The following is a 115,343-nucleotide window of genomic DNA, read 5'->3' as shown; positions in this document are numbered from 1 at the left end:
CGTACGACCTGTGCGCCGATCATGCCGAGCGCCTCACCGCCCCGCGGGGGTGGGAGGTCGTGCGACTGACGCCCGACTTCGTCCAGTCCGGTCCCAGCCAGGACGACCTGCTCGCGCTCGCCGACGCCGTGCGCGAGGCCGGGCGTCCCCGGCACCGGGCCCCCGAGCCCGTGCAGGCCACCGAGGTCGGCCGTCGCGGGCACCTGCGGGTGCTGCGCGGGGACGGGGCCTGAGGTGAGGGTGCCGGAGACGAAGCACGACGACGCCCCGGCGCTGCCGACCACGTTCCCGACCCCGGTCGGCGCCGTGACGGCGGCCCGCACGAGCACCCGGGCGACGTCGTCGGTCCCCAGCCAGCGGGGCCGCAGTCGTCGGACCGAGGCGGCCCCCGTCCGGCTCGGGTCGATCGTGACGGCCACGGCACCGGCCCAGGCCCACCTCGCACGCTGCTCGGGGTGCGCCGGCACGTCGCTCACCCGGCTCGCCATGACCCTGACCGACGGGACCGCGGTCACGTTCGTCTCGTGCCACCACTGCGAGGTCCGGGCGTGGTTCGCCGCCGACGGCGCCGCCGTGGGGCTGGACGCGGTGCTCGGCAGCGCCGCCAAGGCCTGACCGCACCGGCGACCGGCGAGCGGCTCACCTGCGACGGCGTCCCGGGCCGTCACCCGGGCGCCGGGCCGCGCCGCGGGCACTGGCTAGGGTGGTCCCCGTGCCTGAGAACCCCCTGGATGCCTGCGTCGACCTGTCCGCGCTGATCAAGGCCTACGACGTGCGCGGTGTGGTGCCGGACCAGCTCGACGCCCGCATCGCGCGGGCCATCGGCGCCGCGTTCGCCGACGTGGTGGTCCTGCCGGACGCCACCCGTGCCACCGGGGCCGCCACCGGCCGGCCGGCCGTGGTCATCGGCAACGACATGCGCCCGTCGGGGCCCGAGCTCGTCGGGGCCTTCGCGGACGGGCTGGCCGCGCGCGGCGTCGACGTCGTGCGGATCGGGCTGTGCTCCACGGACGGGCTGTACTACGCGTCCGGCGCGCTCGGCATGCCCGGCGCCATGTTCACCGCCAGCCACAACCCGGCCGAGTACAACGGCATCAAGCTCTGCCGCTCGGGCGCGCGCCCGGTCGGCCAGGACACCGGGCTCGCGCAGGTCCGTGACCTCGCCGGCCGGTACCTCGCCGACGCCGTCCCGGAGGTCGCCGCCGCCGATCGCGGGCAGGTCACCGACCGCGACCTGCTCGCCGACTACGCCGGCTTCCTGCGGTCGCTGGTCGACCTGTCCGGGATCCGCCCCCTGACGGTGGTGGTCGACGCCGGCAACGGCATGGGCGGCCACACGGCACCGGCCGTGCTCGGCTCCGCCGCCGGCCTGCCCGGGCTCCCGCTGGACGTCGTGCCGCTGTACTTCGAGCTCGACGGGACGTTCCCCAACCACGAGGCCAACCCGCTCGAGCCGGAGAACCTGCGGGACCTGCAGGCGGCCGTCGTCGAGCACGGCGCCGACCTCGGGCTCGCCTTCGACGGCGATGCCGACCGGTGCTTCGTCATCGACGAGAACGGCGACCCGGTCAGCCCGTCGGCGATCACGGCGCTGGTGGGCCTGCGCGAGATCGAGCGCGAGCGCGCCGCCGGTCGCCAGTCCGTCGTCATCCACAACCTCATCACCTCCCAGGTCGTCCCGGACCTGGTCACCGCGGCCGGGGCGACCGCCGTGCGGACCCGGGTGGGCCACTCGTTCATCAAGGCGCAGATGGCCGAGCACGACGCCGTCTTCGGCGGCGAGCACAGCGCGCACTACTACTTCCGGGACTTCTTCTTCGCCGACACCGGCATGCTCGCGGCCATGCACGTGCTGGCCGCCCTGGGCGAGCAGGGCGCCCCGCTGTCGGCGCTCGCCGAGGCCTACCAGCCGTACGCCGCCTCGGGTGAGATCAACTCGCGGGTCGACGACGTCGCGTCGGCCCGGGAGCGTGTCGTGCACGCGTACGTGACCCATCAGGGCGCGGGCCCGGTCGAGGTGGACGAGCTCGACGGGCTGACCGTGAGCCACTGGGACAGCCACCCGCGGTGGTGGTTCAACCTGCGTGCGTCCAACACCGAGCCGCTGCTGCGGCTCAACGTCGAGGCGGCCGACGAGGACGTCATGGAGAAGGTCCGGGACGACGTCCTGGCCCTGGTCCGCGAGACCACACCGCCCGCCGCGGCCGCGGGCGTGACCGGGGCGACCGGGGTGTCGGGCGCCGACACCGCCGCCAAGACCGCCGCCGAGGGGGAGCTGTGAGCGAGCACGAGGCGGCGGCCGGGGCCCTGGAGCCCTGGCTGCGTGACATCCTGCGGTGCCCGGTGACCGGTGCGACGCTCGTGGACGGGGTGGGCCCGGACGGCTCGCCCGAGCTGGTGTCCACCGACCCCGACAACCCGCTGGCCTACCCCGTGCGGGACGGCATCCCGGTGCTGCTGGCCGACGACGCGCGGCCCGTCTCCGCGCCCGGCGCGGGCCGCTAGTGGCGCACGACGGTGGCTCCAAGGCCATCCTGGCCGCGCTGGCGGCCAACCTCGGCATCGCGCTGACCAAGTTCGTCGCGTTCCTGCTGACCTCCTCCAGCTCGATGCTCGCCGAGTCCGTGCACTCCCTGGCCGACTCCGGCAACCAGCTGCTGCTGCTGGTCGGCGGCCGCAAGGCGCGCAAGGAGGCCGACGCCCGGCACCCGTTCGGCTACGGCCGGGAGCGGTACCTGTACGCGTTCATCGTCGCGATCGTGCTGTTCAGCCTCGGCGGGCTGTTCGCGCTGTACGAGGCGTGGCACAAGTGGCAGGACCCGCACCCGATCACGCAGTGGCAGTGGGTGCCGGTCGCCGTCCTCGTGGCCGCGATGGTCATGGAGGGGCTGTCGTTCCGGACCGCGGTGCACGAGGCGAACCAGGTGCGCGGCACGCAGAGCCTGCCGTCGTTCATCCGGACCGCGAAGGCGCCCGAGATCCCCGTCGTGCTGCTCGAGGACTTCGGCGCGCTGGTGGGGCTCTCCTTCGCGCTGGCCGGCGTCGGACTGACGCTCATCACGGGGGACGGCCGCTACGACGCCGCCGGCACCGCCTCGATCGGCATCCTGCTCGTCCTCATCGCGATCGTCCTGGCGATCGAGACCCGGTCCCTGCTCCTGGGGGAGTCGGCGAACGCCTCGGCGGTGCGCGCGATCGAGAGCGCCGTCGTCGGCCCCGGTGTCCGCTCCCTCATCCACCTCAGGACGATGCACCTGGGACCGGAGGAGCTGCTGGTGGCCGCGAAGTTCGAGCCGGACGAGTCGGTCGACGCGGCCGGGGTGGCCCGGGCGATCGACGCGGCGGAGCGCCGGATCCGGGCGGCCGTACCGCAGCTCACAGCCGTCATCTACCTCGAGCCGGACCTGCGCCGGGCGGCCGCGTCCCGCGCGGTCACCGGCGACGGGGCCTGAGGGCCGCCGCTCACTCCTCGCGGACGGTCCCGTCCTCGACCACCCACCGGCGGGTCACCCGCACGGCGTCGAGCATGCGACGGTCGTGGGTGACCAGCAGCAGCGTCCCGGTGTAGGACTCCAGGGCGGCCTCGAGCTGCTCGATCGCGGGCAGGTCGAGGTGGTTGCTCGGCTCGTCGAGCACGAGCAGGTTCACCCCGCGCGCCTGCAGCAGCGCGAGCGAGGCCCGCGTCCGCTCACCCGGGGACAGGGATGCCGTCGGGCGCAGCACGTGCCCGGCGCGCAGGCCGAACTTGGCGAGCAGGGTGCGGACCTGAGCGTCCGGCCAGTCGGGCACCTGGGCGGCGAACGCCTCGCGCAGCGGCACGGGGGAGTCGAGCACCGCGCGTGCCTGGTCGACCTCCCCGACGGCGACGCTCGCGCCCAGGGACGCGGCTCCCTCGTCGAGCGGGACGCGGCCCAGCAGCGCCCCCAGCAGCGTCGTCTTGCCCGCACCGTTGGGCCCGGTGACGGCCACGCGGTCCCCGGCGTCGAGCTGCAGGTCCACCGGGCCGAGCGTGAAGGCGCCGAGCCGCACGACGGCGCCGCGCAGCGTCGCGGCGACGGAGCTGCCCCGGGGTGCCGCGGCGATGTCGTACCGCAGCTCCCACTCCTTGCGCGGCTCGGCGACCTCCTCGAGGCGCTCGATCATGCGGTCGGTCTGCCGCGCCTTGGCGGCCTGCTTCTCCGAGCCCTCGCGACGGTGGTGCTTGAGGATCTTGTCCGGGTCGGTCGCCTTGCGGACGGCGTTGCGCACGCCCTTCTCCATCCAGGCCCGCTGGGTGCGCCCGCGCTCCTCCAGCCCCGCGCGCCGGTCGGCGTACTCCTCGTAGGCCTCCCGCGCATGGCGGCGGGCGGTCTCACGCTCCTCCAGGTAGGCGTCGTACCCGCCGCCGTAGACCGAGACCTGCTGCTGGGCCAGGTCCAGCTCGACGACGCTGGTCACGCACCGGGCCAGGAACTCCCGGTCGTGGGAGACCACGACGACGCCCGCGCGCTGGCCCTGCACGAAGGCCTCCAGGCGCGCGAGCCCGTCCAGGTCCAGGTCGTTGGTCGGCTCGTCGAGCAGCAGCACGTCGAACCTCGACAGCAGCAGCGCGGCCAGGCCGACCCGGGCTGCCTGCCCACCCGACAGGCCGGTCATGGCGTGGCCGGGCCCCACGCGCAGGCCCAGGTCGGCCAGCACCTGGCCGGTGCGCTCCTCGAGGTCCGCCGCGCCGAGCGCCATCCACCGGTCGAAAGCCTGCGCGTAGGCGTCGTCGGACCCCGGCACGCCGTCCGCGAGGCCCTGCGCCGCGTCGTCGAGCGCCGTCTGGGCGGCCGCGACGCCGGTCCGCCGCGCGAGGTGCTGCCCGACGCTCTCGCCCGCACGGCGCTCGACCTCCTGCGGGAGCCAGCCCACCAGGGCGTCGGGCGGCGAGGTGGTCACCGTGCCGGCGGCGGGTGCGTCCACGCCGGCGAGGATCCGCAGCAGCGTGGACTTGCCGGCCCCGTTGGCGCCGACCAGCCCGACGACGTCGCCGGGGGCGACGGTCAGGGACAGGTCGCTGAACAGGGTGCGGTCGGCGAACGCGGCGCCGACGCCACGAGCCAGGAGGTGCGCGGTCACGGGAACAGTCTCCCAGTGCCCCGCCGTTACGATCGGTACGCACGGCGTCGGTGATGCCCACGGCCCAGAGGGGCTGCGCCGGGCGAGCTGGCGGGACGCCCGGCCTCGGTCGTGTCCTGCCGTGCCCAGGCGGGCGTCGGTGGGTACCCACCGGTCGGCGCGCGCCGACCCCTGCCGACCCGTGCCCCATCCGTTCAGCACTGGAGTGACATGACCACGACGTTCCACGAGGTCCCCGGCCGCTACAAGGTCCGCGACCTGTCCCTGGCCGCCGCCGGCCGCCACCAGATCCGGCTCGCCGAGCACGAGATGCCGGGCCTGATGGCGCTGCGCGAGGAGTACGCCGCGTCGCAGCCGCTCGCCGGCGCCCGGATCGCCGGGTCCATCCACATGACGGTCCAGACGGCCGTGCTGATCGAGACGCTGACCGCGCTCGGCGCCGAGGTGCGCTGGGCGTCGTGCAACATCTTCTCCACCCAGGACGAGGCCGCGGCCGCCGTCGTCGTGGGCGCCGGCACGCCGCAGGCGCCGTCGGGCGTGCCGGTGTTCGCCTGGAAGGGCGAGTCCCTCGAGGAGTACTGGGAGTGCACCGAGCAGATCCTGGTGTGGCCCGGTGACCAGCGGCCCAACATGATCCTGGACGACGGCGGCGACGCCACGCTGCTGGTGCACAAGGGCGCGGAGTTCGAGCGGCTGGGCGCCGTGCCGTCCGACGGCCGGCCCGGTGACCCGGGGTACTCCGAGGAGTACAACCTCATCCTGGGCGTCCTGCGCCGGTCCCTCGCGGCCGACCCGCAGCGCTGGACCCGGATCGCCGCCGAGATCCAGGGCGTCACCGAGGAGACCACCACCGGGGTGCACCGGCTGTACCAGCTCTTCGAGGCCGGCGAGCTGCTGTTCCCGGCGATCAACGTCAACGACTCGGTCACCAAGTCCAAGTTCGACAACAAGTACGGCATCCGCCACTCCCTGCCGGACGGCATCAACCGCGCCACCGACGTCCTGATGGGCGGCAAGGTCGCGTTCGTCGCCGGCTACGGGGACGTCGGCAAGGGCGCGGCCGAGGCGCTGCGCGGCCAGGGCGCGCGGGTCGTGGTGTCCGAGGTCGACCCGATCTGCGCGCTGCAGGCCGCGATGGACGGCTACCAGGTCGCGCGGATCGAGGACGTCCTGGACCAGGCCGACTTCTTCATCACCACCACCGGCAACCGCGACGTCATCACCGCCGAGCACATGCAGGGGATGAAGAACAAGGCGATCGTCGGCAACATCGGCCACTTCGACAACGAGATCGAGATGGCCGGCCTCGCCGCGCTGCCCGGCGTCGAGCGGGTCGAGATCAAGCCGCAGGTGCACGAGTGGACGTTCCCCGACGGGCACTCGATCATCGTGCTGTCCGAGGGCCGGCTGCTGAACCTCGGCAACGCGACGGGCCACCCGTCGTTCGTCATGAGCAGCTCGTTCACCAACCAGGTCATCGCGCAGATCGAGCTGTACACCAAGCGCGACCAGTACCCGCTCGGGGTCTACCGCCTGCCCAAGGTGCTCGACGAGAAGGTCGCCCGTCTGCACCTGGACGCGCTCGGGGCCCGGCTCACCGAGCTGTCCAAGACGCAGGCCGAGTACCTCGGCGTCGACGCCGCCGGACCGTTCAAGCCCGAGCACTACCGGTACTGACGGCACCCGGCCCGCACGGGCCGGGTGCTGCGCCCCGACCCGGTCGGCTCAGTCGACCGGGTCGGGCACCGCGTGCGGCAGGCGCTGCAGCACGTGCGCCTCCGCGCGGGCCACCTCCGCCGCGCGGCTGCCGGCGGCGAACTCCCGGTCCCGGCGCTCGACCAGCACCGCGGCGAGGAACGCCTCCGGCGGCGTCCCGGGCGGCGGCCCGGGGGCCACGTACCGCCCGATCTCGGCGGTGAGCGCGGCGCACATCGCCGCGCGCGACGCCGGGTGCAGCGTGGCGGCGCGGCCCAGGAACTGCCGTGCGGACAGGGCCAGACCGTCCGGCAGACGGCCGATGTCGGCCGTGCGTGCCCACCCGGCCAGGGCCGGCGGCATCGTCAGCGGTGCCAGGGCGCGGACCGCACCGCGGACCCGCACGGCGTAGGTGCCGGCGAGGATGTCGCCCACCCGCTTGCCCTGGTTGTTGACCATCGACGTGATCAGCGCGACCGACCCGACCGTGAGCCACAGCTCGCCCACGCCGGTCAGCGCCCGCACGAAGGCCTGCCGGAAGCGGACCGGCCCGCCGTCGTCCCGCACGATGCGGATGCCGGCCGCGAGCTTGCCCAGCGACCGGCCCCGGGTCAGCGTCTCGACGGTGGTGGGCACGACCACCATGACGAGCACCAGCGCGACCACGAGCATCGCCTGGCCCGCCTGCGGGCCGACCTCAGCGCCGAGCACGCCCACCACGACGACGATCGCGAAGATCAGCGCCCCGAGCACGACGATGTCGAGCAGCCCGGCGAGCATGCGCGTGGCGAACGACGCCGGCCGCGAGTCCAGCAGCACGCCCTCACCGGTCAGGATCCCGTCGGTCATCGCGCGCTGCGTCCCCTCGTCGTCCCGCCCGCCGACCACCCCGGTCCGAACCCGGCCCGTGCCGGGCGGTGGGGTGACGGGCGACCCGGCACGGCCGGGCGCTGTGGCAGGGTATCGGGCGTGGACCTCGATGCCTTCACCGCGGTGCGCGGACCGCAGTGGACCCGGCTGGACGAGCTCGCCCGCCGGCGCCGGCTGAACGGGGCGGAGGCCGACGAGCTGGTCCGGCTCTACCAGGCGGTCGCGACCGACCTGTCGACGGTCCGGTCCGCAGCCCCCGACGCCGTGACGGTGGCGCGCCTGTCGGACGTGCTGGGCCGCGCCCGCAGCACCATCGCCGGCGCGCACGAGCCCGCATGGGGCGACGTCGCCCGGTTCGTCGTCCTGACGGTCCCGGCCGCGCTGTACCGGATCCGCTGGTGGACCGTCGCCGTCACCGTCGCGTGCCTGCTGGTGGCGGTGGCCGCCGGCACGTGGGTGGCCACGGACCCCGCCGCGCTGGCCGCGATGGGCACGCCGTCCGAGCGGCGGTCCTACGCCGAGGACGCGTTCGCCCAGTACTACGACCCGTCGGCAGGGTTCGCGGCCATGGTCTGGACGAACAACGCCTGGATCGCCGCCCAGTGCGTGGGACTGGGGATCAGCGGCGTGTGGCCGCTGTTCGTGCTGGTGAACAACGCCGTCATGGTCGGCGCGACCGGCGGGATGATGGCCGACGAGGGACGCCTGGACATCTTCCTGTCCCTCATCGCCCCCCACGGCCTGCTCGAGCTGACCGCCGTCTTCGTCGCGGGTGCCGCGGGGCTGCGGCTGTTCTGGACCTGGGTGGACCCCGGGCGCCGTCCGCGGTCCCGGGCGCTCGCGGAGGAGGCGCGCGCGCTGTTCACGGTCGCGATCGGCCTCGTCGGTGTGCTGGGCGTGTCCGGGCTCGTCGAGGGCTTCGTGACCGGCTCGGCGCTGCCCTGGGGGGTGAAGATCACCGTCGGCGTGCTCGTCCTGGCGGCGTTCTGGGTCTACACGATCGTGCTGGGGCGCCGGGCGGTCGCGGCGGGCCACACCGGTGACCTGGACGCCGACCGTGCCGGCCACGTGCTGCCGGTCGCCGGGTAGGCGCACGGCGGCAGCCCGTCCCGGTCGACCGGTCAGGCCGGCTGCTCCGGTCGCTCCCCGGGCAGCGTGGCGACCCGGGCGCGCAGGTGCGACAGCAGCGCCGCCCGTGACTCCAGCCCGAGCCGCTGCCGCATGCGGGCCATGTGGTGCTCCACCGTCTTGGCGGAGATGTACAGCCGCTCGGAGATCTCGCGGTAGGTGTGCCCGGCCACCACCAGGCGCGCGACCTCCAGCTCGCGCACGGACAGGTGGACGGCCATCTCGGGTGCCGCGTCCCCGAGGCCGGAGGGGTCCGGCCGTCCCGGCGCGGTCCGCGTCCCGGCCGCCTCCCGCGCTGACGACGGCGGCCCGCCGGCCGCCCGCACCGGTGCCGCCGGGGGCGTCGCGGCACCCGTCCAGCCGCGAGCGGTCCCCGCAGCCGGGCCGGCGGACGACGACGCCGGCACGGCGGCCGCCCGCGTCGGCGCCGTGCTCGCCGGCGTCGGGGACGGCCGCGGTGACGCCACCGGGGCCGCCGCGTCCGACGGCACCCGCCGGTGTCCCACCGCCGGGAGGACGGGCGCCGGTGTCACGGCCCGGTCCGTGCCCGCGCGCAGGTCGCGTGCGACGTGCAGCAGGCGGCCCCCGCTGCGCGGGTCCTCGGTGTGCGCCGCGGCGTGCGCGGCGAGCCGCGCGCCGTCCCAGCCGAGCCCGGCCGCGTGCAGCCGGCGCGCCACCCGCTCGACGGCTGCCGGCTCCACGCGCCCGGCGAGCACCTGCACCCAGACCCGGCCCGCCTCGGCGAGCATCGCGGCGTGGCGGCTGGTCGCCGCGCCGCGGACCAGTGCGGTGGCGTGCGGGGCGACCGACTCGGGCCGCTCCGCGACGATCGCCGCCCGCACCCCGTACCAGTGCAGGGGCGTGGCCCACAGCACCGGCTCCCCGGCGCGGGCCAGCAGCCCGCCCGCCTCCTCCAGGTGGGCCGCCACCTGGTGGGAGCGGTCCAGGCGCGCCGCCGCGACCGCGAGCTCGCCGAGGGGCAGCAGCATGAACAGGTCCAGCCCGTGGCCGAGCAGCGCCTGCCAGGCGCCGGGCCACGCGCGGGTGAGCGCGCCCAGGTCGTGCGACCGGCGCGCCACCCCGACCTCCAGCGCCCGCAGGACGAGCTCGTCGCGCTCGCCCCAGCGGTCCCCGGCGGCCGTCCGGGCCACGGCCACCCGCGCGCGCGCCTCCTCGCACCGTCCGCCGACCATCGCGACCCACGCGAGCAGCAGGTGGTGGCGGGGCTGTGCGACCGGGCCGCCCTCGCCGTTGCCGATCGCCCGGTGCAGCAGCCGCTCGGCGTGCCCCGGCTCGCCGGCGCTGAGCGCGGCGAGTGCGCCGAGCGCGGCCGGGGTGTCCGCCATGAGGGTGTCGCGGCCGTCGCCGCCCACCAGGGCCGACGCCCGGGACAGCGTGGCCAGGCAGCGCCGGCCGTCCCCGAGCACCGACTCACGCAGGCCCTGGGCCAGCAGCGCCTGCGCGCACGACCGCGTGGTCGCGCCCGGCGCCGGCCCGGACCGGACCTCGACGGTACCGGTGGCCCCGTCCGTGCCGGTGCGGGTGCCGGCACCGGGAGCGGTGGCCGTGGCGCCGGGTCCGGGCAGGCACGACGTGACGGCACCCGAGCCCAGCAGCACGACGGTGGCGGCGGCCTCGCCCGCCGGGTCGTCCGGACAGGTCACCCGCGGCTGCCACGTGCCCGGGGTCGGCTGCGACCCGGTGCCGGCGTTGATTCGGTGCGGTGCGGCCGCGGTGGCGAGCTGGCCGCGGTGCGCGAGGACCGCGGTCGCCACCGACGCGGCCGCCGCGGCGACCGGTCCGCTCGCCGCCGCCAGCACGTCGTCGACCAGGGCGGTGGCGCGGTGCAGGTCACCGGCCAGTGCCGCGTACCGTGCCTGCTCCACGACCGCCGCGGGATCCGACGCACCGGTCGGCAGGCCCGCGCGCAGCAGGTCGGCCGCGCGCGCCGGGTCCGTCGCGCCGACCGCGGCCGCCGCGTCCCGCAGCGCCACGACCAGCTCCGGGCCGCCGCCGTGGCCGTCGAAGCGGGCCGCCACCGCCGCGGCGTCGTCGCCGTGGTCCAGGCCGGCCCGGATCAGGGCGCGGACGACGGCGCGGGCCTCCCGGGGCGGGCACGCCGCCAGCAGCGCCTGCGCCACCACCGGCACGACCGACCCGTCGGCGAGCAGCAGTCCCGCTGCGCCGACCGTCTGCAGCGAGCGCGCGACGACATCCGGAGCCAGTCCCAGCGCGGGGGACAGCACCGCGGGCTCCGGTGTGCCGCCGAGCGCGAGGGCGAGCACGACCGCGCGTGCCCCGCTCCCGGCGGCGTCGAGGTCCGTGTCGACCTGGGCGAGCACCGCGGATCCCGGCCACGCCCGTGGCCAGGGTGCGGGCCGCGTCGGCCCGGCCGTGGGCGGCGACGCCGCGCCGCTCAGCGCCGCGTCGGTCAGCAGCAGGTCGGCGAGCCGCGGCACCCCCGCGGACAGGTGGACCACGGCGTCCACGACCGAGGCGGGTGCCGGCCGGCCCAGGCGGTGGTGCGCGAGCGCCGCGACCCCGGACCGGTCCAGGGCGCCCAGCCCGACCACGGCCGCGCGCGCGTCCAGCTCGCGCACGAGGTCGGCCAGCGGAGCCGGCCGGGGCCACGGCCGGTGTGCGAGGACGAGCCGGGTCGCGTCGTCGTCGGCGCGCTCGAGCAGCCACTCCAGGGCGTCCACCGGCAGCAGGTGGGCGTCGTCGACCAGGACGGGACGGCTGCCGGCGGCGGCGAGGTCGTCCGGCCGGACGCCGGCCCGTCCACGCACGCTCACCACCGGGTCGCCCGCCGCGCGGTACGCGGCTCGCAGCGCGGCCAGTGCCGTCGACTTGCCGGTGCCGCCGGTGCCGCAGATCGCCAGCACCAGCGGCGCCTGTGGGGTCCGGTCGACCCACGACAGCGCACGGCCGAGCACGGGGTGGGCGGTGAGCGCGGCCGCCGGTCCTCCTCCGGCGGCGGTGCCACCGGTCGCCGGGTCGGCGACCGGGACGTCGGGGGCGGGGGGCGGCAGCGTCGCGGTCATCCGCGCGACGTCCCGGGCGGCGGCGGATCCGTGACCACGACGCCGGCCGGCGCGTCGTGCCCGTGGTCGCTGCGCGCGACGGCGTCGTCGGCGACCGCCGCGGCGAGCACCCCGAGGACCAGCGTCCCGATCCACGCCGCGGCGGTCGCCCGCAGCGGGCGGGAGCTGGGCCGGGACCGCACCGGGGCGCGGCGGCGACCGTGACGGTGAGCCGCATCCCCCTCGGCGGCGGCTGCGTCCGTGTCGCGGGGACGGGGGACGGCGGTGCGGTCGGCGGCGGGCTCGGGGCGCAGCAGCGCCGCCGCGGTCGCCGCTCCGCGGGCCGCGACGGTGTCGCCGCCGGGCACCACGGTGACGGGGGCGTCGAACCGCTCGGCGACGAGCTCGGTCAGCAGCGGCATCGCGGCGAGCCGGCCGCACAGCACGACCGCGTCGACGCCGGCGGGTGCGAGCCTGCCCACCGCCGCGGCGACCTGCGCGACGGCGTGGCGGCTGCGGTCGTGCAGCCGGGGCTCCACGTCGGCGAGCACCGACCGGATCGGCCGGGCGCCGTCCGGGGCCGGGTAGCCCACGACCGCCGAACCGGCGGTCAGCACCTCGTCCGCCGCGGATCGGCAGGCGGCGCGCAGCCGCTCGGCCGCATCCGGCGTCAGCCCGGACGCGTCGAGGAGCCCGAGGTCCGCGGCGACCGCGACGGTGTGTGCCAGGACGGCGTCGTCCAGGTCGGCGGAGGCGAGCTCCGCGACCACCCGGACCGGGCCGACGAGGCGGGGCGGCGGGGCCGGCTGCGCGTCCCCGGCGACCGCCACCACGCCCACGCTCGTCTGCTCGTCGCGGATGTCGACGACGGCCAGCCGGCACGGCCCGAGTGCGAGGCGGGGATCCGTCGCAGCGGCCTGACGGGCGATCGCGACGGTGTCCGGGAGCAGGCGCCACGGTGGCAGGTCGTGGCCGCGCAGCGCATCGGCGAGCAGGCCCACGCGGTACGGGCCCCACGCCGCCGGGTGGCTGACCACCAGGTCGGACGGCCGGTCACGCCGGGTCGCCGCGGCGTGCCCCACGCAGCGCGCGACGGCGTCCGCCAGCACGAGGGGAGCGGTGCCGACGCCGTCCCAGCCGTCCTGGGGGGTCCCCAGCCGATCCACCGCGTCGGTCAGCGTGGCGGCGGGCAGGCCGACCACGACCGACGAGCTGCCGTCCGGGTGGCCGACGGCGGCGACCGGTTCCGGGCCGCCGAGATCGACCCCCAGGGTGTACCCCATGCCCGGCCCTCTCCCCACGCAGACGCCGCGAGTCCTTCGTCGGCGCCCGCGGGGCCCATGATGCCCCCGTCCGCACCGAGCGGACCAGCCGTTTCGTCCCTTTCACCCCAGATTCACCTGACGGTCGACCCCGGGATCCCGCTCCGTCGCCGCCGACGAGGTGTCACCGACCCGCGCGTCGCCCTCGACCGCCGGAATGCGCAGGATCCCCCAACGGCGACGGCCAAGTAGGGGGCAAGTCCCCGATACCTGCACCCGCCGGCCCTCCCTAGCGTCCACCTGGGCAGCACGCCCGCACCCAGCACGAGAGGGATCGACATGCCGCACGTAGCCAGCACGCTCCTGGACTTCATCCTCAACCTGCTCCGTGACCCCGAGGCCGCGCAGGCCTTCGTCGAGGACCCGCAGGGCGCCCTCGAGGACGCGGGTCTGGGCGACATCACCTCGGCCGACCTCGACGACGTCATCCCGGTGGTGCTCGACCAGTCCCCGGTCAGCATGGACCGGGACTACGACTTCGGCGGCGGCAACTCCGCGCCGGCGACCCTCAGCGGCTCCGGCGGGAGCTCGGGCGGCGGCGGTGCCGTCAGCGCCGTCCCGGCCGCCTCCGCTGCCGCGGCGCCGGCTGCGGTCCCGGCCGCCGTCGGTGCCGGGAGCGCGGCGGGCAGCGGCGACGACGTCGTCCCCCAGCTGCAGAACCTCATCGCCACCTACACGTACAACTCGACGATCATCGACGACCGCGACACCGTGGTGGACAGCTCGGTCAACCAGAACATCTGGGCCGACGGCGACGTGGAGCAGATGTTCGACATCCACCCCGTGGTCGCCAACGGCGGCGTCGCGGCGGGCGAGGACATCAGCGGGCCGGCCGTGGTCGGGGCGGGCAACGTGCTCGGCGACGGCAACGTCGTGGGCAACTCGGACAGCTCGGACCACTCCGACAACTCGGACAACTCCGACAACTCCGACAACTCGGTGACGGACAACTCGGTCGTCGACAGCTCCGACAACTCGGACAACAGCGACAACAGCGACAACTCGGTGGTCGACAGCTCGGACAACTCCGACAACAGCGACAACTCGGTGGTCGACAACTCGATCGTCGACAGCAGCGACAACTCCGACAACTCGGACAACTCCGACAACTCGGTGGTCGACAGCAGCGACAACTCCGACAACTCGGACAACAGCGACAACTCGGTGGTCGACAACTCGGTCGTCGACAACAGCGACAACTCGGACAACAGCGACAACTCCGACAACTCCGACAACTCGGTGGTCGACAACTCGGTCGTCGACAGCTCGGACAACTCCGACAACTCCGACAACTCCGACAACTCGGTGGTCGACAACTCGGTCGTCGACAGCTCCGACAACTCGGACAACAGCGACAACTCCGACAACTCGGTGGTCGACAACTCCGACCACTCCGACAACTCGGTGGTCGACAACTCCGTCGTCGACAACAGCGACAACTCGGACAACAGCGACAACTCCGACAACTCCGACGACGACGGCTACGACGACATCGTGCTCAGCGACAACTCCGACAACTCCGACAACAGCGACAACTCCGACAACTCCACCGACGTCGACGGGCTGCCGCCGGTGGAGGAGGAGGACCCGATCGCCTGACCGACCCAGGCGGGCCGCGTCGCGCCACGAGCGCGACGCGGCCCGCCGTGCGCCGGTCCGCGGCCCACGTCCGCGGGACAGGTCCCGCACCACCTGGCGCGCCGGTGTTGCGGGACCTGCCCACGCGATGGGTTACTCGGTGCGACCCCTGGAGCTGCCGCGTGGAACCACTTGCCGACCTGCTCGACCGTGCCGTCGAGGTGACGGCCGACTCGGGACGCCCCGACCTCATGGCTCGCCTGGAGGCGGCCCGACGCCGCCTGCGGGACCCGCACGTCCGGGTGCTCGTGGTGGGGGAGTTCAAGCAGGGCAAGAGCCAGCTCGTGAACGCCTTGGTCAACGCGCCGGTGTGCCCGGTCGACGACGACGTCGCGACCTCGGTGCCGACCGTGGTCGCGCACGGTGACGTGCCGTCCGCCACACTCGTCCTGGCGCCCCCCGACCTGCCGGACGACGGCTCCGGTGCCGCCGCGACGGCGTCGGCCACCCGGGTGCCGGTCCCGCTGGAGTCGTTGGCCGAGCACGTGTCCGAGCTCGGCAACCCCGGCAACGCCCGCCGGCTCTCGCACGCCGAGGTGACCCTGCCGCGCAGCCTGCTCGCCGACGGGCTGGTGCTCGTCGACACCCCGGGCGTGGGCGGCCTCGGGTCGACCCATGCCGCGAACACGATGGCGGCCCTGCCGACCGCCGACGCGGTGCTGCTGGTGTCGGACGCCGCCCAGGAGTACTCCGAGCCCGAGCTGGAGTTCCTCGACCACGCCATGCGGTTGTGCCCCACCGTCGCCTGCGTGCTGACCAAGACGGACCTGTACCCGCAGTGGCGGCAGGTCGCCGACCTCGACCGCGGGCACCTGGAGGCGGCGGGGGCGCGGGTGCGGCTCATGCCGGTGTCGTCCGCGCTGCGGCTGCACGCCGCGCGCACCCGCGACGCCGACCTGCACGGGGAGTCCGGCTTCCCCGAGCTCGTGTCGTACCTGCGTGAGGACGTCGTCGGCCGGGCCGGCACGCTGGCGCGCCGGTCGACCACGCACGACGTCCTGGCGGTCACCGACCACCTGGCCATGTCCGCCCGGGCCGAGCTCAGCGCCCTGGAGGACCCCGCCGGCAGCGCCGCGATGATCGAGGAGCTGGTGGCCGCGCGCGAGACCACGGGAGAGCTGCGGCGCCGCTCCGCGCGATGGCAGCAGACGCTGGGCGACGGGGTGACCGATCTGGCCGCGGACGTCGAGTACGACCTGCGCGACCGGCTGCGCAAGATCACCCGGGAGGCCGAGGAGGCGGTCGACACCGCTGACCCCGGGGTCGTGTGGGACGAGTTCGACGGCTGGCTGGTCCAGCGGATCGCCTCCGCGGTGGCCGCCAACTTCGTGTGGGCGCACGAGCGGGCCCAGTGGCTCGCGGGGCAGGTCGCCCAGCACTTCGACCGGGACGGCACCGTGGCCCTGCCCGAGCTGCTCCGCGGCGACAGCGACGAGGTGCTCGAGCTGGTCGCGCGCCTGGAGCGGGTCGAGGTCGAGCGCGTCGGGCCGACGCAGAAGACGCTGATCGCCCTGCGCGGGTCCTACGGCGGGATCCTGATGTTCGGGATGGTCACGGCGGTCACCCTCGGGATGTCGATCATCAACCCGTTCTCCGTCGGCATCGGCGTCATCATGGGCGGCAAGGCGTACCGGGACGACCACCGGGCCCGGGTCAAGCGCCGCCAGGCCGAGGCCAAGGCGGCCGTGCGCCGGCACGTCGACGAGGTGATCTTCCAGGTGAGCAAGGACTCCAAGGACCGCCTGCGCACGATGCAGCGGGTCCTGCGGGACCACTTCACGACGACGGCGGACGAGCTGTACCGGTCGCTGGACGACTCGGTGCGCACCGCGCGCGAGGCCGCCAAGGCGGGCGAGGCGGACCGCGCCGAGCGTGCCGCGCACGTCCGCGCGACGGTGGCCCGCATCGAGGGCGTCCGGGCCGCCGCGGCGCGGCTGGTCGACGCCCCGGCCACCCGCGTGGGGGTGCCGGCGTGAGCGGAGCGGACGAGCCCGCGCAGCAGAGCCCCGGCCCCCGCGCCGTCGTGGAGGTCCGCCACCTGCTGGACCGGGCGGTGGCGGCCTACGCCGCCGCACCCGGCGCCGGTGCCGCCGAGGCGGTCGGCACGCTCGAGCGTCGGCTCGCCGGCCTCGACGCACCGCTGCGGGTCGCGCTGGCCGGCAAGCTCAAGGCCGGCAAGTCGACCCTGCTCAACGCGCTGCTCGGCGTGGAGCTCGCCGCCAGCGACCACGCCGAGTGCACCCGGGTGCTGACCTGGTACCGGTGGACCCGGACGCCGTCGGTCACCGTGCACCCGGTCGACGGCGCCCCCTGGTCCAGCCCGCCGCGGCGCGGACCCGGCGGGCTGGAGATCGACCTGCGCGGGCGACCGGCGCCGCAGATCGACCGGATCGAGGTGGGGTGGCCGGCACCGGGCCTGCGGCGCACGACGCTGGTGGACACCCCCGGGCTGGACTCGCTCTCCCGTGACGTCTCCGAGCGGACCCGGGCGTTCCTCACCGGCGACGACGGCGAGCCGGCCGACGGCGAGCCCGTGGTCGACGCGGTGGTCTACCTGCTCAGACACCTGCACGCGACCGACGTCCGGTTCCTGGAGTCGTTCGGCGCCGGCCGCGGGGCACGCGGGGCGGCGCCGGGGACCGTCGCCGTGCTGTCCCGCGCGGACGAGGTCGGGGTGGGCCGGATCGACGCGATGATCGCCTCCGGGCGTGTGGCCGAGCGGTACCGCGGGGAGGCGTCGTTGCGACCGCTGGTGCAGACCGTGGTACCGGTCGCCGGGCTGCTCGCCGTGACCGGGCAGACGCTGCGCGAGGACGAGGTCGCCGACCTGCGCGCGCTGGCCCGGCTGGACCGGACGGTGACCGACGGGCTGCTGCTGTCGGTCGACCGGTTCCGGCGGCCGTCCCTCGACCTGCCCGTGCCGGCCGCGGCGCGGGCCGCGCTGCTGTCCCGGTTCGGGCTGTTCGGCGTCCGGCTCGCGCTCACCCTGCTGCGCACCCAGGACCTGCCCGCGCCGGTGCTGGCGGGCGAGCTCGAGCGCCGCAGCGGGCTGACCGAGCTGCGCCGGGTGCTCGACGCCCAGCTGACCGCGCGGCGGGACGTCCTGCGGGCCCAGGGCGCGGTGCTGGCCCTGACCCGGCTGCTGGACGAGCACCCCGTCCCGGGGGGACGCGAGCTGGCGGCCGAGTGCGAGCGGCTGACGCTGGCCGGGCACGGTGTGCGCGAGCTCGAGCTGCTGAGGGCGCTGCGGACCCCGGGCCTCGCGCTGCCCGCCGACGCCCTGGCCGCGGCGGAGCGGTTGCTCGGGGCCCAGGGCGACCGGCCGACCGACCGGCTGGCGCTGCCCCCCGACGCCGAACCCGACCGCGTGGCCGAGGCCGCCCGACGGGCGCGCGAGGAGTGGCTGGAGCGGGGCCGGCACCCGCTGGCCGACCGCGAGACGCGTCGGGCCTGCCGGCTGGTGGTGCGCACGTGCGAGGCGCTGCTCGAGCCCGTCAGCGTCGCAGCGCCCGGGCGCGCCTGAGCCACCGTCCCGCGCTCGGGGTGAGCATCGCGCCGAGCGCCGCCACGACGAGCCCGGCGTGGACCAGCAGCGCGACCCGCACGGGGTCGGCGAGCAGGGCACGGTCCGGGGCCGCGGCGAGTTCCTGCACCGCGACGGCCACCGCGACGCCCAGTGCACCGGCGACCACCAGAGCCGGTCGCGCCCAGGACCGTCCCCGGCGCAGCAGCAGCGCGAGGGCCGCATGGACGACGGCGACCAGCGCGACCCCGCCGGCAGCGGCGGCGAACGCGTACCGGACGCTCTCGGCGACGACGTCGGCGGCGACCGACGGGTCCTGCTCGACGGCGACCGCGGCCAGCCGCCCCTGGACCGCCGCCCGCTGCATCCACAGCGCTGCGACGGCGACGAGCGCGGCGGCGCTGCCGGCGAGCCAGAGCAGGACCGCCGTGACCAGGGCGGGCGGCGGCCCGCCGAGCTCCATCGCGGCGGCGAAGCCCTCGCCGTCCAGTGCGGGGCGCGGGGGCGCGGCCGGTGGCCGGTCCGCCCGCGGCACCCGCGGTCCGCCGGGCGGGCGCGCGGCTGCGTCGGGGCCCTGGGTCATGCCGTGACCGTACCGGCTGCCCCCGTGGTCAGCTGCCGACCGGCTCGCCGCCCGGGGCGCGGGCGGCGAGCCGGTCGCGCAGCTGCGCGACGGTGAACGTGCCGGGCAGGCCGGCCCGGTCCCCGGCGAGCAGGGGGCGGACGCTGCTGCCGGTGACGACGAGCCAGCCGGCACGGTCGCGGACGAGCGTGTCGGCGTCCGCCAGGGTGGCCAGCGCCGCGGCCAGCTCCGCGTCGTCGTCGGTCACCACCACGCGCACCGCCCCGTCGCCGGCCGCGTCCTGGCGCACGGTCACGGTGCCCGACGGCGCGGCCGACGGTCCGGTGGTCGCGACCCACTCCAGGGCTCGGACGAACGGCTCCGCGCCCGGGTCACCGTCCAGCCACAGCCCGTTCGGCACCCACACGGCGACGCCGAGGCCGCTCGCACCGGCCTCGCGCAGGGCGGCGTCGACCCGTGCCCGGGGTGCGGGCGTGCGGTGCGCACCGGCCCCGCGGCGGCCCGTGGTCGACGGTGCGCACGCGGCGACCAGCGCCCCGGCCGCGACCGCGACGGCGGTCACCGTGAGCAGGGCGCGGCTGGCGGCGAGGGCCGCCACCCGGGCGTCGTCGGCCGCTGCGCGTCGGGGCATGGGTCGATGGTCGCGCGCCCGGGACCCCGCCACAAGGAGGGCGTCCACGCGTGCGCGGGCCGTCGCCCGGTCAGAGCCGGCCGGCCGCCTTGAGCGCGAGGTAGGTGTCGGCCAGCAAGGGAGCGAGGTCGTCCGGCAGGGCGTCGACCACCTCGGCGCCGCGCTGGCGCAGCCGCCCACCCGCCGCGGACCGCTCGAGCTGGGCCCGCTCGGCCGCGGCGGCGTCGAAGACCTCCGCCGCGCTGGTGCGGCCCGACCGCAGGCCGTCCGACTCCGGGTCACGCACGGACGCGAGCACCACGGTGTGGTCGCGGGTCAGCCCGCCGATCACGCCGAGCAGCCCGGACTCCACGGTCGCCGGCTCGAGCGCCGACAGCAGCACGACCAGGGACCGCTGCGACAGCCGCGCCCGGACCTCGCGGACCACACCCGGCCAGTCCGTCTCGACCAGAGCCGGCTCGAGCGGGGCGAGGGCGTCGGCCAGCGCCGGCATCAGCCGGCTGCCGTGCGCCCCGGCGACCCGCGCGCGCACGCGGCGGTCGAACGCCACCAGCTCGACGCGGTCCCCGGCCCGTCCGGCCAGCGCCGCCAGCAGCAGCGCCGCCTCGATGGACGCGTCCAGCCGCGGTGCCTCGCCGATGCGGGCGGCGGAGGTGCGGGATGTGTCCACCACGAGCAGCACCCGCCGGTCCCGCTCCGGTCGCCAGGTGCGGACCACCACCTCGGAGCGCCGGGCGGTGGCGCGCCAGTCGATGGACCGGACGTCGTCGCCGACGACGTACTCGCGCAGGGAGTCGAACTCCGTGCCCTGCCCCCGCACCTGCACGGCGGCGCGCCCGTCCAGCTCGCGCAACCGGGCCAGCCGGCTGGGCAGGTGACGGCGGGAGGCGAACTCGGGCAGCACGCGCAGCACGGCCGGGACCGCGACGGACGCCTGCCGGGCGGCGAGCCCGAGCGGGCCGAACGAGCGGATCGTCACCAGGTCGGCGAGCCGGTCACCGCGCCGGGTGGGCACCAGCACGGTGACCAGGCGCCGGGACTCGGCCGGCGGCAGGTCGACCGCGTGCCGGTTCCCCTGCGCGCCCGCGGACGGCTGCCACGCGTCGCGGACCAGTGCGCGCAGCCGCCGCGAGCTGGTGTTGGTCACGGTGAGCACCGAGCGGGTCTGCTCGGTGAGCCGGACCGAGGCCGGCAACGCACGGGAGACGGCGACGAGCCGCGGGGACGCCGCCAGGGCCACGTCCAGTGCGCACAGGGCGACCACGAGCAGCGCCCAGAGCAGCACGGTCCCGGGCACCGGCACCAGCAGCACCGGGACGGCACCGACCGCGGTCAGGGCCACCGCGCGCCAGGTCAGAGCCATGTCAGGGTCATCTCAGAGCGACCTCGCAGCCATCTCGGCGGCGCCGGGGCGTCAGCGGGGGACCGGCACGGCGGCGAGCACGGTGTCCAGCACGCTCTCCGTCGTGACGCCCTCGAGCTCGGCCTCGGCGCGCAGCTGCACCCGGTGCCGCAGCGTCGGGTGGGCGAGGGCCTTGACGTCGTCGGGCGTCACGTAGCCGCGCCCGCACAGCCAGGCCCACGCGCGGGCGGTGGCCAGCAGGGCGGTCGCGCCGCGGGGAGAGACGCCCAGGGACAGCGACGGCGACTGACGCGTCGCCCGGCACACGTCCACGGCGTAGCCGAGCACCTCCCGGGCGACCTGCACCCGGGCGACCTCCGCGCGGGCCCGGGACAGCACGTCCGCGCCGGCGACCGGACGCACCCCCGCGCCGTGCAGGTCGCGCGGGTCGAAGCCGGCCGCGTGCCGGGCCAGCACCTCCACCTCCTGCTCGCGCTCGGGCAACGGCAGCACGAGCTTGAGCAGGAAGCGGTCCAGCTGCGCCTCCGGCAGCGCGTAGGTGCCCTCGTACTCGACCGGGTTCTGCGTCGCGATGACCAGGAACGGGTCCGGCAGCGGCCGCGGGACGCCGTCGACGCTGACCTGCCGCTCCTCCATGGCCTCCAGCAGGGAGGCCTGCGTCTTGGGGGGCGTGCGGTTGATCTCGTCGGCGAGCAGCAGGTTCGTGAACACCGGGCCCTCGCGGAAGGAGAACTCCGCGGTCCGGGCGTCGTACACCAGCGAGCCGGTGACGTCGCCGGGCATGAGGTCCGGGGTGAACTGGACCCGCTTGGTGTCCAGGTCCAGCGCGGCGGACAGGGTGCGCACCAGGAGCGTCTTGGCCACCCCGGGCACGCCCTCGAGGAGCACGTGCCCGCGGCACAGCAGCGCGATGACCAGCCCGGTCACCGCGGCGTCCTGCCCGACGACGGCCTTGGCGACCTCCGCGCGCACGAGGCCCAGCCGGTCACGCAGGTCGGCCGACGGCGCCGGCGCGGAGGCGGCGTCCGCCGCGGACGGCACGGGTGTCGGCGCCGGCATCGGCGCGGGTGCCGGGGAGGGGGGCATCGGCGGCGGGAGCTGCTCCGACGGCTGCCCCGCCGGCTGCTCCGGCCGCTCGTGCGCCGGCTGCTCGAGCCCCTGCACCGGCGGCCGAGCCGGCGCCTCGCCGCGCTCCTCGTCGGGTCGCAGGACATGGGATCCGGTGGGGTGTGCCTCGGTCACGGTCGGTGAACCTCGCTCTCCAGGTCGTCGAGCCTGCGTGCCAGCCGGGTGAGGCCGGCGTCGTCGGTGGGGGGTGGGCCGTACAGCAGCCCGGCGATCTCGTCGGTGGGTCGGCCGGTCGCGCGCGCCAGCGCATCGATCACGGCCGGCGCACCGGCGGAGCGGGGGAGGCCCAGGCGGGTCGCCGCCCGGCTCGCGGTGCCGGCGCGCAGGGCGGCGGAGGCGTGGCCGTAGGCCCGCGCCCGACGGTACAGCCGGCCGCGGCCGCGGGTCGTCTCCGCCGCGCGCACCGTCACCGGCAGCGGCTCGGTCACCAGGCGGCCCAGGCGGCGTCCGCGCCACACGGCGGCGACCGCCGCCACGACCAGTGCCTGCAGCCCGAGCAGCGCCGCCCACGGCGGGACGAGGTCGCCGAGCGCGGGGCCGGTGGCCAGGGCATCGGTCCCGAAGTCGTCGATCGACGGCACGTACCAGACCAGCCGGTCCTGGCGGCCGAGCATCCGCACGGCGAGTGCGGCGTTGCCCATGTCGGCCAGCTCGGCGTTGGTCAGCAGCGAGGCGTCGGCGAGCGCGGTGATCCGGCGGTCACCGTCCACGACGAGGTACGCACCGACCCCCGGCGCGCCGCCGAGGAAGCACACGGTCGCGTCGTCGGTGAGGGCCAGGTAGCCGCCCCCGCCGACCCGCACCGCACCGGCGGCCAGGGCGTCGCGGTCGTCGCACTGCGCGGACCGCAGGCCGGGGGGGCCGGCGACCGCCGCCGTCTCTGCTGCGTCGGTGGCCGCGAACAGCATCGAGGGGTCCGGCTCGAGCAGGACGAGATCGTTCGGCAGGGCCGCCAACGCCTCGATCTGGTCGATCGTCAGCAGCGTCGAGCCGGTCACGAGCACCGTCCCGCCGCGCTCGGCCTCCGCGAGCGCCTCGGCGCTGCGGCGCACGTACTCGATCTCGACGCCCTGCCGCTCCAGGATCTGGGCGAGTGCCCGGGCGCCCAGGTCCTGGGGGTTGTCGGGGGCGAGCGGCACCGTCGAGCGGGCCGGCTCCGGCAGCGCCGCAGCGAGCCCGACCAGCACGACGAGCAGCGCGACCACCGCGGGCCAGCGCCACCGCTGCCAGCGGCGCCGCGTCCGGTCCCGGGTGGTGGTGCCGTCACCCACCACGGTGGCGCCCGGCACCGGACGGTGCTCCCCGCCGGCCCCGCCCTGCCCTCCCGGGGCCGCGGGCCCGACGTCGACCGGCGCCGTCACGGTGCACCACCGGCGGCCACCGGCCGGTCCGCCGTCGCCGGGCGGGTCTGCGCGAGGGCGTCGTCGAGCGACCGCAGCCAGGCGTCGGCGTCGGCACCGACCGTCACGTGGCCGTAGCAGACGTCGTCGAACACCCGCGCGGCCCGCCGCAGCTCGCCCGTGCGGGCAGGCAGCCGCGCACCGACCGCCTCGGCCGCCTCGTGCGCGGTGCGGCCGGGTCGCTCGTCGAGCAGGGCCCGCTCCTCGAGGGCGCGGACGATCGCCCGGAAGCGGTCGAGCACCGCGGCGGACCAGTCGCCCCGCGCCGCCGCGGCGTCGGCGGCGGCCCGCAGCTCCGCGGCCCGGCGGCTGTCGTCCCCCAGGACGACGACGGACTCGCGCGTGCGTCGGGCAGCGCGCACCGGCCCGGCGACCCACAGCGCCACCGCGACGACGAGCCCGAGGACGAGGACGACGACGGCGCCCACCACGGCCGGCGGCAGACCGAGCCCGGGCACGTCCCCCTCGAACAGCGACAGGAACCACTCGACGAGACGGGACAGCAGGCTCGGGCCGCCGTGGTAGACGGGGTCGGCGAGCTCCTCGGTCGCCCACCGCCGGGCGGTCTCGGCGTCCGGGACGACCGGGACGTCGGCGCGCACGGGCGGCGCCTACGCCGCGCTCGCGGCCCGCGCGAGCTCCACGTCCAGCGCCTCCCGGCGCATCCGCACGTCGACGTAGAGCAGCGCGAGCACCGCCGCCATGAAGGACGTGGTCAGCGTGTACGCCACGATGTTCACCACGGCCGCGACCACGATGCCGGCGAACGACGTCAGCAGCGGGTCCTGGAGCACGAAGCTGGCCACCATGCTGACGGGCGTGACGATGATGGACGCGACGATCGCCGTCATGACCGACGTCAGCAGGTAGATCCCGAGCAGCCGCCAGAAGCTCCCACGCGTCAGCTTCCACGCGCGGCGCACGGCGGTCGTCACGCCCGTGCCCTCGAGCACGAGGGCGGCGGGCACCAGCAGGATGCGGATCAGGAACCAGGCGGTCGCCGCCACCAGGCCCAGACCACCGAGGATCGCCAGCGTCGCCATGGCGGCCCACTGCTCGTTGACCCCGAGCACAGCGAGCAGCGCGACGAAGGCCGCCCAGACGGCCAGGACCAGCAGCGTGGTGGCGATCGAGAAGACCACCAGCACGGCGACCTTGCGCCACGACTGCGACCACACCTCGCCGACCGAGATCCGCTGGCCGATGACCGACCGGCTCACGGACACGATCAGCAGGCCGGTCAGCACGGTCGTCGCGATCGAGATCACCGGGGCGGTCAACCCGGCCGCGAGGCCCGGGGCCACCGTCTCGGCGAAGCCGAGGTCGCCGCCCGGGTCCAGCGTGGCGACGGCCTGCGAGAGCTCGCTCGCGAGCAGGCCGGTCACGTACCACTGGATGACCGACTGGATCGCAACCGCGATCGCCACGACCACGGCGCTCAGCCCGAACATGACCCGCGGGTTGGCCCGGATCGCCCGGAAGGCGCCGTCGAGGATCTCCCCCAGACCGAGGGGGCGCAGCGGGATGATCCCCGGGCGCGGTGCTGGTGGGGCGTAGCCGTACGGCCGGCCGCCGCCGTACCCCGCGGGCTGGGGACCGGTGAGCCCCGGCGGGGGCGGCATGGCGCCGGTGCCGTAGCCGGGCGGGCCCGCGGTCGGCGAGGTGTACCCGGGCCCCCACCCGCCCGGTGGGACGGGTGGCGCCGCGCTGCTGCCGGACGCCACCGGCGCGTCGGGCCGTGCCGGGTCGGTCCCGGACGGGCCCGGCTGCGCGGGGCCGGTGTCGTCGGGCCGGGAGCCGGCCGGGCGTGCGGGCGAGGCCCAGCCCGGGGGCGTCGGGTCGCTCGGCGTCGTCATGGGCGGTGAGCCTCTCGGTGGCGGCCACGGGTCGCGTGGTGGTGCTGGTGGGGCACGACGGACGCCGGGCACGTCGCCGCCCCCGGCCCCGTCATCCTTCCACGCCGGTCCCACACGCAGGTCCCCCACGCGCTCCGCACCCAGGCCCGCACGCAGGTCCGCACCCAGGCCCGCACGCAGGTCCGCACCCAGGCCCGCACGCAGGTCCGCACGCAGGTCCGCACGCAGGGCACGGGACGCGACCGGCTGCGCGGCGCCCGCCGACCGTCCCTCGTCCGTGCGGCCCCACCGTGCAGCGTGCCGGTGCGTCGGGGTGACACCATGGGGTCATGAAGGGTCGTGTGCTGGTGGTCGACGACGACGTCGCTCTCGCCGAGATGATCGGGATCGTGCTGCGCTCGGAGGGGTTCGAGCCGGTGATCTGCGCGCACGGGGACGAGGCGCTGGGCATGTTCCGCTCCGTCCAGCCGGACCTGGTCCTGCTGGACCTCATGCTGCCCGGCAAGGACGGGACCGAGGTGTGCCGGCTGATCCGGGCCGAGTCCGGCGTGCCGATCGTCATGCTCACCGCCAAGAGCGACACGGTCGACGTCGTCCTGGGCCTGGAGTCGGGCGCGGACGACTACATCTCCAAGCCGTTCAAGCCCAAGGAGCTGGTCGCCCGGGTGCGTGCCCGGCTGCGCCGCAGCGACGAGCCCACCCCCGAGCACCTGACCATCGGCGACCTGGAGATCGACGTCACCGGCCACCGGGTGACCCGCGACGGCGCCGCGATCTCGCTGACGCCGCTCGAGTTCGACCTCCTGGTCGCGCTCGCGCGCAAGCCCTGGCAGGTCTTCACCCGCGAGGTCCTCCTGGAGAAGGTCTGGGGGTACCGCCACGCGGCGGACACCCGGTTGGTCAACGTCCACGTGCAGCGCCTGCGCTCGAAGATCGAGGCCGACCCGGAGCGGCCCGAGATCGTGGTGACCGTCCGCGGCGTCGGGTACAGGGCGGGCGCGACGGCGCGGTGAGGCGGTTCCTGCGGCACACCCGCGTCCGGGTCCGGGTGCTCTCGCGCCGGGCGCTGCGCCGGTGGCGGTCGTCCCTGCAGGTGCGGGTCATCACCTCGACCCTCGTGATCGGGCTGGCGACCATGCTGCTGGTCGGCGGGGTGCTGTCGGACTCCATCCGGGACGGACTGTTCGAGCAGCGCCTGGAGGAGGTGCTCAACGAGAGCTCACGCTCGACCCGGCAGGCCCAGGACAACTTCGACGCCGCCCCGGCGAACACCCAGGTGCAGCTGCTGTTCATCGACCTCGTCCGGGCGCTGCAGGTCGGCGGCGCCGGGGACCGTGACGTGATCATCCAGCAGCCGATCGGGCAGGGGCCCGGGGTCGTCCAGCCGGTGGCCTCCGACGACCGGCGGGTGCCGCTGATCAGCACCGAGCTGCGCGAGGCGGTCGGCAACGGCGACGGGCAGCACTGGCAGTCGGTGGCGATCCCGGTGGGGGCGGGCGTCGAGCCGGGGGTGATGGTCGGGTCCCAGGTGGAGCTGCCGGGCAGCGGCCGGTTCGAGCTCTACTACCTGTACTCCTTCGCCTCCGAGCAGGAGACGCTGCGGCTCATCCAGGGTTCGCTCGCCGCCGGGGCCGTGGCCCTGGTCGCCCTGCTCGGAGCGATGACCTGGCTGGTGACCCGGCAGACGGTGAGCCCGGTCCGCAGCGCGGCCCAGGTGGCCGCGCGGCTCGCCGACGGTCACCTCACCGAGCGCATGACCGTGCACGGGCAGGACGAGATGGCCACGCTGGCCGGGTCGTTCAACGAGATGGCCGAGTCCCTGCAGGAGCAGATCCGTCGCATGGAGGAGCTGTCCACGCTCCAGCGCCGGTTCGTCTCCGACGTCTCGCACGAGCTGCGGACCCCGCTGACCACCATCCGGATGGCGGGCGAGGTGCTGCACGCGGTCCGCGACGAGTTCCCGCCCGCGGCCAAGCGCTCCGCCGAGCTGCTCACCCAGCAGCTCGACCGGTTCGAGGACCTGCTCGCGGACCTGCTGGAGATCAGCCGGTTCGATGCGGGCGCGGCGATGCTCGACGCCGAGGGCCGCGACGTGCGCGACGTCGTCTCGGCCGCCGTCGAGCACGCCCTGCCGTTGGCGGAGTCCAAGCACACGTGGCTGCGGGTGCACCTGCCGGACGCCGCCTGCACCGCGGACATCGACCCGCGCCGGGTCGAGCGGATCCTGCGCAACCTGCTGGTGAACGCGGTCGAGCACGCCGAGGGCAGCGCCGTCGAGGTCACCGTCGCGTACGACGCCCAGGCGGTCGCGGTCGTGGTGCGGGACCAGGGCGTGGGCATGACGCCGGAGGAGGCGGTCCACGTGTTCGACCGCTTCTGGCGGGCGGACCCGGCGCGCGCCCGGACGACCGGTGGAACCGGCTTGGGCCTGGCGATCTCGCTCGAGGACGCACATCTGCACGGCGGCTGGCTGCAGGCGTGGGGACGGCCCGGGCGGGGGGCGAGCTTCCGGCTGACGCTGCCGCGGCGGGCCGGGATCCTCCTCACCCACTCGCCGCTGCCGCTGGCCCCGCCGGACGACGAGCCGGAGACCGGGCCCGACATGCCGCAGCCCCGCTCGACCGCCGACCCCACCTGGGTGCCCGACCTCGACCACCTGGACGCCCGATGAGCCCCCGTGCCGCGTCGCGCGGCCCCCTGCTCGCGGCGCTGCTCGCGCTCGTGCTCTGCGGCTGCGTCTCGATCCCCACGAACGGTCCGGTGGCCGTCGGCGACGGCCGGGTGGACGAGCCCGGCACCGTCTTCCCGCTCGCCTACAGCCCGCCGGCCGACGCCGAGCCGGTCGCCCTCGTGCAGGGCTTCCTCGCGGCGGCCGCCGCCGGGCTGAGCGACAACTACGCGGTCGCCCGCCAGTACCTGACGGTCGGGGCCCGCACCGAGTGGGTCCCCGACGAGGGGGTCGTCGTCTACTCCACCGCCGAGCCGCTGGACCTGCGGCTGTCCGCGGACGGCTCGCAGGTGAGCGTCACGCTGCCGGTCGTGGCCACCGTCGACGCCGACGGCCGCTACTGGGAGAGCCCGCCCGGCGCCCGGCAGGAGGCCGTGTTCGACCTCGTGCAGGACGCCTCCGGGCAGTGGCGGATCACGGCGCTGGACGACGGCGTGCTCATGTCCGAGCCCATCTTCGAGTCCGTCTACCGGCCCGCACCGCTGTACTTCCTGACCCCCGAGAGGGACGAGCTGGTCCCCGAGATCCGCTGGTTCCCGCAGCGCAACACCGCCACCTACGCGGTCCGCGAGCTGCTCGAGGGGCCCTCGCCCTGGTTGCGCGACGCGGTCCGGACGGCGTTCCCCGAGGGGACGCAGCTGGCGGTCGAGTCCGTGCCCGTGGACGCGGACGGCACCGCGACCGTCGACCTGACCGCCGCCGTGGCCGCGGCGGACGAGCGTGACCGTGCGCTGCTCAAGGCCCAGCTCGAGGAGGTGCTCGAGCTGCCGCGGATCCGCGACGTCGAGATCACCATCGCCGGGGCGCCCATGGTCGACCCGCCGGCGGCCGACCTGACGGTGGACCCGTCGCCGGGGTCGGACCTGCGGGTCCTGGCCGACGACCGCGTGCACGTGCTGGACGGGTCCGAGCCGGTCCCCGTCCCCGAGCTCGGGGCCCTGGGCGCGGCGGACACGCGCGGCCTGGCGTGGTCGGCGGACGGCGACCCCACGGTCGTGCTGAGCGGTCCGGACACCCTGGTGGGTGTGCCGGAGCCGGGCGGGTCGCCGCGCGTGCTGCTGACCGGGCCGGCGCTCGTCGAGCCGTCCGTCGACCCGGCCGACTGGATCTGGTCGGGGCCGTCGGCGTCGGCGGGCCGGGTCACCGCGGTGCGCGGTGACGGGACGGCGGTCGACGTGGAGGCACCGTGGCTGGACGACCGGGTGGTCCGGTCGCTGCAGGTCGCGCGGGACGGCACCCGGATCGCCGTCGTCTCGGTCGGGGCGGACGGGGTGACGGTGGACGTGGCCGGTGTCGTGCGTGACGACTCCGGGACCCCGCAGCGGCTGGGGGAGCGGATGCGGGTCGGCGCCCCGCTGCTGGACGCCACCGACGTCGTCTGGGTCGACGAGTCGACCCTCGCCGTGCTGGGCACGAGCGGGACCATGACCGGTCCGACGGTGCACTTCGTGCCCGTCTCGGGCCAGACCCGGGCGGTGCCGGCGCTGCCGGTGGAGCCGGCGGTCGGGCTGGCCGCGGGACGTGGCGAGCGGGCCGTGTACGCCGTGACCGGCACGGGCTCGCTGTGGAGCCTGCGCGGCACCTCGTGGGTGGTCGCGGCCGAGGGGGTGCGCGCGCCCGCGTTCCCCGGGTGAGCCGGTCGGCCCCGGACCGGCCCTGACGGGGTCGACCTCGGGCGACCCCGGTCCGAGGCGTCCACAGGCGCCGGTTCCGGCGCGGGCACCGGTGCGGCGGTGGACGACCGTCAGCCGCGGTCGGTCGGAGCGGTACGCAGGCGGGATGACCGTGCCGCCGGCGCCGCCCCGCCCGCCGCCCGAGGGGCCGCTCGCCGGCCCGTCCCCGGCGCGCGCCGACGCAGCGGGCGGGCCCGCAGGCGCGCTGGCCCGGGCCGCCCGCGACCTCGCCCGCCTCGTCGTGCCGCTGGAGTGCGCCGGCTGCGGGCAGGTCGACGTCGCCCTGTGCACCCCGTGCCTGGCGCGCCTGACCGGACCGGTGTGGCGCTGCGAGGCCGCCGCCCCACGGCTGGACCGGGTCGGGCGGGCGCCGCTGCCGGTCTGGACGCTCGCGCCGTACACCGGGGAGGTCCGCGAGCTGGTGGTGGCGTGGAAGGACCGCGGTCGGGTGGACCTGACCCCGGTGCTCACCGCGGCGCTGGCCGGTGCGGGCGGCCAGGTCGCGGCCGTGCTGCGGGCCGCCGGCTTGCCGGGCGCCGCCGGGTCGCTGCAGGTGGTCCCGGCACCGTCCTCCGCCGTCGCGCGACGACGGCGCGGTGCCGACCTGGTCGGGGCGCTGGCCGTCGGCGTCGCCCGCGGATGCACCGAGGCGGGGCTGCCCGCCCGGGCGGCCGCCGTGCTCGTCCAGCGGCGCGGTGCGCACGACCAGGTGGGCCTGACCGCGCGGGCGCGGCGCACCAACCTGCGCGGCCGGGTCCGGTGGCGACGCGGCGTCCCGCTGCCGCCCCCCGGCCACCCCGTGCTGCTGGTCGACGACGTGCTCACCACCGGGGCGACCCTCGCGACCTGCGACGACGCCGTCCGGGCGGCCGGTGCGCGGGTCGTCGCGGCGATCACGCTCGCGGCCACACCGCCGCCCGGCCACGGTCGCGTGGAGGACGTCCGGCGCCAGGGTTACGGTGGGGCCAACGCCGGGTGACGGGCGTCGGTCGAGCCGTGCTCGGCACGGCCACGTCGGCCGTCCCGCACCCGCGGCAGGGGAGGAGGTGGTGCCGTCCGACCGCCCTACGGGGTGAGTCAGCGCACGTCCACCGGGCGGGTGAGGCCCGCCCTTCGAACGATCCCGGAGGTCCCCATGGACATTGTCGTCGTCGGTCGGCACGCCGAGCTGCCCGAGAAGTTCCGCCGTCACGTGGAGGAGAAGCTCGCCAAGGTCGAGCAGCTCGCGCCCCAGGCGCAGCGCATCGACGTCGAGGTGACCCACGAGAACAACCCGCGGCTGGCCGGAATCCGGGAGCGCGTGGAGCTGACGGTCGTGGACAGCGGGCCCGTGGTGCGGGCGGAGGCCATGGCCGACGACCGATACGCCGCCCTGGACGTCGCCACCGGCAGGCTGCTGGAGCGGCTGCGGCGCAACAGGGACCGGCGCAAGGACCACCGCAACCACACCCTGGTGCCTCCCGTCGACGTCCGGCCGCCGGCGCCCGCCGAGCCGGAGTCCCCGACGCCGGCACCAGCCCCCGGCGAGGCGGTCGAGCACGTGCTCGGCGACTCGCCCGTCGTCATCCGGGAGAAGACCCACGAGGCCCACCCGATGACCGTGGACGACGCCCTGTACGAGATGGAGCTCGTCGGCCACGACTTCTACCTGTTCATCGACGCGGAGACCGCCCAGCCGTCCGTCGCCTACCGGCGCCACGGCTGGTCGTACGGCGTGATCAAGCTCGACACGCCCGTCCTGCGCTCGACGCCCGCGGCGTCCGCCGACGGGGTGGCGCGAGCCGCGCGCTGACCGCGGACCGACCGCGCGCCGAGCGCCGCCGACCCGTGGGCTGACCGCAGCCCGGACGCGCCGGCGCCACCGTGGCGGGGCGGGGAGGGGCGGGGCGGGAGGATGGGCGCATGCCCGCCTCCCGCCCCGCCGACGTCCTGACCCTCGGCGCGGCGCGCCGGGTCGCCCTCGCGGCACAGGGCCTGGACCGGGTCCGGCCGGCCCCCGGCACCCGGATCACGATGCGCCACCTCGAGGCCGTGATCGGCCGGCTCGGCCTGCTGCAGATCGACTCGGTCAACGTGCTGGCCCGGGCGCACCTGGTGCCGTTGTACTCCCGGCTCGGTCCCTACGACGTCGGCCTGCTCGACCGGGCGGCCGGCAGCCCGCCGCGCCGGCTCGTGGAGTACTGGGCGCACGTCGCCTCCTACGTCCCGCCGACCACCTACCGGCTGCTCGAGTGGCGCCAGCAGCAGTACACGACCGAGGCGTGGGGGGCGATCAGCGGGGTCGCGCTGAGCCACTCCGACGTGGTCACCGAGGTCCGTGCGGTCATCCGGGACCGCGGGCCGATGACGGCCAGCGAGGTGCACGAGCTGTACGCCGTCGAGCACCCGCGCACCCGGACGCAGTGGGGCTGGAACTGGACGGTGGCCAAGCGGGCCCTGGAGTTCCTGTTCTTCACCGGCGAGGTCACCTCCGCCCGGCGCAACGCGGCCTTCGAGCGGCTGTACGACCTCACCGAGCGGGTCCTGCCGGCCGAGGTGCTCGCCGCGCCGCCGGTGGCGCAGGACGACGCGGTGCGGGCGCTGGTCGAGATCTCGGCGCGGGCGCACGGCGTCGCGACGCTGCGGTGCCTGGCCGACTACTTCCGGCTCCGCCAGGCGCCCACCCGGCAGGCCGTCGACGAGCTCGTGGAGGACGGCGTGCTGGTGCCGGTCACGGTGCGTGGCTGGGACCGCCCGGCGTACCTGCACGCGCAGGCGCGCCGGCCGCGCACGGCGACGGCGAGCGCACTGCTCAACCCGTTCGACCCGCTGGTGTTCGAACGGCGCCGCCTCGAGGAGCTGTTCGGCATGCGGTACCGCATCGAGATCTACGTCCCGGCCGCGCAGCGGCAGCACGGGTACTACGTGCTGCCGTTCCTGCTGGGCGAGCGGCTCGCGGCCCGGGTGGACCTCAAGGCCGACCGGTCCGCCCGCGTGCTGCGGGTGCTGGCCGCGTTCGCCGAGCCCGGCGCGCCGGCGGCGACCGCCGTGGCGCTCGCCGCCGAGCTGCGGGAGATGGCGCGCTGGCTGGCCCTGGACGACGTCGTCGTCGCCGGGCCGTGGCGCGGGGACCTCGCGCACGGCGTCGACCGCGCGCTGCGCGCGCCGTCGACCGGCGTGGCTTCGGTGGCCGGTGCAGCTGCGCCGGCCGGCGCGCACGCCGACCGGGGGACGGGGGCAGAGGGCGGGCGAGGGCTCGCCTAGACTGGACCGGTCTGTCGACGCGAGGTGGCACGAGCCGGTGCACCGCGCCTCGTGCCAGCACTGTTCGGGTCCGTCCGGCCGCCCGGTCGCGGACAGGAGAAGACCATGGGAGTCACGCGTGCCTGCGATCCTCGAGAAGGTCCTGCGCTTCGGTGAGGGGCGGATCGTCAAGAAGCTGTCCGGCCTGGCTGCGCAGGTCGGTGCCCTGGAGGACGACTTCACGGCGCTGTCGGACACCGAGCTCCGCGAGGAGACCGACCGCTTCAAGGCGCGCCTGGCCGACGGCGAGACGCTGGACGACCTGCTGCCCGAGGCCTTCGCCGCCGTGCGCGAGGCCGCCAGGCGGACCCTGGGGCAGCGCCACTTCGACGTCCAGCTCATGGGCGGCGCCGCGCTCCACCTGGGCAACATCGCCGAGATGAAGACCGGTGAGGGCAAGACGCTGGTCGCGACCGCGCCGGCCTACCTCAACGCGCTGACCGGCAAGGGCGTCCACGTCGTGACGGTCAACGACTACCTCGCCAGCTACCAGGCCGAGCTGATGGGGCGCGTCTACCGCTTCCTCGGCCTGACCAGCGGCGTCATCCTGTCGGGTCAGACCCCGGCGCAGCGGCGCGAGCAGTACGCGTGCGACATCACCTACGGCACGAACAACGAGTTCGGCTTCGACTACCTGCGCGACAACATGGCCTGGTCCACCGACGAGCTGGTCCAGCGCGGTCACCACTTCGCGATCGTCGACGAGGTCGACTCGATCCTCATCGACGAGGCGCGCACCCCGCTGATCATCTCCGGGCCCGCGTCCGGCGACGCGAACCGCTGGTACTCGGAGTTCGCCAAGGTGGCCCGGCGTCTGCAGGTCGACCGCGACTACGAGGTCGACGAGAAGAAGCGCACCGTCGGGGTGCTGGAGGCCGGCATCGAGCGGGTCGAGGACTACCTCGGCATCGACAACCTCTACGAGTCGCTCAACACCCCGCTCATCGGCTTCCTCAACAACGCCATCAAGGCCAAGGAGCTGTTCAAGCGCGACAAGGACTACGTCGTGATGAACGGCGAGGTGCTCATCGTCGATGAGCACACCGGCCGCATCCTGGCCGGCCGCCGCTACAACGAGGGCATGCACCAGGCCATCGAGGCCAAGGAGGGCGTGGCGATCAAGGCCGAGAACCAGACGCTCGCCACCATCACGCTGCAGAACTACTTCCGCCTGTACTCCAAGCTCTCCGGGATGACCGGGACGGCCGAGACCGAGGCCGCCGAGTTCAACGGCACCTACAAGCTCGGCGTGGTGCCGATCCCGACGAACCGCCCGATGCAGCGCATCGACCAGGGCGACCTGGTGTACAAGGCGGAGGACGGCAAGTTCGACGCCGTCGTCGCCGACATCGTCGAGCGTCACGCCGCCGGTCAGCCCGTGCTGGTCGGCACCACCAGCGTGGAGAAGAGCGAGCTGCTCTCCGCCAAGCTCAAGAAGCAGGGCGTGCCGCACGAGGTGCTCAACGCCAAGCAGCACGCGCGCGAGGCGTCGATCGTCGCCCAGGCCGGCCGCAAGGGCGCGGTCACCGTCGCGACCAACATGGCCGGCCGCGGGACCGACATCATGCTCGGCGGCAACGCGGAGTTCATGGCGATCGCCGACCTGGCCGCCCGGGGCCTCAACCCGGCCGAGACGCCGGAGGAGTACGAGGCGGCGTGGCCGTCGGCGCTGGAGAAGGCGCACGACGCCGTCAAGGCCGAGCACGAGGAGGTCGTCGAGCTCGGCGGGCTGTACGTGCTGGGCACCGAGCGGCACGAGTCCCGCCGCATCGACAACCAGCTGCGTGGACGGTCCGGCCGCCAGGGCGACCCGGGCGAGTCCCGCTTCTACCTGTCCCTGCAGGACGACCTGATGCGGCTGTTCAACTCCCAGATGGCCGAGTCCCTGATGACCCGCGCCGGGTTCCCCGACGACCTGCCGCTGGAGTCCAAGATCGTCACGCGGGGGATCGCCAGCGCGCAGTCGCAGGTGGAGTCGCGCAACTTCGAGATCCGCAAGAACGTCCTGAAGTACGACGACGTCCTGTCCCGGCAGCGGTCGGTCATCTACGCCGAGCGCCGTCGCGTGCTCGAGGGCGAGGACATGGCCGAGCAGGTCCAGCACTTCATGTCCGACGTCATCACGGCGTACGTCACCGCGGCCACCGCCGAGGGCTCGCCGGAGATGTGGGACCTCGAGGCGCTGTGGACCGCACTCCGCGCCGTCTACCCGGTCTCCATCACGGTGGAGGAGGTCGTCGAGGACGCCGGTGGCCCGACCCGCGTGACCAGCGACCGGCTGCTCGCCGAGCTGCTGAGCGACGCCCGGCACGCCTACGCCGACCGTGAGGAGCAGATCGGGTCGCCGAACATGCGCCAGCTCGAGCGTCGGGTCGTGCTCAGCGTGCTCGACCGCAAGTGGCGCGAGCACCTGTACGAGATGGACTACCTCAAGGAGGGCATCGGCCTGCGGGCGATGGCGCAGCGCGACCCGCTGGTGGAGTACCAGCGCGAGGGCTTCCAGCTGTTCGGCGCGATGACCGAGGCGATCAAGGAGGAGTCCATCGGGTTCCTGTTCAACCTCGAGGTCAAGGTCGCCGAGCCGACGACGGGTCCGACGGTCACCGCCGCCTCCGCGGCGCAGGCCGCCGCGGCCGCGGCCGGGCGTTTTCGCGCCGCGCCCGGTCCCGACGCCGACGCCGAGGCCGACGCGGAGGGCGACGGCGTCGAGCCCGAGGGTGACGCGGTCCCGGCTCCCACGGGCACCCTGATCGCCAAGGGGCTGGACGGCCCCGACCGGCGCACGCCGCTGCAGTACACGGCGCCCAGCGTGGACGGTGACGCCCAGGTGCGCACCGTGACGTCGCGCGACGGCTCCGCCGCGGCGTCCGACGGCGACGGCGCGGGCAACCGCGAGGACCGCCGCAAGGCGGAGCGTCAGGCGCGCAAGCGCGCCTGAGCGCACCACCCGCGCACGCACCGCAGGCCCGGCGAGCTCTCGCCGGGCCTGCGGTGCGTCCGGGGCATCCCCGGAGCGCGGGACATGTCGCTCCGCCGGTCCGCGGCGCCCCGGGTCCGGCCATTCACGCGCCGTTGACGGGCGCGCCGGATCGTCCGGTGATGAAGGGGACGCTCCGGCGTCCGTCCGCACCCGTGGCAAGGACGCCGGCACCGGGGCCGAGGACGCTCCGCTCCCTTCGGACCACGTCGGCACCATCAACGGGAGAGAGCCATGAGCTCGACGCACGTCAGCGGAGGCGAGTCACGTCCTGTGGCTCGTGGGTCCGCCACCGAGGGCCGGGCGACCGGTCCATCGCGCTCCAGGTCGCGCAGCACCCTCGTCGGCGGGCTGGTGCTCGGGCTCACCGGCGCAGCACTGGCCGGCCTGCCCGCCGCCGCGATCAACAGCACCCCGCCGTCCGGACCGGGCAACATCGAGGTGTTCCCGCAGCGCGACATGATCGCGGTGGAGGGGTACGCCGAGCAAGCGGGCAAGAAGGCCACCATCACGGTGCTGCGTGGCGGCCAGGCCGTCGGCAGCGCGGCCGGCACCCTCGACGCCTCGGGGTTCCTCGAGGTCAACCACCCCGGGGGCGTGTGCTGGGGTACCGGCACCACCCTCCAGGTCACCCCCGACCTACGGGCCGGGGACGAGATCCGGGTGGACTTCGCCGACGGCACGTGGGACGGATCGACGGTCGTCGACGTCGAGGCGACCGGCGTGGTCCTCGACGAGGTCAACCACACGCTGACCATCAACGGCCGTTACGGACCCGGGGTCGACATGCCCGGCGCCGACCTGGTCGCCGACCCGGGCAGGTTCGGCATCGAGATCGTCAACCCGGACATGCGCAACGGCAGCGCGATCGGGGAGCGAGCGATCGGCTGGCCGACCGACGCGGCCCCCACCGGGCACACCGTCGAGGGCACCGTCACGGGCAGCGACGAGGCCGGAGGCACGTTCTCGGTGCGGTACGGGTTCCAGAACGGCGATGACCTGGCGCTGGCGAACGCCGGCGCCGTCACCGCGCTCGGCTGGCTCGCCGAGCCGGACCCGGCGCTGGGTGTGGAGGCCCAGTTCGGCCTGACCCTCAACGAGTTCTACGAGCACGGCGGCCCGGGCATGGGGGGCTGCCCGGCCGGCCCGGAGCAGACCCGGACCAACGGACCCGCCACCTACAGCGCCCGGGGTGCCGGCGACGGCAGCATCCGCGCCGACTGGCAGGCTGCGGCGCCGATCCCGGGGGCACCGCCGGTGACCGGCTACACCGTCCGGGCCGTGACCCTCGACGGCGTCGACGAGGTCGGCAAGCGACTGCCCGCCGACGCGCGCTCGGCGACCATCTCCGGTCTCGCGGCCGGTGACGTCTACTCGGTGGAGATCACCGCGAGGAGCGACGCGGGCGAGGGTGCTCCGTCCGTCATCTCGCGCGTGCGGGCGCAGACGCATGTGGTCCCCACCGCGACGGCGACCACGCTGCGCCGACCCAACGCGGACGGCAAGTACGCGCCGCTCGTGACGAACGCCAACGGCGACTTCGGCGTGCACCTCGACCCGGCCCCCGGCGTCATGGGCGCGGAGATCCACTACACGACCGACGGTTCGGCGCCCAGCCTGACCAGCCGGACGTTCACCCCGGGTGACCCGTCCCTGCAGATCACCCAGGACACCACCCTGCGGTGGATCGTCGTCGACAGCGGCAAGGTCGTCGGCCCCCAGGGTTCCCAGTTCTTCGACATCGTCGAAGCCGCCCATGCGGCGCCGGAGATCACCTCGGTGGTGGTCCCGGACGTCAGCGGCGCGCTCGACGTGGTGATCGGGCGACTCGCGGACCCCAGCGTGGTCAGCTACCGCGTCCAGGCCTACACCGGCGACAGCGCCGACGTCGCCACGGGCGTGCGCGTCGGGACCCCGTACGTGGTGGCGCAGCCGACCGACGCGGCCGTCGCCGAGGTCGTCCGGCGGGTTCCCGGACTCACCAACGGCAGCGGCTACCGGTTCTCGGTGGCCGCCCGGTACGGGACCGCGTGGAGCGCCGAGTCGGCACTCAGCGGCGTCGCGACCCCCGCCCCGGCGTCGTCGGCGAACGCCGGTGCCGACCAGACCGTGCTGCGCGGCCGGACCGTCACGCTCGACGGCACCGCGTCGAGCAAGGCGATCTCCTACCAGTGGGTCCAGGTCCGGCCGGCTGCGGTCGCCCCGGCCACCTACCGCGACCCGGTCGTCACCATCACGGGCGCCGACACCGCCAAGCCGACCGTCCGGTTCCCGACCAAGACCTCGGCCGCCAGCGACGACGGCACCTACGAGTTCCGGGTGGTGACGACCCACCAGGCAGCCGACGGAAGCACCTTCACCCGCGGCGACAACGTCGTCATCAAGGAGCAGCGTGACGCGGTCGCGGCCACCCGGACCCGGTGGCGGGCCGGTGACACCCTGGTCGGCACCGGGACGCAGTCGGGGGCTCGGCTGAGCTTCCACAGCGGCTCGCACACCGGACCGGTCGTGGCGACCGCGACCGTGGCCAACGGCCAGTGGACCGTCCCGGGCACCAACGCCCAGCCCACCGGCGGCAAGTTCTACGTCTGGTCCGACTACGGCTACGTCGGGGAGATCACCGTGACCCCGTAGCGGGTGGATCGACGCCGAGCACCAGCACGGCGCGGAAGGGCCCGACGCGATCCTCGCGTCGGGCCCTTCCCGTCGCGTCGCCCGCGCGGTGGACGTCGGGGCACGGACCCGTGCGCACCGGCCGTCGGCGTGTTGACGGTGTGTTGACGCCCCCTGCGCACGCTCGTCCACATCACGGCGTGACCGGAGCGAGGAGGTCGGGCACGGCAGGCAACACGCTGCGGGCTCGACCCACGCCCGAGGGGCACACCGAGGCGCAGCAGGCACATCCGTCAGCGGCAGGTCGGCAAGGAGAACCATGAGCAGAGAGCAGCACCAGGACGGACGTCGCCGGCCCGGCTCGTCCACGACGGGCGGTCGGGTCGGGGACGGGCGCGACGCCCGACGGGGCCGGACCGTCGTGATCGGCGGCATCGCCCTCGGCATGAGCGCGGCCGGCCTGGCCGGGCTGCCGGCGCAGGCCATCAACAGCAACCCGCCGACCGGACCCGGCAACATCGAGGTCTTCCCCAAGCGAGACATGGTCGCGATCGAGGGGTACACGGAGTTCGCAGGCACGAAGGCCCAGATCCAGGTGCTGCGCAACGGCACCGTGGTGGGCAGCGCCGTGGGCACCGTCGACGGGACCGGGTTCCTCGAGGTCAACCACCCCGGCGGTGTCTGCTGGGGCGCCGGCACCGATCTCAAGGTCACGCCCGACATCGTCGGCGACGACGAGATCCGGGTCGACTTCCTCAGCAGCAGCGCGGGTGCGTGGGACGGCTTGATCGCCCAGGACGTCGAGATCACCGACGTCTCGCGGGTCGACGCCGCCAACGAGCTGATCATCACCGGGACCTTCGGCCCGGACGTCGACATGCCGACCGGCGACCTCGTCGCCGATCCCGGTCGGTTCGGGGTCGAGATCGTCAACCCGGACCTGCGGGGCGGCACCAGCGCCGTGGGCGAGCGCGCGATCGGCTGGCCGGGCGAGGCCGGCGAGGTCACCACCGGCTACACCGTCACCGGCGCCATCACCGCCGGCGCCGACGGCGTCGGTGGCGAGTTTCAGGTCCGCTTCACCTTCGACCAGGCCAGCGACCTCGACCTCGCCGAGGCCGGCGAGGTCGTCGGGCTGGCGTGGCAGGCCGACGCGCCCGTCGAGCTCGGCGTCGAGGCCCAGTACGGCATGACGCTGTACGAGTACCACGAGGCGTCCGGACCCGGCATGGGCGGCTGCCCGGCCGGCCCGCAGGAGCAGCGTCCGAACGCGCCGACCGTCTACACGGGCAAGGGTGCGGGCGACGGGCGGATCGAGGTGACGTGGGACGAGGGGACGACCCTGCCTGGCGCTCCGGCGATCACCGGCTACGAGGTGGTCGCCGTCCGCGCCGTCGGCTCGGGGATGGACGCCGGCGGGATCGTGCGGACCCACGCCGACGGCCGCGGCGCCACGGTCGAGGGCCTATCCGCAGGCAAGATCTACTCGGTCGAGATCGCGTCGCGCAGCGGATCCGGCGTAAGCGCGCCGTCGACGATGCGCATCCGCGCGGCGGATCACATCGCGCCGACCGCGAGCGCCACCACGGTGCGGGTCCCCAACGCCCAGGGCAAGTACCTGCCCCTGGTGACGAACATCAACGGCGACTTCGGCGTCCACCTCGACCCGGTGCCCGGACTGCTCGACGCCGAGGTCCACTACACGGTGAACGGGTCCGTGCCGACCCTGACCAGCCCCACGTTCGTCCCGGGGGAGTCCCCGTCCCTGCAGATCACGCAGGACACGACCGTCCGGTGGATCGTCGTCGACGGCGGGAACATCGTCAGCGAGCCGGAGTCGGCGTTCTTCGACATCGTCGAGGCCACGAACCCCGCGCCCGACGGCGTCACGGCCGCGCCCACCGCCGCGAGCGGGGTGATCGACGTCACCTTCAACCGGTTGGCCGACGCCACGGTCGCCGCCTACCGGGTCCAGACCTACGACGAGACGGGCACCGTCCGCGTCGGGACGCCGGTCAGCATCGCCCAGCCCGCCGACGGCGAGACCGTCACCCGGCGGGTGACCGGTCTGACCAACGGCCGGAACTACACGTTCACCGTGGCGGCGCGCTACGGGACGAGCTGGAGCGTGGAGTCGGCCCACAGCGCTCCGGTCGCTCCGCAGGCCGCTGCGAAGGCGGACGCCGGCCCGGACCAGACGATCCTGCGTGGGCGTCAGTTCGTGCTCGACGGCGGGATGTCACCCCGGGCGGTCACCTACCAGTGGACCCAGCTCCGCCCTGCCGCGACGGCCAACGGCGGGCTGCCGCAGGACCCGCAGCTCGACCTCAACCCCGACCTGCGGGGGACGCAGTCCACCACCGGCGCGAGCGAGAACTCGACGCTCACCCTGCGGGCGCCGCTGATGACCGGACCCGTCTCCGATCACAACCTGCAGTTCCGGCTCACGACGACCCACGAGGACGGCACGGTCAAGAACGACGTGGTCCAGATCGTGCTGCAGGCCGACACGGTCGTCGTGGAGGACAACCGGTGGCGGGTCGGTGACGAGATCGGTGGCACGGGCTCGCAGGAGAACGCGACGCTGACGATCCTCAACGGCTCGGCGACGGGCCCGCAGATCGGCCAGGCCATCGTCTCCTCCGCGCCTGGCGAGTGGCAGTACCCGGGCGGCACGCCGGCCGCGATCGGCGGCACGCTGTACATCTGGTCCGACTACGGGTTCTCAGCGCCGGTCACCGTCACCAACTGACCCGTGGCACCGTGGCGAGGGGGCCGGTCGCGACCAGCGGCCGGCCCCCTCGGCGCGCGTCCGCGGCGGCTACGGGGTGCGCACCGACTCGACCTGCAGGGGCGTGCCCTGCTGGCACGTGGTGGCCAGCCCGTCGGCGATCGTCCCCTCGACGGTGACCTGCGTCCCTGTCGGCAGGTCCTCGGGTGCGCCGAGCAGCAGGTACGGCGTGCGGTCCGAGATCAGGATCAGGCACCCGCTCTCCACGCCCTCGGTCACCGTGCCGGTGAGCGTGACAGTGTTCGAGGCGTCGGGTGTCACGGGCGCGGGGATGCCGGGCGATCGGGTCGGACCACGTGTGGGGGCGCCCTGGCCGGTCACCGTCGGCCCCGGGGAGGGCGAGGCGGACCCGCCCGGCGAGGCTGACGTCCCCGTGACGGGGACGCCGCGGTCGCCCCCGGGTCCGGCGCCGCAACCGGCGACGGCCGAGGCGGCCAGCAGCACGACCAGCACGGCGCGCGGGCCGCGTCGTCCGTCGACGGCTCCCATCGGTCCACGGTAGTCCGGCCCGACCGGGACCGGGCAGGCGTCCCGGGCGCCCCGGATGCGGGGTCATCCGATCTCCAGGGCGGTGGCGCGCCACCGGCCCCGGTGCGCCTCGAGCCGGACGGCGACCGCCCGCACCCGCGCGCCGTCGTCCACCACCACGGTCGCCTCGGCGGCGCGCGCCCCGATCCGGCAGACGCGGATGCGCCGGATCCCGGCTCGGCCCGTGGTGGTCGGTGCGCCCGCGTGCAGCACGAGCTCGGCACGCAGTGCCAGCTCCTCGTACACCTCCGGTGACACCCACCGCACGAGCTGCACCAGTGGCCGGGCGCCACGCAGGCCCTCGACCGCGGCCTGCACCATCGCGCAGCACAGCTGGGTCGGGTCGGGCAGGGGCGCGTCGGGCGACACACCGGGGCCCGTCGTCGGCGTGCCGTCCCGCGGCGTGTCGACCGGGAGGCGGTGACGTGCCCGGGCCTCGGGGGATCCCAGCACGGGTGGCGGTCCGGGCACCGGTGCTCGAGCGGGCAGTGGATCGGCGGGCGGCTCGGTGCGCGGAGCCAGCCGCGCCCGGGGCGTGGTCCCGCGCTCCGGCGTCTGCGGCGTCTGCGGCGTCTGCGGCGGCTCGGGGGGTCGGGCTGCGTCGGCGGCCGGCACCGGGGCGCCGTGCCCGGCGAGGTGCAGCGCCAGCCGGTGACCGACGGCGCCGCGGCGCCACGGAATCGAGGCGTCGTCACCGGGGGCCGGCATCGGCGCCGGGGCGGCCGCGCTCACGAGCGCGCTCCGGTGGTCGCGCTCGTGCCGGTCACGTCCGGGGGCGGCCTCAGCACCTGCCCGGGCACGATCAGCCCGGGGTCGGTGCCGATGGTGGCGGCGTTGGCGGCGTACCAGGCCGGCCACGCCGCGGCCACGTCGGCGACGGTCGCGCCGGCCGGCAGGTGCTCGGCCGCGATGCCCCACAGCGTGTCACCCGACAGGACCGTCACCGAGCCGGGTGGCGCCGGCGCCTCGGTGACGGGGTGCGGCGTCGGCGATCCGGGCGTGGTCACGGACGTGGGCGCGACGCCGGTGGACGGGCCGGGGGACGCCTGCGCGGCCGACGGCTGCTCGCCGGTCCGGAGCGCGGCGGGCGCTGCCGCGCGCTCGCCTGCCGGGGGAGGCGTCAGCAGCGGGGACGAGACCACTGCCGGAGGCGCGGCGGTGGGGGCGTCGGGTGCGCTCACCGGCGCCGCGACCGCTGCCGCGGGCGCGGCGGTGGGGATGTCCGGTGCGCTCACCGGTGGCGCCCCGGGGGCGGCGGGCTCGGTGCGGCCGCCGGGTCCGGCGGGCTCCCCGACGCCGGGTCCGGCGGTGCCCGGTCCGGCGGCGCCGTCCGTCCCGGCTGCCACCGCGGACGGCGCGGTGGCGGGTGCCGACGCGGCGGGGGTCGCCGACGGCTCGGCCCGCACCTCCGCCGTCACGGTCGGCGACCAGCCCAGGTCCGTCGGCGGCGCAGGCGTGCCGGCGACCGCGGGCAGGCCGGCCGTCGCCAGCGCCACCCCGGTGCCCGCGGTGAGCGCCAGGGCTCGACGCACGACGGCCGGTGCGGTCCGCGCCACGAACCGCTCACCGGCCGCCCACCGCCGCCCCGCCGAGCGCACGGCGGCGCAGGTGGCTGCCGCGGCGACGCTCACGACGACCCACAGCCCCACGACGACGCCGGTCGCCAGCGCAGCGACCTCCACGAGGTCCTCGACCCGGGCGGTGCGCAGCGCCGCCTCGGCTCGCGGTGCGGTCGGGCCGAGCCATGCCGGCAGCACCGCGGCCAGGCGTGCCACGAGCGCCGCGGTCACGGCGACCGACGCGGCGGCGGTGACGGTCAGCCGGGCCCAGCCGCCGCGGCCGACCGGGTCGCCCGGTCGGACGGAAGGCGTCGCCGGCAGCGGGGCTCTGACGTCGGTGTCCATGGCGCGCTCCGTATCGTTTGGTGCAATTTGATCGCGTTTGAGGTGCCAGGTGTACGCCTCGGGCGCCGGGGTGTCCAGAGGTGGGTGGAGCGCTGGGGATCAGCGGGCCGCGCGCCGGACCCCGCGCCCGGCCGGCCGCCGGCGCCCGTACGGTGGGGGGCATGCGGTGGGAAGCGCTGTTCGCCGATCTCGAGGCGCAGCTGGCCGCGGCGGAGGCCGCGGAGGTCACGGCGCAGGTCGCCGAGGTGACCCGCGCCGAGCGGGCGACCGTCACGCTGGGCGGGCGGCTCCGGGCGGCGCGCGGCGGTGCCGTCACGGTCCGCCTCCGAGGCGGTGAGCTCGTCACCGGCACGGTGCTGGACGTCGCCGGGCAGTGGGTGCTGACGGGGGACGGTCCACGACGCGCGCTCGTCCCGCTCGCGGCGGTCGACGCGGTCAGGGGGCTGGCGCCGGCCAGCCACCCCGACGAGGGCGTCGTCAGCCGGCGGCTGGGCCTGGGGCACGCGCTGCGGGCGCTCGCCCGGGACCGGGCCGCAGTACGGATCAGCACCGACGGCGGCCAGGTGACCGGCCGCATCGACGGCGTCGGGGCCGACCACCTCGACCTGACCGTCGCCGACGACCCGTCGCAGGCCAGGACCCGTGGCGCGGTGTGGTCGGTGCCGTTCGTGGCCGTGCGTGTGGTCCGCTCCGGCTGACGGGCGCCGCGGTCCGACTCCGACGGCCCGGCGCCCGACGTCCGCCGACGTGGCGGCCCGCCCGGCCCGCCCGGTCCGCGCCGCGCGCCGCTACGGAGCGGTGCCCTCCTGCACGGTGGACCCGGCTCCCCGGCCGGCATCCGGGCGCGCAGTCGCACCACCCGGGACGCCCTCGCCGCCGTCCGCCTCGAGCCGGGCGCGGGTCTGCTCGTACATCCGCGCGATGTACGACTCGAGCTCGGACGACTCGATCCGCCACTGCAACCGCCCACCGATCTGGATGGCCGGGAGATCGCCCGACCTCACCAGCGCATAGGCCTGCGCGGTGGAGATGTTGAGGATCTCCGTCACGTCGGCGAGCGTCAGGAACCGCGGTGGCATGCCGGGAGTCTCCCACCTCCGCCACGCCGCTCGCGCCGGCGTGCACAGGGGCCGGCAGGGTCGCCCGCGCGGGGGACCTGCGCGAGCCGGTCCACAGGTGCAGCCACGGATCTCCACGGCCCGGTGCATGATGAGCGCACCCGTACCCGGCGTCGAGGGGGACCGTCGCATGGACTCGTCGGAAGGCCCCGCGAGCCCGCTCGGCGCACGCCTGCGGCGGCCGGGCTGGCGGGATCCCAAGCTGCTCGTCGGGGTGCTGATGATCGCCGCCGCGGTCGTCCTCGGCGCCTGGGCGGTCTCCGCGGCCGAGGCCAGCACGCCGGTGTACGTCGCGAGCCAGGAGCTCACGCCGGGTGAGCAGCTCGACGACGACCACGTGGCCGTGGCGCGGGTCCGGCTGGGCGCCGCCGAGGCCGACCGCTACCTGCCCGCCACCGACCCGCTGCCCCCCGACGTCGTCGCGGTCCGCGCGGTGGGGGACGGCGAGCTGCTTCCACGGGCCGCGGTGGCAGCCACCACGGACCTGCACGTGCGGCCGGTCGCCGTGCCGGTCACCGAGGCGCCGTCCGCCGGCGTCGCCGAGGGCGCCCTGGTGGACGTGTGGGTGACACCCGAGGCGGACGACGGCGAGCCGTCGGCGCCGCGGCTGCTGGCCGAGCGGCTCACCGTGGCCGAGGTCGCCCGGCCGACCGGCAGCTTCGCGGTGGGGGCCGAGACGGTCGTCCACGTGCTCGTCCCCACCGACACGCTGCCCGACGTGCTCGGTGCGCTCGCCGACCGGCAGTCGGTCCAGGTGGTGCTCGTCCCGGGAACGGCCACGGCTCCGTGACGGTCCCCGTCCTGAGCGCCCTGCGCGGGGTGCGGGAGTCGTCCGTCGTCACCGCGCTGGAGGGGGCCGGCGGCCGCATCTCCGTGACGCGCCGGTGCGCCGACCTCGCCGAGCTGCTGGGTGCCGCCGCCGCGGGCCTGGGGCGGGTCGCGCTCGTCCCGGACGACCTGCCGCTCCTGGACCGCGAGGCGGTCGTCCTGCTGCGTGAGTCCGGGGTGCGCGTCGTGGCGCTCGTCGACGGCGGTCCGCGGGCGACCGAGCGCATGCTCGCCCTGGGCGCCGAGGTCGTGGTCGACGCCGGCGCCCCGGTCGCCGACGTCGTCGCCACCGTGCTGTCGCTCGCGGACCCCGGCCCCGGCCCCGGCACCGCCGGCGTCCGCGCCGTCGGCGTCGCCGGTGCCCTCCCGGACCCGGCCGGCGCGCCGGCGGCGTCCGACGCCGGCTCCGGCGACGTCCCCGTCGGGGACAGCACCGTCGGGGACGGCGCGGCTCCGGACGGCGGAGCCGAGGGGCCGCCGGTCCCGCCGGGGCGGACGGTCGCCGTCTGGGGGCCGACCGGCGCCCCGGGACGGACCACCGTGGCGGTGAACCTGGCCGCCGAGCTCGCGGCGCTGCCCGCGCCGGGCGTGGCCGGCGGCGCGCCGGGTGCGCTGCTGGTCGACGCGGACACCTACGGCGGAACGGTGGCGCAGGTGGTCGGGCTCCTCGATGAAGCGCCCGGCATCGCAGCGGCGGCGCGCGCCGCGGGGCAGGGCGTCCTGGACGTCACCGCGCTGGCGCGCCTGACCCCCGTCGTGGAACCGGGGCTGCGGGTGCTCACCGGCATCTCGCGTGCCGACCGGTGGCCCGAGCTGCCGGCGTCGTCGTTGGACCTGGTGTGGGAGACGGCCCGCGGCCTCGCCCAGTGGGTCGTGGTGGACTGCGGCTTCTGCCTGGAGCAGGACGAGGTGCTCAGCTACGACACCCACGCGCCGCGCCGCAACGCCGCGACCCTCTCAGCGCTCGCGGCCGCCGACGTCGTCGTGGTGGTGGGCGGCGGGGACGCGGTCGGCATGCAGCGTCTCGTGCGCGGTCTGAGCGAGCTGGCCGACTCGGGCGTCGCCGCCCTGGCCCGCCGTGTGGTGGTCGTCAACCGGGTGCGGGCGTCGGCCGCGGGCCGCCGTCCCGAGCACGCGGTGCGCGACGCGCTGGCCCGGTACGCGGGCGTGGACGACCCCCACCTGGTGCCCGACGACGGGCCGGCGGTCGACGCCGCACTGCTGCGGGGCGCGACGCTGCGCGAGGCGTCGCCCCGGTCGCCCGCCCAGGCGTCGATCGCCGCGCTCGCGGCGCGGGTGGCCGGCGTGCAGGCCCACCCACCCCGGGCCCGGCGCGCCCTCCGGTCGACGGTCCGCGGCTGAGGGGCACACTGGTCACGTGCGCCTCTACCTGCCGGTGACCCTGCTCGACGTCGACTCCGCACCGTCCGCCGGGTCGCTCCCGGCCGGCCGCGCCCACGCGGTCACCCCCGCGCTGCGCGCACTCTTCCCCGACGAGGACGACGAGGGCCTGGAGTACGCCGCCCAGCTGGCCGCGGCCGACGACTCCCTCGATCGCCTCGGTGCGGCTCCCGCTGCGCCCCGGCTGCGCGTGGTCCTGGCCGCCGACGTGGACGCCGGGGTGGTGGACGCCGCGCTGGACGACGAGGTGCCCAGCGCCGTCCACGTGCGCGAGCCCGTGCCGTGGTCCGCGGTCGTGTGCGCGCACGTCGACGAGCCGGCCGCCGCCGACGACGTCGCCGCGGCACTCACCGACGACGACGCGATGGAGCGCCTCGACGAGCGCGACCTGCTCTGGTACGACCGCACCGAGCTCGGCGCGATCCCGCGGTAGCGCCGTCCGTCGTCTGGCGATGTGACCGGGCCGCAGCGACTACTCCTCGTACAGCGGGTCCAGGATCTGCAGCGCCGCGTCGTGCAGCTTGCCGTTGCTCACCAGCGCCGACCCGCCGAAGGGGCCGTCCTGGCCGTGCACCGAGGTGAACCGCCCACCGGCCTCGGTGACGATCGGGACGAGCGCGGCCATGTCGTGCAGCGCGAGCTCGGGCTCGCAGGACAGGTCGACGGCGCCCTCCGCCACCATGACGTGGGACCAGAAGTCGCCGTAGGCGCGGGTGCGCCACACCGACCGGGTCAGCCGCAGGAAGTGCTCGAGCCGGCCACGCTCCTCCCAGCCGCTCAGGCTCGAGTAGGACAGCGACGCGTCGGACAGCCGCCCGACCTGCGACACGTGCAACCGGGTCGCCGCGGACAGCGAGCGCCCCGTCCACGCCCCGGAGCCCTGCGCGGCCCACCAGCGCCTGCCCAGGGCCGGCGCGCTCACCACTCCCAGGACGGGCTGGCCGCCGTCGAGCAGGGCGATGAGGGTCGCCCAGACCGGCACCCCGCGGACGAAGTTCTTCGTGCCGTCGATGGGGTCCACGACCCACTGGCGGGGTCCGTGCCCGGTGTCCGGCATCTCCTCGCCGTGCACCGCGTCGCGCGGCCGCGTCCGGGCGAGCTGGGAGCGGATCATCTCCTCGGCGCTGCGGTCGGCGTCGGTGACCGGGGTGGTGTCGGGCTTGGTCTCGACCCGCAGGTCCAGCGACCGGAACCGCGCCATGGTCAGCGAGTCGACCTGGTCCGCGATGACGTGGGCCAGGCGCAGGTCGTCGTCGTACCCGGACCGGATCATGGCCCCACCGTATCGGCGCGCGCGGGCGACCCCGCCGGTGCCTCGCCGGTGCGCCGGCCCGTACCGGTGCGGGCGCCGGTCGCGGTCAGCGGGTCTCGCGGTCGCCGGACCCGTCGGTCGAGCTCATCGAGCCGGTCCGGCTGGCCAGCAGCCGCCGGAACGACTCGACCCGCGCCGACCGGGCCGCCCGGGTGCCGTCGTCGGGCGCTGCGGCGACCCACTCGTCGAGCTCGCAGTCGGGGGCGTCGTCGGCGTGGCTGCAGCCGCGCGGGCACTCGTCCGCCACGCCGGCCAGGTCGGAGAACGGCGCGAGCAGGCCCTCCACCTGCACGTGCGCGAGCCCGAACGAGCGCACCCCGGGGGTGTCGATCACCCACCCGGCGGGCAGCCCCGCCGCCGGGGTCGCGGGCATCCGCAGCGCGACGGCCGACGTGGAGGTGTGGCGCCCGCGACCGGTGGTGTCGTTGACCACGCCCACCGACCGGCGCGCGTCCGGCACGAGGGCGTTGACCAGGGTCGACTTGCCCACCCCGGAGTGACCCACCAGCACCGACGTCCGGCCCGCGAGCGCGCCCCGCACGTCGTCCAGACCCAGCCACCGCCCGTCGGGGTCGCGGCGGGTCACCACGACGTCGACGTCGATCGGGGCGTACATCGCGACCAGCTCGTCCGGGTCGGCGAGGTCGGCCTTGGTCAGCGCCAGCAGCACGTCCATGCCGGCGTCGTAGCCCGCGACCACGCACCGGTCGATCATCCGGGTGCGCGGCTCGGGCTCGGCCAGGGCCGTGACGATCACGAGCTGGTCGGCGTTGGCCACGATGACCCGCTCGACCGGGTCGGTGTCGTCGGCTGTCCGGCGCAGCACCGTCGTGCGCTCGGTGATCCGCACGATCCGGCTCAGGCTGCCCGCGTCGCCGGACGTGTCCCCGACGACGTCGACGACGTCGCCCGGCACGACCCGCTCGCGTCCGAGCTCGCGCGCCTTCATCGCGATCGCGCGGCGCTCGCGGGGGCCGGCCGGGTCAACCAGCAGCGTGTACCGGCCGCGGTCCACGCCGGTGACCATGGCCCGCTCGGCGTCGGCGTGCTCGGGTCGCTGCTTGGTGCGTGGTCGGGAGCTGCGCTTGCCGGGGCGGATCCGGACGTCGGACTCGTCGGGCCGGCGCGGGGTCACCGGCCGCTCACCGTCGTCTCACGGCGTCGGACCCAGCATGCGCTGCCACATCCCGACGAAGTCGGGGAGCGTCTTGCTGGTGGTCGCGACGTCCTCCACGCGGATGCCGGGCACGCGCAGGCCGAGCAGCGCGCCCGCGGTCGCCATCCGGTGGTCGTGGTAGGTCCGCACGAGGCCACCGGTCAGCGGTCGGGGAGTGATGACGAGCCCGTCGGACGTCTGCTCGGCCTGCCCCCCGAGCCGGGTGATCTCGGTCGCGAGCGCGTGCAGCCGGTCGGTCTCGTGCCCGCGCAGGTGCGCGATGCCGCGCAGCCGGCTGGGGGAGTCCGCGAGCGCGGCCAGGGCGGCGATCGTCGGGGTGAGCTCGCCGGCGTCGTGCAGGTCGAGGTCGACACCGTGGATGGTCCCGGACCCGGTGACCGCCAGGGCGTCGCCGTCGAGCCGGGTGGTGGCGCCCAGCTGTTCCAGGATGCCCGGCAGCAGGGCGCCGGGCTGCGTGGTGCGGGTCGGCCAGCCGGGGACGCGCACGGTGCCGCCGGCCACCAAGGCCGCGGCGAGGAACGCCCCGGCGTTGGACAGGTCCGGCTCGACGCGCACGTCGCGGCCCGTGATCGGCCCGGGGCGGACCTCCCACAGCGCGGGGCGCGAGTCGTCGACCTCCACGCCGGCGCCGCGCAGCACCGCCACCGTCATCTCGATGTGCGGCAGGCTCGGCAGCGTCCGTCCGGTGTGGCGCAGCTGCAGGCCGCGGTCGAACCGGGCACCGGTGAGCAGCAGCCCCGACACGAACTGGCTCGACGCGCTGGCGTCGACGTCCACCGCGCCGCCGGCGACCGAGCCCCGGCCGGTGACGGTGACCGGCAGGTACCCCCGCTCCCCGTGGTGCTCGACGTCGACGTCGAGCGCGTGCAGGGCGGTGAGCACCGGTCCCATGGGGCGGGTCCGGGCGCCGGCGTCGCCGTCGAAGCGGACCGGACCGTCCGCCAGGGCCGCGACCGCCGGCAGGAACCGCATCACGGTTCCGGCCAGCCCGCAGTCGACCTGGGTCCCACCGCGCAGCGGGCCCGGCGTGACGACCCAGTCCGACCCGTCGTCGTCGATGTCGACGCCGAGAGCGCGCAGCGCGTCGGCCATCAGCAGCGTGTCCCGCGAGCGCAGGGCGCCGCGCAGACGCCCCGGGCCGTCGGCCAGCGCGGCGAGCACCAGGAACCGGTTGGTCAGCGACTTCGACCCCGGGACGTCGACCCGTGCGTCCAGCGGCCGATCGGCCGTGGGTGCGTGCCAGGCGTCGTCCGGACGGGGCGTGCGGGAGCCCGGTCCGGGCGACGTCGTCATGGCGCCAGGTTAGCCGGGGACGACGACGTCCTCGGTGCGGCGGCGCCGGGACCGCTTCGCGGCCTTGGCAGCCTGCGCCTCGGCGACCCGCGCGGCCTTCTCCGCCGATGCCGCCTGCGTCGCGGCCAACTTCGCGGCCGTCGCCTCGGCGACCGCGGCGCTCCTGGCGGCCTTGGTGTCGGCGGACCTGGTCGCCTTGAGCGACTTGGCGTCGGCGCGCTTGGCCGCGCGCGAAGCGCCCGCCTTGCCCCCCTTGCCGGCCTTGCCGGCTGCCTTGGCCGCGCGCCCGGCAGCGGCCACCGGCGCGGCGTGCTTGGCGGCCTTGGCGCCCGCCTTGAGCGCCTTCTTCTCGGCCCGCTTGCCGGCCTTGACCGTCTCCACGGCGCCGTGGCCGACCTTCTCGCCGGCGTCCTTGGTGGCTTTGGCGGCGGCGACCGCACCGGCGCCCTTGACCGCCTTCTTGAGCGCGTCGGTGGCGCCCGTGGAGCTCGACTTCTTCGAGCCGTGGGTCGCGCCGGCGACCGTGGCCGTCGCGCTCGCGGCGGCGAGCTTGCGCGCCCGCGACACCTTCCAGGCCAGACCCGGGCGCCCCTCGCGGTCGGCGGCGGCGATGAGCGCTGCGCCGGTGAAGGAGACGGCCTGCACGGCGCGCTGGCGCCGCTCGGTCTTCGCCGCGGCCGAGACCCCGCCACGCCGCGACGCGAGCACGTTCGCGACCGCCGACGGCAGCGTCAGCGCGGCCAGCACGAGGGCGGCCAGCCGCGGCGCCTTGCCGATCGCCAGCGCCGCTCCGGCGCCGATCGTCGCCGCCCCGTGCACCTTGACGATGGTGCGCAGCTGCTCGTCGGACGGCCGGGCGATGCCGAACCGGTCGACGAGGACATCGGCGCCCGCACGGGCGGGCTCGAGGTGGACGGCCGACCCGCGGACCGCGGCGGAGCCTTCGGTCACGAACCAGGCGGCCAGCATCGGACGGGCGATCCGGCGCAGCATCATCAGTGTCGTCACTTCTCTCGGTCGCAGGTCCCAGCGCGGGCCGGGGCGGTCGGTTCGACGCTAGCCGCTCGTGCGCGGCTCGGCAGCGGGAATGGACCCCGGGGGTCTCCGGTTGGGGCCGTCATGACCTGTCTGCTCGCCGAGCGCCCGACGACGTCGTCGGTACCCGTGCCCGGCGTGCTGGTCGCCGAGGTCCTCGTGCCCGGCGCACCGGGCCACGACGCGTCCGGCCGCGCGGGGATAGGCTCGCCCGTGATGAGCGAGGACACGAACCGAGCCCCCGAGGCCGAGGACGCGAGCGCACGCGCGGAGCGATTCGAGGCCGAAGCGCTGGTGTACCTGGACCAGCTGTACGCCGCTGCGCTGCGGATGACCCGCAACCCGACCGATGCCGAGGACCTCGTGCAGGAGGCGTTCGCGAAGGCGTTCGCCGCCTTCCACCAGTACCGGCCCGGGACGAACCTCAAGGCGTGGCTGTACCGCATCCTCACCAACACCTTCATCAACTCCTACCGCAAGAAGCAGCGCGAGCCGCAGCAGTCGGCCGGTGAGGACGTGGAGGACTGGCAGATCGCGCGCGCCGCCTCGCACACGTCCACCGGGCTGCGCTCGGCGGAGGCCGAGGCGCTCGACCACCTGCCGGACTCGGACGTCAAGGACGCCCTCCAGCAGATCCCGGAGGACTTCCGGATCGCCGTCTACCTGGCCGACGTCGAGGGGTTCGCGTACAAGGAGATCGCCGAGATCATGGGGACGCCGATCGGCACCGTGATGTCGCGGCTGCACCGGGGAAGGCAACAGCTGCGGGAGCTGTTGAGTGACTATGCCCGTGGGCGCGGGCTGGTCGGGGCGACGGACAAGGGGAGCGGGTCATGAGCGTGCAGGACGATGCCGCGGCGGAGGGGCCCTCGGGTCCCGTCAACTGCGAGCAGGCACTGGGCAGGCTGTTCGAGTTCCTGGACTCGGAGCTGCCCGAGGCGGACGGCGACCGGATCCGTGAGCACCTCGCCTACTGCGAGCCGTGCCTGGCCGAGTACGACGTCGAGGAGCACGTGCGGGCGCTCGTGCGCCGCTCCTGCTCGGAGTGCGCGCCCGTGGAGCTGCACCTCCGCATCCGCGAGCACCTGACGGTCCTGCGGACCCAGCTCACCTGAGCCCGGCCCCGGCCACCTGACCGGGCCACGTCCCCGCGGACGCGGACGTGAGCCGGACCGGCGTGCAGACCACGGGAAGACCACGGGCAGACCACGGGCCCGGTGCGATCTCGCACCGGGCCCGAGGTGTGCCACGGACTGCTCAGGCGTTGGGCCGCTTGCCGTGGTTGGCTGCGCTGCCCTTGCGGGCGCGACGCTTGCGTCCTCGCTTGCTCATCTGTGCTCTCCTCTGCCGTTCGCCGCATGCCACAGCGGGCACGGCGTGATCTCGGGTCGCCCCCATGGTCCCACATGCCCCCGGTCCGACCGCCACCCGGGTGGCCGATCACAGCGGGGCGGGCATCGGCCGATAGGGAGGCCGTGACCGATGCACCGCTCTCCGTCGTCCCGCTCCTGCACGCCCTGGCGAGCTCGGGGGGGTCGGACCTGCACGTCAAGGTGGGCTCCGGGCCGCGCGTACGGGTGGAGGGCGCGCTGCGCCGGATCGGGGTGCGGGACCTGACGCCGGCGGACACCGAGCACATGCTCGCCGAGGTGCTGCCTGCCGACCTGGCCCCGACCTTCCGCACCACGCACGAGGCCGACTTCGCGTACTCGGTCGCCGGGGTGGGCCGGTTCCGGGTGAACGCCTACCAGGCACGCGGCGCCTACGCGATGGTGTTCCGCCGGGTCGCCGTCGGCGCGCAGCCGCTGGCGGACCTGGGGCTGCCCGAGATCGTCGGCGAGCTCGCGCTCGAGCCGCGTGGCCTCGTGCTGGTCACCGGCCCGACCGGGGTGGGCAAGACGACGACGCTGGCGTCGATGGTCGACCTGATCAACACCTACCGCGAGGTCAACATCGTCACGATCGAGGACCCCATCGAGGTGCTGCACCCGGACAAGCGGTCGATCGTCTCCCAGCGCGAGGTGCGCCAGGACACCGTCGACTTCGCCTCGGCGCTGCGGGCCGCCATGCGGCAGGACCCTGACGTCATCCTGGTCGGCGAGATGCGCGACAGCGAGACGGTGCGGGCCGCGCTGTCCGCGGCGGAGACCGGGCACCTGGTGCTGTCCACGCTGCACACGATCGACGCCGGTGAGACGGTCAACCGCATCGTCGACTGCTTCCCGCCGTACGAGCAGGCCCAGATCCGGCACGCCGTGGCGCAGTCGCTGCGCGGCGTCGTCTCGCAGCGGCTGGTGCGGCGGGCCGACGGCGGCGGGCGCCGTCCAGCGGTCGAGGTCATGGTCAACACCGGCCGGACGGCCGAGGCGATCGTGGACCCGCTCGGCTCGCCACCGCTGCGGGACCTGATCCGGGAGGGCGCGTACTACAAGATGCAGACGTTCGACCAGCACCTGTTCACGCTCGTGCGGGACGGCTCGGTGACCTACGCCGAGGCGTGCGCGGCGGCCAGCAGCCCGCAGGACCTCACCGTCGAGCTGCGGCGCGCGGGCGTCGTCGCCGCCTGACCGGGGCGGGTCCCGGGGCGGACGGCCGGGGCACGCCCGGGTGGCCGCGGGTCGGTCGGGGCGCCCGCCCAGATCCGGTGCGGGCTATGCGCCGTCGTCGGGCAGGCCGAGCCAGGCGTGCCAGCCCGTGTGCAGGACGAGCCACGCGATCATGCCGTAGCCGGCCTGGCCGGGTAGCAGCCCGTCCCCGGCGGCGAGGTCGCCGAGCCACTGCTCGTGGGTCGCCAGCGGCGAGCAGGTGTCCACGTAGGGGATGCGGCGGCGGGTCGCGACGTCGGCGTAGGCGGCCGACAGGTCCGCGATCCGGTCGTTGTCCTCGGTGCGTCCGGGCGGGGGGCCGACGACGAACGTCTGGATCCGGCGGGACTCGGCGACGTCGAGGATGTTGGCGAGGTTCAGCCGGCTGCGCGCGATCGACAGGCCGGCCCCCAGGTCGGCCCGGCCCAGGGCGACGACGAGCCGGTTGTCGGTGTCCGCGGTGAAGCGGCGGCTCGCCTCCTCGTCCCACCGGGCACCGAGGGCGCTGCTCGTCTCGCCCGGCACGGCCAGGGTGAGGAACGTCGCCGCGGTCGGGGTGTGCGTCCGCGCCGCCACCCGTCCGACCCAGCCGAGCCCCTTCGGGTCCCCGGCGCCGGCCGCCAGCTCGTCGCCGACCACCACCAGGCGCATCGGCAGCTCGCTCACACGCTCACCCCAGTCCGTTCCGTCGTCCCGCGCCGACGACGGCGCTGGGGGACAGTCTCGCAAGCGCGAGGCCGGACGGGGCGCCGACGCGCGGGCCGCCCGCCGTCCAGAGATCGCGCAGGAGGGCAGCCCGCCGCCCGCGCGGGCCGGAGGTGGGCCGGTGACGGGGAGGTCAGACGAACCGGCCGGGCCACCCCAGGTCGTCGCGGGGGTGGGACCGCGGCGGCTCGAGGGTGCCCAGGCCGTCGTGCCGGACGGTGACGACGTCGGCGACGAGAAGGACCAGGGCGGTCAGGACGAGGATCACGACGAGAGGAGTCATGGCAGAAAGCCTATGAGTGCCAGCATTCCGCCACGAGTGGCAGAGGTGACCGGGACCGTGCATTTCCTGCCAGACTGTGCGCGTGCTCCGCTCCGTCGCCGTCCTGGCCCTGCCCGAGGTGGCCCCGTTCGAGCTCGGGGTCGCGTGCGAGGTGTTCGGGATCGACCGCACCGACACCGGCGGTCCCGCGTTCGACTTCGCGGTGTGCGCCGTGCGGCCGGGGCCGGTCACGACGAGCATGGGCTTCGACCTGGTCGTCGAGCGGGGCCTGGACGCCGCGGCCGCGGCGGACCTCGTCGTGGTGCCGGCCTACGGCGGCGGCGAGGTGGCCGACGCGGCGCTGGACGCGCTGCGGGCGGCCGCCGACCGCGGGGCGTGGGTGCTGAGCGTGTGCAGTGGCGCCTTCGCGCTCGGCCGCGCCGGGCTGCTGGACGGGCGCCGGTGCACGACCCACTGGATGCACACCGACCGACTGGCGGAGCTCGTCCCGACCGCGGTCGTGGACCCCGCGGTGCTCTACGTCGAGGACCGCGGCGTGGTGACCAGCGCCGGGACGGCCGCCGGGATCGACGCCTGCCTGCACCTGGTCCGCCGCGAGCTCGGTGCGGCCGCGGCGGCGGCGGTCGCCCGCCGGATGGTCGTCCCGCCGCACCGTGACGGGGGGCAGGCGCAGTACGTCGACACCCCGCTGCCGGTCCAGGCCGACACCCTGGAGCCGCTGCTGGTGTGGATGCTCGACCACCTGGCCGACGACATGTCGGTCCCGGACCTCGCCGCCCGGGCGCTGATGTCCGAGCGGACGTTCGCCCGCCGCTTCCGGGCCGAGACCGGCACGACGCCGGCGGCGTGGCTCATCCGGCAGCGGGTGCTGCGCGCCCAGGAGCTGCTGGAGCGCACCGACGCGCCGGTGGAGGACGTCGCCCGCCGGTGCGGGTTCGGCACCGCCGCGGTGCTGCGCCACCACTTCACCCGCCGGCTCGGCACGAGTCCGGCCGCGTACCGGCGGACGTTCGCCGCGCGCCCGTCCCTGGCGGGGCCGGCCTGACACGCGCCCGGCCGCAGACGCGCGCGGCCGCAGGCACGCCCGGCCGTGAGTGCGCCCGGCCGTAGATGCGTCCAGGGCCGGGCGTCCCGCGTGGGACGCCCGGCCCTGGCTGAGGCCGCCGGCTGGACGGCTCCGGCCTCAGCGGGCGAAGGCCTGCCGGACGAGCTCGGTCTGCTCGGCCGCGTGCGTCTTGGCCGACCCGGCCGCCGGCGACGCCGACGCCGACCGCGAGGCGACGCCGAGCGGCCGACCGACCAGCGGGGTCAGGTTCATCGCGATGTGGCTCCAGGCGCCCTGGTTGGCCGGCTCCTCCTGCACCCAGACCAGCTCGGCGTCGCCGAACGGCTCGAGCGCTCCGCGGATCGTGTCGCCGTCGAGCGGGTACAGCTGCTCGAGCCGGACGATCGCGGTCCGCGTGTCGCCGCTCTTCTCGCGGTGCGCCAGCAGGTCCCAGTAGACCTTGCCGGTGCACAGCAGCACCCGGTCGACGCCGCCGGCCCGCGCCGCGACGTCGTCGGTGATGACCTCGCGGAAGGTGCCGGTGACGAACTCCTCCACCGGGGACGACGCCGCCTTCAGGCGCAGCATGGACTTCGGCGTCAGCACCACCAGCGGGCGCCGCGGACGGGCGTACGCCTGACGGCGCAGCAGGTGGAAGTACGACGCCGGGGTCGACGGCGCCGCGACCGTCATGTTGTTCTCGGCGCACATCTGCAGGAACCGCTCGACGCGGGCGGAGGAGTGGTCCGGGCCCTGCCCCTCGAACCCGTGCGGCAGCAGCAGCACGACGCTCGAGCGCTGGCCCCACTTCTGCTCGGCCGAGGTGATGAACTCGTCGATGATGGTCTGCGCGCCGTTGACGAAGTCGCCGAACTGCGCCTCCCACAGCACCAGGGCGTCGGGGCGCTCCACGGAGTAGCCGTACTCGAACCCGAGCGCCGCGTACTCCGACAGCGAGGAGTCGTAGACCCAGAACTTCGCCTGGTCGGCCGACAGGTACAGCAACGGCGTCCACTCCGCGCCGGTCTGCCGGTCGTGCATGACGGCGTGCCGCTGCACGAACGTCCCGCGGCGCGAGTCCTGACCGGCCAGCCGCACCGGGGTGCCCTCGATCAGCAGCGACCCGAACGCGAGCACCTCGCCGTAGCCCCAGTCGATGCCCCCCTCGCGGGACATCTGCTCGCGCCGCTGCAGCAGCTGGGCGAGCTTGGGGTGCACGGTGAACCCCTCGGGGGCGCGGGTGTGCGCCCGGCCGATCCGCTCGAGCACCGACGCGTCCACGGCCGTGCGCCAGCCGATCATCGCGCCGGCGTCCTCGCGCTGGGCCTCGGGGCGCTCCAGGCCGGCGACCGGCTCGGAGTCGGCCGGCGCCACGTAGCCGCCCTCGCGGGTCTCGGTGAAGACCCGCTCGAGCTGGGCCTGGTAGTCCTGCAGCACCTGCTCGGCCTCGTCGACGGTGATGTCGCCGCGCGCGACGAGCGCCTCGGTGTACAGCTTGCGCACCGACCGCTTGGCCTCGATGAGGTTGTACATCAGCGGCTGCGTCATCGAGGGGTCGTCACCCTCGTTGTGGCCGCGGCGGCGGTAGCAGACCATGTCGATGATCACGTCACGGTCGAACTGCTCGCGGTAGTCGAACGCCAGCTCGGCCACCCGCACGCACGCCTCGGGGTCGTCCCCGTTGACGTGGAAGATCGGGACCTGCAGACCCTTGGCGACGTCGGTCGGGTAGAGCGTGGAGCGCGACGAGCCGGGGCCGGTGGTGAAGCCGACCTGGTTGTTGATGATCACGTGCACGGTGCCGCCGGTGCGGTAGCCGCGCAGCTGGGACAGGTTCAGCGTCTCGGTCACCACACCCTGGCCGGCGAACGCGGCGTCGCCGTGGATGAGGATCGGCAGCACGGAGAAGCCGTCCCCGCCGAGGTCGATGCGGTCCTGCTTGGCCCGCACGATGCCCTCGAGGACCGGGTCGACGGCCTCCAGGTGCGACGGGTTCGCCGCCAGGTACACCTTGGTGGTCGCGCCCGACTCGGCGGTGAAGGTGCCCTCGGTGCCGAGGTGGTACTTCACGTCGCCCGAGCCCTGGACGGACTTGGGGTCCTGGTTGCCCTCGAACTCGCTGAAGATCTGGCCGTAGCTCTTGCCCGCGATGTTGGCGAGCACGTTGAGCCGGCCGCGGTGGGCCATGCCGATGCCGACCTCGTCGAGCCCGTTGTCGGCGGCCTTGGACAGCACCGCGTCGAGCAGCGGGATGACCGACTCCCCGCCCTCGAGCGAGAACCGCTTCTGGCCGACGTACTTGGTCTGCAGGAAGGTCTCGAACGCCTCCGCGGCGTTGAGCCGGCGCAGCACCCGCAGCTGGTCCTCGCGCGGGGTGCGGGTGTACCCGGACTCCAGGCGCTCCTGGAGCCAGGTGCGCTGGCGCGGGTCGGCCAGGTGCATGTACTCGATGCCGATGGACCGGCAGTAGGACTCGCGCAGCAGCCCGAGGATGTCGCGCAGCTTGGCGCGCTGGGTGCCGCCGAAGCCGCCGGTCGGGAAGGTCCGGTCCAGGTCCCACAGCGTCAGCCCGTGGGTCTGCACGTCCAGGTCGGGGTGCTTGCGCTGGCGGTAGGACAGCGGGTCGGTGTCCGCCATGAGGTGCCCGCGGGAGCGGTAGGCGTGGATCAGGTCGGCGATCCGGGCGGGCTTGTCCTGGTCGGCCTCCGGGTCGGAGGGGTCGCGGACCCAGCGTACCGGCTCGTACGGCAGGCGCAGCGACGCGAAGATCCGGTCGTAGAAGCCGTCCTGGCCGAGGAGCTTGTTGGCGACGATCCGCAGGAAGTCGCCGGACTGCGCGCCCTGGATGATCCGGTGGTCGTAGGTCGACGTCAGGGTGAGCACCTTGGAGATGCCCATCTTGTTCAGCCGCTCCTCGGACGTCCCGGCGAACTCCGCCGGGTAGTCCATCGCGCCGACGCCGATGATCGTGCCCTGGCCGGCCATGAGCCGCGGCACGGAGTGCACGGTGCCGATCGTGCCGGGGTTGGTCAGGGAGATCGTGGTGCCGGCGAAGTCGGCGACGGTGAGCTTGTTGTTGCGCGCCCGGCGGACGACGTCCTCGTACCCGGCCCAGAACTGGGCGAAGTCCATGGCGTCGGCGCCCTTGATGCTGGGCACGAGCAGCTGGCGGGTGCCGTCGGGCTTGGCCAGGTCGATCGCCAGCCCGAGGTTGACGTGCGCCGGCGTGACGATCGCCGGCTTGCCGCTCTCGAGGGTGTAGCCGGCGTTCATGGCCGGCATGTCGCGGAGCGCCTCGACGACCGCGAACCCGATGAGGTGGGTGAAGGAGATCTTGCCGCCGCGACCGCGCAGGAGGTGGTTGTTGATGACGATGCGGTTGTCGACCATCAGCTTGGCCGGCACCGCGCGGACCGACGTCGCCGTCGGGACCTCGAGGCTGGCCTCCATGTTGGTCACGACGCGCGCGGCGGGGCCCTTGAGGCGCTGCACCTCGTCGGTGGCGTCCTCGCCGTCACCCGACCGGCCGGCGGCGGCCACCCCCTGGGCGTACGGCGCGGTGGCGGGCTGCGCCGTGGCGACCGGGGGAGCGGTCGGCTCCTCGGTCTGCGGCGTGGGCTGCGGCGCGCTGGGGTCGGCCGTCGCCGTGGCGGTCGGTGCGGAGGCCTTCGCGGGGGCGGCGGCGGAGGCGTCCGACGGGACGGCGGCGGGGGTGCTGGTCGGCGTGCTGCCCCGAGGAGCCGGCGCGGGGGCCGGTGCGCCCGCCTGCGGCTTCGGCGCCGGGGACGGCACGGCCTCGGTCGGTCCCGGTGCGGCCTCGTGCGGGGCGGGTACCGCCTGCTGGTCGGCGTCGGCGGCCGCGTCGGGCCGGACGTCGGACCCGTTGCCGCGGGACGCCGGCGTGCCCGCCGCCTGCCCCGAGACCCCGGTGCCCTCGTCGGACGGGGTGTAGTCCTCGAAGAACTCCCACCACGCGGGGTCCACCGCGTTCTTGTCCTTGAGGTACTGCTCGTACAGCTCGTCCACGAGCCATTCGTTGGCGCCGAACGCAGCGCGGATCGAGTCTGGCTCAGCCTTCTGGGACACGCGAAGTTCGCCCACTTCCGCCGCGGCTATGACCGCTTCGTTGGAGATCAGGTTTCGTCCAACCCTATGCCCTCGTCCCGTGGTGGCACGACCGGGGAGAGGCGCGCGCGGGCCGGTCCGCGGGTGAATGGTGGCCGGGTGCTTCGCCGTCCCAACGACTGGCAAACGGCGGCTCAGTCACAGCTCAACCGTCGGTCCGCGTCGACCCGGGCGTCACCGGTCGGTCGCCTCGCCGGGCACCCCCGGACCGGCCCTGCCGGGCCCCCGGGGGGCGGACGGGGCGCGGACGGGGTGAGCCGGGACCGGACGGGTGACGTCCGGTCAGGTGATGTCCCGGCGCAGCGCCAGGAGCCGCCCCAGGACGGCGAACATCAGGGCGTAGCCGAGCAGCACCGCGAGTCCCTGCCCCGAGCCCAGCAGGTCGGCACCCATCCCCGTGCCGGCGTAGAAGGACGCGCCGGTGATGGACTCCCCGGCCGCCCCCGGCAGGAACTTGGACACACCTGCGGCCCAGTCCAGCTGGGCCAGCACGATGCGCAGGACCGGCTCGACGAACTGGGTGAACGCGAGCAGCACCACGATCACCGCGACCTGGTTGGTGATCAGCGCGCCGAACCCGACGCCCACCACGGTCCACACGGTCAACGCGAGCACGGACAGCCCCGCGCTGCGCAGCACGATCGGCTCGGTGAGCCCGGTCGCCTCGCCGCGCAGGGCGAGCGTGGCGGCGCCGGCGCCGACGGTGGCGAGCGTCCCCACGACGCCGAACACCAGACCCACCACGATGCTGGAGAGCATCTTGGCGGCGAGCACCACCGACCGTCGCGGCTCGGCCAGCAGGGTCGGGGTGATCGTCTGGTGCCGGAACTCCCCGGTCATCGCCAGTGCGCCGACGATCACCGGGAACACGTAGCCGAGCGAGGTGGCCAGCGTGTAGATGGTGCGGGCGAGCTCCTCGGGGGACAACGGCGTCGCCTGCGGCGTGCCCGTGAAGCCGCCACCACCCCCGCCCTCGAGCGTGAGGCTGAACGCCAGGACGGCGGCGAGGAACGCCATGTACAGCGCCATCACCACCAGCAGCACCCACCACATCCGGGTGGTGACGAGCTTGCGGTACTCGGTCCTCAGTGCGGTGCCCATCACGCGTCCCCGTCCTTCCGGCGCGGCCCGCCACCCGCCGGTGGATCCCCGACGAGTCGCAGGAAGATCCCCTCGAGCCCGACGTCGCGGGTGGCCAGCTCGTGCAGCTCCAGCCCGGCCGCGAACGCCCGCGCGCCGACCTCGGCCGCCCGCACCTGCCGCAGCACCAGGGTTCCCGGTCGGGGATCGGCTGCCGGCTCGACCAGCCGGTCCCAGCCCGCGGAGCTGACCAGGGACCGCAGGCCGGTGTCGTCGGGCGACGAGACCCGCACGGTCGGCTCCGCGAGGGCGGCGAGCTCGGGCAGGGACGAGGCGTGGACGAGGCGCCCGCGGGCGATGATGACGACGTCGTCCACGGTCTGCTCGACCTCGGACAGCACGTGGCTGGACACCAGGACGGTGCGGCCCTCGCCGGCCAGGTGCCGCAGGAACGCGCGCAGCCACGCGATCCCCTCGGGGTCCAGGCCGTTCGCGGGCTCGTCCAGGAGCAGCACGCCGGGGTCGCCGAGCAGGGTCGTGGCGAGCGCCAGCCGCTGGCGCATGCCGAGCGAGAAGCCGCCGACGCGGCGCCTGGCGACGCCGTCGAGCCCGACGAGGCCGAGCACCTCGGTGCACCGGGAGTCCGGCACGCCCGCCTGCGGCGCGTACACGCGCAGGTGGTCCAGCGCGGAGCGGCCGGGGTGGAAGCTGGCCGCCTCGAGCGCGGCGCCGACGCGGTGCATCGGCCGGTCCAGGTCGGCGTAGGTGTGCCCGCCGATGGTCGCGGTGCCCGACGTCGGCCGCACGAGCCCGAGCAGCATGCGCAGCGTCGTGGTCTTGCCGGCCCCGTTCGGGCCGAGGAAGCCGGTGACCCGGCCGGGCTGCACGGTGAAGCTCAGGTCGTCGACGGCGCGCACCGCACCGAACGTCTTCGACAGGTGGTCGATCCGGATGGTCCGGTCGCCGTCGGGGGCCTGCCGGTCCGAGCCGCGGGCGGCGGCGGGGCCCGGGGGCTCGGGCGCGGTGTGCGTGTTCATCGCAGGACCTTCCGGGGTGCGGGGTGGGTGCCGTTGCCGGCGTCGGCGGCGGGTGGGTGGGCCGGCAGGGACAGGCGCATGGTGCAGCCGGTGGACGTGTCGGCGACCTCGACCGTGCCGCCGTGCAGGCTCACGGCCCAGCGCACGATCGCCAGGCCGATGCCGGTCCCGCCGGTGGGGATCTGACCGGTCTGCGCGGGGCTGTTGCCGCGCGCGAACCGCTCGAACACCCGGGCCCGCTGCTCGCGGGCGATCCCGGGCCCGTGGTCGACGACGTCGATCACGACCCGGTCGCCGTGCCGGGACGCCTCGAGGCGGACCTCCTCCCCGCGCGGGGAGTGACGCACCGCGTTGTGCAGGAGGTTGGCGAGCACTTGGTGCAGGCGCTCGGCGTCGGCGGGCAGGGTGAGGTCGGGCGGGTCGACGACGACCGGGAACCGCAGCTCCTTGTCGGCGCCGACCAGGGCGGCGGCGTCGGCGGCGTCCTGCAGGAAGTCCGCGAGGGCGACGTCCTGCACGTCCAGGCCCACCGCGCCGGCCTCGACCCGGGACAGGTCGAGCAGGTACGTGACCAGCCGGCCCAGGCGCTCGGTCTGGGCCAGCGCCGCCTGCATGGTGGCCGGGTCGGGCTCGGAGACGCCGTCGACGATGTTCTCCAGCTGCGCCTGCAGGGCGGTGACCGGGGTGCGCAGCTCGTGCGAGACGTTCGCGACCATCTCGCGCCGCAGCAGGTCGGTGGAGGCCAGGTCCTCGGCCATCGAGTTGAAGGCGTGCGCGAGCTGGCCGACCTCGTCGCGGCTGGTGGACCGCACCCGCTGGGACAGGTCGCCGTTGGCCATCGCACGCGCCGCCGCGGTCATCTCCCGCAGCGGCGACGTCATGCCGCGGGCCAGCACCTGGGTGACCACGAGCGACAGCACGATCGCCAGCGGCAGCGTGCGGGTGGGGCCGAGGTGGTAGTGCAGCCCGATCCAGGTCAGGAACGCGGCCAGGCTCACGGTGGCGGCCACCAGGACGCCGAGCTTGATCTTGATGGATTGGAACCGGTCCAGGGGGCGCACGTCCGGCAGCAGGCCGCGGTGCGGCGCCCGGGCGTGGCGGGGCGTGGGCACGGTCAGCCCTCCGCCGACCGTTCGGGCGGGGTGGGGGCCGGCGCGGCGGGCGCCTCGGTGGCCGTGCCGCTCGGCGGGTCGAACGCGTACCCGACCCCGTGCACCGTGCGCACCAGGTCCGGGCCGAGCTTGCGCCGCAGCGCCTTGACGTGGGAGTCGACGGTGCGGGTGCCGCTCGCGTCGACCCAGTCCCACACCTCGGCCAGCAGGCGCTCGCGGGTGTGCACGGTCCGCGGGCTGCTGGCGAGCGTGACCAGCAGGTCGAACTCCGTCGGGGTCAGGTGGACCTGCTCGGCGCCGCGGGACACCCGCCGCTGGGCACGGTCGATCACCACGTCGCCGATGGTGATCGGTGGCTCCTGGCGGTCCGTCCCGGCCAGCTGTGCCGCCTGCAGCGCACGCTCGTTGCGCCGCAGCAGCGCCTTGCACCGGGCCACGAGCTCGCGCATCGAGAACGGCTTGGTCATGTAGTCGTCGGCGCCGACGCCGAGGCCGATGAGCATGTCGGTCTCGTCGTCGCGGGCGGTCAGCATGAGCACCGGCACGGCCCGCTCGGCCTGGATGCGGCGGCACACCTCGAGCCCGTCGATGCCGGGGAGCATGACGTCCAGCACCACCAGGCCGGGGCGCAGTCGGGAGGCGGCAGCCACGCCGGCGTGGCCGTCACCGGCCACCTCGACCGTCCAGCCCTCGGCGGACAGGCGGTTGGCCACGGCGGTGGCGATCGCGGGCTCGTCCTCGACGACGAGCACGACGGCGGGGGAGGCGGACGTCACGGCCATGGGCGTCAGCCTGGCACATGGCCCACCCGGGACGGCAGCGCGTGGCCGCGGCGGTCCGCGTATCATCTGGCCCACCATGAGCAGCTCAAGTAGCGGCCGGCGGCACGCCTCCACGGCGTGCAGTGCCGGCCCCTCCACTGTCACCCCCCTCCCCTCGCCGGTGTCCCGGCCGTCGCACCGCTGGGCGTCCGTCCGTGGTCGTGCATGCTGACCGAGTGGCTGCTGATCGGCCTCGGTGTGCTGCTCACCGCGGGGACCGCGGTGTTCGTCGCGAGCGAGTTCTCGCTCGTCACGCTGGACACCGCGATCGTCGAGAAGAGCACCCAGCCCGGTGACCGCCGCGGGCACTCGGTGCTCAAGGCGCTGCGCCACCTGTCCACCGAGCTGTCCGGGGCGCAGGTCGGGATCACCCTGACCACCATCCTGCTCGGGTACACCACCCAGCCCGCGGTGCTGGCGCTGATCGGCGCCCCGCTGCAGAGCTCGCCGCTGGGTGAGGTGGTGGGCGGGGCGATCGCCGTGGTCGTGGCCGCGGTCCTGGTCAACGGGTTCTCCATGCTGTTCGGCGAGCTGGTGCCGAAGAACTTCGCGCTGAGCCGGCCGATGCCCACCGCCCGCACGGTCGCACCGCTGCAGCGCGGCTTCACCCGCGCCCTGCGGCCGGTGATCTCCTTCTTCAACGGCAGCGCCAACGCGCTGCTGCGCCGGATCGGCGTCGAGCCGCGCGAGGAGCTGTCCGGCGGCCGGTCCGCGCAGGAGCTGGCCTCGCTGGTGCGGCGCTCGGCGGAGGTCGGGACGCTCGACGAGGGCACCGCGGCGCTGCTGACCAACACCATCGAGCTCGACGAGCTCACCGCCGTCGACGTCATGACCGACCGGATGCGCATGGTCGTCGTCGAGCGCGACGACACGGCCGCCGACGTCGTCGCCAAGGCCCGCCAGACCGGTCACTCGCGGTTCCCCGTCATCGACGAATCCCGCGACGACATCGTCGGGCTGGTCAACCTGCGTCGGGCGGTCGCGGTGCCCTACGAGCGGCGCGCCGAGGTGCCCGCCGCGGCGCTCATGGTGGAGGCGCCACGCGTGCCCGAGACCGTGCGGCTCGGACCGCTGCTGGTGGAGCTGCGCGAGCTCGGGCTGCAGATGGCGGTCGTGGTGGACGAGTACGGCGGCACGGCCGGGGTGGTGACGTTCGAGGACGTCGTGGAGGAGATCGTCGGGGAGGTGTCCGACGAGCACGACCGTCGGCGCGCCGGCACCGCCCGGCTGGTCGACGGGTCCTGGTCGCTGCCCGGCGGGCTGCGCCCGGACGAGGTCGAGGAGGTCACCGCGCTGGTCCTGCCGGACGACGGCCCCTACGAGACGGTCGGCGGGCTGGTGATGGCGCAGCTGGGCCGCATCCCCGCCGTCGGCGACGAGGTGGACGTGCCCGGCGTCCGGGTCGTGGTGGACCAGATGGCCGGACGACGGGTCGAGCGTGTGCGCGTGGTCGCCCGCACGGAGGAGGACGAGTGAGCAGCACGACCGCCCTGCTGCTCGGCGTGCTGCTGCTCGCCGGCAACGCCTTCTTCGTCGGCGCGGAGTTCGCGATCCTGTCCGCGCGCCGGTCGTCGATCGAACCGCTCGCCGAGGCGGGGGACCGCCGAGCCCGCACGGTGCTGTGGGCGATGGAGCACGTGTCGCTCATGCTCGCCTGCGCCCAGCTGGGCGTCACCGTGTGCTCCACGAGCCTGGGGGTCATCGCCGAGCCGGCGCTGGCGCACCTCATCGAGGGCCCGCTGCACGCGTTGGGGGCGAGTCCCGCGCTGACCCACCCGATCGCGTTCGTCGTCGCGCTGGTCGTGGTGGTGTACCTGCACGTGGTGCTCGGCGAGATGGTGCCCAAGAACCTCGCGGTGGCTGGTCCGGACCGTGCGGTCATGTGGTTCGGTCCGCCGCTGGTGTGGCTGTCGAGGGTGGTCAAGCCGATCATCACGGCGCTCAACTGGGTCGCGAACCATGTGCTGCGCTCGGTCGGTGTCGAGCCGAAGGACGAGATCGTCTCGGCCTTCACCGCCCAGGAGGTGCAGTCCATCGTCGAGGCCTCCCAGGCGGAGGGGCTGCTCGAGGACGCCCAGGGCCTGCTGGCCGGCGCGCTGGAGTTCTCCGACCGCACCGCCGGGGACGTCATGGTGCCGATCGGGCGGCTGCTGACCCTGCCGCCCGACGCGACCCCCGAGGACGTCGAGCGGCTGGTCGCGCGGACCGGCTACAGCCGGTTCCCGGTCGCCACCGCGCCGGCCGCCGACGGGACCCCGGTCCCCGACGTGGCCGGTTACCTGCACCTGAAGGATGTCCTGTACGCCGACGAGCGCGAGCGCAGCCTGCCGGTGCCCCGCTGGCGGGTCCGCGCGCTGGCGTCGGTCGGCCCCGAGGCGGAGGTCGAGGACGCCCTGGCGGTCATGCAGCGCAGCGGTGTGCACCTCGCGCGGGTCGACGACGGCGGCCGGTGCGTCGGCGTGGTGTTCCTCGAGGACATCCTCGAGGAGCTCGTGGGTGAGGTCCGCGACATGATGCAGCGCGACCCGGCGCACTGAGGCGTCGGGGGAGCCGGCGGGGCGGGCTCGTGGAGCGTGCCCGCCGGGGCGGGTGGAGGCACTGAGCGCTGCGCCCAGCGGAGGCGGTCGACCCCCGGCCGCCAGCGACGGCGTCGCGTCCCCAGCGGGCCCTGATCACCGGCTTGGTGGTGCCCGGATCGTCCGTTATGGTTTCGTGACCGCCACGCGCAGGACCCGGCACAGCCGCCGGGGCCCTGCGGCGGTCCCCTTTGACAGGTCCACAGGCGAGCGCTCCGGAGGTGTGGTGGGTCCCCAGCGCGCGCAGGCACCGGTGGTCCCCCAGTCGCGTCGAGCCCGCCGCGAGGCGGAGCTGTCCACGCGCAAGGCCGCCCGCCCGGTCACCGGCCGCTGGGTGATCCGCGGGGGCGTGCTGGCCGCGCTCGCCGGCACCACGATCGTCCTGCCGCTGACGGACAACGTGCAGCCGGGCAACGGCACCTACGTCGCCAACGCCGCCGTGGCCGCCGCCGTCGCCGTGGACCTGCCCTCGACGGTCGAGGCGCTGACCTCCACGACCGTCGACGTGGTCCCGCCGTCGGCGATCGCCGCGAGCACCGTCCCGGTCGCGCGCTCCGCGTTCTCGGCCGCGAGCCGGTCGCAGGCGCGGGAGCCGCTGCCCGGCTGCGACGGGTCGGCGCGTCCGTCGGGCGCGAACGGACAGCTGGACACCGACGACCTGTGCCTGCTGTGGAACGGCGAGGACCAGCTGCGGGCCGACGCCGCCTCAGCGCTGGCCGAGATGAACGTCGCCTTCCGGGCCCGGTTCGGCCGCGACATGTGCGTGACCGACGGCTACCGGACCCTGACCGAGCAGCGGATCATCAAGCGCAAGAAGGGTGGCCTCGCGGCCGTCCCGGGGCGCAGCAACCACGGCTGGGGCCTGGCGATCGACCTGTGCCCGGCCGACACCCGCGGCGACGCGTGGGAGTGGATCACCGGGAACGGTGCCGTGTACGGCTGGGAGAACCCGGCCTGGGCGCAGAAGGGCGGCAGCGGGCCGTTCGAGCCGTGGCACTGGGAGTACACCCGCGGCGTCATCGAGTCCGGCGAGTACTACAGCTCCTGACCGGCGGACCCGGCCACCGGCTGGCGCGAGGCCGGCCGACCTATCCAGCCGCCCGCCGGCTGGCCGGCGGACCCGACGCCCGCCGGCCCGGCCGGCCCGGACTCACAGCAGCGTGGCGCCCCAGGTCACCTCGTGCCGCGCACCCGGCTGCAGGTGCACGAGCCGGTCGCCGGAGTTGAAGGCGTCGGCGATGCAGCTCATCGGCTCGGCGGCGACGCCGGTGCGGTTGGCCGCCGGGACCAGCTCGTCGCCCGTGCACACCTGGAAGGTGTCCATCGACTCGTCCATCCAGACCGCGGCCGTGCGGCCGTCCGGGGCGGCGAGCTGGATCCACGCCAGCCCCTGCTCATCGCGGCTCACGTCGACGTAGGCGTCGTCGAGGGCCACCCCGCGCAGGGTCGACGGCGTGCGGAAGTCCAGCGGCCCCTGGGCCGGCTCGGTGCCGTCCGGCAGCAGCCGGTCGTCGACCGTCACGCGGGTCGCGGCGTCCATCCGCAGCGTGCAGTCGTCCAGGTCGGCGCCGCCGGGGGACAGCCACGGGTGGAACCCGACGCCGTAGGGCGCGGTCCGCGTGCCCTCGTTCGCGGCGACGAGGTGCACCATCAGGCCGCCGTCGGACAGGGAGTAGGTGAGGGCGAAGCGCACGGGGAAGGGGTAGCCGGGCGTGGGCACCAGCGGCAGCTCGAGCGTGACGGCGGACTCGGTGTGCTCGGTGACCGTCCAGCGCTGCCAGAGCGCGAGGCCGTGCAGCGCCGTGCCGCGCTCGGGCTCGGTGATCGGCAGCTGGTACTCCACGCCCTCGTAGGTGTACTTCCCGTCGCGCAGCCGGTTGGGCCACGGGACGAGGACGCCGCCGTTGCCGGCCGGCGGCAGGCTGTCCTCGGGGAAGGGGTGGATGACGTCGCGGTCACCGACGGCGTACTCGCGCAGGTACGCGCCGACCTCGGTGATCGTGGCGGCGTGCTCGCCGTGACGGATGCGGTACTGGGTCCCGGTGGGAGCTGTCGTGGTCACCTGCGACACGGTAGTGGTGACCCTCCGGCACGACGATCGGCGCGCGGTGGGCGCGCCGAGGCTGCGTCGCGGCCTCGCCGGGCGGGGCGCCGGGCCCGCCTCTAGCGTGTGCCGGCATGAGCCCCCTGAGCCGTGCGGTCGACGTCGCCATCGAGAGCTACCAGCAGCGCCTGTCCCCGCGGAAGGGGTACAGCTGCGCACACCGGGTCGCGCACGGCGGCACGTCCTGCTCGGCGGAGGTGCGCGCGATCGTCCGGCGACGCGGCGTCGTGCGCGGCGTCGGCCCCACCGTGCGGCGCTTCGCGGCCTGCTACACCGCGGCGACGATGCTGATGGCCTCGGACGTGCGCGGCGTGTGCTGCTGCGGGCCGATCCCCATCCCGTTCCGGTTCTGACCGGTCGTCGGGCTCCGATCGCCGACCCGACGGCTCGGGGTCGTCGGTCACCGCGCGGTGGCCGCAGCAGCTCGGAGCAGCGCAGGTCCGACGACGGCGACCCCCACGCCGACGGCCACGACCGCGGCGACGAGGACCGCACCGGCGGCCACGTCCTTGACCCGGCCCGCGACCGGGTGGTGCTCCGGCTGCACGAGGTCCACGAGGGACTCCAGCGCGGTGTTGACCAGCTCGGCCACCCACACCAGCCCGATCGCGAGCCCGAGGGTCACCCGCTCCCACGCCGCCAGCGGCAGCACGACCGCGAGCACCACGACGACCACCGTCGCGAGAGCGTGGAAGCGCAGGTGCCGCTCGGTGGCCAGGGCCGCCCGAAGTCCGCGCAGCGCCCACCCGAAGCTCGCCAGCTCGCGGCGGACCGTGCCGCGCGGCGGACGAGGGGGTGGCTGCGGGGTCGCGCCGTCGGCCACGGGACCTCCTCGGCTCGCTACAGCGCCTCGTTCTCCAGGCCCGCCGGCAGCGCGCCCTCGGCGGTCTCACGGAGCCCGTACACCTGCGCGGTGTCCCACATGTACAGCTGCTCGGTGCCGGTGACCTCCTCGGCGGCCGGACCGGCCGCCTGAGACCGGGCCTGCGCGGCCGCGACGGCGGCCTCCGGGTCGGGCGCCTCCACGACGTGGCGCACGTCCTGGACGGTGGTGCGCTTGACGAACACCTCGTACCGGCCCGGACCGTCCCCCGCCGGGGCCGCGACGCCGGGCTGACGGTCGCCGGAGTCCCGGGCGGCCCGGTGGTCGGCCGTCTCCAGCCGCTCGGCCGGTCCGGTCAGGTGCGCGTCGGTCTCGCTCATCGGGTGATCCTCCTGCGTGGCGTGGCGTGGCGTGGCGTGGCGTGGCTGGCGCGCGTGGACCCGCCCCACCGTAGGGAGCCCCCGGCCCCGGCGCCCGGTGGGAGGGCGGACCCGGGCCGGTCAGTCGCTGCGGCCATGACCGGCTGTCACCGGTCCGGAGGACTTCTCCACAACCGCCCCCGCGGCGGGTCGACGCTGCCCTACTCTCGGCACTCTCACGCTGGGCACGGCTGCCACAGGGGGCCACATGGACGGTGTCGCCATCCTCGAGTCCGAGGTGCGCGAGCTCATCCGTCGCCGTGGCCTGGATCCCGTCCGGGATCACCAGGGCGTGCGGGACCTCGTCTCGGCGGTCGTCGCCGACTACGACGAGCGGTCGCTGCTGGGTGCGGTGCCGCCGCTGGTGGACGTCACCGCCGCCTCCAAGGCCGTGGTCGACGCCGTCGCGGGGCTCGGCCCGCTGCAGCGGTACCTCGACGACGACGAGGTCGAGGAGATCTGGATCAACGCCCCGGCGCAGGTCTTCGTGGCCCGCCGCGGGCACGCCGAGCTGACCTCGACGATCCTCACCGAGGTGCAGGTCCGCGACCTCGTCGAGCAGATGCTCAAGTCGTCCGGGCGCCGGCTGGACCTGTCCAGCCCGTTCGTCGACGCGTGCCTGCCGAACGGCGAGCGGCTGCACGTCGTGATCCCGGACGTCACCCGCCGCCACTGGGCGGTCAACATCCGCAAGCACGTGGTCCGCGCCAGCCGCCTGCAGGATCTCGTCGCCCTCGGCTCGCTGACCGCGCACGCGGCGGCGTTCCTCGACGCCGCCGTCGCCGTCGGCCTCAACGTCCTGGTGGCCGGGGCCACCCAGAGCGGCAAGACCACGATGCTGAACGCGCTCGCCGGCGCGATCACCCCGCGCGAGCGGATCATCACCTGCGAGGAGGTCTTCGAGCTCCGGATCGAGCACCGGGACGTCATCGCGCTGCAGTGCCGCCAGCCGAGCCTGGAAGGCACGGGCGAGATCACCCTGCGCCGGCTGGTCAAGGAGGCGCTGCGGATGCGGCCGGACCGCATCCTCGTGGGCGAGGTGCGGGAGGCAGAGAGCCTGGACCTGCTGGTGGCGCTGAACGCGGGTGTGCCCGGCATGTCGACGCTGCACGCCAACAGCGCGCGCGAGGCCCTGACGAAGATCTGCACGCTGCCGCTGCTGGCCGGGGAGAACATCTCCGACCGGTTCGTGGTGCCGACGGTCGCGTCCGCCATCGACCTCGTGGTGCACCTGGGTGTGGACCACCACGGCCGGCGGCGGGTGCGCGAGGTGATCGGTGTCCCCGGACGGGTGGAGGCCGGCGTCGTGGAGACCGCGGACCTGTTCCACCTCAGCGGCGAGGACCTGGTCCGCGGTGACGGCTACCCGCCGCGCCCGGACCGCTTCGCCCGCGCCGGGATCGACCTGCCCGCGCTCCTGCGGTCCGGGCACTGAGGGGCCTCGTCGTGGGTGTGGTGGCCGGACTGCTGCTCGGGGCGGGCCTGTTCTGCGTGTGGTGGTCCTGCTGGCCGCCGACGCCGCCCCGCCCGCGCCGCCGGGACGGCTGGTCCGAACGCGTCCAGGACGTGCTGGTGCAGGCCGGTGCACCGGCGGTGACCCCCACCGCGCTGATCGGGGCGAGCGTCGTGACGGCGCTGCTCGTCGGGCTCGGGGTGTCCGCCGTCACCCGGGCTCCCGCGGTCGCGGCCTGCTTCGCGGCGATCGCGGGCGCGGCACCCGGTGCGCTGGTCCGCTCGCGTGCCCGCCGGCGGCGCACCGCGCTGCGCGACGTGTGGCCCGAGGTCGTCGACCACCTGGCCTCCGGCGTCCGTGCCGGGCTGTCGCTCCCGGAGGCGGTGGGACAGCTCGGCGACCGCGGGCCGGTCGAGCTCCGGGAGGCGTTCCGGGCCTTCGCCGAGGACTACCGCGCGACCGGTCGCTTCACCGACTGCCTCGACGCGCTCAAGGAGCGGCTCGCCGACCCCGTGGCCGACCGGATCGTCGAGGCGCTGCGGATCACGCGCGACGTCGGCGGCACCGACCTGGGGCGGCTGCTGCGCACGCTGTCCGCGTTCCTGCGGGAGGACGCGCGCACCCGCGGAGAGCTCGAGGCGCGGCAGGGCTGGACCGTCAACGCCGCGCGCCTCGCGGTGGCCGCGCCGTGGATCGTGCTCGCCCTGCTGGCCAGTCGCCCGGAGGCCGCCGACTCGTTCAACTCGGTGGCCGGGGCCGCCGTGCTGCTGGTCGGCGGCGGGTGCTCCGTGCTCGCCTACCAGCTCATGCTCCGGATCGGTCGGCTGCCGGACGAGGCCCGGGTGCTGCGGTGACCGCGGCCACGACCGGCGGACTGATCGGCGCCCTGGGCGGCGTGGGGCTGGTCGTCGTCGCGTGGCGGCTGTCCGCCCGGCGGATCACGCTCGACGACCGGCTCGCCCCGTACCTGCGCGTGCAGCGGCCGACGTCGTCGCTGCTGCGCGAGCCCGGAATCGGGACGCCGCTGCCCACCCTGGCCCGGCTGCTGGCCCCGGTCATGGGGGACGCCGTGCGCCTCGTCGAGCGGCTGGGGTCGCCGACCGCCGACGTGCGCCGCCGGATCGCCCGCGCCGGCCGGCACGAGACCGTGGAGCAGGTCCGGGCCGCGCAGGTGCTGTGGGGCGTGGTCGGGCTGATCGCCGGCCTCGTGCTGGCGCTCGTGCTCGCCTCGGCGCGTGGGTCGTCCCCGGTGGTGCTGACCGGGATGGTGGCGCTGTGCGGTCTCGGTGGAGTCCTGGCTCGCGACGCCCTGCTCACCCGTCAGGTCCGGCTGCGCGAGGAGCGGCTGCTGGCGGAGCTGCCGACCGTCGCCGAGCTGCTGGCGCTCGCCGTGGTCGCCGGTGAGGGGCCGGTCGGGGCGCTCGAGCGGGTCGTGCGCTCGACCCGGGGTGCGCTCGCGGACGAGCTCGCCCGCACGCTGGCCGACGCGCGCGCCGGGACGCCGCTCACGCAGGCCCTCGAGCGGCTCGCCGACCGCACCGGTCTGCCGCCGCTGACCCGGTTCGCCGAGGGGGTCGCCGTGGCGGTGGAGCGGGGGACACCACTCGCCGACGTCCTGCGCGCGCAGGCCCAGGACGTCCGTGAGTCCGGACGGCGGGCGCTGATGGAGCAGGGCGGTCGCAAGGAGGTCCTCATGATGGTGCCGGTCGTGTTCCTCATCCTGCCGGTGACCGTGGCGTTCGCCGTGTTCCCCAGCATCGCCGTCCTGCGGCTCGCCCCATGACCGTCGTCGCCGCCCGCCCCGCCGACGCCCGCCGCGTCACCGCCCGCCGCGTCACCGCACCTCGTCACCGCACCGTCGCACCGCCACCGAGAGGAACCGCCATGACGACCTACGACCACCTTGGGCACAGCGTCCGGGCCCGTCATGGGCTGCGCGCCCCATCACAACGCGGCGGGCGGGGGCCCGCGCCGTGGTGGCTGACGGTACGGGCGCGCCTCGTGGCGACCGGGTCGGACCGCGGCGACGTGCCGGGCTGGGTCCTGGTGACGCTCATGACCGCAGGCCTGGTCCTGGCGCTGTGGGCGCTGGCCGGCCCGGCCCTCACCCAGGTGTTCTCCGACTCGATCGCCCGAGTGACGGGTGAGATCGGCGGCTAGGGCGCCGTCCGCGGGCCGGTCGGCACCGCGCCCGCGCACCCGGCTCGGCGTCGGGCACGACCGCGAGCGCGGGGCAGCAGTGGTGGACTTCGCGCTGGTGTCCGGGCTCGTCGCGCTGCTGTTCGCGGGGGTCGTCCAGGTCACGTTGGCCCTGCACGTGCGCAACACCCTGGTCGACTGCGCAGCCGAGGGCGCCCGGTACGCCGCGCTCGCCGACCGGACCCCGCAGGACGGCGTCGACCGCACGCGGGCGCTGATCACCGCCTCCCTCGCCCCGGCGTACGCCCAGGACGTGAGCGCGGGCGTGACCGAGCTGCGCGGCTTGACGGTCGTGGAGGTGCGCGTGACCGCTCCGCTGCCGGTCGCCGGGTTGCTCGGTCCGGGCGGGGGGCTCACCGTCGCCGGGCACGCGCTGCCCGAGGGGGAACCGTGACTGTGGGGGACAGGTCGGGCACGCCGGGCCGGGAGGCGGGCAACGCGGTGGTCGAGTTCCTCGCCGCCGCGCTGCTCCTCCTGCTGCCCGTGCTCTACCTGGTCCTCGTCCTGGGCCGGCTCCAGGCGGCGAGCTTCGCCGCGGAGGGCGCCGCACGCGAGGCCGGCCGGTCGTTCACGACGTCGGCCACCCTCGACGCCGCCCCGGACCGGGCGCTGGCGTCCGTCCGGATCGCGCTGGACGACCAGGGCTTCGAGGCGGTCGACGAGCGGTCCGCGCTGCGGGTGTCGTGCTCGTCGACCCCCTGCCTGGAGCCCGGCAGCGAGGTGGTGGTGCGGGTCGGCTTCGACGTCGCGCTGCCCGCGGTGCCCTCCGTCGTCCAGGGGGTCGTGCCGCTCGCGATCCCGGTGTCGGCCACCTACGTCGCGCCGGTCGACGACTTCGCGGTGACCCCGTGACCCCTGCCCGGCGGACGACGGTCGCGCTCAGCCGGGCGTGGGCGGCGGTGCGCGACCGCGCAGCCCGCGGCGGGACCGACGCCGGCAACATCACCCTGCTCGCCATCGCGTTCGGCATGCTCGCCCTGCTGCTGGTCACCGCGGTGGTGTCCGCGACCAGCGTGCACCTCGAGCGCAAGCGGCTCCTCGTCCTGGCGGACGAGCTCGCCCTGGAGGCGGCCGATGCCCTCGACCTCGCGTCGTTCTACCGCGGCGGGGCCGCACCGCCCACCCAGGACGGCGTCGTGCCGCTGACCGACGCGGACGTGCGTCGCGCGGTCGAGGAGTACCTGACCGAGCACGACGCGCTGCTCGCCGGCCGGGAGGGACTCGTCGTCACCGAGGCCGTGGCCGACGACGGCCGCACGGCGCGGGTCGGCCTCGCGGCGCTGGCCCGCCCGCCGCTGATCAGCTGGATCACCGCGCCGTGGTCGGACGGCGTCGTCGTGCGGGCGACGTCGAGCGCCCGGGCGTGGTGAGGGCTCACGCCCGCTCCGACGCGCGGCGAGCCGCAGGTCACGCGCGCTCGTTGATCCGCAGCAGGTTCCCGGCCGGGTCGCGGAACGCGCAGTCCCGGACGCCGTAGTCCTGGTCCATCGGCTCCTGGACGACGTCGGCGCCCGCGGCCTCCAACCGGGCGAAGAGCCCGTCGAGGTCGTCGGTGGCCAGCGTGAGCGCGCCGTACGCGCCCTTCGCGATGAGCCCGAGGATCGTGCCCCGCTCGTCGTCGTCGAGGCCGGGGTCGACGGCCGGCGGGGTCAGCACGATGGCCGTCTCGTGCCCGGCCGGCCCGACGGTGATCCAGCGCATGTCGCCGTAGCCGACGTCGTTGCGCACCTCGAACCCGAGGGTGTCGCGGTAGAAGCCGAGCGCGGCGTCGGCGTCGGTGTGCGGGAGGAACGTGTAGTGAATGGTGAGGTCCATGCCGCGACGCTAGGACCGCTCAGCGGGCGCGTGCTTCTCGATTCCTGACCGGTCGGGTGACCTGCCGGGCCAGGCACGGCGGGATGCCGGCCGCCGCCTGGGCGTGGTCGCGGCGGTAGACGCTCGGCGGCACCCCGACCAGCTCGGTGAACCGGGTGCTGAACGTCCCCAGCGAGGAGAAGCCGACCGCGAAGCACACGTCGGTGACGTTCAGGTCGCCCCGGCGCAGCAGCGTCATCGCCCGCTCGATCCGCCGGGTCATGAGGTAGGCGTACGGGGACTCGCCGTACACGCGCCGGAACTCCCGGCTCAGGTGACCGGCGGACAGGTGCGCCCCGCGCGCGAGCCCCTCGAGGTTCAAGGGTTGGGCGTACTCGCGGTCGATCCGGTCCCGCACCCGCCGGATCACCACGACGTCGCGCAGGCGCTGGGTCTCGGCGCGCCCGGAAGCCATGCCCGGCATCGTCCCACGGCCGCCCCCGGTGGGGGAGAGCAGCGCCGTCCAGGCTGTCCGGGACCGTCCGCGGCTGTCCGGGGCCCGCCCAGGGGGGCGTAGGGCAGGGTGAGGGCATGAGCATCGACACGTCCCGGTGGGACGTCCTGGACTGGCGCCGGCAGGTCGCCGACCTCTACCGCGCCGTGCGAGAGGCGGACGACCCGGCCCAGGCGCACGCGCAGTGGGTCGCCGGGCGTGACCACCTGCTGACCGCGCACCCGGCGTCGCCCGTGCCTGCGGCGCAGCGCGCCGCGTTCGCCGGCGCGCGGGTCGCCGCGTACGACCCGGCGTTCCGGTTCGTGGTGCCGGTGGACCTCGACGTCGAGCCGGCGCGGCGCGACGTGGCGACCGGGACCGACGGCGTCGTGCCGCTGGAGCGGGTGGGGCGGGTGGACCTGCCGGGGATCGGCTCGCTCGACCTGTGGTGGACCGCGCTCTACGGCGGCGGGGTGTTCGTGCCGCTGCGGGACGCCACCAGCGGCCGGACCAGCTACGGGGGCGGCCGGTACCTGCTCGACACCGTCAAGGGTGCGGACCTGGGCGGCGACGCCGGCGCCCTGGTGCTGGACCTCAACTTCGCCTACCAGCCGTCCTGCGCCTACGACGACGCGTGGGCGTGCCCGCTGCCCGGACCGGGCAACACCGTCGCCGCCCGCGTGCCGGTGGGGGAGCAGCACGCGGGCTGAGGTGGCCCCGGCCCGGACCGGCCCGTGCGGAGCACGGCCCACCCGGCACTAGGGTCGAGGGCGTGCGTGGCGGGGGAGTGGTGCGGCGAGTGGCTCGCAGGACCGCCGGGGCACCCCCTGCGGTCCAGGTCGGCCGGCGGTCTCGCGGCGCGGGGCTCGGTGAGGAGACCGTCCGGGGCGTGCTGCAGCTCGCCGTCCGCATCGGCGAGGCGATGCTCTCGCTCGGCGCCGCCGCGGCCGACGTCACCGAGGCGATCCGCCGGGTCGCCCGCTCGTTCGGCGTCCGGTGCGAGGTCGACCTGACGTTCACCGCGATCCTCGTCTCGCACGACCCCGGCCCCGGCGCGCCCCCGGTCACGGTGCTGCGGGTGGTGGAGAGCCGCACCGCCGACTACGGCCGCCTCACCCGCGTGCTGGAGCTCGCCGCGGACCTCGGCGACGGCGCCGGCGGGCACCAGCCGGGGACGACGCCGTCGCCCCCCGGGTCCGTGGCCACCACGCCGGAGGCCGTCGACCGCCGCGTGGAGCGCGCCCACGACCTGCTCGACGAGATCGTCAGCGCCCCGCACCCCTACCGCCGGTCCGTGGTCACCGCGGTGCTGTCGGCGATGGCCGCCGGCGTCGCGGTGCTGCTCGGTGGCGGGGTCTGGGTGGTGCTGGTCGCCGCCGCGACCACCGCCGTCATCGACGTCGTGGTGACCCGGCTCGGCCGGTGGGGGCTGCCGCCGTTCTTCCTGCAGGCCGCGGGCGCCGCGATCGCGACCCTGGTCGCCGTCCTGCTGCTCGTGCTGGTGCCGCTGTTCCCGGTCGAGCTGAGCACGCTGCCGCCGTCGCTCGTGGTCGCGTCCGGCATCGTCGTGCTGCTGGCCGGGCTGTCCCTGGTGGGCGCCGCCGAGGACGCCATCAACGGGTTCCCGGTGACGGCGTCCGCCCGGGTGTTCGAGGTGGTGCTGCTCACGCTGGGCATCGTGGTCGGCATCGGCGCCGTGCTCGACGCCGCCCGGCGCCTGGACGTCCCGTTCGCGCTGGTGGACGTGCGGTCCGACCCGGCGCCCTTGTGGCTGCAGATCATCGGGGCGGGCGTCGTCGCCGGCGCGTGGGCGATGTCGTCCTACGCCCGCCCGCGCGCGGCGCTGCTGGCGGCGACGGTGGGCGGCGGCAGCTGGCTGCTGTTCACCGTGCTGAGCGGGCTGGGCGCGGGGCCGGCGGTCGCCAGCGCGGGGGCGGCCGTCGCGGTCGGCTTCGTGGCCGAGACGATCAGCCGGCGCACCGCGCTGCCGGCGATCGTGACGTCGGTGTGCGGCATCGTCCCGCTGCTGCCCGGCCTGACCATCTACCGCGGGCTGTTCACCCTGATCGACGAGTCGGCCGTGGTCGGCGCCGGGCTGCAGACCCTGCTCCAGGCGGCGACCGTCGGCTTCGGCCTGGCGGCCGGCGTGACCCTCGGTGAGCTGCTCGCGCGCCCGGTCCGGCTCCGCATCCGCCGTGCCCGGCTGCCGCTGCAGACCGGCTGACGACGCGGGCGACGTCGGTCCCCGGGGCGCGATCGCGGCGTCCCGCGCCGGCCGCCACCGAGCGCGTCCCACCCTGGGCGCCACCGCGGCGCGCGGGCCGGCGCGGCCCCTCGGGTAGCCTGGACCGCCGTGGCAGCCACCGACTTCGCGGCCGAGATCCGCACCCTCCGCACGACCCTCGAGACCATCCGGGGCGTCAGCGACCCCGAGGAGCTGCGGAACCGGATCACCGACCTCTCCGAGCAGGCGTCCGCGCCGGACCTGTGGGACGACCCCGACGCCGGGCAGCGGATCACCTCCGAGCTGTCCGCCGCGCAGTCCGAGCTCGACCGGGTGGAGAACCTGGGCGGCCGGATCGACGACCTGGAGACGCTGGTCGAGATGGCCACCGAGGACGGCGGCGACGCCGAGACCCTCGCCGAGGCCGAGTCCGAGCTGACCGCGATCCGCAAGGACCTCGGCGAGCTCGAGGTCCGCACGCTGCTGTCCGGCGAGTACGACGCCCGCGAGGCCGTGGTGACCATCCGCGCCGGCGCCGGGGGCGTGGACGCCGCGGACTTCGCCGAGATGCTGCTGCGGATGTACCTGCGCTGGGCCGAGCGGCACGGCTACCCGACGGCGGTCCTGGACACCTCCTACGCGGAGGAGGCCGGCCTGAAGTCGGCGACCTTCGAGGTCAAGGTGCCGTACGCGTTCGGGAACCTGTCCGTCGAGGCCGGCACCCACCGCCTGGTGCGCATCTCGCCGTTCGACAACCAGGGCCGCCGCCAGACGTCGTTCGCCGCCGTCGAGGTCATCCCGCTGATCGAGCAGACCGACTCCGTGGAGATCCCGGAGAACGAGATCAAGGTCGACGTGTTCCGCTCGTCCGGCCCCGGTGGCCAGTCGGTCAACACCACCGACTCCGCGGTCCGCATGACGCACATCCCGACCGGGATCGTGGTCTCCATGCAGAACGAGAAGTCCCAGATCCAGAACCGCGCCGCCGCGCTGCGCGTGCTCCAGTCCCGGCTGCTGCTGCAGCGCCAGGCCGAGGAGAGCGCCGCCAAGAAGGCCATGGCCGGGGACGTCAAGGCGAGCTGGGGCGACCAGATGCGCTCCTACGTGCTGCACCCGTACCAGATGGTCAAGGACCTGCGCACCGAGTACGAGGTCGGCAACACCTCCGGGGTGTTCGACGGCGACATCGACGCCTTCATCGAGGCCGGCATCCGGTGGCGGATGAACCAGCAGCTGCAGGCCGAGGCGTCCTGAGCCCGCACGTCGTGGCGAACCGGCGCAAAGGGGACATCCTCGCCCATCGCGAGCCGGTGAGGCGGGACCGGCGTGGCGTGTCTGCGGCTGAACGGGTGACGGGTCTGCCTACTCTGGTCAGCGGCCAGTGCTCCGCCCCCCTCTGTCCCCTCCTCTGGCCCCGGCAGCTGTGATCCGCTTCGAGAACGTCAGCAAGGTCTACGCGCGCGGCGCGCGGCCCGCCCTCGACCAGGTGACCCTGGAGGTCGAGCGCGGTGAGTTCGTGTTCCTCGTCGGCGCGTCCGGCTCTGGCAAGTCGACGTTCTTGCGGCTGGTCATGCGCGAGGAGCGCCCCACCGCGGGCAAGGTGTTCGTCGCCGGGCGGGACCTGTCCACCCTGTCGACCTGGAAGGTGCCGCACCTGCGCCGCCAGATCGGCGTCGTCTTCCAGGACTTCCGGCTGCTGCCGAACAAGTCGGTGTTCGAGAACGTCGCCTTCGCCCTGCAGGTGATCGGCAAGCCGCGCCACCACATCATGACCACGGTCCCGGACACCCTGGAGCTGGTCGGCCTGGGCGGCAAGGAGAAGCGCCGCCCGCACGAGCTGTCCGGCGGTGAGCAGCAGCGGGTCGCGATCGCCCGCGCGTTCGTCAACCGGCCCTCGATCCTGCTCGCCGACGAGCCGACCGGGAACCTGGACCCCACCACCTCGCTGGGCATCATGCGGCTGCTGGACCGGATCAACCGGACCGGCACCACCGTGGTGATGGCCACCCACGACGACGAGATCGTCGACCAGATGCGCAAGCGCGTGATCGAGCTGTCCACCGGGGAGATGGTCCGTGACCAGTCCCGCGGTGTGTACGGCTCGGCGCGCTGAAGGGCCGTGCCGTGAGATTCCAGTTCATCCTGTCCGAGATCGGGATCGGCCTGCGCCGCAACCTGGCGATGTCCGTCTCGGTCGTGCTCGTGACCTTCGTGTCCCTGACGTTTGTCGGAGCGGCTGCCCTGCTGCAGCAGCAGATCTCGCAGATGAAGGACGACTGGTACGACAAGGTCGAGGTGTCGGTCTTCCTGTGCGCGCAGGGGTCGGAGGCCCCGAGCTGCGCGGCCGGTGAGGTCACCGAGGAGCAGAAGGAGGCCATCGAGGCCGAGCTCGAGACCCCGGAGATCGCGCCGTACGTGCAGACCGTCTACTTCGAGACCAAGGAGCAGGCGTTCGAGTCGTTCCGCGAGACCCTGGGCGACCAGTGGTGGGCCGCCGAGGTCACCGCGGCGGACATGCAGTCCTCCTACCGGATCAAGCTCGCCGACCCCGAGCAGTACCAGGTGGTCGCCGACGTGCTGACCGGCCGGCAGGGCGTCGAGGAGGTGCTCGACCAGCGCCGGCTGTTCGACTCGCTGTTCCTGGTCCTCAACCGGGCGACGCTGGTGTCGATCGGGATCGCGGGAATCATGCTGCTCGCCGCGGTGCTGCTCATCACGACGACCATCCGGTTGTCCGCGATGAGCCGGCGCCGCGAGACGGGCATCATGCGCCTCGTGGGAGCATCGAACCTGTTCATCCAGCTGCCGTTCATGCTGGAGGGCGCGATCGCGGCCACGATCGGTGCCGCGCTCGCGGTCGGTGCGCTGTGGCTGGGCGTGCGCTATCTCGTCACGGACTGGTTGGGAGGTCAGGTGCAGTGGATCGACTACGTCGACTCCGCGGACGTGCTGGCCATCGCGCCCATCCTGCTTGCCATCGCCATCGTGCTCGCCGCAATCTCGTCGGTGGTCACCCTGAGTCGTTACACGAAGGTCTGATCGGATGAGGCACACCCGCCGCCCCCTGACCCGCCGCGTGCTCGCCGTCACCGCCGCCGGCCTCACCGCTGCCCTGGTCGCGGTGGGTGCGCCCGCGCTGGCCGACGAGCTCGACGACCGGCGCGCCGCCGCCGAGCAGCGGTCGGCCGCGGCGGACCGGGAGCTGGAGGCGCTGGAGGCGTCGATCGAGGGCCTGGACGCCCAGCTCGGGCAGGCGGTGCTGGACCTGCAGGCCACCCAGGCCCGGCTGCCCGCCGCGCAGGCCGAGCTCGCCGCCGCGCAGGAGGAGCTCGAGCGGTCCCAGCGGGAGGCCGACCTGATCGCCGCCCGCCTGCAGGACGCGCAGGACCAGGAGTCCTCGATCAGCCAGACCATCGCCGCCGACGACGCCCGCGGAGAGGAGATCCGCACCGCCGTCGGGCAGATGGCGCGCCGGGCCTACAAGGGCGACACCGCCACCAGCTCGTTGAGCGTCGTGATGGACGCCGAGAGCACCCAGGAGTTCGTCGACCAGTACGGCATGGTCAACACCGCGCTGCGCACCCAGAGCAAGGCGCTGGACGAGCTGCGCCAGATCGAGGCCGCGAACCGCAACAGCCAGGCGCGCCTGGCGGCGGTGCGTGAGCGGGTCGCCGAGCTCAAGGTCGAGGCCGACGCGAAGGTCGTGCAGGCCGACCAGGCCCGCGCCGCCGCCGCCGCGCGCAAGGCCGAGATCGAGGACCTCATCGCCCAGCAGGCCGCGCAGCAGGCCTACATCGAGAGCATGAAGACCCAGGCCGAGGCGCAGGCCGCCGCGGCCGAGGCCCAGCGCGCGGCCATCGAGACCGAGCTGCAGGGCATCATCGCCGCGCAGCGTGCCGCCGCCGAGCAGGCCGCCCGTGAGCAGGCCGCCCGGGAGGCCGCGGCCCGCGCCGAGGCGGAGGCCGCCCGGCAGCGCGCCGGCGGCAGCGCCGCCGCCGCGCCGCCGGCCCCCGCGCCGCCCAGCGGTGCGGCGCAGGCGCCGTCGGGCTCGGTGAGCGGGGCGCAGTTCGGCAACCCGACGTCGATCAGCCCGATGTACGTGACCTCGAACTACGGCATGCGGTTCCACCCGACGCTGCACTACAACCGCCTGCACGCCGGCATCGACCTGCGCACCTACTGCAACACCCCGATCTACGCCGGCAAGTCCGGCACGGTGCTGTGGGCCCGGTACCGCAACGGGTTCGGCAACCAGGTGATGATCGACCACGGGTACGTCGGCGGGAACTCGCTCATGTCGAGCTACAACCACATGACCCGGTTCGTGGTCGGCTCGGGCCAGCACGTCGAGCGCGGCCAGCTCGTCGGGTACTCGGGCAACACCGGGACGTCGGCCGCGTGCCACCTGCACTTCGAGGTGTACGTCAACGGCGCGACGACGAACCCGCGCCCGCTGCTCGGCCTGTAGCGCCCCTGCGCCGGCTGCAGGGTGCCTGCGCCGGCGGCGGAACCTCGGGTAACCGGGCGACCGGCCGACCCCCGGTCGCCTACCCTGGACCGGCGGCACGACCAGGCGAGGGGACGGCACACACGATGGCCAAGGACACCGGGCGCAAGCTCGTGGCCAACAACAAGAAGGCCCGGCACGACTTCATGATCGAAGACGTGTTCGAGGCCGGCCTCGTGCTGTCCGGGACCGAGGTCAAGGCGCTGCGCGCCGGCCGGGCGTCCCTGGTCGACGGCTGGTGCACGGTCGAGCGCGGTGAGGCGTGGCTCGAGGGCGTGCACATCCCCGAGTACACCCAGGGCACCTGGACCAACCACGCCCCGCGGCGCAAGCGCAAGCTGCTGCTGCACCGCAGCGAGATCGACCGGCTGGACGCGAAGAGCCGCGAGAAGGGCCAGACGATCGTCCCGCTGTCGCTGTACTTCCTCGACGGGCGCGCCAAGGTCGAGATCGCGCTGGCGCGCGGCAAGCGCGAGTACGACAAGCGCCAGACGCTGCGCGAGCGGCAGGACAACCTCGAGGCGCAGCGGGCGATGCGCGCCAAGCGCGACCGCTGACCGCCGCCGTGGGCGATCTGCCGGGGGACGGTGCGGTGCTGCGCGCGCGGGTCGGCGTCGTGCGCCGGGTGGTGCTCGCGCTGGTGGCGGCGGTCGCGGCGGTCGTGGGGCTCGCCGCGCCGTCGTCGGCGGACGGCGAGGACTGGCGGATCACCCGCTACGACGCGGACGTGGAGGTCGGTGCCGACGGCGTCGCCGACGTGCGGCTGGAGTTCGACTTCGACTTCGGGGACGAGCCCGGGCACGGCCCGTTCCTCACGCTGCCCACCCGGCAGGCCATCGAGGGCGACGACGAGCAGGACCGGCTGTTCCGGATCTCCGACGTCACCGCGGCCAGCGAGACCGCGCCCGACGACGTCCAGGTGGAGTCCGACCGCTCCAGCGTGACGGTGCGGATCGGCGACGAGGACATCGACGACGTCCAGGGCGTGCACACCTACGTGGTGACGTACCGCGCGGACGGTTGGGTCAACCCGGCGGACAGCCTGGTCGGGCCGCCGGGGGTCGGCGACGAGCTGTACCTCAACGTCATCGGCACCGGCTGGGAGATCCCGCTGGAGGACGTCACCGCGACGGTCAGCGGACCGGCCGACATCCTGCAGGCGACCTGCTTCACCGACGGCAGCGACCCCGACGGGTGCGGCATCCAGGTGGAACCGGGCGACGACGCCGTGCTCCGCGTCGACCGCCTGGAGCCCGGCGAGCCGTTCACCGTGCTGGTGAGCTGGCCGGCCGGGACGTTCCCCGGGGTGGCGCCGATCCTCGGCGAGAAGCTCGACTACTCCGACCCGGTGGAGCCCACCCCGGTCACCGGGGTCGCCGCCCTGCTCGTGCTGGTCGCCGGCGGCGGGTACGCGGTCCGCCGCGCGCGCCGGTCCGGCCGCGACCGCGAGGCGCTGGGCCTGACCCCGGGGGCGCCGCGCGCCACCCTGCCCGACGACGACGCCCGCGGCGCCGACGCCGTCGCCCCCGAGCACCGCCCGCCGGTGACCATCCAGTCCGCCCCGCCGGCCGGGGTGCTGCCCGGCGAGCTCGGCACGCTGCTCGACGAGGTCGCCGACCCGCGCGACGTCACCGCGACCATCGTCGACCTGGCGGTGCGCGGGTACCTGGAGATCCGCGAGGTGCCGCGCACGGACCCGGCCACGCCGGCCACGGACTGGGAGCTGGTCGCGATCGACCGCCCCCGCACGGAGCTCGTCGGCTTCGAGCAGCGGCTGCTCGACGACATCTTCAAGGCCCGGTCTGCCGTGACCATGTCGGCGCTCAAGACGACGTTCTCCGGCTCGATGGCCGCGGTGCAGCACGAGCTGTACGCGCACGTGACCGAGCGCGGCTGGTTCAGCGCGAACCCCAGGACCGTGCGCAGCCACTGGTACGCCGCCGGGTCGGTGCTCCTGGTGTCCGGGCTGGTGCTCGGTGGGGTGGCCTTCGCCGCCCTGGTCACCGGGCTGGCGCTGGTCGGGATCGCGCTCGTGGTGGTCGGGGTCCTGGTCCTCGCCCTGGCGACGGCCGCGCCCGCCCGGACCGCCGCGGGCACCGGGGTGCTGGCCGAGGCGGTCGCGTTCAAGCGGTACCTGGAGACCGCCGACGCCGACCGGCTCCGCGCGGTGCACGGCGAGGACCTGTTCAGCCGGTACCTGCCGTACGCGATCGCGTTCGGGGTGACCGAGCGCTGGGCCGGGGTGTTCGGCGACCTGGCCGCGCGCGGCGAGCCGGTCGCCGAGCCGCGCTGGTACCGCGGGTACGGCACGCCGGTGGCGCCGTACGTGTACTGGGGCGCGGCCGGCGGCGGGTTCGGGCACCAGGTGGAGAGCTTCACGACCGTCACGACGCAGTCGATCTCGGCTGCGACGCCGGGGTCGTCGGGCTCGTCCGGCACGCGCGGCGGGTTCGCCGGCGGGGGAGTGGGCGGCGGCGGGGGCGGGGGCTGGTAACCGCGTGCGCGCCGTGGCGGCTCGGCTGAGGCCGAGGCGGGCCCGGCTGCACGGGGGAATGAGGGGGACCCCGGGGTGGTTGAGCACTATGCTGGACCTGCTCGTCCCACCGGTCGCCTGTGCGCCCCGGCGGCTCGGGTGGTTGACAACTGCACACGGGGGTGATCGGTTTCGACGGTGATCGTCGATCCAGGAGAAGCGTGCCGAGGACGCAGGGTTATCTCGTAAACGATCCTTGCAAACCAATAGGTGCCGATACCAATCGCGCCGACTTCGCTCTCGCCGCCTGAGCGAGTACCGAAGTCCGTCAGCCTGAGCTTGCTCTCGTCTCAGTAGCTGGCGTCATCTAGAGAGCCACTGCTCCCAGCATTCGTCGGTGATGCTGGGGGGACATTTAGCCGACTGGGCCCGTCATTGACATGTCTGCTAGATCAATGGGGCCGAGAAAATCGCAGCAGACTGCGCACGGAGAAGTCCTGGTTCACAGTCATCGGACGCGGGTTCGATTCCCGCCACCTCCACCCCACTGACCTGCGGAACGCTGGCCATGTTGACACAGAATAGCCATCCTGTTGACAGGGTGGCTATTCTTTGTGCCTATGGCGTCACTTCGGGAGCGCCGACGCTCCGACGGGACCAGGTCGTTTGCGGTGCTCTGGCGAGACCCTGAGACGGGACGCCAGACGTCCCTCACGTACGACGACGAACGCGAGGCGATCGTCGCCAAGAAGCTCATCGAGGCCGCCGGCGGGTACGTCGCCGAGGCCAACCGCATCGCCGAGGCGATCAAGAAGCCGGGACCGACCGTCGCGCAGGCGGTGGCCGAGCACATCGAGCTGCTGACCGCCGTCGGCAGCGACACCCGCGCGCATTACCGCCAGCAGATGACCGCCCACATCATCCCGACGCTCGGGATCTTCCCGGTCGCCGCCCTCAGCTACCGGCAGGTGGCCGGCTGGGTCGCCGACCTGTCGAAGAAGGGCCTGGCGCCCAAGACGATCGCCAACGTGCACGGGCTCTTCTCGGCGTCGATGGCCACGGCGGTGCGGCTCGGCTACCGGCCCGACAACCCCTGCGCCGGCGTGCTGCTGCCCAAGTCGCAGTCCACCAGCGACGACATGACCGTGCTCACCCGCGACGAGTTCATGCTTCTGCTGTCGAAGGTCTCCCCGTACTACCAGCCGCTCGTGCTGACGCTCGTCACGACGGGCCTGCGCTGGGGTGAGGCCACCGCGCTGACCGCCGGCGACGTCGACCTGGTGTCCCGGCCCGCGACAATCCGCGTGACCAAGGCGTGGAAGCGCGACGAGAACCGCCGCTGGTACGTCGGCCCGCCCAAGACCAAGCGGGCCCGGCGGACCGTGTCGCTCCCGGACGACCTGGTCGACGTGCTGTTCCCCGTGGTCGCCGGCAAGGCGATGGACGAGCTGCTGTTCACCAACACGGTCGGCGCGCAGCTCCAGTCCTCCCGCTTCTGGACGACGACCTGGACGCCGGCGCTCGAGGCCGCACGCAACCCGCGGCGGCCGGACGGCTCGCCCGACCTCGACGCACCGCGCCTCTCCAAGCGCCCACGCGTCCACGACCTCCGGCATACCCACGCGTCGTGGATGATCGCGGCCGGAACCGACCTGTTCGTGCTGCAGCGCCGGCTCGGGCACGAGTCGATCACCACGACGACCGAGACCTACGCGCACCTGCTGCCCGACCAGCAGCGAGCCGCCGCCGACGCCGCCTCCCGCGCCTTGGCCGGATTGACGCTCGGCACGAGTCGGACGCCGCGTGTCCGGTGACAGCCAGTGGTGGACATTTTGTCTTGCAGTACGTGACGCCCCGTCGCACACTGGTGTCGGTCGATGAAGGTCCGTGTCAGTAGGTCTGCCCGCAAGCACAAGCTCAGCGCGGGCCGCATCCGGCAGGCGCTGGTCAACGCGACGCTGATCCGTGAGGAGGCTGACGCGGCTGTCTACGTCGGGACCGATGACGGGGGCGTGGAGATCGAGCTCGTCATCGTGGCCGATGACCGCAGCGATGACGGGTTCACGGTGATCCACGCGATGCCCACGGCATGGAGGCAGCGATGAGCAGATTCCCCGAGCGGTTCGGGCCCGAGGTCCAGGTGGAGGACGTCGACCTCGACGCCGCCGACGTCCAGTTCCGCGGCGAGGTGCTCACCGAGTCCCGCGCGGACGAGGTCACCGCCGAAGTTCTCGCGCGCGCTCCCGGGCGACCCTCGTTGTCCGGAGCGCGTGAACCATCTCCATCGCTGACGATCCGACTCCCGCAGCAGGAGCGGGCTCGCCTCGATCGGCTCGCCGCGGCTCAGGGTCGGAAGACCGCTGAGCTCGTTCGTGAAGCGTTGCAGGACTACCTCGCGCGCCACGCGAGCTGAGCCGGGGACGATTGGCATGTCCACCGGCCCTGGGCGAGGCGAAAAACCGGCTACCCCCCGACCTGGTCAGCCGGGTCCGACCTACGCCCGCGGCGGTCACCATCACCGACCTCGGTCACCGGCCGTTGGTCGTGGCCGGCCGGGGACGACCAGGAGGGCGGGCCGCTGGGCGGTGCGCCCAGCCGAGGACGTGCGGTGCTGCGGGGGAGGCCTGCCCCGGAGGGAAGTGGAACCGGTCGACGTCGTCGATGACGAAGCCCGCAGCCGAGATGGCGGCCTCCGTGGCCCGCCCGGTGTGACAGCCGCCCACCAGGTGGGGCCACACGGTCGCGTCGACGACCCGCTGCACCGTCCGGAGGCGACCACCGTCGGGCGCGGCAACGTGCTCGTAGAACCGCAGCTCTCCGCCCGGTCGCAGCACGCGCCACATCTCGGCGAGCACGACGTCCTGGTGCCGCACGGAGCAAAGGACCAGCGAAGCGACCACGGCATCGACCGAGCCGTCCGCCGCGGGGATGTTCTCGCCCGCAGCATCGACGACGTCCACGGGCACGGGCGCTTCGACTGCTCGTTCGCCGGCCCGCCGGCGAAGGTACGGCTCCGGCTCGAGCGCCAGCACGGTGGACACCGTCGGCGGGTAGCGCGCGAAGTTCAAGCCGTCCCCAGCGCCGACCTCGACCACCCGACCAGCCAAGCCCGCCAGCAGACGCTGCCGGTGCTCTGCGACGCCCTGACGGTCCATCCCGGGGGAGAGCCGGCTGTAGAGGCGGGCGAACACGGGACGACGATGCGGGTCCGGCACATGCTGACCCTGCGGCTGCAGGCCCTGACGCGTCAACCGACTGGGCCGCGGCGATGGCCAGTCGGCCGATCTCTGCGCTCCGACGTCGCGGGGCTCGGTGCGTAGCCGCCGATCGGCGAGCCTCGGCTGAGCGCCTGTTGATCGGCGTGTGCCCACCGCTCGGCGCCACCCCGTCATCGCCACGCCATTCGCTGCGTCGGTCCTATGACGGGACCGATGACGACCGCTTGCAAGCGAGAGGCGTCATCGAGGCCTATGGCCTGCCCGATGACGGCAGCGATGACGGCCTCGCAGATTTGACCGGCGCGCCCACACGGGGGACGCCCAGCGATCAGCCTGCGTCGGCGCGCTCAACACCACCGCGATCGCTGACGAGCGTGCCGCTACCAACTGCACGCCGGACGACGATCTCGCCCCGATGACGGGTTGCCGGCAACCCGTCATCGGGCCCCTCCTCGCGCAGCACCAACCCGTCATCGCCGCATCTCGACGTCGAGCCCTGCCGGCGTCGGTGCCGCCCACGGTTCAGAAGAGCGGCGTCTCTCCGGTGACGTGGAGACGACGTGTGTGGGCGGCAGTGGACGTGGCGGTCGCGCCGAGTGCGTCCACGCGTCGCGGCTCGAGCTGCGGGGTCCCGCTCTCGTGGCGCTGCTCGCCCTGCACCGTGAAGAGGGCGACGAGTGCGTCAACGTGCTCGGGAAGCAGACGGATCCTCTGCTTTCCCAGGCGCAGGTGCGGGATGCGACCCCGGCGCGCCTGCTCCCTCACCCACCAGGCCGACGTGCCGAGCCGCTCCGCGACGTCCTCTGGACTGAGCGTCACCTGCTCACCAGCCATCTGTACCGCCTCCTCAGATCTGCCGACACAGACAGGTAGGCGCGGACCGCTGCAACCTCGCGGCTACCGCTCGTACGAGTCGGATCCAGGCGAGTCGCGCCCTGCCCGGCGTGGTCCCGCGGCCTTGTCGAAGTGCTGTCGTGCTCCCTGCCGGGTGATCCCGAGGTGCTCCCCAATCTGCGCCCAACTCGCCCCGTCGATCCTGAGCTGGCGCACGGCGTCGGTGATCTCTCCGTCGACCGCGGCCATCGCTTGCCGGACGACGGCCTTGCGCGCCTGCAGGGAGCCGAGCGCCTCCAGCCCGGCTGCTACCCGCGCGTACCGGTCCAGGCGCTGCGTCGGACGCGTCGCGACGTAGTCGCCGGGGTGATCGTCGACGTGCACGACGGCGTAGCGGGGGAGTGGCGCGGCGGCCGCGGCCCCAGCAGCGCCGTCCCTTACGGTCTCTCGGCTGCCGTGCCGTCGGCTCGCACGCACTCGTCTGCCCTTACCCATGTTCCGCCCCCGCTCCGGTAGACGCCCGTGTCCTCACCAGCAGGTAGGACGAAAGCGGCTCAAGCCGGTGGCCAGGCCGACAACCGTGGTTGTCGAGATGGGCAAGAGGATCCAGGACACCTCTGGCACTAGCGACAACAGCTGTTGTCACCGGGTCGGTCCGCCGCGGGACGGCCACTGTCACGTCGGCTGAGAACAAACCCCCTGGCGTCGGGTGGGCTCGACGCCAGGGGCAGGTTTCAGCCCTCACAGACAGCCGCCGAGACGTTGTGTGCTTCGTCTCGTGCGCCGCACTGGGAGGTCCCGCGGTCGATCAGACCCGCCGACTCGCGAGCACCTTGCAGTGCCGGTGCGTCGTGGCGTCTCGACGACTTCCAGATGCATGCCCGATAGCATCGCGGCGCGGCGACGAGTTCGACGCGCGTGCTCGGCCCCACTCTTCCGGGACCGTCCGGACCGGCGAAGGAGCAGGATGTCGCAGCCGCAGGGCTTCGGGGACAAGGTCGCGTTCATCTGGAAGGTCGCCGACAGGCTCCGCGGCAGCTTCAAGCCGCACGAGTACGGGTCGGTGATGCTGCCGCTGCTCGTGCTCCGACGGCTCGACGCGGTCCTCGAGCCGACCAAGCACCAGGTGCTTAGGCAGGCGGCGTCGTTCGGCACCAAGAAGCTCGGCCCGGGCGAGGACATCATCCTCAAAGGCATCGCGGGCGTGCCGTTCTACAACACCTCACCGCTGACGTTCCGCACGCTGCTCGCGGACGACAAGAACATCGCCGACAACCTGCACGCGTACGTCTCCGGCCTGTCGCCGGCGGCCTACGAGGTCATCGAACGGTACGACTTCACCGGCAAGGTGGCGCGGATGGAGGCCGCCGGGATCCTGTACGGCGTCCTGTCGGACTTCGCGGACCTGCGGGTCGGCCCAGACGCCGTGTCCAACGAGGCGATGGGGCACATCTTCGAGGAGCTGCTGCGCAAGTTTTCGGAGATGAGCAACGAGACGGCCGGGGAGCACTACACGCCCCGCGAGGTCATCCGCCTGGTCGTGGACTTGCTGCTCACCGGGCAGTCGGCCGAGGCGCTGGAGGGGGTAACCATGCCGGTCCGCACGGTCTACGACCCCGCGGCCGGGACGGGCGGCATGCTCACCGCAGCGATGGACCGCATCCACGCGCTCAACTCCACCGCGAAGGTCCAGGTCTACGGCCAGGAGCTCAACCCCGAGACGTGGGCGATCGCCCGCTCGGATCTGCTCATCCAGGACGTCGGCGCGGACAACATGGCGTTGGGTAACTCGCTGACGCAGGACGCCTATCCGCACACGAAGTTCGACTACATGCTGGCCAACCCGCCGTACGGCGTGGACTGGAAGAGCTACGCCAAGCCCATCGCCGACGAGGCCGCCGCGCTCGGCTTCGCGGGCCGGTTCGGCGCCGGCCTGCCCCGCGTCTCGGACGGGTCCTTCCTGTTCCTGCAGCACATGCTCTCGAAGATGAAGTCGGGTTCCCGGGTCGGCATCGTGCTGTCCGGCTCGCCGCTGTTCTCGGGCGGGGCCGGATCGGGGGAGTCGGAGATCCGTCGCTGGATCATCGAGAACGACTGGCTCGAGGGCATCGTCGCCCTGCCTGACCAGATGTTCTACAACACCGGCATCTCGACCTACGTGTGGATTCTCACCAATGCCAAGCCCGCTCACCGCGCGGGCAAGGTGGCGCTGATCGACGGCCGCGCCATGTTTACCAGAATGCGCAAGTCCCTCGGCGACAAGCGCAAGTACCTCTCCGAGGAGTCCATCGACGAGCTGGTGCACCTGTACGACGGGCTGCCCGACGACGCGCGCGTGAAGATGCTGCCGAACGAGACGTTCGGCTTTCAGCGCGTCACGATCGAGCGTCCGCTGCGCCGGCGGTGGAAGGTCACCGACGAGGTCCTCGCCCTGCTGCCCGACGACGCCCGCGTCGCCTTCACCGGGACGCGTGGCACGTCCGTCGCGAGCGAGAAAGAGTTCAGGGCGATCCTGGGTGCCATGGCCGCCGCCGCGGGCGGTCTCACGGCGCAGTCCCAGCGCGCGATTCTCAAGGCCGCTGCCGTCTACGACGAGAACGCGGCGCCCATCCTCAAGAAGGGCGCCCCGGAGCCCGACCCCGACCTGCGCGACACCGAGAACATCCCGCTGCCCGCCGGCTACCTCGCCATGGCCGACGAGCAGCGCGCCAAAGCTCTGCATGCGGCGGCCGAGGCGCACCTCCACGAGGAAATCCGCCCTTACGTCGCGGACGCGTGGATCGACCACAGCAAGACGAAAATCGGCTACGAGATTCCCTTCACGCGGCAGTTCTACGTGTACACGCCCCCGCGTCCCGTCGACGAGATTGCGGGGGAAATCCGGAAGCTCGAGGCGCAGATCCAGGACTGGATGGAGGGCCTGGGGCTGTGACGACTCTCCCTGAAGCCTGGCGCGAAAAAATTCCGAGTTACTGGGAGTGGACTCGGCTCAAGTATGTCGCCGCCGTAGGAACCGGACACACGCCGGACCGTGCGAAGCCGGAGTACTGGGTGGATTGCACAATTCCGTGGGTTACGGCGGCTGACCTGAGTCGTCGGCCTTCCGCGTTCGAACCCTTGCAGGACACACAGCAACACGTGAGCGAGTTGGGAGTCGCGAACAGCGCCGCGGTCGTGCATCCCCAAGGCACTGTGATGTTCTGCCGAACTGCGTCAGTGGGGCTGTTCGGCATCATAGGCGTACCAATGGCGACGACCCAGGCGTTCGTGACCTGGACAGCGGGGAGGTTGCTTGAATCGCGCTACCTGCTCTATTTGATCGCCGCGATGAAGAGTGAATTCGAGCGACTTGCTCACGGTTCGACGCATCTCACGATCTACATGCCGGACCTCGAGGGGCTCGATGTTCCGCTCCCGCCGCTCGATGAGCAGAGACGGATCGCGGACTTTCTCGACGACCAAGTGTCCCGCATCGACAGTGTTACCGCCGCGCGGAACAAGCAGGTAGAACTACTCCAAGAGGCGGCTCGCGCCGAGCTGGCCGAGCGCCTATTGTCGTCTACGCGCGACGAGGTTCCTATCAAGCGCCTCATTAGCGATGAGCGACTCGGCATATGGGGCCACGAACCAGGCGAGGCGGCGATCGACGTCCGGGTGGCTCGTGTTGCCGACTTCGACCGGACGGCATTCGGTTTGCGCGCCGTCGACACCATCCGAAGCGTTGACGCGGCTCAGTTGCGTTCGCGAATGCTCGCCCGTGGAGACGTGCTGCTCGAGCGGTCGGGTGGGACGCAACGCAACCCTGTGGGTTGTCCGGCATTCGTTGAAGACGTGGACGGGCCGACGGTCTCGAGCAACTTTGTGTCGCGACTGCGGCCAGCGGTCGATGTCGGTGACGGGCGCTACATTGCGCTGGTGCTGGGCGCTATGTACTGGACGCGACGACAGGCCCCGTTCTCGACCCAGACGACAGGTATTCAGAACCTCGACTCCGCTGCCTACCTCGCGACGCGCGTCCCGGACCGGACGCTCGCGGAGCAGGTCGCCCTGGCAGGTGAGGCATCCCGCACGATCGAGGACCTGCGCATGCGTTGCGCGGCGCTGAGGCTCTCGAGTCGGCACCTGTCCGAGTACAAGCAGTCACTTATCACGGCGGCGGTTAGCGGAGAGCTCGACGTAACCACGGCCTCGACCAGGAGCATCCCGGCATGAGCGTGCACACGGAGCAAGCGTTCGAGGCGAGCATCACGGCTCACCTGCTGGCGAGTGGTTGGGCTGAGCTCGCCCCGGCGGGCTACGACCGGCAGCTTGGCCTGTTCCCCGACGAGCTGCTCGCCTTCATCGAGCAGTCGCAGCCGAAAGCCTGGCAGCAACTCGTCACCCGCCTCGGCGGCGAGGGAATCGCGCGGTCGAAGGTCGTGCAGCACGTCGCGGCGCAGATCGACCATCGTGGCACCATCAGCGTGCTGCGGGACGCGGTGAAGCTGAACGGCGTCGCGTTCCACGCCTGCTTTTTCAAGCCGGCCAATACCCTCACCGACGCGCTGACGACGCGGTACGAGGCGAACCGCACCGCGGTCGTCCGGCAGCTCCATCACAGCGAGTCGACGACGAGCGTCTCCCTCGACGTCGTGCTCGTCGTTAACGGCATCCCGACCGCGACGGCGGAGCTGAAGAACACTCTTACCCAGCAGGGCGTGCAGCACGCGATGCACCAGTACCGCACCGACCGCAATCCCGCGGACCTGATCTTCCGGGCGCGGTCGTTCGTACACTTCGCCGTCGACCCGCACCGCGCGTACATGACCACCAGGCTCGAACGGGACAGGACGCGGTTTCTGCCCTTCAACCAGGGCACGGGCGGGCCGGGCGAGCAGGGCGGGGACGGCAACCCGTCGAACCCCGACGGGTATGACACGGCGTACCTGTGGGAGCAAGTCTGGCAGCGCGATGCGTGGCTCGACCTCATCGGCTCCTTCGTGCACGCGGAGGACGGCGCGATCCTCTTCCCGCGGTACCACCAGTGGCACGCGGTGCGGTCGATCCTCGACGCGACTCTGCGTGACGGCGCCGGCACCAACCGGCTCATCCAGCACTCCGCCGGCTCGGGTAAGTCGAACACGATCGCCTGGACGGCGCACGCGTTGTCCCGTCTGCACGACGCGGCGAACCAGCCGATTTTCGACAAGGTGGTCGTCATCACCGACCGAGTCGTGCTCGACCGCCAGCTGCAGGACACGGTGGCGGGACTCGAGCACACGCCGGGCACGATCGTGCGGATCGACAAGAACTCCGCGCAGCTCAGAGACGCGCTGCAGGGGCACGCCGCGCGCGTCATCATCACGACGCTGCAGAAGTTCCCGGTCGTCGCCGAGATGGCCGCGGACGTCGTCGGCAAGTCCTTCGCGGTGCTGGTCGACGAGGCGCACTCCTCGACGTCGGGCGAGTCGATCAAGCAGTTACAGGCGGTGCTGTCCGCCGGCGAGATCGCCGAGCTACAGGCGGAGGAGTCCGACGACGACGAGGGCGTCGACCTCGGCACGGACGTCATCGCGCACTCCGCGGCCGCGCGCCGGGCGAGCAGGAGACTCACGTACGTCGCGTTCACCGCCACACCGAAGCCGAAGACGCTCAACCTGTTCGGGGAGCGCGTGCCGGGCCAGGACGCCAAGGACACGTTCGTGCCGTTCCACCTGTACTCGATGCGGCAGGCGATCGAGGAGCGGTTCATCATCGACGTGCTCGCCAACTACACGACGTACTCCACGTACTTCAAGCTCGCCACGGACACCCCCGACGACCCGGAGGTTCCGTACGACAGGGCGCGCGCGGAGCTCGCGCGGTTCGTGTCGTTGCACCCAACCAACCTGCGCGCCAAGGCCGCGATCGTGGTCGAGCACTTCCGTGCCAAGACCCGCGGCAAGATCAACGGCCAAGCCAAGGCGATGATCGTCACGCGCTCACGCCTGCACGCCGTGCGCTACAAGCAGGAGATCGACCGCTACATTGCCGAGAAGGGGTACGACGCGGGCCACCGTCCGCTCCGGGCGATCGTCGCGTTCTCCGGGACCCTCCCCGACCCGGACGCACCGGAGGTCACCTACAGCGAGCCCCTGATGAACGGGTTCGGGGAGGCCGAACTGCCAGGGCGGTTCGGCGGTGAGGACTACCACCTGCTCGTCGTCGCGGAGAAGTACCAAACCGGCTTCGACCAGCCGCTGCTGCACACAATGTACGTCGACAAGAAGCTCGCCGGCGTGAAGGCGGTGCAGACGCTGTCCCGGCTGAACCGCACCCACCCCGGCAAGGAGGACACATTCGTCCTTGACTTCGCCAACACGGTCGACGAAATCCAGGATGCCTTCGCTCCGTTCTTCGAGTCGTCCACCGCCTACGCCGCGGAGCCGAACGACGTCTACAACCTGCAGCACACGCTCATGGCCGCAAAGATCCTCGACATCGACGAGATGGAGAAGGCCGTCCGTGCCCTCCTGTCGGGGCAGCAGTCGAAGCAACACGTGGTCTACGCGCAACTCGGCAGCACGGTGGGCCGCTTCCAGGCTCTCGACGACGCCGACCAGGAGGCATTTCGTGGCGCCCTTACGGCCTACGTGCGTGCGTACGCCTTCCTCGCGCAGATCATGACCTGGACCGACCGCGAGCTCGAGCGGCTGTACCTCTTTGGCAAGGCGCTGGCCACCCAGCTGCCGAGGTCTGAGTCCGACCCGATGCCGCTGGTCTCCGATCAGGTGCAGCTGACCCACCTGCGAACCGCCCTGACGGCCGAGGAGGAGAACGCCGCGCTCACTGAGGGGTCCGAAGAGCCGGGGGAGGTGCTGCCCGGCGGAGGCAAGGGCGGGCTCGAGCCGGTGGTCGACAGGCTCTCGGCGCTCATCGAGCGGCTTAACGACAAGTTCGGTGTCGGCACCACCGACGCCGACAAGGTTTGGTTCGAGCAGCAGCGCCTCGAGGTCCTGGCCGACGACGAGCTGCGCGTCGTCGCCCTGAACAACGACCGCGACCACTTCGACCTCGTCCTGCGCGACAAGCTCCCGCACCACGTCGCGGCCCGGCACGGGGAGAACGCCAAAATGTTCGACCTGTTCTTCAACCGGCCCGAGTTCCAGAAGGTCGTCGTCGAGTACGTCGGCGAGGTTTACGAACAGTTTCGCGAGGACGCACGCGCCTGACCCGCCGACGGTCCACCCTTGGAGACCAGACAACCATCTACCCCCTGGCCGGCCGCGCAGGCGGGTACCCAAGCCCACGAAATGCGGTATCCACCACCCATCTCGCTGCCCGGGAAGCTTGATCATCACCAAGGAGGAAGACCGTGACGCAGGCTTGGATGATCCGCGCCGGCCGAGCCGGCGAGCGCGAACAGTGGGCGCTAAAGAACGGGGTCAGCGGCGGTGGCTTTTACGAGGTGGCCGATCTAACCGCGGCGACGACTCGAGAAGAGGTGGCCGCGAGGGTCGCGGATGTGTTCGCCGGGGCCGCCGACGGGAAACTGCAAAATTTCAGCGCGCAACTGTGGGCGCTGCGTGACCGGATCAGCACAGGCGATCTGGTCGTGATGCCTCTGAAGAACTCGCCCCACCTCGCAATTGGACGGGTGACGGGCGGCTACGAGTACCGCACGGATCCCGACCCTTCGCTGCGTCACGTACGACCCGTCGAGTGGCTTGTCACGGACGTCCCACGCACGGCGGTCAAGCAGGATCTGCTTTACTCGCTCGGCGCCTTCCTCACCATCTGCGAGGTGAAGCGCAACGATGCGGCCCACCGCATCGCGGTCATCGCGGACAAGAGGGTAGATCCCGGGGCCCGCCCGAGCGAGGGGAAATTCACTGCCATCGCGAGCAAAAGTGGCCCCGCCGCGAACAGCACGAAGGATGAGCCGGATTCTGAGAGCGAAGGCATCGACGTTGAGCAGTACGCGCTCGACCGACTGACCAGTCACCTGATCGAGACCTACGCCGGACACAAGATGCAGTATCTTGTCGCGGCTGTGCTGACTGCCGAGGGCTTCACCTGCACGGTGCCGGACGCGGGGCCGGATCAAGGCATCGACGTACTGGCTGGCACCGGGCCGCTCGGCCTCGACGAGCCGCGCCTTGTAGCTCAGGTGAAGAGCGAGGCAGGCGCGGTTGGCTCCCCGGTGGTTCAGCAGTTGCTCGGAACGATGAGCGGCCACCAGACGCAGCAGGGCCTCCTTGTTGCGTGGGGCGGCCTGACCAAGCCGGCCGAGCAGATAGTCGCGCAGAACTACTTCCGCGTCCGAGTCTGGTCGGCGAGCGACCTCCTCCAGGCGATCTTCCGCAACTACGATCGGCTCCCCGAAGAGATCCGGACCGAACTTCCGCTGAAGCGCGTCTGGACGCTGGTCGAGGAGCCAGGGTGACAGGCGGCGAATCAGCCCCAACAGCTCGGAGACGTGAAGGGAGAGCAGTACGAACTGTCGTGGCGCTCGCCATAGTCATTCATTTTCGCCGTCAGCTTGCCGCAGTTCGGACACGGCCAATGAGCGCCATTACAGGAACGACTGTTATGTCCGTCAAATCCACATACTCCGCAGGCCATGCCTGATCTTAACTCAGAGCTCGCGGGGCTTAGAGCACGCGGTCGTTCACAGCGAGTGATCGACCCTGGCGAGCGGCAGTCGCTGCGTCGTGGAACCGCGCCCCGCCGGGCCGCCGGAGACGTACGGCGAGCCTTCGTCCTGCACAGGCGCGGAACCGAAGGCGCCTGCACCGGCCAGTCAAACGGCGTTGGATCTGGCCCTGAGGCGCTCGCGTCGACTGATCGACAACCCTCCATCTCTGTGGTCTCTCCGGATACGTCCGAACATCTCCACCCTCGGTCTCGCTTTCACCTACGCTCTTTTGATCGTCTTGGTCGACGTCACGAAGGTAGGGACGGGCAGGTCGGGGGTGGGCCAACTCAAGCCAGGCGGATCTCAGCGACGACGCAACACCTCGAGGTGACCGAGGTGTCGAAGCGGCTGGTCGAGGGAAGCCCGGTCCGGAGCCAGACAGGGCGAAGCGGGAGGCGTTCGCAGCGCTAATAGCGAGGAGCGTGTCGTCGGCGCAGGCGCCGCGTCCGGGACGCGGAGGGGTGGCCGCTGTAGGGCGACTCATCGCACGGCAGCGCGACGCGGGCGAGGACGAAAAGGTGGACGCGGGCGATTGGCACCGTCGGAAGCAGCGAGGACCGGAGGTTGAGAGGAGCGCTCGGGGGCGGCGCAAGCGAGGGCGCTGCAGCCAGCACGTACGTCCCTCGCCGGCAGAGAATCAGTACTGTTCACGACGTCAACGCATCAGCGCGATCCGCAGTGGATCTTATCGATTCGAATGGCCCGGTGGCAAGAGGGCTGTCCCGACTCCGAGGGCGTTGACGCCGTCAACCGATTCGCCGTACGAGACGACGCGACGCCCGAAGTGGCCCAGCAGGACCGCAGGTCAGCGACGCGACCCGACGGGTTCGGACCGCCCGGTCTGGTTCCGCCACCGCAGCGCACGTCTTGTGCGCGGAGAGCCTTTCTCCTGACGCAGCCTAAGCGCCCGGGCCGAATGGCAGCAAGGGTGCGGAGTGGTTCAAAATCGCCCGGAAATCAACAGCCTGCAAGCGAGGCAGAACGGACTTACCTATCGTCGTAGTGCCGAAGTCCTCGGCGGCCAATCTCGCCGCTTCACTGAAACCGCTACGGCTAACGATAACCGCCATATCAGCCCCTTGCAGGTCAAGCATTCCCGCCAATGCCAGCACTTCGTTCCGACCGACCGGCGTTTGCCACGCCTTCACCTCGACCAGGATGCGAACCGGCTCATTGCGGCCGGGCACGTGCCTGAAAATTTGCCCGTCGAAACCACGGTCTTCCCGCATTGATAGCGACGAAGGTCGGGCCCCCAACTCGCCGAGGATTCGTAATTCGAACTCTTGAGGTGACATGTATTCCTCAGGAGTTGACTCTGATGGCTCGCCCACTGTCACTAGTTCCGCACGGCCTAAGCCGAGCAGGGATGCCCGGTGCTTGACGGTGGTGATCGCCGTATACTCATTGTCGACACCAAGCCATCGCCGATCGAGCTTATGAGCCGCCGCCAGGAAGGTACCCGACCCGCAGAAGGGGTCTACGACCAGACCGCCTGGAGGGGACAGAGTGCGAACCACCCTCCTCGCAAGCGTAGTGGGATCCTGACCCCGTACGCCGAGCCTCTCGGGGCTCTTGACGGCCACGTCGGGGAAAGACCAGACATCGGACGACACCAGTAAGGGGCCGGTGGTACCGACGGGCATCCCTCGCTGGTCGACAATCTCGCTCAAAAGACGATGCTGGTCTTCTTGCCGTTCATTAGCGAAGTACGCTTCCTCCTGCGAGGCTACGTAGTAGAGCATGCGGCTGGTCGTCGTCGGGAAACCGCGTGTAGTCGGACGTGCCACACCACGACGCCGCACGATCTCGTTGCGGAAGTTGGCCGCGCCCAGGGCGCTGTCAAGGATCGCTCGGATGGTGGCCGAGTCGTCTACGTCCGTTTCAAAGATCACATTCCCGGTCGCCTTCAGCACCCGCTGCGCCTCAATGGCAATCGCGTGCATATACTGCACCCATTCAGAAAAGGCAGCACCGCGTCCTGTTTGGGCGAGAAAGGCGTCGAGCCACGGAGCCCGGTCTGGGATCGAGGCGGCACCTTGACGGGGCCCGTGCGTTCGCTTCCTGGACGCGACGAAGTCTCGCGAAGTACCGGGATCTAGGACAATCAGGTCGGCCGAAGTAGGGCGCAGCTTAGCAAGTTCTTCCCACGCGTCCCCGTAGATGAGCCGATAGGGCGCCGTCATCAAGGAGTCCACCTACCCTCGATAAGGCGTAGGTGTGCCTCAACGTTACTTAGCAGGTCAAGCACGTCGCCTGGGCCAATGAAGTCGAAAAGCACGTTTTCGGTACCATGCTGCGCGGCCGTTATATCGAAACCCGAGAAGCGCGCTGGCCGCCTAGGCTCTCCATTGAGCAGATTGAACGTGTTGCCGTGACCCGCTGCGTTCCGCAAATGCCGCACGAATTCCAATTCGGCTGTCTTATCGAAGTAGCGGTTGCGAGCGCATGCATCCCCCACGTCGACCAGCATTCCAGCTATGGTGGACCGCTCAAAGTCAAGTGCATACTGCGCGGCGCGGGCTTGTACGTCCAACAGCGAATCGTACAGAGGTGTGGCGTGCTGCGTGAGGTCATGTCGAGGAGTAGTGAGTTGCGAGTACTGATCAAAACCCCAGCTGTCGAAGACGTCAAAGAGGTCGGGCTGCTTGAGCATTATGAGAGCGGAGTGACCGACGACGTAGAGGCGCCTCAGGCGTTGAATCAAGGACGCGACCTTCGCTGGCGTGTCCAGTAAGGCGTGCGGCATGTGGTGGACACTAGCGGGCATCGGCGTCGAGTGCGCCCGGCGCTGGCCGTACCGATCGTGTGGCTTCAGCACAGGGACGAGCGGGGGCAGGCCGACTCGATTTCGCTGGCCACCCCGCCAGTCCGCGATGCCGGCGCTCGAGCCAGTCCCCGAATTGAGGCCGGGCCATGCAGTGGCGGCAAGCCGTGGTTGCCGTCGCTTGGCTCGCCGAACGCGCGCCGCACCCAGCACCTCCTGGCCGCTGGCTGAAGGTCGCTGCCTAGTCAACACCACACTCTGCGTCCCGCCCGGCTCCGCTGCGCTGGTCTTTCGCGGGTGGCTGTGCAGTTTCCGCTCAAGGCCCGGCCAACTGCTGCGAGCAGCGCCGCCCGCAACTCCTGGGGCCTCTGCCAGACAAGAGCTCCAGGTCTCCGACTCCCGACGGGCGCGCGGCCAAGGCAGCACCATGGCGCACTCACGTACGCCGCCGGCCCTCCTCCGAGCATCCGCGCGACTCCGGCCGCCCTGAGGGCGCCTGCGGTGTCGCTTCGCGATGGCCTTCGGCCACCCTTGCCCCGGACCTCCGTCGCGCTCTTGTGCTCCGGTACGGGTCGGTGGCTCGGCCTGTCCACTGCGACAGCGACGCTGACAGCAACGCGGTGTCCCCTCGGGGTCGTATCAAGGACAACAGCGCTGCGATACACGGGCCTGAGCAGCCCTGACGTCTCACACTGAAACCGGGCCTGCCGCCTACGGATCAGAAGGTCTAGCCGATCCAGCCCACATCGATGGCGGGGTGGTGCCTACGAGGCGGCCTCAGGCGACGACCCGGGCGAGCCTCTGATGGTCGCGCACAGCTCCCGGCCACGGGTGTTCCCGTGAGCGCCCTAAGCCATGCTGGTGGGTAGTCGAGCGAGGTGGCGGGAGAGGGCTTTCGACTCCGGTGGCGTTGACGGCGTCAACCGATTGACTCCTAGAGACGACGTGACACCGAAGAGGACGCGGTGACGCCGCTGGTCAGTGACTCGACCCGACGCGTCCAGAAGCTCCCAGCCGGTTCGATTCCCGCCACCTCTGCCGCGCCGAGCTAGGGATGGTCGCCGCTGCTGTTCGACGTTCGGCCTGCGCGCCGCGCCGGCTTGTGCACCGAGCGGCCACGCCGGGAGCCCCTGTCGCTACACCTCCACACCCACCGCCTGCGGGTCACCCCAGTACGACCCCACCTCCAGCGGGTACGGCCCCTGCGGCACGCGGATCTCGCGCCGCTCGCCATCCCACCGGCCGAGCGGCCGCAGCGACGCCGGCACGGTCACCTCCACGGCCTCACCGGCGGCGACCGCGACCGGCGCGAACCCGAGCAGGAACCGCTCACCGTCCGCAGCTCGTCCGTAGACCTGCACCACGTGCCGGCCGTCGCGGTGCCCGGTGTTGCGCACCAACGCCAGCACGACGACGCCCTCCTCGCCGTCACGGGCGGCGTCGAGCACTTCGACGGCGACGGTGGTGTACGAGAGCCCGAAGCCGAGCGGGTAGGCCGGGGCCAGCCCGAAGTGCTCCAGGCGGCGCTGACCGAACCAGCGGTCGTAGGTGACCGACGTCGCGTCGCGGTCGAAGTCGGGCAGGTGGTCGGCGGACGTCGGGATGCAGAAGGGCAGGCGCCCGGACGCGTCCACGGCGCCGAGCAGCAGGTCGGCGAGCGCGGCGCCGCCCTCCATCCCGGAGTACCAGGCCAGCACGATCGCGGGGACGTCGTCCTGCCACTCGTCCATGAGGACGGTCCCGGCGGCGACGACGGCGACGACCGTGCGCGGGTTGGCGGCCGCGACGGCGCGGATGAGCTCGACGTCCTCCGGGCGCAGGTGCAGGTCGGCGCGGTCGCCGCCGGCGTCCTCGGAGCCCGCCATGCTCAGGCCCTCGGCGGCGGCCTGCGTCATCCGGCGCTGCAGCTCGCGGTCGGCGTCCGTCTCGGGCTCCGGGTACAGCGCGGTCAGCTCGGGGCGGCCGAAGATGTCGCCGCCGACGAACTCGCCCTCGTCGGCCGCGGTGTACCCCACGACGACGACGGCGACGTCGCTGTCCGCGGCCGCGCGGGCGGCGGCGCGCGGGTCGGGCTCGGCGACGTGCACGACGTCGGCGTCGGGCAGCGCGTCCCGCAGGCCCTCCAGCGGGGTGACGACGGAGGGGGCACGCACGTCGGATGAGCCGCGGTCGCCGGTGTTCGGCAGGTCCGCGAGGCGCCCGAGGACGGTCACCCGGCGCAGGTCGGGTGCATGCAGCGGCAGCAGCGCGGACCCGGACCCGCCGACCGGCTGGTTGCGGAGCAGGACCATCGAGCGCTGGGCGGCCTCGCGGGCCAGCGCGCGGTGCGCAGGACCGGCCACGGGCTCGGTGGGCTCGGCGGCGGTCCGCCCGGCGTAGAGGCGCAGCTGCGCGGCCAGGGTCCGCAGGCCGGCGCGCTCGACGTCGTCCCAGCCGGCCCGCCCGGCGGCGAGGTCGTCTGCGAGGTGGGCGCCGCGCTGCTGACGGAACGGGGCCTCGACGTCGAGCCCGGCTCGCAGGGCCGCGGTGCCGTCCCGCATGCCCCAGATGAAGTCGGTGATGACGACACCCTCGAAGCCCCAGTCGTCCCGCAGCACCCGGGTGAGCAGGTCCGCGTTCTGGCCGGCCCACTCGCCGTTGACGGAGTTGTAGGCGCTCATCACCGCGGGCGCGCCGGCCTCGATCACCCGGCGGAAGTGAGGCAGGTAGAACTCGTGCAGCGTCGCCTCGTCCACCTGCACGTCCACGCTGAACCGCGCGTTCTCCATGCTGTTGAGCGCGTAGTGCTTCACGCAGGCCATCAGGTGCCGGCCGGCGCCGCGGGCGAGCGCGGCCCCGAGCTCGCCGAGGAGCACCGGGTCCTCCCCGTACGTCTCCTGCACCCGGCCCCATGCCGGGTGCCGGGGCAGGTTGATGCACACCCCGCCGAAGAAGTTGGCGCCCTGGACGCGTCCCTCGGCGCCGATGACCTCGCCGATGCGCTCCTCCAGCTCGACGTCCCAGGTGGCGCCCCGCGCCATGGCGACCGGGAAGGCGGTGGAGTGGCCGACCACCATCCCGCGCGGTCCGTCGGCGAACAGCAGCCCGGGGATGCCGAGCCGCTCGACGGCGCCCATGGGGATGGGCCGGGTGTTGTACCCCTCGAAGAGGATCTCGGCCATCCCCGGCCAGAACGGGGTGTCGCCGTCGAGCAGGTCCAGCCGCTCGGCCTCGGTCAGCTCGGCGTACAGGTCGCGGGCGACGTCGTCCGCGGCCTCGCCGGCACGGACCCGCCCGGTCGCCGAGTCGAACGTGGTGGTGGGTGTTGCGTCCATGTCGGGCTCCGTCGCCGTCGGGTGCTGTGGTGCTGTGGGTCGGGGGAGCGGTCCTGTGGCAGGTGCCAGGGCCGGTTCCGCGGGTACGTCCTACACCATGCGCCGGCGGTCATGCGATCACCGCGTCCGGTGTCGAGCGCAGCGGCCTGGCGGCCGTGCCGCCGAGCCTCGAGCAGCGTGAGGACGGCGCGGTCAGGACGTGCTCGTCACCCCTCCGGGTCTCGACGCCGCCACCGCAGCCGGGCCTCGCGACGGTGAACGCGACCACGGTGACGGCCACCAGGGCAAACCGAACCCGGCCATGACGGCGTAGCGGTGTACGCCTGCTAGAGAGCGACGAACAGGGCGCCCTCCAGCGGGCCACCGCGAAGCCGGTGGCGACGGGCAGCAGCGCGAGAGCGGTCGCGAACATGGCCGGCATGTCGAAGGCCACCGCGGTACCGGCGACGGGATGCCGTCGAGGGAGATGAGCGCGGGCGGGCCGACGCCCCCCAGCCCGAGCTGCTCCGCGCCCCACCAGGGGAGGCGGACGGTGTACTTCGCACGGATCTCCGCCACATTCTCGGCGTGCTCGAGCAGCGCGGCGGACCCGCTCGCGTTGTCGTTGATCCCGGCGCCGGCGGGACGGAGTCCAGGTGCGCGCCGGCCGGCGGTCAGCTCCGGCCTCCGGTCGGGACGACCTCAGTCCGGCGGCAGGCCGGCCGCCCGGTGCGCCCGGCCGAGGATGTGCGGCGCTGCGGGTGAGGTCACGCTCGGAGGGAAGCGGAACCGGTCGACCTCGTCGATGACGAAGCCGGCGGCCACGATGGCGGCCTCGGTGTCCCGTCCGGTGTGGCAACCACCCGCCAGGTGGGGCCACACGGTGGCGTCGACGACCCGCTGCACCCTCCGCAGGCGACCCCCGTCGGGTGCGGCGACGTGCTCGTAGAACCGCAGCTCGCCGCCCGGCCGCAGCACGCGCCGGATCTCGGCGAGCACGACGTCCTGGTCCCGCACGGAGCAGAGGACCAGCGAGGTGACCACGGCGTCGACCGAGCCGTCCGCCGCGGGGATCTGCTCGGCCGCAGCATCGACGGCCTCCACGGCCACGGACGCCTCGACCGCTCGTTCACCGGCCCGCCGGCGCAGGTACGGCTCCGGCTCCAGTGCCACCACGGTGGACACCGTGGGCGGGTAGTGCGCGAAGTTCAGCCCGTCGCCGGCGCCGACCTCGACCACCCGACCAGCCACGCCCGTGAGAAGCCGCCGCCGGTGGTCGGCGACGCCCCGGCGGTCCATCGCGGGCGACAGCCGGCTGTAGAGGCGGGCGAAGACGGGACGACGACACAGGTCCGGCACGTGCTGACCCTCCGGCTGCCGGCACCGACGCGTCAACCGTCCCGCCCGTGTCAGCCGTGCGCCGAACCCGGTCGCGTGGTCGGGGAGCTCAGCAACCGCGACGTCTCCGCGTGCCCGCGTGGTGCGCCGAGGTTCGTCCCGTGCTGCGGTCCGGCCGCGCGCCTCACGCGACGGCGCCGACGGCGCCGACGGCTCACCCCAGGACGGTCACCCGGCCCTCGGCGGTGAGGACGTACCCGCGCCCCGCGTGCAGCTCCAGACCGGTGACCAGCCCCGACGCGGTGTGCACGTGCCGCGCCGCGCCGTCCGGGTCGACCACCCAGACCCGCCGCTGCTCGTCCACGACCACGAGCACGCCGTCGGGGGTCGCCCGGACGAAGGTCGGGACGGCGAGCGGCCCGGCGACCGCGCGCCGGGACACCTCGCCGCGGACGAGGTCGACGACGGTGACGTCGGTCGACCGGCACAGCACGAGCGACGCCTCCGCGGTCACCGGGCCGCGGGCGTGAGCGTCGATCGCGGGGTCGGTGACCGACGCGCGCACGTCGCCGGTGCGCACGTCGAGCGCCTGCAGGCGGCCGTCGTCCAGGGACACCCAGACGCGGTCACCGACCGCGGCGACGAGGTGGTCGACCCGCACGCCGAATCGGGCGCGCCAGCGCTCGGCGCCGTCGGCGAGCTCGGTGGCGGTGACCGACGTGCGGTCGGCCAGGTCCAGGCCGACCAGGGCGCCGCCGACGGGCAGCACCGCGAGGGCGACCGCGGCGCGCTCCCACAGGTGCGCCCCGGTGTCCGTCGCGCGCAGCTCGGTGCGCGGCCCGCCGAAGTCGCGCACGAGCATGCGGGGACCCAGGCCGAGCGCGCTGACCGTGGTGGGGTCGCCGGGCAGCGGCGGGCCGGAGGGCTCGAGCCCACGGTCGGTCCAGCGGTGCAGCGCGCGGTCCTCGGTGAGCACGAGGGGGCCGCCGTCGGTCGCCGGGAACAGGTGGGCGACGTCGTCGGCGGTGCCGGGGGCGTCGAGGCGGGTGACGCGGTGGTCGCCGAGGTGCAGCAGCATGTCCCGCCACAGGTGCAGCCGCTGGCGGCGGCCGGGGCCGAGCTCGACCTCCCCCGACGGGCGGGGGTCGGGGACGATGCCGTGCTGCGCGGGGCGAAGGTCCAGGCGCTGACCGTCGTCCACGACCACCCGGACGCCGCTCACCGCACGCGCCACGAGCTGCTCCTCAGGGGCTCGTCGGTCCGTCATGGGGCTGGGTCCTCCTCCTCGGCTCACGGGTCACGGCTCACGGCTCGGGGTCCGGGGCGAGCCGGCGCACGGGCCGGGCGGCGTTGGACGGGTCCACGTCGATGATCTCGATGATCCGGGGGTACCCGTCGAACGTGCTCAGCAGGGTGGCACGCGCGGGGGCGTCCAGGCCGAACTCGGTGGCGAGGTCCTCCAGGGCGCCGCGCATGACGCCGCGGATGTGCGCGTGCACCTGCACCGGGTTCGTCGTCCCGTCGATCGCCGGCCCGGGACCCTTGAACAGCCAGTGCAGCCGGGTCAGGCCCGAGAGGTTGACCAGGTTGTCCGTCCGCAGCAGCACGTCCCGCTCGAACTGGCTGCGCCGGTCGGAGCCGGTCCGGCTGCGGACGGTCTCCTCGAACCACCGCGACCAGTCCTTGAGCTCGAAGGTGAGCCGTTCGCCGCTGCGCATGACGAGGTCGTAGACCCGGACGTTCGCGCGTGGGCGCAGCGGGTCGGGCGCGGACTCACGCACCTCCAGGGCCAGGACGTCGCCGGTGCCCTCGTGGTAGCGCAGCACGTCCAGGGCGAACATCCCGCCGCGCCACGAGGTGCGGCTGCCGACCATGGCCCGCAGCACGTCGTGCGCGCCGGGGATGGTGCGGTCCACGATCCGGCCGAAGCTGTCCATCGCACGGTTGCGCTCGGCGGCGCTGGGGGCGCGCTCGATGATCCGGTCCAGCGGCACCGGCGCGGTGCCCTGCGGCGGGTGCGCCGCGTGCAGGAACCCGCGCAGGGCGCCCTCGGCCAGGTCGGGCGTGGCGGCGCCCCCGGTGGCACCGGGCGGGGTGAGGCGCAGCGAGCGCAGCGCCTCGAGCGTCTCGCCCACCTGGACGTCGCTCAGGTGGGACAGCGAGCCGCGCCGGACCCGGGTGAGCACGTCCTGGCCGAACCGCTGGACGGCCCGGTCGAGGGCGGCGGTGGCCAGCCGGTCCAGGGCCTGCTCGGCGACGTCGGCCTGGCCCTCGATCGCGGCGAGCGTCTCCGGCGTCCGGGCGCCGCGCGGGTTGCGGGCCCGCAGCGCCTCGACCGCGACGACGGCGGCGCGCGCGGCCCCGGACGGCGCCTCGGCGGGGGTGCGGGCCAGCCCCAGGCGCGCCGCCCGGGCCACCACGGCGTCCCGGCGCCGGCCCAGGGACTCCGCCCGGGTGGGCGGCCCGAGCACCGGCCCGAGCCCCGGCGGGGGCGGGGCGAACCGGTCGGGCTGGGCTCGCTCCAGCAGGTCGCGCAGCTCGAGCAGCTCGGGGGTGCGGGTGCGGCGCAGCGCGTCCAGCCGCTCCACCAGGGGCCGGACCCGGGCCAGGCGCTCGGTCGCCCGGACCCGGTCCATGGTGGCCAGCCGCTCGGCGTCCTCGACCGCGCGCCGCAGCTCGGCGACGTGGCTGTCCAGCGGCTCCTCGAGCTCCATCAGGACGCGGCCCTCGCCGAACCGCCACGCCCGCACCGGGGCGCCGTCCTGCACCCGGATCACCCAGGTCTGCCCGGCGACCCGGACCTCGGTCATCACCTCACCGGCGAAGCCCCGGCCCGCCAGGTAGGCCTCGATCCGGTCGGCCAGGGCGGTCGGGGTGACCGTGGGGCTGCCGGCGGTCGGCATGGCGCGCAGCGTCGGACCGGTGCTGGGGGCGCTGACGTGCAGCCGGCGCCCCTCGACGGACGCGCCGAACCGGGCCGTCTCCGCGGCGGCCTGGAGCGGGTCGTCCAGCACGAGCGTCCCGCGGAAGGCCTGGATCGCGCGCAGGTGGTCGGCGAGCTCGCGGACCGACATCGACCGGTTCGGCCGCGCCTGCCACCACGCCTGGAGGTCCACCGGCCGCAGGGCGAGGATCTGCACCGCGGAGGGCAGGTCGCCCAGCATCGCGACGATCCGCGGACCGGTCGGGAAGGGGTCGGTCGCGCGCATCGCCGCCGCGACGTCGGGCCGCGCCAGCCAGGTGACCATCGCCGACGACCCCGGGGGGCCGAGCGCCCCGGCCACCCGGGCGCCCTGGCCCGGCGGCAGGGTGCGCAGGTTCACCAGCGCGTCCGCGCGCACCGGGTCCGGGACGTCCGGCGCCGCCGAGCGCACGGCGGCCGACGTCGTGGCGACCCCGGACGGGACGTCGACGACGGCAGGGACCGTGGAGCCGCGCGGGTGGAACCACGCCAGCCGCCCGTCGGCGAAGCGGACCTCGACCACCCCGCCGCGCCGGGCGGTGTAGGACTCCACCGTCCCGTCGCGCTGCAGCCGGCCGAGGTAGGTCTCGAGCTCCTCGACCGCCCCGCGGTACCGCCACACCACGTCGCCGACCTGCTCGACGCCCAGGGCCGAGCCCTGGCGCAGCGTCTCCAGCAGCCGGATCTGCTCCCCGACGAGCGTGTCGAGCTGCGCGCGCTGGGCGTCGCTGAGCTCGTACATGCGGCCCACCACCTCGCGGGCCCGCAGCAGGATGCCCTGGCTCTCGCGCATGAGGTCGCCGAAGGCCGCGGGGTCCCGCTCCGGCGACCGGAGCCACTCCTGGAGCCGTTCGCCGACCGCGCGGGCCTCGGCGCGGATCGCCGTCCACTGCCGTCCCGCCGTCGTGCCCAGCGCCGTGGACGGCGTCTGCGGCGTCTCGGTCAGCCGCATCGCGTGGTGCAGGACGACGAGGTCCAGCGCGGTGCGGGCCCCGGTGCGGGCCATCGTCGTCAGGACCGTGGAGACGTCCAGCGGCCCCTGCGCCTGCACCAGCGCCAGGGTGCTGGCCCACGCCCACAGCACCCCGAACGAGGCGCCGTGCATCGCGACGGCCGGGGCCCGGGCCATCCCGGCGCGCAGCCCGGCCGTCGTCAGCCGCGTGCCCTGGGCGGCGTAGGCGGCGCCGACCAGCACGTGCGCTCCGCGCAGCAGCCCGAAGGTCACCAGGTCCATCGCGGCCTGCCGCCCCACCTCGCCCGGCGACGGCAGGGTCCCGGTCAGCGCGGCGCGGGCCACGGTCGACCCGCCGGTGAACAGCAGGGAGCCGACGACGAACCGGACGGCGCTGGGCGCGAGCGCCCGGCCGGCCAGCCAGGTGCCCTCGCGGGCGAGGACGGCCAGGCCCAGACGCATGACCCCGATGCCGGCGAGCACCGTGACGATGTGGCCGAGCCACTCGATCGCCGTGTCGAGGTCCCGCAGCTGCTCGAACCGCTCCTCGGCCTGCGCGATCCGCCCGACCAGCCGCCCCTGGATGCGGGCCATCTCCCGCTCGTCCGGGGCCCCCGTGGCGTCGAGCAGGTCCAGGGCGTCGCGGGCCAGGACGGCGAACGCCCCGTCGAGCTCCGCGTCCTCCAGGTGCATCTGGTAGCGGTGGTAGGTCTCGTACCGCACCCGCGCGGAGTAGGCGATCGCGGCGAACGCCAGGTGCAGGGCCTGCGCCCGCTGCAGGGCGACCAGGGCGGCGTCGCCGTGCTCCAGCAGGTACAGCGCCCGCTCCTCGACCCGGGCGGCCCACAGCTTCGGCGGGGTGCCCAGGGCGGCGAACTCGGTCGCGGCCGCGGCGGCGGCCTCGCCGAACCGGGTCCACTCGTCGGCGTGGCCGCGCCAGTGGTTCGGCGAGACCACGAGCGTGCTCAGGTACTCGCTGACCGGGACGGACGCCGTCGTGGGCAGGTCCGCCTCGGCCTTGCCCACGGTGTAGGTGAAGCTCTGGCTGAAGGCGTCCAGGTAGGCGTCCTTCGCGGTGACGGCCGCCCGGTGGGTGGAGTGCTCCGCGCCGGCGCCGACCGCCTCCACGGCGGCGCGCAGGGCGGCGATGAGCGTCGTCGTCGCCTGCCGGACCCGGGCGAGCAGTCCGGCCGCCAGCAGGTCCGTGGTGGCCGCCTCCACGTCCGGTGGCGCGTCGGGGGTCACCCGGCCGATCTGCACGAGCTCGTCGACGACGCGCAGGGTGGCCTCGACCCTGCTCCGCATCGCCGGGGCGACGCCGGCGGTGAGGAACGGCAGCCGGTTGCGCATCCGGGTCAGGCGCTCGACCGCGGCGTCGGACCGGCCCCGGAACCGCTCGGCCAGCATCGTGGCGGCGACGTCGAGCTGGGACTCGAGGTCGGCGAGGAGCGCGTGCCCGGCGAGCTCGCCGCCGTTCTCCTGCAGCCCCCGCCACGCCGCGGGCGCCGAGTCCAGACCCCGGTCGTCCGCCTCGAGCGCCAGGGTCAGCAGGTTCTCCAGCGCCGCCATCCGGACGGGGGAGCCCGCGTCGAGCTCGCGCAGCTGCCCGACCAGCAGCCCGATGCCCTGGTCGACGTCCGGGTCCGCCAGCTCGTGGACCCAGTCGGCGGTGACCGTGGACCGCAGCACGTCCTCGACCGAGGCCTGCACGCGCACGGTCCCGCCGGCCGTCTGGTGCGCCACGTGGGTGAGCTCGTGGGCGAGCAGGCGACGGCCGCGCGCCCCGGCCGGGTCGTAGCGCCCGGGTGCGACCAGGATGTCCCGCCCCACGGTGACCGCGTCCGCGCCCAGGAGTCGGGTGGCGCGGCCGGCGGCCGGGCCGGTGTGCACCCGGACCTCGGGCAGCGGGGCGCCGGGTGGTGCCAGACCCTGGGCGGTGCCCGGCGGCAGCGTCGTGCCCGGCTCGAGCGGCGAGCCGCCGGCCAGCGGCGTGCCGCCGGGAAGCGGGTGCGCCGGCGTCGGGGCCGGCGCCGCCGGGAGCACCCCGACCGGGACCCACCGCGCCGGGGCCGCCGGGGCGGTGCGGGCCGCGGCCCGGGCTGACTGCTCGTCCGCCGCGCCCCGCCCGGTCGGGCCGGGCACCGGTGCGGTGCGCGCGGGGCGGTCCGCCTCGGGGGTGAGCGCGCGGGTGCGGCCCGCCGCCGTGCTCCGCGTGGCCGTGCCTCCGGTCGCGCGTCGCCGGTCCGGCGCCGACGTCGCCGGCGCCGACCTCCCCGGCGTCAGGACGGGCGGGACGCCGTCCGGCTGGGCTCCGGCCGCCGCGACCCTCGGCCGGGGCGCCGCGGGCACCAGGGTGCGGTGCGGGTGGCGCGCCATCACTCGATCTCCACGTCCAGCAGCACGCTCGCCTGCACCGGCCGGTCGTGGCTCGACCAGAACTTGTGCAGCAGGTCGAAGTCGGTGCTCTCGTGCAGGCGCACGGTCGCGGCCCGTCCCGCGACGTCGGTCAGCTCCAGGCCCACCAGGGCCTCGTGCACCACGCCGATGAGCTCGTACTCCTCCTCGGGATAGGCCGACCAGGCCGAGGCGACGAACCCCGCCCGCATGCCGCGGTTGCCGCGGGGAGCGGCCAGCCGCAGCAGGGTCAACGAGACCGCGGGCCGGCGTCCGGCCAGGCGCTCCTCGGACGGCGAGCCGTGCACCACGTGGATCTCCTTGAGGAACCGGGCGCGCAGCTCGGCGCGCAGGTGCGCCTGGACCGCCTCGACGAAGGCCCGCAGCAGGACCCCGCGGTCGGCCAGGGGCGGGTGGTCGCCCGGGTCCGGCCGGGACAGCCGGCCCTGCTCCATGAGCTCGAGGGCCACGGCGCGCTCGAGCAGACCCTGGGTGACCGGGGTGCCCGCGCGGTCGGCGAGGAAGATCGCGCGCAGCGCGGCGTTGGCGATGTCCCCGCCGGAGATGTCGTCACGGCCGGCGACCTCACCCAGCGCCAGGCCGGGCGCCCGCGGGACCCCCGGCGGCAGCATGAGGTCCCAGATCCGCTCCCGCTCCGCCCGGGTGGGCAGCGGGAACTCGATCCGGAACCGGAACCGGCGCAGGAACGCCTCGTCGATCGCGTGGCGCAGGTTGGTCGCCAGCACCACCACGCCCTCGTGCTCCTCGATGCGCTGGAGCAGGTACCCGACCAGGACGTTGCTGAAGTGCTCGCCGGCCGTGCCCGCCCGCTCCAGCCGGGTGGAGAACAGGGCGTCGGCCTCGTCGCAGAACAGCACCCCGGACGTCTGCTCGGCGGCGCGCAGCACCTCGTCGACGTTCTTCTCGGTGTCCCCGATGTACTTGCTCATCAGCTGGGACAGGTCAAGGGTGAACATCGGCCGGCCCAGCGCACGGGCTACCCCCTCGGCGGCCGCCGTCTTGCCGGTCCCGGACCGGCCGGCGAACAGCACCAGCGGCCCGTGCTCGGTGCGGTGCCGCCCACCCAGCCCCTGCGCCCGGCTGAGCTCGTCGCGGCGCGCCACGTAGTGCACCAGCCGGTCGAGCGCCTCGCGCGTGCTCGGCGCGAGCACCAGGTGGTCGAGGCCGTGGCGCAGCGCGGTGCGGCGGGTCGACGGCGGCCGGGTGCCGACCAGCGCACCGGCCAGGTCGCTGAGGGTGGCGAGGTCGAACGCGGGGGCGGCGTCGAGCACGTCGCGGACGGCGGCGGCGTCCAGGCGGTGCCGGGACGCGAGCGCGTCGGCGACGTCGTCGGCGAGGTCCACCCCGCAGGCCCGCGCCCCGCGGACCCAGGTCTCGCGCCGCTCGGGCCACGCCGGCGACGTCGCCTCCCGGTGCGGCAGCGCCAGCGGGACCGGCTGCCGGGTGCCCAGCCACGCGGTCCCGCCGACCTCCTGGACCAGCGCGCCGACCTCCGCCACCACCGGCAGCACGTCGCCCTCCGCCCAGCCGCGCAGGTCCAGCAGCGGCCGTGCGCCGGCGCACAGGCCGACCCGCCAGGCCGCGCGGCACACCGCCGCGCCGTCCGGCGTGGCCGGGACCTCCACCACGACGACGTCCTCGTCGGGCGGGACGGCCGCCCGCGCCGCGCCGACCACGTCACCGGCGCCGTGCAGCACCTGGACCGGCGGCTCGCCCGCCGCGCTCGCGGTCGCGCCGGTCGCGGCGCCGCGGGTCCAGCGGGTGCGCAGGGCTCCGGGGACCGCCGGGTGCGGGGCGCCGAGGAGCGCCTCGACGACGTCGTCGGGCAGGTCCAGCGGGCGGGCCAGCGGGCGGAACCAGCCGGGCACCGGCCGGACCAGGCCGGAGCGCAGCAGCGCGGCGCCGGGGGACAGGGCGGCGCGCACCCGGCCACGGCCCGGGTCGGCGCCGTCCAGCACGAGCATCAGCAGGCGCTCGGTCGGGCGGTGCTCGTCCAGATCGTCCTGCAGGACGGCGTACAGGGACGCGTAGCGCGGCTCGACGTGCGGGGCGAGCAGGACCAGGAGCGCGTCGCAGCCGACGTCGTCCAGCACGGTCGCCCGCAGGCGGTCCAGGACGGGGTGCCCGCCGGGGACGAGGGCGTCCGGGACGGGGCCGGACGGGACGAGGTCGTCGACGGTCGGGGCGGCGAGGTTGCGCACCCCGGCCCAGCCCGGTCGGCCGTCCCCGGCCAGCAGCGTGCTGCGGTGCTCCTCCAGCTCGCAGGCGCGCAGCAGCCGGGCGTCGAGCCGGCCCAGCGCGTCGGCCAGCACCGGGTGCAACGTGCTCACGGGGCCTCCCCGGGCGGGTCCCACCGGGCCGCGAGGACGACGCGGCCGGCCGGGCCGCGACCGAGCACACGCGCGGTCACCCCGGCCGACCGGCCGGTCCAGGTGGCGGTCCCGGGCTCGTCCGGGTCCGGCTGCGCGCCCGTCCACGCCACCGTCCAGCCCGGATCCAGCCCGACGACCCGCACGGTCAGGCGGGTGCCGGCCGGCCCGGTGGTCCGGTCCAGTCCGGCCTGGGGGTCGAGCACGGGCGGGGCCAGCACCGCCCACCGCCGCAGGAGCTCCTCGGCGAGCCAGGCCGCCTCGCGGGGGTCGAGCTCGTCGGCGAGCCGCGCGGCGTGGTCCGGGTCGACGAGCCGGGTCAGCGCGGCCCGCCCCTCGGCGACCGCCGGGTCGGCGCACAGGCCCGCGAGCTGCCCGTCGAGCCCGCCGTCGAGGTGGGCGTCGAGCGAGGCCAGGACCCGGTGCAGGTGCCGGACCTCGGGCGCGGTCACGACAGCCTCCGCACGACCCGGTCGGCGAAGGTGGTCCGCACGCGCCGGCTCAGCCGGGCCGCCTGCCGCGGGGTCAGCGCGAACACGCCCCGGCCGATCCGGACGACCGTGGGTGCGGTGGGCGGCAGCCACGCCGGCCCCTCGGGCGAGGGGCCGGGGGCCGGCGTACGGGGCTCCGGTGCGGGGGCCGGCGCCGCGAACGGCCTCCGGGCCGCCGCGGGCGCCGGCGCACCGGGGGCAGGTCCCGGGACGGCGGGGGTCGGCGGTCCGTGCCGTGGCCGCCCCCGGGCGGGCCGGTCCGGGCGGTGGGCC

At 74.3% G+C, this 115,343-nt stretch carries 97 protein-coding genes and 1 other RNA gene (1 of these 98 running past the window's edge); 54 read left to right on the top strand and 44 right to left on the bottom strand.

Features of this window, described 5'->3' with window-relative positions; all coding sequences use genetic code 11:
- The 5 genes from Q0840_RS14075 to Q0840_RS14055 all read left to right on the top strand — a co-directional run.
- A protein-coding gene (locus Q0840_RS14075) for a DUF3499 domain-containing protein (protein WP_298460404.1) crosses the window boundary here: on the top strand, positions 1–233 show its 3' portion. 124 nt of this gene lie to the left of the window's left edge; 233 of the gene's 357 nt are visible here — the last part of the coding sequence; its start codon lies beyond the left edge, outside the window; the stop codon is at positions 231–233.
- 7 nt (positions 234–240) lie between these two features.
- Positions 241–615, top strand: a complete 375-nt coding sequence (locus Q0840_RS14070; RefSeq protein ID WP_298460403.1) for a hypothetical protein — start codon at positions 241–243, stop codon at positions 613–615.
- Between the two features lie 97 nt (positions 616–712).
- Positions 713–2,281, top strand: coding sequence for a phosphomannomutase/phosphoglucomutase (locus tag Q0840_RS14065; RefSeq protein WP_298460401.1), 1,569 nt, complete (start codon positions 713–715; stop codon positions 2,279–2,281).
- Positions 2,278–2,505, top strand: coding sequence for a Trm112 family protein (locus Q0840_RS14060; RefSeq protein WP_298460400.1), 228 nt, complete (start codon positions 2,278–2,280; stop codon positions 2,503–2,505). The genes Q0840_RS14065 and Q0840_RS14060 overlap by 4 nt, the downstream gene beginning before the upstream one ends.
- A complete protein-coding gene (locus Q0840_RS14055) occupies positions 2,505–3,452 on the top strand; it encodes a cation diffusion facilitator family transporter (RefSeq protein WP_298460398.1) in 948 nt (315 codons plus the stop codon). Before Q0840_RS14060 ends, Q0840_RS14055 begins: the two co-directional genes overlap by 1 nt.
- Before the next feature lie 10 nt (positions 3,453–3,462).
- On the opposite strand, the gene Q0840_RS14050 is transcribed toward Q0840_RS14055, so the two are convergent.
- A complete protein-coding gene (locus Q0840_RS14050) occupies positions 3,463–5,100 on the bottom strand; it encodes an ABC-F family ATP-binding cassette domain-containing protein (protein ID WP_298460396.1) in 1,638 nt (545 codons plus the stop codon).
- Between the two features lie 210 nt (positions 5,101–5,310).
- Here Q0840_RS14050 and ahcY point away from each other — a divergent pair, with 210 nt between their 5' ends.
- Entirely contained in the window at positions 5,311–6,777 is a 1,467-nt protein-coding gene (gene ahcY / locus Q0840_RS14045; protein ID WP_298460394.1) for an adenosylhomocysteinase, read from the top strand.
- 48 nt (positions 6,778–6,825) lie between these two features.
- On the opposite strand, the gene Q0840_RS14040 is transcribed toward ahcY, so the two are convergent.
- Entirely contained in the window at positions 6,826–7,644 is an 819-nt protein-coding gene (locus Q0840_RS14040; protein ID WP_298460392.1) for an RDD family protein, read from the bottom strand.
- A gap of 120 nt (positions 7,645–7,764) precedes the next feature.
- Between Q0840_RS14040 and Q0840_RS14035 the strand changes: the two genes are divergently transcribed.
- Positions 7,765–8,754 carry a stage II sporulation protein M gene (locus tag Q0840_RS14035; protein WP_298460390.1) on the top strand — a complete coding sequence of 330 codons (990 nt, stop codon included), beginning with the start codon at positions 7,765–7,767 and terminating at the stop codon, positions 8,752–8,754.
- 32 nt (positions 8,755–8,786) lie between these two features.
- On the opposite strand, the gene Q0840_RS14030 is transcribed toward Q0840_RS14035, so the two are convergent.
- Together Q0840_RS14030 and Q0840_RS14025 are read right to left on the bottom strand one after the other, a co-directional pair.
- Positions 8,787–11,837 (bottom strand): LuxR C-terminal-related transcriptional regulator, encoded by a 3,051-nt coding sequence (locus tag Q0840_RS14030; RefSeq protein ID WP_298460388.1) that lies wholly within the window; start codon positions 11,835–11,837, stop codon positions 8,787–8,789.
- The gene (locus tag Q0840_RS14025) at positions 11,834–13,099 is read right to left on the bottom strand and encodes a hypothetical protein (RefSeq protein WP_298460386.1); all 1,266 of its coding nucleotides are present in this window, start codon (positions 13,097–13,099) and stop codon (positions 11,834–11,836) included. The genes Q0840_RS14030 and Q0840_RS14025 overlap by 4 nt, the downstream gene beginning before the upstream one ends.
- 318 nt (positions 13,100–13,417) lie before the next feature.
- On the opposite strand from Q0840_RS14025, the gene Q0840_RS14020 reads away from it, so the two are divergent.
- The 3 genes from Q0840_RS14020 to Q0840_RS14010 all read left to right on the top strand — a co-directional run bounded on the left by Q0840_RS14020 (position 13,418) and on the right by Q0840_RS14010 (position 18,299).
- The gene (locus Q0840_RS14020) at positions 13,418–14,737 is read left to right on the top strand and encodes an IniB N-terminal domain-containing protein (protein WP_298460383.1); all 1,320 of its coding nucleotides are present in this window, start codon (positions 13,418–13,420) and stop codon (positions 14,735–14,737) included.
- Positions 14,738–14,898: 161 nt separating this feature from the next.
- Positions 14,899–16,752 carry a dynamin family protein gene (locus Q0840_RS14015; RefSeq protein ID WP_298460381.1) on the top strand — a complete coding sequence of 618 codons (1,854 nt, stop codon included), beginning with the start codon at positions 14,899–14,901 and terminating at the stop codon, positions 16,750–16,752.
- On the top strand, positions 16,749–18,299 hold the full coding sequence (locus Q0840_RS14010) for a GTPase (protein WP_298460379.1): 1,551 nt from the start codon (positions 16,749–16,751) through the stop codon (positions 18,297–18,299). The genes Q0840_RS14015 and Q0840_RS14010 overlap by 4 nt, the downstream gene beginning before the upstream one ends.
- Here Q0840_RS14010 and Q0840_RS14005 read toward each other — a convergent pair.
- The 7 genes from Q0840_RS14005 to Q0840_RS13975 form a co-directional block, all read right to left on the bottom strand.
- Positions 18,271–18,882: a hypothetical protein gene (locus tag Q0840_RS14005; protein ID WP_298460377.1), complete on the bottom strand. Its 612-nt coding sequence runs from the start codon at positions 18,880–18,882 to the stop codon at positions 18,271–18,273. The genes Q0840_RS14010 and Q0840_RS14005 overlap by 29 nt on opposite strands.
- Before the next feature lie 28 nt (positions 18,883–18,910).
- Positions 18,911–19,513: a hypothetical protein gene (locus Q0840_RS14000; protein WP_298460375.1), complete on the bottom strand. Its 603-nt coding sequence runs from the start codon at positions 19,511–19,513 to the stop codon at positions 18,911–18,913.
- 70 nt (positions 19,514–19,583) lie between these two features.
- Positions 19,584–20,876, bottom strand: coding sequence for a DUF58 domain-containing protein (locus tag Q0840_RS13995; protein WP_298460373.1), 1,293 nt, complete (start codon positions 20,874–20,876; stop codon positions 19,584–19,586).
- Positions 20,877–20,927: 51 nt separating this feature from the next.
- Positions 20,928–21,935 carry a MoxR family ATPase gene (locus Q0840_RS13990; RefSeq protein ID WP_298460454.1) on the bottom strand — a complete coding sequence of 336 codons (1,008 nt, stop codon included), beginning with the start codon at positions 21,933–21,935 and terminating at the stop codon, positions 20,928–20,930.
- A gap of 179 nt (positions 21,936–22,114) precedes the next feature.
- Positions 22,115–23,365, bottom strand: a complete 1,251-nt coding sequence (locus tag Q0840_RS13985) for a DUF4350 domain-containing protein (RefSeq protein ID WP_298460371.1) — start codon at positions 23,363–23,365, stop codon at positions 22,115–22,117.
- On the bottom strand, positions 23,362–24,006 hold the full coding sequence (locus tag Q0840_RS13980; RefSeq protein WP_298460370.1) for a DUF4129 domain-containing protein: 645 nt from the start codon (positions 24,004–24,006) through the stop codon (positions 23,362–23,364). Before Q0840_RS13980 ends, Q0840_RS13985 begins: the two co-directional genes overlap by 4 nt.
- Positions 24,007–24,015: 9 nt before the next feature.
- Positions 24,016–25,260 (bottom strand): glycerophosphoryl diester phosphodiesterase membrane domain-containing protein, encoded by a 1,245-nt coding sequence (locus tag Q0840_RS13975; RefSeq protein WP_298460369.1) that lies wholly within the window; start codon positions 25,258–25,260, stop codon positions 24,016–24,018.
- A 329-nt stretch (positions 25,261–25,589) separates the two neighbouring features.
- On the opposite strand from Q0840_RS13975, the gene mtrA reads away from it, so the two are divergent.
- The 9 genes from mtrA to Q0840_RS13930 all read left to right on the top strand — a co-directional run bounded on the left by mtrA (position 25,590) and on the right by Q0840_RS13930 (position 41,285).
- Positions 25,590–26,273 carry an MtrAB system response regulator MtrA gene (gene mtrA / locus Q0840_RS13970; RefSeq protein WP_298460368.1) on the top strand — a complete coding sequence of 228 codons (684 nt, stop codon included), beginning with the start codon at positions 25,590–25,592 and terminating at the stop codon, positions 26,271–26,273.
- The gene (gene mtrB / locus Q0840_RS13965; RefSeq protein ID WP_298460367.1) at positions 26,270–27,931 is read left to right on the top strand and encodes an MtrAB system histidine kinase MtrB; all 1,662 of its coding nucleotides are present in this window, start codon (positions 26,270–26,272) and stop codon (positions 27,929–27,931) included. Before mtrA ends, mtrB begins: the two co-directional genes overlap by 4 nt.
- The gene (locus Q0840_RS13960; RefSeq protein ID WP_298460365.1) at positions 27,928–29,622 is read left to right on the top strand and encodes an LpqB family beta-propeller domain-containing protein; all 1,695 of its coding nucleotides are present in this window, start codon (positions 27,928–27,930) and stop codon (positions 29,620–29,622) included. Before mtrB ends, Q0840_RS13960 begins: the two co-directional genes overlap by 4 nt.
- 145 nt (positions 29,623–29,767) lie before the next feature.
- The gene (locus Q0840_RS13955) at positions 29,768–30,640 is read left to right on the top strand and encodes a ComF family protein (RefSeq protein ID WP_298460363.1); all 873 of its coding nucleotides are present in this window, start codon (positions 29,768–29,770) and stop codon (positions 30,638–30,640) included.
- Between the two features lie 156 nt (positions 30,641–30,796).
- Positions 30,797–31,453 carry a ribosome hibernation-promoting factor, HPF/YfiA family gene (gene raiA / locus Q0840_RS13950; RefSeq protein ID WP_298460361.1) on the top strand — a complete coding sequence of 219 codons (657 nt, stop codon included), beginning with the start codon at positions 30,797–30,799 and terminating at the stop codon, positions 31,451–31,453.
- Positions 31,454–31,563: 110 nt separating this feature from the next.
- Positions 31,564–32,904, top strand: coding sequence for a winged helix-turn-helix domain-containing protein (locus Q0840_RS13945; protein WP_298460359.1), 1,341 nt, complete (start codon positions 31,564–31,566; stop codon positions 32,902–32,904).
- Between the two features lie 118 nt (positions 32,905–33,022).
- The gene (secA, locus tag Q0840_RS13940; protein WP_298460357.1) at positions 33,023–35,881 is read left to right on the top strand and encodes a preprotein translocase subunit SecA; all 2,859 of its coding nucleotides are present in this window, start codon (positions 33,023–33,025) and stop codon (positions 35,879–35,881) included.
- Positions 35,882–36,274: 393 nt separating this feature from the next.
- On the top strand, positions 36,275–38,554 hold the full coding sequence (locus tag Q0840_RS13935) for a fibronectin type III domain-containing protein (RefSeq protein ID WP_298460355.1): 2,280 nt from the start codon (positions 36,275–36,277) through the stop codon (positions 38,552–38,554).
- Between the two features lie 298 nt (positions 38,555–38,852).
- Complete coding sequence (locus Q0840_RS13930; RefSeq protein WP_298460353.1) at positions 38,853–41,285, top strand: chitobiase/beta-hexosaminidase C-terminal domain-containing protein; 2,433 nt, start codon at positions 38,853–38,855, stop codon at positions 41,283–41,285.
- Positions 41,286–41,354: 69 nt separating this feature from the next.
- Here the strand turns inward: Q0840_RS13930 and Q0840_RS13925 are convergent, their stop codons facing one another.
- The 3 genes from Q0840_RS13925 to Q0840_RS13915 form a co-directional block, all read right to left on the bottom strand.
- Positions 41,355–41,813 (bottom strand): hypothetical protein, encoded by a 459-nt coding sequence (locus tag Q0840_RS13925; protein WP_298460351.1) that lies wholly within the window; start codon positions 41,811–41,813, stop codon positions 41,355–41,357.
- Positions 41,814–41,876: 63 nt separating this feature from the next.
- Positions 41,877–42,584, bottom strand: a complete 708-nt coding sequence (locus tag Q0840_RS13920; protein WP_298460349.1) for an Rv3235 family protein — start codon at positions 42,582–42,584, stop codon at positions 41,877–41,879.
- Positions 42,581–43,756, bottom strand: a complete 1,176-nt coding sequence (locus Q0840_RS13915; protein WP_298460348.1) for a LysM domain-containing protein — start codon at positions 43,754–43,756, stop codon at positions 42,581–42,583. Before Q0840_RS13915 ends, Q0840_RS13920 begins: the two co-directional genes overlap by 4 nt.
- Before the next feature lie 161 nt (positions 43,757–43,917).
- Here Q0840_RS13915 and Q0840_RS13910 point away from each other — a divergent pair, with 161 nt between their 5' ends.
- On the top strand, positions 43,918–44,454 hold the full coding sequence (locus Q0840_RS13910; protein ID WP_298460346.1) for a hypothetical protein: 537 nt from the start codon (positions 43,918–43,920) through the stop codon (positions 44,452–44,454).
- Positions 44,455–44,544: 90 nt separating this feature from the next.
- Here Q0840_RS13910 and Q0840_RS13905 read toward each other — a convergent pair whose 3' ends face one another.
- Positions 44,545–44,835, bottom strand: a complete 291-nt coding sequence (locus tag Q0840_RS13905; RefSeq protein WP_298460344.1) for a helix-turn-helix domain-containing protein — start codon at positions 44,833–44,835, stop codon at positions 44,545–44,547.
- Positions 44,836–45,004: 169 nt separating this feature from the next.
- Between Q0840_RS13905 and Q0840_RS13900 the strand changes: the two genes are divergently transcribed.
- Genes Q0840_RS13900 through Q0840_RS13890 form a run of 3 tightly spaced genes read left to right on the top strand, consistent with a single transcriptional unit; the run spans position 45,005 to position 47,536 of the window.
- Positions 45,005–45,664 (top strand): hypothetical protein, encoded by a 660-nt coding sequence (locus tag Q0840_RS13900; protein ID WP_298460342.1) that lies wholly within the window; start codon positions 45,005–45,007, stop codon positions 45,662–45,664.
- Complete coding sequence (locus Q0840_RS13895; RefSeq protein WP_298460340.1) at positions 45,661–47,064, top strand: hypothetical protein; 1,404 nt, start codon at positions 45,661–45,663, stop codon at positions 47,062–47,064. Before Q0840_RS13900 ends, Q0840_RS13895 begins: the two co-directional genes overlap by 4 nt.
- Positions 47,065–47,080: 16 nt before the next feature.
- Positions 47,081–47,536 carry a DUF6912 family protein gene (locus Q0840_RS13890; RefSeq protein ID WP_298460338.1) on the top strand — a complete coding sequence of 152 codons (456 nt, stop codon included), beginning with the start codon at positions 47,081–47,083 and terminating at the stop codon, positions 47,534–47,536.
- A gap of 39 nt (positions 47,537–47,575) precedes the next feature.
- Here the strand turns inward: Q0840_RS13890 and hisN are convergent, their stop codons facing one another.
- From hisN to Q0840_RS13870, 4 genes are all read right to left on the bottom strand, one after another.
- Positions 47,576–48,376 (bottom strand): histidinol-phosphatase, encoded by an 801-nt coding sequence (hisN, locus tag Q0840_RS13885; RefSeq protein WP_298460336.1) that lies wholly within the window; start codon positions 48,374–48,376, stop codon positions 47,576–47,578.
- Positions 48,377–48,461: 85 nt separating this feature from the next.
- Positions 48,462–49,550: a ribosome small subunit-dependent GTPase A gene (gene rsgA, locus Q0840_RS13880; protein WP_298460334.1), complete on the bottom strand. Its 1,089-nt coding sequence runs from the start codon at positions 49,548–49,550 to the stop codon at positions 48,462–48,464.
- Positions 49,551–49,568: 18 nt separating this feature from the next.
- Entirely contained in the window at positions 49,569–50,885 is a 1,317-nt protein-coding gene (aroA, locus tag Q0840_RS13875) for a 3-phosphoshikimate 1-carboxyvinyltransferase (RefSeq protein ID WP_298460332.1), read from the bottom strand.
- A 9-nt stretch (positions 50,886–50,894) separates the two neighbouring features.
- Positions 50,895–51,893 carry a DoxX family membrane protein gene (locus tag Q0840_RS13870; RefSeq protein ID WP_298460330.1) on the bottom strand — a complete coding sequence of 333 codons (999 nt, stop codon included), beginning with the start codon at positions 51,891–51,893 and terminating at the stop codon, positions 50,895–50,897.
- Positions 51,894–52,004: 111 nt separating this feature from the next.
- On the opposite strand from Q0840_RS13870, the gene Q0840_RS13865 reads away from it, so the two are divergent.
- From Q0840_RS13865 to Q0840_RS13855, 3 genes are all read left to right on the top strand, one after another.
- Positions 52,005–52,757, top strand: coding sequence for a sigma-70 family RNA polymerase sigma factor (locus tag Q0840_RS13865; protein ID WP_298460328.1), 753 nt, complete (start codon positions 52,005–52,007; stop codon positions 52,755–52,757).
- Entirely contained in the window at positions 52,754–53,035 is a 282-nt protein-coding gene (gene rsrA, locus Q0840_RS13860) for a mycothiol system anti-sigma-R factor (RefSeq protein ID WP_298460326.1), read from the top strand. The genes Q0840_RS13865 and rsrA overlap by 4 nt, the downstream gene beginning before the upstream one ends.
- 360 nt (positions 53,036–53,395) lie before the next feature.
- A complete protein-coding gene (locus Q0840_RS13855) occupies positions 53,396–54,487 on the top strand; it encodes a type IV pilus twitching motility protein PilT (RefSeq protein WP_298460323.1) in 1,092 nt (363 codons plus the stop codon).
- A gap of 84 nt (positions 54,488–54,571) precedes the next feature.
- Here Q0840_RS13855 and Q0840_RS13850 read toward each other — a convergent pair whose 3' ends face one another.
- Both Q0840_RS13850 and Q0840_RS13845 read right to left on the bottom strand, forming a co-directional pair.
- The gene (locus Q0840_RS13850) at positions 54,572–55,156 is read right to left on the bottom strand and encodes a GDSL-type esterase/lipase family protein (protein ID WP_298460452.1); all 585 of its coding nucleotides are present in this window, start codon (positions 55,154–55,156) and stop codon (positions 54,572–54,574) included.
- Positions 55,157–55,343: 187 nt separating this feature from the next.
- Positions 55,344–55,493 carry a hypothetical protein gene (locus Q0840_RS13845; RefSeq protein ID WP_298460321.1) on the bottom strand — a complete coding sequence of 50 codons (150 nt, stop codon included), beginning with the start codon at positions 55,491–55,493 and terminating at the stop codon, positions 55,344–55,346.
- Between the two features lie 82 nt (positions 55,494–55,575).
- On the opposite strand from Q0840_RS13845, the gene Q0840_RS13840 reads away from it, so the two are divergent.
- The gene (locus Q0840_RS13840; RefSeq protein WP_298460320.1) at positions 55,576–56,538 is read left to right on the top strand and encodes a GlxA family transcriptional regulator; all 963 of its coding nucleotides are present in this window, start codon (positions 55,576–55,578) and stop codon (positions 56,536–56,538) included.
- Between the two features lie 138 nt (positions 56,539–56,676).
- Here the strand turns inward: Q0840_RS13840 and Q0840_RS13835 are convergent, their stop codons facing one another.
- From Q0840_RS13835 to Q0840_RS13815, 5 genes are all read right to left on the bottom strand, one after another.
- Positions 56,677–60,624: a multifunctional oxoglutarate decarboxylase/oxoglutarate dehydrogenase thiamine pyrophosphate-binding subunit/dihydrolipoyllysine-residue succinyltransferase subunit gene (locus Q0840_RS13835; RefSeq protein WP_298460318.1), complete on the bottom strand. Its 3,948-nt coding sequence runs from the start codon at positions 60,622–60,624 to the stop codon at positions 56,677–56,679.
- A gap of 321 nt (positions 60,625–60,945) precedes the next feature.
- A complete protein-coding gene (locus Q0840_RS13830; RefSeq protein ID WP_298460316.1) occupies positions 60,946–61,764 on the bottom strand; it encodes an ABC transporter permease in 819 nt (272 codons plus the stop codon).
- On the bottom strand, positions 61,764–62,780 hold the full coding sequence (locus Q0840_RS13825; protein ID WP_298460314.1) for an ABC transporter ATP-binding protein: 1,017 nt from the start codon (positions 62,778–62,780) through the stop codon (positions 61,764–61,766). The genes Q0840_RS13830 and Q0840_RS13825 overlap by 1 nt, the downstream gene beginning before the upstream one ends.
- The gene (locus tag Q0840_RS13820; protein ID WP_298460312.1) at positions 62,777–63,892 is read right to left on the bottom strand and encodes a HAMP domain-containing sensor histidine kinase; all 1,116 of its coding nucleotides are present in this window, start codon (positions 63,890–63,892) and stop codon (positions 62,777–62,779) included. Before Q0840_RS13820 ends, Q0840_RS13825 begins: the two co-directional genes overlap by 4 nt.
- A 2-nt stretch (positions 63,893–63,894) precedes the next feature.
- The gene (locus Q0840_RS13815; protein WP_298460310.1) at positions 63,895–64,674 is read right to left on the bottom strand and encodes a response regulator transcription factor; all 780 of its coding nucleotides are present in this window, start codon (positions 64,672–64,674) and stop codon (positions 63,895–63,897) included.
- 204 nt (positions 64,675–64,878) lie between these two features.
- On the opposite strand from Q0840_RS13815, the gene Q0840_RS13810 reads away from it, so the two are divergent.
- The 3 genes from Q0840_RS13810 (at position 64,879) to Q0840_RS13800 (ending at position 68,337) form a co-directional block, all read left to right on the top strand.
- Positions 64,879–66,189: a hemolysin family protein gene (locus tag Q0840_RS13810; protein WP_298460308.1), complete on the top strand. Its 1,311-nt coding sequence runs from the start codon at positions 64,879–64,881 to the stop codon at positions 66,187–66,189.
- Entirely contained in the window at positions 66,186–67,250 is a 1,065-nt protein-coding gene (locus Q0840_RS13805) for a hemolysin family protein (RefSeq protein ID WP_298460306.1), read from the top strand. Before Q0840_RS13810 ends, Q0840_RS13805 begins: the two co-directional genes overlap by 4 nt.
- A 265-nt stretch (positions 67,251–67,515) precedes the next feature.
- A complete protein-coding gene (locus tag Q0840_RS13800; RefSeq protein WP_298460304.1) occupies positions 67,516–68,337 on the top strand; it encodes a M15 family metallopeptidase in 822 nt (273 codons plus the stop codon).
- 102 nt (positions 68,338–68,439) lie between these two features.
- On the opposite strand, the gene Q0840_RS13795 is transcribed toward Q0840_RS13800, so the two are convergent.
- Positions 68,440–69,351, bottom strand: a complete 912-nt coding sequence (locus tag Q0840_RS13795; protein ID WP_298460302.1) for an aldose 1-epimerase family protein — start codon at positions 69,349–69,351, stop codon at positions 68,440–68,442.
- 116 nt (positions 69,352–69,467) lie between these two features.
- Here Q0840_RS13795 and yidD point away from each other — a divergent pair, with 116 nt between their 5' ends.
- Entirely contained in the window at positions 69,468–69,746 is a 279-nt protein-coding gene (yidD, locus tag Q0840_RS13790) for a membrane protein insertion efficiency factor YidD (RefSeq protein WP_298460300.1), read from the top strand.
- 47 nt (positions 69,747–69,793) lie between these two features.
- Here yidD and Q0840_RS13785 read toward each other — a convergent pair whose 3' ends face one another.
- Positions 69,794–70,216, bottom strand: a complete 423-nt coding sequence (locus Q0840_RS13785; RefSeq protein WP_298460298.1) for a diacylglycerol kinase — start codon at positions 70,214–70,216, stop codon at positions 69,794–69,796.
- A gap of 17 nt (positions 70,217–70,233) precedes the next feature.
- A complete protein-coding gene (locus tag Q0840_RS13780) occupies positions 70,234–70,596 on the bottom strand; it encodes a hypothetical protein (protein ID WP_298460297.1) in 363 nt (120 codons plus the stop codon).
- Between the two features lie 247 nt (positions 70,597–70,843).
- Here Q0840_RS13780 and Q0840_RS13775 point away from each other — a divergent pair, with 247 nt between their 5' ends.
- The 7 genes from Q0840_RS13775 to Q0840_RS13745 all read left to right on the top strand — a co-directional run bounded on the left by Q0840_RS13775 (position 70,844) and on the right by Q0840_RS13745 (position 75,657).
- Positions 70,844–72,070 carry a CpaF family protein gene (locus tag Q0840_RS13775; RefSeq protein WP_298460295.1) on the top strand — a complete coding sequence of 409 codons (1,227 nt, stop codon included), beginning with the start codon at positions 70,844–70,846 and terminating at the stop codon, positions 72,068–72,070.
- Between the two features lie 11 nt (positions 72,071–72,081).
- Positions 72,082–72,942 (top strand): type II secretion system F family protein, encoded by an 861-nt coding sequence (locus tag Q0840_RS13770; RefSeq protein ID WP_298460293.1) that lies wholly within the window; start codon positions 72,082–72,084, stop codon positions 72,940–72,942.
- A complete protein-coding gene (locus Q0840_RS13765; protein WP_298460291.1) occupies positions 72,939–73,871 on the top strand; it encodes a type II secretion system F family protein in 933 nt (310 codons plus the stop codon). The genes Q0840_RS13770 and Q0840_RS13765 overlap by 4 nt, the downstream gene beginning before the upstream one ends.
- Positions 73,872–74,068: 197 nt before the next feature.
- Positions 74,069–74,248, top strand: a complete 180-nt coding sequence (locus tag Q0840_RS13760; RefSeq protein WP_298460450.1) for a hypothetical protein — start codon at positions 74,069–74,071, stop codon at positions 74,246–74,248.
- 82 nt (positions 74,249–74,330) lie between these two features.
- The gene (locus Q0840_RS13755) at positions 74,331–74,681 is read left to right on the top strand and encodes a TadE family protein (protein WP_298460289.1); all 351 of its coding nucleotides are present in this window, start codon (positions 74,331–74,333) and stop codon (positions 74,679–74,681) included.
- Positions 74,678–75,139, top strand: coding sequence for a pilus assembly protein (locus Q0840_RS13750; RefSeq protein ID WP_298460287.1), 462 nt, complete (start codon positions 74,678–74,680; stop codon positions 75,137–75,139). Before Q0840_RS13755 ends, Q0840_RS13750 begins: the two co-directional genes overlap by 4 nt.
- Positions 75,136–75,657 (top strand): pilus assembly protein TadG-related protein, encoded by a 522-nt coding sequence (locus Q0840_RS13745; RefSeq protein WP_298460285.1) that lies wholly within the window; start codon positions 75,136–75,138, stop codon positions 75,655–75,657. Before Q0840_RS13750 ends, Q0840_RS13745 begins: the two co-directional genes overlap by 4 nt.
- A gap of 37 nt (positions 75,658–75,694) precedes the next feature.
- Here the strand turns inward: Q0840_RS13745 and Q0840_RS13740 are convergent, their stop codons facing one another.
- Both Q0840_RS13740 and Q0840_RS13735 read right to left on the bottom strand, forming a co-directional pair.
- A complete protein-coding gene (locus Q0840_RS13740; protein ID WP_298460282.1) occupies positions 75,695–76,102 on the bottom strand; it encodes a VOC family protein in 408 nt (135 codons plus the stop codon).
- A gap of 19 nt (positions 76,103–76,121) precedes the next feature.
- A complete protein-coding gene (locus tag Q0840_RS13735; RefSeq protein WP_298460280.1) occupies positions 76,122–76,556 on the bottom strand; it encodes a helix-turn-helix transcriptional regulator in 435 nt (144 codons plus the stop codon).
- A gap of 116 nt (positions 76,557–76,672) precedes the next feature.
- Between Q0840_RS13735 and Q0840_RS13730 the strand changes: the two genes are divergently transcribed.
- The 12 genes from Q0840_RS13730 to Q0840_RS13675 all read left to right on the top strand — a co-directional run bounded on the left by Q0840_RS13730 (position 76,673) and on the right by Q0840_RS13675 (position 88,191).
- Positions 76,673–77,284 carry a DUF1684 domain-containing protein gene (locus tag Q0840_RS13730; RefSeq protein ID WP_298460278.1) on the top strand — a complete coding sequence of 204 codons (612 nt, stop codon included), beginning with the start codon at positions 76,673–76,675 and terminating at the stop codon, positions 77,282–77,284.
- A 179-nt stretch (positions 77,285–77,463) separates the two neighbouring features.
- On the top strand, positions 77,464–78,798 hold the full coding sequence (locus tag Q0840_RS13725; RefSeq protein ID WP_298460276.1) for a threonine/serine exporter ThrE family protein: 1,335 nt from the start codon (positions 77,464–77,466) through the stop codon (positions 78,796–78,798).
- A gap of 129 nt (positions 78,799–78,927) precedes the next feature.
- Positions 78,928–80,052, top strand: coding sequence for a peptide chain release factor 2 (gene prfB / locus Q0840_RS13720; RefSeq protein ID WP_298460274.1), 1,125 nt, complete (start codon positions 78,928–78,930; stop codon positions 80,050–80,052).
- A gap of 169 nt (positions 80,053–80,221) precedes the next feature.
- Positions 80,222–80,911 carry a cell division ATP-binding protein FtsE gene (gene ftsE, locus Q0840_RS13715; protein WP_298460271.1) on the top strand — a complete coding sequence of 230 codons (690 nt, stop codon included), beginning with the start codon at positions 80,222–80,224 and terminating at the stop codon, positions 80,909–80,911.
- An 11-nt stretch (positions 80,912–80,922) separates the two neighbouring features.
- Positions 80,923–81,837 carry a permease-like cell division protein FtsX gene (gene ftsX / locus Q0840_RS13710; protein WP_298460269.1) on the top strand — a complete coding sequence of 305 codons (915 nt, stop codon included), beginning with the start codon at positions 80,923–80,925 and terminating at the stop codon, positions 81,835–81,837.
- 4 nt (positions 81,838–81,841) lie between these two features.
- Positions 81,842–83,266, top strand: coding sequence for a peptidoglycan DD-metalloendopeptidase family protein (locus Q0840_RS13705; RefSeq protein ID WP_298460267.1), 1,425 nt, complete (start codon positions 81,842–81,844; stop codon positions 83,264–83,266).
- Positions 83,267–83,391: 125 nt separating this feature from the next.
- Positions 83,392–83,862 (top strand): SsrA-binding protein SmpB, encoded by a 471-nt coding sequence (gene smpB, locus Q0840_RS13700; protein WP_298460265.1) that lies wholly within the window; start codon positions 83,392–83,394, stop codon positions 83,860–83,862.
- Between the two features lie 8 nt (positions 83,863–83,870).
- Positions 83,871–85,799, top strand: a complete 1,929-nt coding sequence (locus tag Q0840_RS13695; RefSeq protein ID WP_298460264.1) for a DUF2207 domain-containing protein — start codon at positions 83,871–83,873, stop codon at positions 85,797–85,799.
- 157 nt (positions 85,800–85,956) lie between these two features.
- Positions 85,957–86,323, top strand: a transfer-messenger RNA (tmRNA) gene (ssrA, locus tag Q0840_RS13690).
- Positions 86,324–86,449: 126 nt separating this feature from the next.
- Complete coding sequence (locus tag Q0840_RS13685; RefSeq protein ID WP_298460263.1) at positions 86,450–87,592, top strand: site-specific integrase; 1,143 nt, start codon at positions 86,450–86,452, stop codon at positions 87,590–87,592.
- Between the two features lie 63 nt (positions 87,593–87,655).
- Positions 87,656–87,883: a hypothetical protein gene (locus tag Q0840_RS13680; RefSeq protein WP_298460261.1), complete on the top strand. Its 228-nt coding sequence runs from the start codon at positions 87,656–87,658 to the stop codon at positions 87,881–87,883.
- Positions 87,880–88,191 carry a ribbon-helix-helix protein, CopG family gene (locus Q0840_RS13675; protein WP_298460260.1) on the top strand — a complete coding sequence of 104 codons (312 nt, stop codon included), beginning with the start codon at positions 87,880–87,882 and terminating at the stop codon, positions 88,189–88,191. Before Q0840_RS13680 ends, Q0840_RS13675 begins: the two co-directional genes overlap by 4 nt.
- A gap of 115 nt (positions 88,192–88,306) precedes the next feature.
- Here the strand turns inward: Q0840_RS13675 and Q0840_RS13670 are convergent, their stop codons facing one another.
- The 3 genes from Q0840_RS13670 to Q0840_RS13660 all read right to left on the bottom strand — a co-directional run bounded on the left by Q0840_RS13670 (position 88,307) and on the right by Q0840_RS13660 (position 90,214).
- A complete protein-coding gene (locus Q0840_RS13670; protein WP_298460258.1) occupies positions 88,307–88,969 on the bottom strand; it encodes a class I SAM-dependent methyltransferase in 663 nt (220 codons plus the stop codon).
- Positions 88,970–89,518: 549 nt separating this feature from the next.
- Positions 89,519–89,830 carry a helix-turn-helix domain-containing protein gene (locus Q0840_RS13665; RefSeq protein WP_298460255.1) on the bottom strand — a complete coding sequence of 104 codons (312 nt, stop codon included), beginning with the start codon at positions 89,828–89,830 and terminating at the stop codon, positions 89,519–89,521.
- 63 nt (positions 89,831–89,893) lie between these two features.
- A complete protein-coding gene (locus tag Q0840_RS13660; RefSeq protein ID WP_298460253.1) occupies positions 89,894–90,214 on the bottom strand; it encodes a hypothetical protein in 321 nt (106 codons plus the stop codon).
- A gap of 583 nt (positions 90,215–90,797) precedes the next feature.
- Between Q0840_RS13660 and Q0840_RS13655 the strand changes: the two genes are divergently transcribed.
- From Q0840_RS13655 to Q0840_RS13640, 4 genes are all read left to right on the top strand, one after another.
- Positions 90,798–92,762 (top strand): class I SAM-dependent DNA methyltransferase, encoded by a 1,965-nt coding sequence (locus Q0840_RS13655; RefSeq protein ID WP_298460251.1) that lies wholly within the window; start codon positions 90,798–90,800, stop codon positions 92,760–92,762.
- Positions 92,759–94,042: a restriction endonuclease subunit S gene (locus Q0840_RS13650; protein ID WP_298460248.1), complete on the top strand. Its 1,284-nt coding sequence runs from the start codon at positions 92,759–92,761 to the stop codon at positions 94,040–94,042. The genes Q0840_RS13655 and Q0840_RS13650 overlap by 4 nt, the downstream gene beginning before the upstream one ends.
- Entirely contained in the window at positions 94,039–97,020 is a 2,982-nt protein-coding gene (locus Q0840_RS13645) for a type I restriction endonuclease subunit R (protein WP_298460247.1), read from the top strand. The genes Q0840_RS13650 and Q0840_RS13645 overlap by 4 nt, the downstream gene beginning before the upstream one ends.
- Positions 97,021–97,163: 143 nt before the next feature.
- Positions 97,164–98,234 (top strand): restriction endonuclease, encoded by a 1,071-nt coding sequence (locus Q0840_RS13640; RefSeq protein ID WP_298460246.1) that lies wholly within the window; start codon positions 97,164–97,166, stop codon positions 98,232–98,234.
- A 1,151-nt stretch (positions 98,235–99,385) separates the two neighbouring features.
- Here Q0840_RS13640 and Q0840_RS13635 read toward each other — a convergent pair.
- The 10 genes from Q0840_RS13635 to Q0840_RS13590 form a co-directional block, all read right to left on the bottom strand.
- Positions 99,386–100,681: a DNA methyltransferase gene (locus tag Q0840_RS13635; protein WP_298460244.1), complete on the bottom strand. Its 1,296-nt coding sequence runs from the start codon at positions 100,679–100,681 to the stop codon at positions 99,386–99,388.
- A complete protein-coding gene (locus Q0840_RS13630; RefSeq protein ID WP_298460242.1) occupies positions 100,669–101,139 on the bottom strand; it encodes a hypothetical protein in 471 nt (156 codons plus the stop codon). The genes Q0840_RS13635 and Q0840_RS13630 overlap by 13 nt, the downstream gene beginning before the upstream one ends.
- A gap of 1,247 nt (positions 101,140–102,386) precedes the next feature.
- The gene (locus Q0840_RS13625; RefSeq protein ID WP_298460240.1) at positions 102,387–104,564 is read right to left on the bottom strand and encodes a beta-glucosidase; all 2,178 of its coding nucleotides are present in this window, start codon (positions 104,562–104,564) and stop codon (positions 102,387–102,389) included.
- 109 nt (positions 104,565–104,673) lie between these two features.
- The gene (locus Q0840_RS13620; protein ID WP_298460462.1) at positions 104,674–104,997 is read right to left on the bottom strand and encodes a hypothetical protein; all 324 of its coding nucleotides are present in this window, start codon (positions 104,995–104,997) and stop codon (positions 104,674–104,676) included.
- A 248-nt stretch (positions 104,998–105,245) separates the two neighbouring features.
- Positions 105,246–105,902, bottom strand: coding sequence for a class I SAM-dependent methyltransferase (locus Q0840_RS13615; RefSeq protein ID WP_298460239.1), 657 nt, complete (start codon positions 105,900–105,902; stop codon positions 105,246–105,248).
- Between the two features lie 193 nt (positions 105,903–106,095).
- Positions 106,096–107,148 (bottom strand): PQQ-binding-like beta-propeller repeat protein, encoded by a 1,053-nt coding sequence (locus Q0840_RS13610; protein WP_298460238.1) that lies wholly within the window; start codon positions 107,146–107,148, stop codon positions 106,096–106,098.
- A gap of 37 nt (positions 107,149–107,185) precedes the next feature.
- Positions 107,186–112,171 carry a DUF4157 domain-containing protein gene (locus Q0840_RS13605; protein ID WP_298460237.1) on the bottom strand — a complete coding sequence of 1,662 codons (4,986 nt, stop codon included), beginning with the start codon at positions 112,169–112,171 and terminating at the stop codon, positions 107,186–107,188.
- The gene (locus Q0840_RS13600; protein ID WP_298460236.1) at positions 112,171–114,540 is read right to left on the bottom strand and encodes an ATP-binding protein; all 2,370 of its coding nucleotides are present in this window, start codon (positions 114,538–114,540) and stop codon (positions 112,171–112,173) included. Before Q0840_RS13600 ends, Q0840_RS13605 begins: the two co-directional genes overlap by 1 nt.
- Positions 114,537–115,031, bottom strand: a complete 495-nt coding sequence (locus Q0840_RS13595) for a hypothetical protein (RefSeq protein ID WP_298460235.1) — start codon at positions 115,029–115,031, stop codon at positions 114,537–114,539. Before Q0840_RS13595 ends, Q0840_RS13600 begins: the two co-directional genes overlap by 4 nt.
- On the bottom strand, positions 115,028–115,343 hold a 316-nt coding region (locus tag Q0840_RS13590; RefSeq protein WP_298460233.1), incomplete at its 5' end, for a hypothetical protein. The genes Q0840_RS13595 and Q0840_RS13590, both read right to left, overlap by 4 nt.

This window comes from uncultured Cellulomonas sp. (assembly GCF_947494015.1).
Lineage (GTDB): Bacteria > Actinomycetota > Actinomycetes > Actinomycetales > Cellulomonadaceae > Pengzhenrongella.
This window is presented reverse-complemented; position numbering and strand designations above follow the sequence as displayed.

Excerpts from the sequence above, each read along its gene's own strand:
- Q0840_RS13905 (WP_298460344.1), bottom strand. The coding sequence starts at position 44,835 with ATGCCACCGCGGTTCCTGACGCTCGCCGACGTGACGGAGATCCTCAAC.
- Q0840_RS14030 (WP_298460388.1), bottom strand. The coding sequence starts at position 11,837 with ATGACCGCGACGCTGCCGCCCCCCGCCCCCGACGTCCCGGTCGCCGAC.
- Q0840_RS13645 (WP_298460247.1), top strand. The coding sequence starts at position 94,039 with ATGAGCGTGCACACGGAGCAAGCGTTCGAGGCGAGCATCACGGCTCAC.
- smpB (WP_298460265.1), top strand. The coding sequence starts at position 83,392 with ATGGCCAAGGACACCGGGCGCAAGCTCGTGGCCAACAACAAGAAGGCC.
- Q0840_RS14040 (WP_298460392.1), bottom strand. The coding sequence starts at position 7,644 with ATGACCGACGGGATCCTGACCGGTGAGGGCGTGCTGCTGGACTCGCGG.
- Q0840_RS13780 (WP_298460297.1), bottom strand. The coding sequence starts at position 70,596 with ATGAGCGAGACCGACGCGCACCTGACCGGACCGGCCGAGCGGCTGGAG.
- mtrA (WP_298460368.1), top strand. The coding sequence starts at position 25,590 with ATGAAGGGTCGTGTGCTGGTGGTCGACGACGACGTCGCTCTCGCCGAG.
- Q0840_RS14020 (WP_298460383.1), top strand. The coding sequence starts at position 13,418 with ATGCCGCACGTAGCCAGCACGCTCCTGGACTTCATCCTCAACCTGCTC.
- yidD (WP_298460300.1), top strand. The coding sequence starts at position 69,468 with ATGAGCCCCCTGAGCCGTGCGGTCGACGTCGCCATCGAGAGCTACCAG.
- Q0840_RS13775 (WP_298460295.1), top strand. The coding sequence starts at position 70,844 with ATGGACGGTGTCGCCATCCTCGAGTCCGAGGTGCGCGAGCTCATCCGT.
- Q0840_RS13830 (WP_298460316.1), bottom strand. The coding sequence starts at position 61,764 with ATGGGCACCGCACTGAGGACCGAGTACCGCAAGCTCGTCACCACCCGG.
- Q0840_RS14000 (WP_298460375.1), bottom strand. The coding sequence starts at position 19,513 with ATGCCCCGACGCGCAGCGGCCGACGACGCCCGGGTGGCGGCCCTCGCC.
- Q0840_RS13810 (WP_298460308.1), top strand. The coding sequence starts at position 64,879 with ATGCTGACCGAGTGGCTGCTGATCGGCCTCGGTGTGCTGCTCACCGCG.
- Q0840_RS13910 (WP_298460346.1), top strand. The coding sequence starts at position 43,918 with ATGCGGTGGGAAGCGCTGTTCGCCGATCTCGAGGCGCAGCTGGCCGCG.
- Q0840_RS13665 (WP_298460255.1), bottom strand. The coding sequence starts at position 89,830 with ATGGCTGGTGAGCAGGTGACGCTCAGTCCAGAGGACGTCGCGGAGCGG.
- Q0840_RS13680 (WP_298460261.1), top strand. The coding sequence starts at position 87,656 with ATGAAGGTCCGTGTCAGTAGGTCTGCCCGCAAGCACAAGCTCAGCGCG.
- Q0840_RS13900 (WP_298460342.1), top strand. The coding sequence starts at position 45,005 with ATGGACTCGTCGGAAGGCCCCGCGAGCCCGCTCGGCGCACGCCTGCGG.
- Q0840_RS13610 (WP_298460238.1), bottom strand. The coding sequence starts at position 107,148 with ATGACGGACCGACGAGCCCCTGAGGAGCAGCTCGTGGCGCGTGCGGTG.
- Q0840_RS14005 (WP_298460377.1), bottom strand. The coding sequence starts at position 18,882 with ATGACCCAGGGCCCCGACGCAGCCGCGCGCCCGCCCGGCGGACCGCGG.
- Q0840_RS13930 (WP_298460353.1), top strand. The coding sequence starts at position 38,853 with ATGAGCAGAGAGCAGCACCAGGACGGACGTCGCCGGCCCGGCTCGTCC.
- Q0840_RS13815 (WP_298460310.1), bottom strand. The coding sequence starts at position 64,674 with ATGGCCGTGACGTCCGCCTCCCCCGCCGTCGTGCTCGTCGTCGAGGAC.
- Q0840_RS13975 (WP_298460369.1), bottom strand. The coding sequence starts at position 25,260 with ATGACGACGCCGAGCGACCCGACGCCCCCGGGCTGGGCCTCGCCCGCA.
- aroA (WP_298460332.1), bottom strand. The coding sequence starts at position 50,885 with ATGACGACGTCGCCCGGACCGGGCTCCCGCACGCCCCGTCCGGACGAC.
- Q0840_RS13825 (WP_298460314.1), bottom strand. The coding sequence starts at position 62,780 with ATGAACACGCACACCGCGCCCGAGCCCCCGGGCCCCGCCGCCGCCCGC.
- Q0840_RS13675 (WP_298460260.1), top strand. The coding sequence starts at position 87,880 with ATGAGCAGATTCCCCGAGCGGTTCGGGCCCGAGGTCCAGGTGGAGGAC.
- Q0840_RS13625 (WP_298460240.1), bottom strand. The coding sequence starts at position 104,564 with ATGGACGCAACACCCACCACCACGTTCGACTCGGCGACCGGGCGGGTC.
- Q0840_RS13925 (WP_298460351.1), bottom strand. The coding sequence starts at position 41,813 with ATGGGAGCCGTCGACGGACGACGCGGCCCGCGCGCCGTGCTGGTCGTG.
- Q0840_RS13740 (WP_298460282.1), bottom strand. The coding sequence starts at position 76,102 with ATGGACCTCACCATTCACTACACGTTCCTCCCGCACACCGACGCCGAC.
- Q0840_RS13655 (WP_298460251.1), top strand. The coding sequence starts at position 90,798 with ATGTCGCAGCCGCAGGGCTTCGGGGACAAGGTCGCGTTCATCTGGAAG.
- Q0840_RS13995 (WP_298460373.1), bottom strand. The coding sequence starts at position 20,876 with ATGGCTCTGACCTGGCGCGCGGTGGCCCTGACCGCGGTCGGTGCCGTC.
- Q0840_RS13945 (WP_298460359.1), top strand. The coding sequence starts at position 31,564 with ATGCCCGCCTCCCGCCCCGCCGACGTCCTGACCCTCGGCGCGGCGCGC.
- raiA (WP_298460361.1), top strand. The coding sequence starts at position 30,797 with ATGGACATTGTCGTCGTCGGTCGGCACGCCGAGCTGCCCGAGAAGTTC.
- rsrA (WP_298460326.1), top strand. The coding sequence starts at position 52,754 with ATGAGCGTGCAGGACGATGCCGCGGCGGAGGGGCCCTCGGGTCCCGTC.
- Q0840_RS13955 (WP_298460363.1), top strand. The coding sequence starts at position 29,768 with ATGACCGTGCCGCCGGCGCCGCCCCGCCCGCCGCCCGAGGGGCCGCTC.
- Q0840_RS13630 (WP_298460242.1), bottom strand. The coding sequence starts at position 101,139 with ATGCTCAAGCAGCCCGACCTCTTTGACGTCTTCGACAGCTGGGGTTTT.
- Q0840_RS13730 (WP_298460278.1), top strand. The coding sequence starts at position 76,673 with ATGAGCATCGACACGTCCCGGTGGGACGTCCTGGACTGGCGCCGGCAG.
- Q0840_RS13960 (WP_298460365.1), top strand. The coding sequence starts at position 27,928 with ATGAGCCCCCGTGCCGCGTCGCGCGGCCCCCTGCTCGCGGCGCTGCTC.
- Q0840_RS13705 (WP_298460267.1), top strand. The coding sequence starts at position 81,842 with ATGAGGCACACCCGCCGCCCCCTGACCCGCCGCGTGCTCGCCGTCACC.
- Q0840_RS13735 (WP_298460280.1), bottom strand. The coding sequence starts at position 76,556 with ATGGCTTCCGGGCGCGCCGAGACCCAGCGCCTGCGCGACGTCGTGGTG.
- Q0840_RS13990 (WP_298460454.1), bottom strand. The coding sequence starts at position 21,935 with ATGCCGGCGCCGACACCCGTGCCGTCCGCGGCGGACGCCGCCTCCGCG.
- Q0840_RS14025 (WP_298460386.1), bottom strand. The coding sequence starts at position 13,099 with ATGGGGTACACCCTGGGGGTCGATCTCGGCGGCCCGGAACCGGTCGCC.
- hisN (WP_298460336.1), bottom strand. The coding sequence starts at position 48,376 with ATGATCCGGTCCGGGTACGACGACGACCTGCGCCTGGCCCACGTCATC.
- Q0840_RS13605 (WP_298460237.1), bottom strand. The coding sequence starts at position 112,171 with ATGGCGCGCCACCCGCACCGCACCCTGGTGCCCGCGGCGCCCCGGCCG.
- Q0840_RS13865 (WP_298460328.1), top strand. The coding sequence starts at position 52,005 with ATGACCTGTCTGCTCGCCGAGCGCCCGACGACGTCGTCGGTACCCGTG.
- Q0840_RS13845 (WP_298460321.1), bottom strand. The coding sequence starts at position 55,493 with ATGACTCCTCTCGTCGTGATCCTCGTCCTGACCGCCCTGGTCCTTCTC.
- Q0840_RS13915 (WP_298460348.1), bottom strand. The coding sequence starts at position 43,756 with ATGGACACCGACGTCAGAGCCCCGCTGCCGGCGACGCCTTCCGTCCGA.
- Q0840_RS13850 (WP_298460452.1), bottom strand. The coding sequence starts at position 55,156 with ATGCGCCTGGTGGTGGTCGGCGACGAGCTGGCGGCCGGCGCCGGGGAC.
- ahcY (WP_298460394.1), top strand. The coding sequence starts at position 5,311 with ATGACCACGACGTTCCACGAGGTCCCCGGCCGCTACAAGGTCCGCGAC.